Annotated in this window: 106 protein-coding genes, 3 tRNA genes and 1 pseudogene; 59 read left to right on the forward strand and 51 right to left on the reverse strand. The window is 64.6% G+C overall.

What is annotated here, in order from left to right; genetic code table 11:
* Positions 1-445 precede the first annotated feature (445 nt).
* From B0G38_RS04105 to B0G38_RS04120, 4 genes are read right to left on the reverse strand one after another with little or no spacing between them, the layout of a single operon-like run.
* Positions 446-685: a YHS domain-containing protein gene (locus B0G38_RS04105; RefSeq protein ID WP_264668275.1), complete on the reverse strand. Its 240-nt coding sequence runs from the start codon at positions 683-685 to the stop codon at positions 446-448.
* Positions 686-719: 34 nt separating this feature from the next.
* The gene (locus B0G38_RS04110; protein WP_264668276.1) at positions 720-3,041 is read right to left on the reverse strand and encodes a heavy metal translocating P-type ATPase; all 2,322 of its coding nucleotides are present in this window, start codon (positions 3,039-3,041) and stop codon (positions 720-722) included.
* Between the two features lie 54 nt (positions 3,042-3,095).
* A complete protein-coding gene (locus tag B0G38_RS04115) occupies positions 3,096-4,067 on the reverse strand; it encodes a heavy-metal-associated domain-containing protein (RefSeq protein ID WP_264668277.1) in 972 nt (323 codons plus the stop codon).
* On the reverse strand, positions 4,064-4,279 hold the full coding sequence (locus B0G38_RS04120; protein ID WP_264668278.1) for a heavy-metal-associated domain-containing protein: 216 nt from the start codon (positions 4,277-4,279) through the stop codon (positions 4,064-4,066). Before B0G38_RS04120 ends, B0G38_RS04115 begins: the two co-directional genes overlap by 4 nt.
* A 211-nt stretch (positions 4,280-4,490) precedes the next feature.
* Here B0G38_RS04120 and B0G38_RS04125 point away from each other — a divergent pair, with 211 nt between their 5' ends.
* Entirely contained in the window at positions 4,491-4,856 is a 366-nt protein-coding gene (locus B0G38_RS04125; RefSeq protein ID WP_264668279.1) for an ArsR/SmtB family transcription factor, read from the forward strand.
* Complete coding sequence (locus tag B0G38_RS04130) at positions 4,853-5,911, forward strand: cation diffusion facilitator family transporter (RefSeq protein WP_264668280.1); 1,059 nt, start codon at positions 4,853-4,855, stop codon at positions 5,909-5,911. The genes B0G38_RS04125 and B0G38_RS04130 overlap by 4 nt, the downstream gene beginning before the upstream one ends.
* A gap of 143 nt (positions 5,912-6,054) precedes the next feature.
* On the opposite strand, the gene B0G38_RS04135 is transcribed toward B0G38_RS04130, so the two are convergent.
* The gene (locus tag B0G38_RS04135) at positions 6,055-6,471 is read right to left on the reverse strand and encodes an MFS transporter (protein ID WP_413542025.1); all 417 of its coding nucleotides are present in this window, start codon (positions 6,469-6,471) and stop codon (positions 6,055-6,057) included.
* A gap of 185 nt (positions 6,472-6,656) precedes the next feature.
* On the opposite strand from B0G38_RS04135, the gene B0G38_RS04140 reads away from it, so the two are divergent.
* The gene (locus B0G38_RS04140) at positions 6,657-6,884 is read left to right on the forward strand and encodes a hypothetical protein (RefSeq protein ID WP_264668281.1); all 228 of its coding nucleotides are present in this window, start codon (positions 6,657-6,659) and stop codon (positions 6,882-6,884) included.
* Here the strand turns inward: B0G38_RS04140 and B0G38_RS04145 are convergent.
* The 4 genes from B0G38_RS04145 to B0G38_RS04160 form a co-directional block, all read right to left on the reverse strand.
* The gene (locus B0G38_RS04145; RefSeq protein ID WP_264668282.1) at positions 6,862-7,308 is read right to left on the reverse strand and encodes an MFS transporter; all 447 of its coding nucleotides are present in this window, start codon (positions 7,306-7,308) and stop codon (positions 6,862-6,864) included. The genes B0G38_RS04140 and B0G38_RS04145 overlap by 23 nt on opposite strands.
* Positions 7,309-7,362: 54 nt before the next feature.
* Positions 7,363-7,902, reverse strand: coding sequence for a carboxymuconolactone decarboxylase family protein (locus B0G38_RS04150; RefSeq protein ID WP_264668283.1), 540 nt, complete (start codon positions 7,900-7,902; stop codon positions 7,363-7,365).
* 165 nt (positions 7,903-8,067) lie between these two features.
* A complete protein-coding gene (locus B0G38_RS04155; RefSeq protein ID WP_264668284.1) occupies positions 8,068-8,886 on the reverse strand; it encodes a hypothetical protein in 819 nt (272 codons plus the stop codon).
* Between the two features lie 165 nt (positions 8,887-9,051).
* Positions 9,052-9,294, reverse strand: coding sequence for a hypothetical protein (locus tag B0G38_RS04160; protein ID WP_264668285.1), 243 nt, complete (start codon positions 9,292-9,294; stop codon positions 9,052-9,054).
* A 235-nt stretch (positions 9,295-9,529) separates the two neighbouring features.
* Between B0G38_RS04160 and B0G38_RS04165 the strand changes: the two genes are divergently transcribed.
* Complete coding sequence (locus B0G38_RS04165; protein ID WP_264668286.1) at positions 9,530-11,023, forward strand: MFS transporter; 1,494 nt, start codon at positions 9,530-9,532, stop codon at positions 11,021-11,023.
* A 228-nt stretch (positions 11,024-11,251) separates the two neighbouring features.
* On the opposite strand, the gene B0G38_RS04170 is transcribed toward B0G38_RS04165, so the two are convergent.
* Together B0G38_RS04170 and B0G38_RS04175 are read right to left on the reverse strand one after the other, a co-directional pair.
* A complete protein-coding gene (locus B0G38_RS04170) occupies positions 11,252-11,857 on the reverse strand; it encodes a PhnD/SsuA/transferrin family substrate-binding protein (RefSeq protein WP_264668287.1) in 606 nt (201 codons plus the stop codon).
* 228 nt (positions 11,858-12,085) lie between these two features.
* Positions 12,086-12,715: an aquaporin gene (locus B0G38_RS04175; RefSeq protein WP_413542031.1), complete on the reverse strand. Its 630-nt coding sequence runs from the start codon at positions 12,713-12,715 to the stop codon at positions 12,086-12,088.
* Here B0G38_RS04175 and B0G38_RS04180 point away from each other — a divergent pair.
* The 6 genes from B0G38_RS04180 (at position 12,642) to B0G38_RS04210 (ending at position 16,080) form a co-directional block, all read left to right on the forward strand.
* Positions 12,642-12,899 carry a low molecular weight phosphatase family protein gene (locus B0G38_RS04180; protein ID WP_264668565.1) on the forward strand — a complete coding sequence of 86 codons (258 nt, stop codon included), beginning with the start codon at positions 12,642-12,644 and terminating at the stop codon, positions 12,897-12,899. The genes B0G38_RS04175 and B0G38_RS04180 overlap by 74 nt on opposite strands.
* Positions 12,900-12,960: 61 nt before the next feature.
* Complete coding sequence (locus B0G38_RS04185; RefSeq protein WP_264668288.1) at positions 12,961-13,380, forward strand: arsenate reductase ArsC; 420 nt, start codon at positions 12,961-12,963, stop codon at positions 13,378-13,380.
* Between the two features lie 25 nt (positions 13,381-13,405).
* The gene (trxB, locus tag B0G38_RS04190) at positions 13,406-14,380 is read left to right on the forward strand and encodes a thioredoxin-disulfide reductase (RefSeq protein ID WP_264668289.1); all 975 of its coding nucleotides are present in this window, start codon (positions 13,406-13,408) and stop codon (positions 14,378-14,380) included.
* 96 nt (positions 14,381-14,476) lie between these two features.
* On the forward strand, positions 14,477-14,869 hold the full coding sequence (locus B0G38_RS04195) for an arsenate-mycothiol transferase ArsC (protein WP_264668550.1): 393 nt from the start codon (positions 14,477-14,479) through the stop codon (positions 14,867-14,869).
* A gap of 81 nt (positions 14,870-14,950) precedes the next feature.
* Positions 14,951-15,610 (forward strand): arsenate reductase/protein-tyrosine-phosphatase family protein, encoded by a 660-nt coding sequence (locus tag B0G38_RS04200; protein ID WP_264668290.1) that lies wholly within the window; start codon positions 14,951-14,953, stop codon positions 15,608-15,610.
* A gap of 266 nt (positions 15,611-15,876) precedes the next feature.
* Entirely contained in the window at positions 15,877-16,080 is a 204-nt protein-coding gene (locus B0G38_RS04210) for a hypothetical protein (protein WP_264668566.1), read from the forward strand.
* A 7-nt stretch (positions 16,081-16,087) separates the two neighbouring features.
* Here B0G38_RS04210 and B0G38_RS04215 read toward each other — a convergent pair whose 3' ends face one another.
* The gene (locus B0G38_RS04215; RefSeq protein WP_264668291.1) at positions 16,088-16,477 is read right to left on the reverse strand and encodes a heavy metal-responsive transcriptional regulator; all 390 of its coding nucleotides are present in this window, start codon (positions 16,475-16,477) and stop codon (positions 16,088-16,090) included.
* A 357-nt stretch (positions 16,478-16,834) separates the two neighbouring features.
* Between B0G38_RS04215 and B0G38_RS04220 the strand changes: the two genes are divergently transcribed.
* The 4 genes from B0G38_RS04220 (at position 16,835) to B0G38_RS04235 (ending at position 20,728) form a co-directional block, all read left to right on the forward strand.
* Positions 16,835-16,999, forward strand: coding sequence for a hypothetical protein (locus B0G38_RS04220; protein WP_264668292.1), 165 nt, complete (start codon positions 16,835-16,837; stop codon positions 16,997-16,999).
* Positions 17,000-17,127: 128 nt separating this feature from the next.
* Positions 17,128-18,570 (forward strand): mercury(II) reductase, encoded by a 1,443-nt coding sequence (merA, locus tag B0G38_RS04225; RefSeq protein ID WP_264668293.1) that lies wholly within the window; start codon positions 17,128-17,130, stop codon positions 18,568-18,570.
* Positions 18,571-18,608: 38 nt separating this feature from the next.
* Positions 18,609-19,274, forward strand: a complete 666-nt coding sequence (gene merB / locus B0G38_RS04230) for an organomercurial lyase MerB (protein WP_264668294.1) — start codon at positions 18,609-18,611, stop codon at positions 19,272-19,274.
* 89 nt (positions 19,275-19,363) lie between these two features.
* Positions 19,364-20,728 (forward strand): dihydrolipoyl dehydrogenase family protein, encoded by a 1,365-nt coding sequence (locus B0G38_RS04235; protein ID WP_264668295.1) that lies wholly within the window; start codon positions 19,364-19,366, stop codon positions 20,726-20,728.
* Between the two features lie 249 nt (positions 20,729-20,977).
* Here B0G38_RS04235 and B0G38_RS04240 read toward each other — a convergent pair whose 3' ends face one another.
* The 6 genes from B0G38_RS04240 to B0G38_RS04265 all read right to left on the reverse strand — a co-directional run bounded on the left by B0G38_RS04240 (position 20,978) and on the right by B0G38_RS04265 (position 28,476).
* The gene (locus B0G38_RS04240; protein WP_264668296.1) at positions 20,978-22,399 is read right to left on the reverse strand and encodes a hypothetical protein; all 1,422 of its coding nucleotides are present in this window, start codon (positions 22,397-22,399) and stop codon (positions 20,978-20,980) included.
* Positions 22,399-24,837 carry a type IV secretory system conjugative DNA transfer family protein gene (locus B0G38_RS04245; protein WP_264668297.1) on the reverse strand — a complete coding sequence of 813 codons (2,439 nt, stop codon included), beginning with the start codon at positions 24,835-24,837 and terminating at the stop codon, positions 22,399-22,401. The genes B0G38_RS04240 and B0G38_RS04245 overlap by 1 nt, the downstream gene beginning before the upstream one ends.
* Before the next feature lie 1,721 nt (positions 24,838-26,558).
* Positions 26,559-27,389 carry a hypothetical protein gene (locus tag B0G38_RS04250; protein ID WP_264668298.1) on the reverse strand — a complete coding sequence of 277 codons (831 nt, stop codon included), beginning with the start codon at positions 27,387-27,389 and terminating at the stop codon, positions 26,559-26,561.
* 75 nt (positions 27,390-27,464) lie between these two features.
* Positions 27,465-27,749, reverse strand: a complete 285-nt coding sequence (locus B0G38_RS04255) for a hypothetical protein (RefSeq protein ID WP_264668299.1) — start codon at positions 27,747-27,749, stop codon at positions 27,465-27,467.
* Positions 27,746-27,901 carry a hypothetical protein gene (locus tag B0G38_RS04260; protein WP_264668300.1) on the reverse strand — a complete coding sequence of 52 codons (156 nt, stop codon included), beginning with the start codon at positions 27,899-27,901 and terminating at the stop codon, positions 27,746-27,748. Before B0G38_RS04260 ends, B0G38_RS04255 begins: the two co-directional genes overlap by 4 nt.
* Before the next feature lie 320 nt (positions 27,902-28,221).
* Positions 28,222-28,476: a hypothetical protein gene (locus B0G38_RS04265; protein ID WP_264668301.1), complete on the reverse strand. Its 255-nt coding sequence runs from the start codon at positions 28,474-28,476 to the stop codon at positions 28,222-28,224.
* A gap of 439 nt (positions 28,477-28,915) precedes the next feature.
* Here B0G38_RS04265 and B0G38_RS04270 point away from each other — a divergent pair, with 439 nt between their 5' ends.
* Both B0G38_RS04270 and B0G38_RS04275 read left to right on the forward strand, forming a co-directional pair.
* Positions 28,916-29,848, forward strand: coding sequence for an excalibur calcium-binding domain-containing protein (locus tag B0G38_RS04270; RefSeq protein WP_264668302.1), 933 nt, complete (start codon positions 28,916-28,918; stop codon positions 29,846-29,848).
* Between the two features lie 78 nt (positions 29,849-29,926).
* Positions 29,927-30,967, forward strand: a complete 1,041-nt coding sequence (locus B0G38_RS04275; protein ID WP_264668303.1) for a GmrSD restriction endonuclease domain-containing protein — start codon at positions 29,927-29,929, stop codon at positions 30,965-30,967.
* A gap of 180 nt (positions 30,968-31,147) precedes the next feature.
* Here the strand turns inward: B0G38_RS04275 and B0G38_RS04280 are convergent, their stop codons facing one another.
* The 3 genes from B0G38_RS04280 to B0G38_RS04290 form a co-directional block, all read right to left on the reverse strand.
* Positions 31,148-31,861 (reverse strand): RES family NAD+ phosphorylase, encoded by a 714-nt coding sequence (locus tag B0G38_RS04280; protein ID WP_264668304.1) that lies wholly within the window; start codon positions 31,859-31,861, stop codon positions 31,148-31,150.
* Complete coding sequence (locus B0G38_RS04285) at positions 31,855-32,397, reverse strand: hypothetical protein (protein ID WP_264668305.1); 543 nt, start codon at positions 32,395-32,397, stop codon at positions 31,855-31,857. Before B0G38_RS04285 ends, B0G38_RS04280 begins: the two co-directional genes overlap by 7 nt.
* A gap of 172 nt (positions 32,398-32,569) precedes the next feature.
* Positions 32,570-32,773: a cold-shock protein gene (locus B0G38_RS04290; protein ID WP_264668306.1), complete on the reverse strand. Its 204-nt coding sequence runs from the start codon at positions 32,771-32,773 to the stop codon at positions 32,570-32,572.
* A gap of 845 nt (positions 32,774-33,618) precedes the next feature.
* Between B0G38_RS04290 and B0G38_RS04295 the strand changes: the two genes are divergently transcribed.
* On the forward strand, positions 33,619-34,002 hold the full coding sequence (locus tag B0G38_RS04295; protein ID WP_264668307.1) for a hypothetical protein: 384 nt from the start codon (positions 33,619-33,621) through the stop codon (positions 34,000-34,002).
* Here B0G38_RS04295 and B0G38_RS04300 read toward each other — a convergent pair.
* From B0G38_RS04300 to B0G38_RS04330, 7 genes are all read right to left on the reverse strand, one after another.
* Positions 33,999-35,045 (reverse strand): phage head morphogenesis protein, encoded by a 1,047-nt coding sequence (locus B0G38_RS04300; RefSeq protein ID WP_264668308.1) that lies wholly within the window; start codon positions 35,043-35,045, stop codon positions 33,999-34,001. The two genes, B0G38_RS04295 and B0G38_RS04300, sit on opposite strands and share 4 nt — an antisense overlap.
* Positions 35,046-35,285: 240 nt before the next feature.
* Entirely contained in the window at positions 35,286-35,657 is a 372-nt protein-coding gene (locus B0G38_RS04305; RefSeq protein ID WP_264668309.1) for a type II toxin-antitoxin system death-on-curing family toxin, read from the reverse strand.
* Positions 35,654-36,205 (reverse strand): Panacea domain-containing protein, encoded by a 552-nt coding sequence (locus tag B0G38_RS04310; RefSeq protein ID WP_264668310.1) that lies wholly within the window; start codon positions 36,203-36,205, stop codon positions 35,654-35,656. Before B0G38_RS04310 ends, B0G38_RS04305 begins: the two co-directional genes overlap by 4 nt.
* A 272-nt stretch (positions 36,206-36,477) precedes the next feature.
* Positions 36,478-36,732 carry a hypothetical protein gene (locus tag B0G38_RS04315; RefSeq protein ID WP_264668311.1) on the reverse strand — a complete coding sequence of 85 codons (255 nt, stop codon included), beginning with the start codon at positions 36,730-36,732 and terminating at the stop codon, positions 36,478-36,480.
* 986 nt (positions 36,733-37,718) lie between these two features.
* Entirely contained in the window at positions 37,719-37,853 is a 135-nt protein-coding gene (locus B0G38_RS04320) for a hypothetical protein (RefSeq protein ID WP_264668312.1), read from the reverse strand.
* 547 nt (positions 37,854-38,400) lie between these two features.
* On the reverse strand, positions 38,401-38,712 hold the full coding sequence (locus B0G38_RS04325; RefSeq protein ID WP_264668313.1) for a DUF5956 family protein: 312 nt from the start codon (positions 38,710-38,712) through the stop codon (positions 38,401-38,403).
* Positions 38,713-38,744: 32 nt separating this feature from the next.
* A complete protein-coding gene (locus tag B0G38_RS04330) occupies positions 38,745-39,155 on the reverse strand; it encodes a hypothetical protein (protein WP_264668314.1) in 411 nt (136 codons plus the stop codon).
* 182 nt (positions 39,156-39,337) lie between these two features.
* On the opposite strand from B0G38_RS04330, the gene B0G38_RS04335 reads away from it, so the two are divergent.
* Positions 39,338-39,856, forward strand: a complete 519-nt coding sequence (locus tag B0G38_RS04335) for a PH domain-containing protein (protein ID WP_264668315.1) — start codon at positions 39,338-39,340, stop codon at positions 39,854-39,856.
* Positions 39,857-40,069: 213 nt separating this feature from the next.
* Here B0G38_RS04335 and B0G38_RS04340 read toward each other — a convergent pair whose 3' ends face one another.
* The 4 genes from B0G38_RS04340 to B0G38_RS04355 all read right to left on the reverse strand — a co-directional run bounded on the left by B0G38_RS04340 (position 40,070) and on the right by B0G38_RS04355 (position 44,096).
* The gene (locus tag B0G38_RS04340; protein ID WP_264668316.1) at positions 40,070-40,846 is read right to left on the reverse strand and encodes a hypothetical protein; all 777 of its coding nucleotides are present in this window, start codon (positions 40,844-40,846) and stop codon (positions 40,070-40,072) included.
* Between the two features lie 1,310 nt (positions 40,847-42,156).
* A tRNA-Lys gene (locus B0G38_RS04345) sits at positions 42,157-42,229 on the reverse strand.
* Positions 42,230-42,340: 111 nt separating this feature from the next.
* On the reverse strand, positions 42,341-43,459 hold the full coding sequence (locus tag B0G38_RS04350; RefSeq protein ID WP_264668317.1) for a PQQ-dependent sugar dehydrogenase: 1,119 nt from the start codon (positions 43,457-43,459) through the stop codon (positions 42,341-42,343).
* Positions 43,449-44,096, reverse strand: coding sequence for a hypothetical protein (locus B0G38_RS04355; protein ID WP_264668318.1), 648 nt, complete (start codon positions 44,094-44,096; stop codon positions 43,449-43,451). Before B0G38_RS04355 ends, B0G38_RS04350 begins: the two co-directional genes overlap by 11 nt.
* Before the next feature lie 143 nt (positions 44,097-44,239).
* On the opposite strand from B0G38_RS04355, the gene B0G38_RS04360 reads away from it, so the two are divergent.
* Positions 44,240-45,190 (forward strand): 2-hydroxyacid dehydrogenase, encoded by a 951-nt coding sequence (locus tag B0G38_RS04360; RefSeq protein ID WP_264668319.1) that lies wholly within the window; start codon positions 44,240-44,242, stop codon positions 45,188-45,190.
* Positions 45,191-45,212: 22 nt separating this feature from the next.
* Here the strand turns inward: B0G38_RS04360 and B0G38_RS04365 are convergent, their stop codons facing one another.
* Positions 45,213-45,656 carry a hypothetical protein gene (locus tag B0G38_RS04365; RefSeq protein ID WP_264668320.1) on the reverse strand — a complete coding sequence of 148 codons (444 nt, stop codon included), beginning with the start codon at positions 45,654-45,656 and terminating at the stop codon, positions 45,213-45,215.
* An 88-nt stretch (positions 45,657-45,744) separates the two neighbouring features.
* Here B0G38_RS04365 and ilvD point away from each other — a divergent pair, with 88 nt between their 5' ends.
* The 8 genes from ilvD to metG all read left to right on the forward strand — a co-directional run bounded on the left by ilvD (position 45,745) and on the right by metG (position 58,326).
* Positions 45,745-47,448 carry a dihydroxy-acid dehydratase gene (gene ilvD, locus B0G38_RS04370; RefSeq protein ID WP_264668321.1) on the forward strand — a complete coding sequence of 568 codons (1,704 nt, stop codon included), beginning with the start codon at positions 45,745-45,747 and terminating at the stop codon, positions 47,446-47,448.
* Positions 47,449-47,797: 349 nt separating this feature from the next.
* Positions 47,798-49,702, forward strand: a complete 1,905-nt coding sequence (locus tag B0G38_RS04375) for an acetolactate synthase large subunit (protein WP_264668322.1) — start codon at positions 47,798-47,800, stop codon at positions 49,700-49,702.
* 3 nt (positions 49,703-49,705) lie between these two features.
* The gene (ilvN, locus tag B0G38_RS04380; protein WP_074701971.1) at positions 49,706-50,218 is read left to right on the forward strand and encodes an acetolactate synthase small subunit; all 513 of its coding nucleotides are present in this window, start codon (positions 49,706-49,708) and stop codon (positions 50,216-50,218) included.
* Positions 50,219-50,254: 36 nt separating this feature from the next.
* On the forward strand, positions 50,255-51,280 hold the full coding sequence (gene ilvC, locus B0G38_RS04385) for a ketol-acid reductoisomerase (RefSeq protein WP_074701972.1): 1,026 nt from the start codon (positions 50,255-50,257) through the stop codon (positions 51,278-51,280).
* A gap of 154 nt (positions 51,281-51,434) precedes the next feature.
* Complete coding sequence (serA, locus tag B0G38_RS04390) at positions 51,435-53,024, forward strand: phosphoglycerate dehydrogenase (RefSeq protein WP_264668323.1); 1,590 nt, start codon at positions 51,435-51,437, stop codon at positions 53,022-53,024.
* Positions 53,025-53,137: 113 nt separating this feature from the next.
* Positions 53,138-55,942 (forward strand): ABC transporter permease, encoded by a 2,805-nt coding sequence (locus B0G38_RS04395; protein WP_264668324.1) that lies wholly within the window; start codon positions 53,138-53,140, stop codon positions 55,940-55,942.
* Positions 55,939-56,643 carry an ABC transporter ATP-binding protein gene (locus B0G38_RS04400; protein ID WP_264668325.1) on the forward strand — a complete coding sequence of 235 codons (705 nt, stop codon included), beginning with the start codon at positions 55,939-55,941 and terminating at the stop codon, positions 56,641-56,643. The genes B0G38_RS04395 and B0G38_RS04400 overlap by 4 nt, the downstream gene beginning before the upstream one ends.
* Positions 56,644-56,766: 123 nt before the next feature.
* Positions 56,767-58,326 carry a methionine--tRNA ligase gene (gene metG, locus B0G38_RS04405; protein WP_264668326.1) on the forward strand — a complete coding sequence of 520 codons (1,560 nt, stop codon included), beginning with the start codon at positions 56,767-56,769 and terminating at the stop codon, positions 58,324-58,326.
* A 7-nt stretch (positions 58,327-58,333) separates the two neighbouring features.
* Here the strand turns inward: metG and B0G38_RS04410 are convergent, their stop codons facing one another.
* The 6 genes from B0G38_RS04410 to B0G38_RS04435 form a co-directional block, all read right to left on the reverse strand.
* The gene (locus B0G38_RS04410) at positions 58,334-58,888 is read right to left on the reverse strand and encodes a hypothetical protein (protein WP_264668327.1); all 555 of its coding nucleotides are present in this window, start codon (positions 58,886-58,888) and stop codon (positions 58,334-58,336) included.
* A 62-nt stretch (positions 58,889-58,950) separates the two neighbouring features.
* Positions 58,951-60,357 carry an APC family permease gene (locus B0G38_RS04415; protein ID WP_264668328.1) on the reverse strand — a complete coding sequence of 469 codons (1,407 nt, stop codon included), beginning with the start codon at positions 60,355-60,357 and terminating at the stop codon, positions 58,951-58,953.
* A 200-nt stretch (positions 60,358-60,557) separates the two neighbouring features.
* Positions 60,558-63,080 carry an ABC transporter permease gene (locus B0G38_RS04420; protein WP_264668329.1) on the reverse strand — a complete coding sequence of 841 codons (2,523 nt, stop codon included), beginning with the start codon at positions 63,078-63,080 and terminating at the stop codon, positions 60,558-60,560.
* 3 nt (positions 63,081-63,083) lie between these two features.
* Entirely contained in the window at positions 63,084-63,866 is a 783-nt protein-coding gene (locus B0G38_RS04425; protein WP_264668330.1) for an ABC transporter ATP-binding protein, read from the reverse strand.
* 88 nt (positions 63,867-63,954) lie between these two features.
* A complete protein-coding gene (locus B0G38_RS04430) occupies positions 63,955-64,632 on the reverse strand; it encodes a response regulator (protein ID WP_264668551.1) in 678 nt (225 codons plus the stop codon).
* 60 nt (positions 64,633-64,692) lie between these two features.
* The gene (locus B0G38_RS04435) at positions 64,693-65,874 is read right to left on the reverse strand and encodes a sensor histidine kinase (protein ID WP_264668331.1); all 1,182 of its coding nucleotides are present in this window, start codon (positions 65,872-65,874) and stop codon (positions 64,693-64,695) included.
* Positions 65,875-65,991: 117 nt separating this feature from the next.
* Here B0G38_RS04435 and B0G38_RS04440 point away from each other — a divergent pair, with 117 nt between their 5' ends.
* The 11 genes from B0G38_RS04440 to B0G38_RS04490 all read left to right on the forward strand — a co-directional run bounded on the left by B0G38_RS04440 (position 65,992) and on the right by B0G38_RS04490 (position 77,330).
* Entirely contained in the window at positions 65,992-67,059 is a 1,068-nt protein-coding gene (locus B0G38_RS04440) for a 3-isopropylmalate dehydrogenase (RefSeq protein WP_264668332.1), read from the forward strand.
* 54 nt (positions 67,060-67,113) lie between these two features.
* Positions 67,114-68,217, forward strand: coding sequence for a branched-chain amino acid aminotransferase (locus tag B0G38_RS04445; protein WP_264668333.1), 1,104 nt, complete (start codon positions 67,114-67,116; stop codon positions 68,215-68,217).
* 202 nt (positions 68,218-68,419) lie between these two features.
* Positions 68,420-69,451, forward strand: coding sequence for a M14 family zinc carboxypeptidase (locus B0G38_RS04450; protein ID WP_264668334.1), 1,032 nt, complete (start codon positions 68,420-68,422; stop codon positions 69,449-69,451).
* 141 nt (positions 69,452-69,592) lie between these two features.
* Positions 69,593-70,396 (forward strand): MBL fold metallo-hydrolase, encoded by an 804-nt coding sequence (locus B0G38_RS04455; protein ID WP_264668335.1) that lies wholly within the window; start codon positions 69,593-69,595, stop codon positions 70,394-70,396.
* 10 nt (positions 70,397-70,406) lie between these two features.
* Entirely contained in the window at positions 70,407-71,180 is a 774-nt protein-coding gene (locus tag B0G38_RS04460) for a fumarylacetoacetate hydrolase family protein (protein WP_264668336.1), read from the forward strand.
* A 12-nt stretch (positions 71,181-71,192) separates the two neighbouring features.
* Positions 71,193-71,789, forward strand: a complete 597-nt coding sequence (locus tag B0G38_RS04465) for a hypothetical protein (RefSeq protein ID WP_264668337.1) — start codon at positions 71,193-71,195, stop codon at positions 71,787-71,789.
* 52 nt (positions 71,790-71,841) lie between these two features.
* A complete protein-coding gene (gene gltX, locus B0G38_RS04470) occupies positions 71,842-73,356 on the forward strand; it encodes a glutamate--tRNA ligase (RefSeq protein ID WP_264668338.1) in 1,515 nt (504 codons plus the stop codon).
* A gap of 150 nt (positions 73,357-73,506) precedes the next feature.
* Positions 73,507-73,578 (forward strand) — tRNA-Gln (locus B0G38_RS04475).
* Between the two features lie 116 nt (positions 73,579-73,694).
* A tRNA-Glu gene (locus B0G38_RS04480) sits at positions 73,695-73,770 on the forward strand.
* A 123-nt stretch (positions 73,771-73,893) separates the two neighbouring features.
* Positions 73,894-75,687 carry a dynamin family protein gene (locus B0G38_RS04485; protein WP_264668552.1) on the forward strand — a complete coding sequence of 598 codons (1,794 nt, stop codon included), beginning with the start codon at positions 73,894-73,896 and terminating at the stop codon, positions 75,685-75,687.
* Positions 75,684-77,330: a GTPase gene (locus B0G38_RS04490; protein WP_264668339.1), complete on the forward strand. Its 1,647-nt coding sequence runs from the start codon at positions 75,684-75,686 to the stop codon at positions 77,328-77,330. Before B0G38_RS04485 ends, B0G38_RS04490 begins: the two co-directional genes overlap by 4 nt.
* Positions 77,331-77,351: 21 nt before the next feature.
* On the opposite strand, the gene B0G38_RS04495 is transcribed toward B0G38_RS04490, so the two are convergent.
* Positions 77,352-77,879: a DUF1697 domain-containing protein gene (locus tag B0G38_RS04495; protein ID WP_264668340.1), complete on the reverse strand. Its 528-nt coding sequence runs from the start codon at positions 77,877-77,879 to the stop codon at positions 77,352-77,354.
* Positions 77,880-77,985: 106 nt separating this feature from the next.
* Here B0G38_RS04495 and B0G38_RS04500 point away from each other — a divergent pair, with 106 nt between their 5' ends.
* Positions 77,986-78,990, forward strand: coding sequence for a thiamine-phosphate kinase (locus B0G38_RS04500; protein ID WP_264668341.1), 1,005 nt, complete (start codon positions 77,986-77,988; stop codon positions 78,988-78,990).
* 11 nt (positions 78,991-79,001) lie between these two features.
* On the opposite strand, the gene B0G38_RS04505 is transcribed toward B0G38_RS04500, so the two are convergent.
* Complete coding sequence (locus tag B0G38_RS04505) at positions 79,002-79,721, reverse strand: IclR family transcriptional regulator (protein WP_139006532.1); 720 nt, start codon at positions 79,719-79,721, stop codon at positions 79,002-79,004.
* Between the two features lie 158 nt (positions 79,722-79,879).
* Between B0G38_RS04505 and leuC the strand changes: the two genes are divergently transcribed.
* The 6 genes from leuC to B0G38_RS04535 all read left to right on the forward strand — a co-directional run bounded on the left by leuC (position 79,880) and on the right by B0G38_RS04535 (position 86,390).
* The gene (gene leuC / locus B0G38_RS04510; protein WP_264668342.1) at positions 79,880-81,358 is read left to right on the forward strand and encodes a 3-isopropylmalate dehydratase large subunit; all 1,479 of its coding nucleotides are present in this window, start codon (positions 79,880-79,882) and stop codon (positions 81,356-81,358) included.
* A 24-nt stretch (positions 81,359-81,382) separates the two neighbouring features.
* The gene (leuD, locus tag B0G38_RS04515; RefSeq protein ID WP_169996262.1) at positions 81,383-81,982 is read left to right on the forward strand and encodes a 3-isopropylmalate dehydratase small subunit; all 600 of its coding nucleotides are present in this window, start codon (positions 81,383-81,385) and stop codon (positions 81,980-81,982) included.
* A 110-nt stretch (positions 81,983-82,092) separates the two neighbouring features.
* On the forward strand, positions 82,093-83,409 hold the full coding sequence (murA, locus tag B0G38_RS04520; protein WP_264668343.1) for a UDP-N-acetylglucosamine 1-carboxyvinyltransferase: 1,317 nt from the start codon (positions 82,093-82,095) through the stop codon (positions 83,407-83,409).
* A 16-nt stretch (positions 83,410-83,425) separates the two neighbouring features.
* Positions 83,426-84,211, forward strand: coding sequence for a lysophospholipid acyltransferase family protein (locus B0G38_RS04525; protein ID WP_264668344.1), 786 nt, complete (start codon positions 83,426-83,428; stop codon positions 84,209-84,211).
* On the forward strand, positions 84,208-85,245 hold the full coding sequence (locus B0G38_RS04530; protein WP_264668345.1) for an NAD(P)H-dependent glycerol-3-phosphate dehydrogenase: 1,038 nt from the start codon (positions 84,208-84,210) through the stop codon (positions 85,243-85,245). Before B0G38_RS04525 ends, B0G38_RS04530 begins: the two co-directional genes overlap by 4 nt.
* On the forward strand, positions 85,242-86,390 hold the full coding sequence (locus B0G38_RS04535) for a D-alanine--D-alanine ligase family protein (RefSeq protein ID WP_264668346.1): 1,149 nt from the start codon (positions 85,242-85,244) through the stop codon (positions 86,388-86,390). The genes B0G38_RS04530 and B0G38_RS04535 overlap by 4 nt, the downstream gene beginning before the upstream one ends.
* Before the next feature lie 33 nt (positions 86,391-86,423).
* Here B0G38_RS04535 and B0G38_RS04540 read toward each other — a convergent pair whose 3' ends face one another.
* Positions 86,424-86,912, reverse strand: coding sequence for a DUF3515 domain-containing protein (locus B0G38_RS04540; protein WP_264668347.1), 489 nt, complete (start codon positions 86,910-86,912; stop codon positions 86,424-86,426).
* Positions 86,913-87,060: 148 nt separating this feature from the next.
* On the opposite strand from B0G38_RS04540, the gene B0G38_RS04545 reads away from it, so the two are divergent.
* The 4 genes from B0G38_RS04545 (at position 87,061) to rsmD (ending at position 91,969) form a co-directional block, all read left to right on the forward strand.
* Entirely contained in the window at positions 87,061-88,086 is a 1,026-nt protein-coding gene (locus B0G38_RS04545; RefSeq protein WP_264668348.1) for an LCP family protein, read from the forward strand.
* A 144-nt stretch (positions 88,087-88,230) separates the two neighbouring features.
* On the forward strand, positions 88,231-89,199 hold the full coding sequence (locus B0G38_RS04550) for a DAK2 domain-containing protein (RefSeq protein WP_264668349.1): 969 nt from the start codon (positions 88,231-88,233) through the stop codon (positions 89,197-89,199).
* Positions 89,200-89,203: 4 nt separating this feature from the next.
* The gene (locus tag B0G38_RS04555) at positions 89,204-91,399 is read left to right on the forward strand and encodes an ATP-dependent DNA helicase RecG (RefSeq protein WP_264668553.1); all 2,196 of its coding nucleotides are present in this window, start codon (positions 89,204-89,206) and stop codon (positions 91,397-91,399) included.
* Positions 91,400-91,402: 3 nt separating this feature from the next.
* On the forward strand, positions 91,403-91,969 hold the full coding sequence (gene rsmD / locus B0G38_RS04560) for a 16S rRNA (guanine(966)-N(2))-methyltransferase RsmD (protein WP_264668350.1): 567 nt from the start codon (positions 91,403-91,405) through the stop codon (positions 91,967-91,969).
* Here rsmD and B0G38_RS04565 read toward each other — a convergent pair.
* Both B0G38_RS04565 and B0G38_RS04570 read right to left on the reverse strand, forming a co-directional pair.
* Entirely contained in the window at positions 91,966-92,736 is a 771-nt protein-coding gene (locus tag B0G38_RS04565; protein WP_264668351.1) for a spermidine synthase, read from the reverse strand. The two genes, rsmD and B0G38_RS04565, sit on opposite strands and share 4 nt — an antisense overlap.
* Before the next feature lie 2 nt (positions 92,737-92,738).
* Positions 92,739-93,980 (reverse strand): aminotransferase class I/II-fold pyridoxal phosphate-dependent enzyme, encoded by a 1,242-nt coding sequence (locus B0G38_RS04570; protein WP_264668352.1) that lies wholly within the window; start codon positions 93,978-93,980, stop codon positions 92,739-92,741.
* A 75-nt stretch (positions 93,981-94,055) separates the two neighbouring features.
* Here B0G38_RS04570 and coaD point away from each other — a divergent pair, with 75 nt between their 5' ends.
* The 8 genes from coaD to fmdA all read left to right on the forward strand — a co-directional run bounded on the left by coaD (position 94,056) and on the right by fmdA (position 99,468).
* Positions 94,056-94,538 carry a pantetheine-phosphate adenylyltransferase gene (coaD, locus tag B0G38_RS04575; protein ID WP_169996156.1) on the forward strand — a complete coding sequence of 161 codons (483 nt, stop codon included), beginning with the start codon at positions 94,056-94,058 and terminating at the stop codon, positions 94,536-94,538.
* A gap of 116 nt (positions 94,539-94,654) precedes the next feature.
* Complete coding sequence (locus tag B0G38_RS04580) at positions 94,655-95,230, forward strand: YceD family protein (RefSeq protein WP_169996265.1); 576 nt, start codon at positions 94,655-94,657, stop codon at positions 95,228-95,230.
* A 2-nt stretch (positions 95,231-95,232) separates the two neighbouring features.
* The gene (gene rpmF / locus B0G38_RS04585; protein WP_055240805.1) at positions 95,233-95,436 is read left to right on the forward strand and encodes a 50S ribosomal protein L32; all 204 of its coding nucleotides are present in this window, start codon (positions 95,233-95,235) and stop codon (positions 95,434-95,436) included.
* Between the two features lie 10 nt (positions 95,437-95,446).
* Complete coding sequence (gene rnc / locus B0G38_RS04590) at positions 95,447-96,142, forward strand: ribonuclease III (RefSeq protein ID WP_264668353.1); 696 nt, start codon at positions 95,447-95,449, stop codon at positions 96,140-96,142.
* Positions 96,135-97,100, forward strand: a complete 966-nt coding sequence (gene mutM, locus B0G38_RS04595; protein ID WP_264668354.1) for a bifunctional DNA-formamidopyrimidine glycosylase/DNA-(apurinic or apyrimidinic site) lyase — start codon at positions 96,135-96,137, stop codon at positions 97,098-97,100. The genes rnc and mutM overlap by 8 nt, the downstream gene beginning before the upstream one ends.
* Before the next feature lie 149 nt (positions 97,101-97,249).
* The gene (locus tag B0G38_RS04600; protein ID WP_264668355.1) at positions 97,250-97,891 is read left to right on the forward strand and encodes an AmiS/UreI family transporter; all 642 of its coding nucleotides are present in this window, start codon (positions 97,250-97,252) and stop codon (positions 97,889-97,891) included.
* The gene (locus B0G38_RS04605; RefSeq protein WP_264668356.1) at positions 97,888-98,172 is read left to right on the forward strand and encodes an FmdB family zinc ribbon protein; all 285 of its coding nucleotides are present in this window, start codon (positions 97,888-97,890) and stop codon (positions 98,170-98,172) included. Before B0G38_RS04600 ends, B0G38_RS04605 begins: the two co-directional genes overlap by 4 nt.
* A gap of 39 nt (positions 98,173-98,211) precedes the next feature.
* The gene (gene fmdA / locus B0G38_RS04610; RefSeq protein ID WP_264668357.1) at positions 98,212-99,468 is read left to right on the forward strand and encodes a formamidase; all 1,257 of its coding nucleotides are present in this window, start codon (positions 98,212-98,214) and stop codon (positions 99,466-99,468) included.
* 75 nt (positions 99,469-99,543) lie between these two features.
* Here fmdA and B0G38_RS04615 read toward each other — a convergent pair whose 3' ends face one another.
* From B0G38_RS04615 to B0G38_RS04630, 4 genes are read right to left on the reverse strand one after another with little or no spacing between them, the layout of a single operon-like run.
* Complete coding sequence (locus tag B0G38_RS04615; protein WP_264668358.1) at positions 99,544-100,359, reverse strand: serine hydrolase domain-containing protein; 816 nt, start codon at positions 100,357-100,359, stop codon at positions 99,544-99,546.
* A gap of 10 nt (positions 100,360-100,369) precedes the next feature.
* Positions 100,370-101,416 (reverse strand): NAD-dependent epimerase/dehydratase family protein, encoded by a 1,047-nt coding sequence (locus B0G38_RS04620; RefSeq protein WP_264668359.1) that lies wholly within the window; start codon positions 101,414-101,416, stop codon positions 100,370-100,372.
* Complete coding sequence (locus B0G38_RS04625; RefSeq protein WP_264668360.1) at positions 101,413-104,112, reverse strand: alpha/beta fold hydrolase; 2,700 nt, start codon at positions 104,110-104,112, stop codon at positions 101,413-101,415. Before B0G38_RS04625 ends, B0G38_RS04620 begins: the two co-directional genes overlap by 4 nt.
* Positions 104,106-105,131, reverse strand: coding sequence for a 3-oxoacyl-ACP synthase III (locus tag B0G38_RS04630; RefSeq protein ID WP_205834522.1), 1,026 nt, complete (start codon positions 105,129-105,131; stop codon positions 104,106-104,108). The genes B0G38_RS04625 and B0G38_RS04630 overlap by 7 nt, the downstream gene beginning before the upstream one ends.
* 248 nt (positions 105,132-105,379) lie before the next feature.
* Between B0G38_RS04630 and smc the strand changes: the two genes are divergently transcribed.
* Positions 105,380-109,003, forward strand: coding sequence for a chromosome segregation protein SMC (gene smc, locus B0G38_RS04635; protein WP_264668361.1), 3,624 nt, complete (start codon positions 105,380-105,382; stop codon positions 109,001-109,003).
* 81 nt (positions 109,004-109,084) lie between these two features.
* Here smc and B0G38_RS04640 read toward each other — a convergent pair whose 3' ends face one another.
* Positions 109,085-109,819 carry a glutamine amidotransferase gene (locus B0G38_RS04640; protein ID WP_264668362.1) on the reverse strand — a complete coding sequence of 245 codons (735 nt, stop codon included), beginning with the start codon at positions 109,817-109,819 and terminating at the stop codon, positions 109,085-109,087.
* Entirely contained in the window at positions 109,816-111,336 is a 1,521-nt protein-coding gene (locus B0G38_RS04645; protein ID WP_264668363.1) for a CYTH and CHAD domain-containing protein, read from the reverse strand. The genes B0G38_RS04640 and B0G38_RS04645 overlap by 4 nt, the downstream gene beginning before the upstream one ends.
* A 176-nt stretch (positions 111,337-111,512) precedes the next feature.
* On the opposite strand from B0G38_RS04645, the gene ftsY reads away from it, so the two are divergent.
* Positions 111,513-112,718 carry a signal recognition particle-docking protein FtsY gene (gene ftsY / locus B0G38_RS04650; RefSeq protein WP_264668364.1) on the forward strand — a complete coding sequence of 402 codons (1,206 nt, stop codon included), beginning with the start codon at positions 111,513-111,515 and terminating at the stop codon, positions 112,716-112,718.
* Positions 112,719-112,842: 124 nt separating this feature from the next.
* Here the strand turns inward: ftsY and B0G38_RS04655 are convergent.
* Positions 112,843-113,301: pseudogene (locus B0G38_RS04655) on the reverse strand (HNH endonuclease); the annotation flags it as partial.
* Between the last annotated feature and the right edge of the window lie 198 nt (positions 113,302-113,499).

Below are 113,499 nucleotides of genomic sequence, written 5' to 3' on the forward strand. Positions count from 1 at the left end.
CGTTTGACCGCACATGCTACGCTGAAGACGTAGCGTGAGCTTGCGAACCTGGCGGCGGAGTCGAGGGCGTAGCATGTGGCCGGAAAACCGCCCTCAACGCCCCTCCCGGCAGCCCTGCTTCCATCTTCCCGCCCGAACGGCGCATGCAGTCCGTAACCGCCGCCAGCGCCGTCTTTCCACTGTTGAGAAGTGAGCCCGACCGTAGGCCCTGGGGCCACTACCGGAGGGCTTGATTGGTCCTCCAGGGCGGAAGGCGCAGCGGCCCCGACCTTGCTGGTCTTGGCAGATCCGTTGTTATGGCTTCCTGTCTGCGTCACGGGCCAGGACAACTGCATGGGTCCTTACATCAGCGGTTCAGTCAGCAGACCGAGTCGCGGTCCGGGTCTCACTGTTCCTCGGCCGACTGTGCCCCTGACCTAAGCCAGGGGCACAGTCGGGAGGGTCGTCAGGCGGTTACGGCGTAGCGGGCAGGGTCGGCGTCGAAGGCCGGGCCGCAGCCGGCGCAGCAGAACCAGTACCGCTGGCCGTTGTAGTCGCGGAACAATCCCTTGGCTTCGGCGTCCACCTTGACGACCGGGGTGCCGGCCATGACGGGGCACCGGGCGATCGTGTCATCTGTCTGTTCGGGGCGGGCGGTGAGGGTCAGGTCCTCGGTCGTGGTCTTTGAGCTGCAGCAGCTTCCCATGGTGTGTGGTTTCCTTTCGTTGGTGTGGGGTGGTTCAGGCGTTGATGGATGCATGCGCGGGGGTGCGCGGAGCAGCCGGTGCCGGCTGCCGATCGGTTGCCTTGCTCTTGAAGGAGCGCAGGCGCAGGCTGTTGCCGACGACGAAGACGCTGGAGAACGCCATGGCAGCACCGGCGAGCATCGGGTTCAGCAGTCCTAGCGCCGCCAGCGGGATCGCGGCGACGTTATAGGCGAAAGCCCAGAACAGGTTGGTCTTGATCGTGCCCAGGGTCTTGCGGGACAGGCGGATCGCGTCGGCTGCCGCGCGCAGGTCTCCGCGGACCAGGGTCAGGTCGGCGGCCTCGATGGCAGCGTCGGTGCCGGTGCCCATGGCCAGGCCGAGGTCGGCCTGGGCCAGGGCGGGGGCATCGTTGACGCCGTCGCCGACCATGGCCACAACCTTGCCTTCTTTCTGGAGCCGGGCGACCACCTCGACTTTGTCCTGGGGGAGGACTTCGGCGATGACCTCGTTGATACCGACCTGCGCGGCGATCTGTTCGGCCACGGCCTGGTTGTCGCCGGTCAGCAGTACCGGAGTCAGGCCCAGGTCCTTCAGCTGCCGGATCGCTTCGGCGCTGGTGGCCTTGACAGCGTCGGCCACGGTCAGCACGCCGCGTACTGCGCCGTCCCAGGCTACGACCACGGCGGTTTGCCCGGCCGCTTCGGCGCCGGCCTTTGCGGCGGCGAGGTCCGCGTCGATGTCCAGGGACCAGTCGGCCATCAGGGAGGTGCGTCCGACCAGAACGAGATGCCCGTCGACGATTCCCTGCACGCCCTTGCCTTCGATATTCTTGAAGGACTCGGGGACCGGGAGCTGTCCGGTACGTTCGACGGCGCCCTTGGCGATGGCCTGGGCGATCGGATGTTCGGAGGAGTCTTCGACTGCGCCGGCGAGGCGCAGCAGTTCGTCCTCGTCGGTGCCTGCTGCCGCGTGGATGCCCAGCAGGGTCATTTTGCCGGTGGTGACGGTGCCGGTCTTGTCCAGTACGACGGTGTCGATTTTCCGGGTGCTTTCGAGGACCTCCGGGCCCTTGATCAGGATGCCCAGCTGTGCGCCGCGTCCGGTGCCGACCAGCAGCGCGGTCGGGGTGGCCAGGCCAAGCGCGCAGGGGCAGGCAATGATGAGTACGGCTACGGCCGCGGTGAAGGCTGCTTCGAGCGGGAAGCCCGCGCCGATCCAGGCTCCGAGCGCCGCGACGGCGACGGCGATCACGATCGGGACGAAGATGCCGGAGACGCGGTCGGCGAGGCGCTGCACTTCGGCCTTGCCTGATTGGGCGTCCTCGACGAGCCGGGCCATCTGTGCCAGCTGGGTGTCGGAACCGATCCTGGTGGCGCGGACCACGAGGCGTCCGCCGACGTTGACGGCGGCGCCGACGACAGGGTCACCCTCGGCGACCTCGACCGGGACGGATTCGCCGGTAAGCATCGACTGGTCGACGGCGCTGCGGCCATTGACGATGACGCCGTCGGTGGCGATCTTTTCACCGGGCCGGACGATGAATTCGTCGCCCACGGACAGCTCCTCGACGGGGATCCTCGTCTCGGTGCCGTTACGGATAACGGCGACGTCTTTGGCTCCCAGTTCGAGCAGGGCGCGCAGCGCGGCGCCGGCCTGCCGTTTGGAGCGTTTCTCGAAGTAGCGCCCTGCCAGGATGAACATGGTGACACCGGCGGCAACCTCAAGGTAGATGTTCGCCGCGCCGTCGCTCGGGGCGATGGAGAACTCGAAGCCGTGGGTCATGCCCGGGGTGCCGGCGGTACCCAGGAACAGGGCATAGAGCGACCAGAGCAGCGCAGCGATGGTGCCGAGGGAAACGAGGGTATCCATCGTGGCGGTGCCGTGCCGCAGGTTCGTCCAGGCGGCTTTGTGGAAGGGCCAGGCCGCCCAGACGACGACCGGGGCCGCCAGGGCCAGCGAGGCCCACTGCCAGTAGATGAACTGTAGCGCCGGGACCATGGCCAGCACGATCACCGGCACCGACAGGATGATGCTGCCGGCCAGCCGGTGCCGCAGCGAGACCAGTTCGGTATCCGGCTGCTCCGCGCCGGCCTCCGCGGCTTGCTCCTGCCTTGCTGCCGGGAGCGCGGCGGTGTAGCCGGTCTTCTCGACTTCCTTGATCAGGGCCTGCGGGTCATAGCCTGCCGGCGCGGTGATCCGCGCCTTTTCGGTCGCATAGTTCACGGTGGCGCTGACGCCGTCGAGCTTGTTGAGCTTGCGCTCGATCCGGTTGGCGCACGAGGCGCAGGTCATCCCGCCGATCTCAAGCTCGACATTGGTGCCGGGGGCATCCGGCTGGGCCGGGGATGCAGACATTGGTTTCCTTCTTTCTGTTCGAAGCCGGTTCCGGCACGCGTGCCGTACGCCGGGTCAGTGGCCGCTGTGTCCGTCGGCGGCCGTGCCGGCGTCGGTGGCGGTGCCGGAAGATGCACTGGTGTCGACGACGAACGGTGCGGTGCGGACCTGGCCGTCAATCTGGAAGTCGAAGTAGAGGTAGTACGGCCCCGGGCTCGGCGCCGCAACAGCGAATTCGACCGCGGGCCCGGAGGTCTGCCCCTCAACGGGGCTGTCGCCTTCGGGGTGAACATGCAGATATGCAAGGTCACCCGCCCGCAACGCGACCAGGTGCCCGTAGGCGCCCAGATAGGGTTCGAGGGCCGTCACCGGTTGTCCGTCACGGGTGACGCTGATCGACAGGGCGGACGCACCGCCGGCGGTCAGGTTCCCCTCCAAGGTCACGTCGTAACCGTCGACTTCGTCACGGGTGGAGACCTTCGTTGCTTCGGCCGGTTCGAAAGAGCCGGCAACATGCACGGTGCGGGTCAGCGTCAAAGGCTCCCTGGTTGCTGCGGGAACAATGTCGGCGTAGACCCGGTAGGTTCCAGCCTCTTCCCACTGCCACGGCAGTGACCAGCGCCCCGCATCGTCCATCACGGGATGGGCGTGGCGGAAATGTTTTCCGTCGGAGCGCACCACGATCAGATGCAGGTCCATCTCGTGGGAGGTCTCAAACTTTGTGACCGGCTGGCCATCAGCTGTGGTGATCATGAAGGAGAGCTGCCCCTCATTACCGGTCGTTGCAGGCGCGGATACCCCCTGCAGAATGTATCCGCCCTGTTCGGCTGTCACGCCCCGCACGGCGTGGGCGGAATGTTCGCCGCCGGCGGCTGCCGTCTGCTTCATTTCTTCTCCTTCGGGTGCTGTTTTGTGTCCCTGCGCTGCCGACTGGGTCCAGCCGGCGGCAACCTCTGCCGGCGCGAGGGCGCCCGCGGAAGCGAAGGCTCCGGCGAACACCACGGCCAGAGCCGCACCGTAAGCGCCCAGCCGGCCGGCGGTATTCACTGCTGCTTCACCGCCTGGTAACCGGCTTCCTCAACCGCGGCGATGACAGCAACCTCATCGACAGGCCCTTCGCTGCCGATGACGAGTTTCCCGGTCTTCGCGCTTACTTCGACGGTCCCGACACCAGGAACCTCCTGGACCTCTTCGCGAACGGAGAGTTCGCAGTGTCCGCAGGTCATTCCCGTCACTTCGAATTCGGTAGTGGTTGGCATGATCTATTCCTTCCCTTCATATACCCCTTGGGGGTACTCCTTTGTCGATAGATATACCCCCATTGGGTATATGCTGTCAAGGTGGGGCAGCGGTCGTTTTCGCGCAGCGCCGCCTGTCGGCTTCAGGAGGGGCGGTCCGCTGCCCTGTTCCCTGCGGCTATCTCCATCCAGGGTGATCCTGCTGTGCCCAGACTTATGTAATAATCTGCGTATGAATGCAGGTAAGGAAGTGTGTGGCCGTGATACCGATAGCCAATACGTCGAATTGGCGGTAGAGATTTTTTCGATGCTGGCCGATGCCACGCGTGTGCGGTTGATTCTGGCGTTGCGTGACGCGGAATTGTCCGTCAACCAGTTGGCCGGCATCGTAGGTAAGTCCCCGGCGGCTGTGTCACAGCACTTGGCGAAAATGCGTCTGGCGAGAATGGTTTCCAGCAGGCAGGACGGAACCAAAGTCTTCTATCGATTGGCGAACGAACACGCCCGGCAACTGGTCACTGATGCCATTTTCCAAGCAGAACATGCCCTGGGCGGCACACCGCTGCACCATCACAAGGAAGCGGAGGACAACCGATGAAACCGTCTGCAAGCCACCACCATGCTAACGATCACCGCCAGGATGGCCGCACTCACCACGGACCTGCATCTGATGACCACGAGCACGGCCACGAGCATCAATCGGGGTTGCGCGGCGCCATCCACGGCCTGATCTTTCCCCACAGCCATGACGTCTCGGACTCGATCGACGACGCGATGCAGAGCAGCGCCAAGGGTATCCGGGCCGTCAAGATCTCCCTTCTTGGCCTTGGCCTGACTGCGGCCTTTCAACTCGTCGTGGTGCTGATCAGCGGATCCGTCGCGTTGTTGGCCGATACCGTCCATAATTTCTCCGATGCGTTGACCGCTGTCCCGTTATGGATAGCGTTTCTGCTGGGCAGACGGGCTGCGACGCGCCGCTACACGTTCGGGTACGGGCGTGCCGAGGACCTGGCGGGGCTGTTCATCGTTGCGATGATCGCCCTCTCCGCAGTCGTGGCCGCCGTCGAGTCGATCCGTAGGTTCTTCGAGCCCCAGCCTTTGGAGAATCTCGGCTGGGTTCTGGCAGCGGGCGTGGTCGGCTTCGTGGGCAACGAACTGGTAGCGATCTACCGCATTCGTGTGGGTCGGCAGATTGGATCCGCCGCCCTTGTCGCGGATGGGGTCCATGCCCGCACCGATGGGTTCACCTCACTGGCGGTGGTTCTCGGCGTTGCTGGTGTCTGGCTGGGCTTTCCGCTGGCAGACCCCATTATTGGCCTGCTTATATCGGCGGCGATTGCCATATTGCTCTGGGGAACGGCGCGGAACATCGGCCGGCGGCTCATGGACGGTATTGATCCTGATCTGGTCAGCCGGGCAGAGAAGGCTATTGAGCCTATCGTGCCCGCGGAATCCAGTGTTCGCATGCGTTGGATGGGGCACAAGCTCCATGTGGAGGTCACGACTCCCGTGGCTAATGTCCCGTCTGTTTCAGCATTGAAGGAGCGGAGCCAGTTGGTGGAACAAGCAATCAGAGGGTCGGTGCCAAATATCGGGACGATTGTAATCATTCCGACCTGGAAAGCGTCCGCAGAGCCTACTTTCATGAAGTAATCACCGGACAGCGCAGCCGGTGGGAAACGGGTCATCGGAATACCAAGCCGTCACGGAGGGATTGAGGTAACCGCACGAGGTTTTTACGCCGTGCGTGCGGAGGCGCACTGGTAAGCGGCAACGGTTCCTTGGGCCGCCTCTGCCTACGCAAGGTTGCGCGGTTCGGGAGTCACACGGCCGCGGCGTGCCGGAGCTTCGTTTTCTCCGGTGTCGGTGCGTGGCCAGAGTGCGACGGCTGTGACGGCACCCAGTACGGCGAGCACTGCCAAGATGAACCAGGTGGTCGTGAAGCCCAGGCTCGTACCGATCCAGCCCGCGATGGGATAGGTCAGGAGCCACGCGAGGTGGGAGAGCGAGAACTGGGCGGCGAAGACTTCGGCTATGCGGTTCGGTTCAATCGACGCGCGCAGGATCCTGCCCGTAGGCGTGACGATCAAGGTCATGCCGCCGCCGAGCACTGCCCAGACCGACGTTGTGCCGAGATAGGTCGCGGCGCCCGTCGCCGTGAAAATCACGGCTCCTGCCGTCCCGGCAACGAGCACTAATGCTCCGGTGATCATTACAGTACGTTCGGCGACGCGATCCAGGACTCGCGGAAGGAAGTGCCGTCAACAGCGTCCCGCCGCCAGAGGCGGCGAGCATCCAGCTGACGTCGGCTTGTGAGCCGCCGAGTTCGTCGCGCACACAGTTGACGGTGTTCACGATCGCGATGGATCCTGCCGCGGCCACGACCAGGTTTAGCGCCATGATGCCGCGGAGCATTGGCGTCCGGACGAAGGTCCTGATTCCTGCGGCAGCCCGGTCCCACGCTTTGGTGTGGGCGCTGAGACGCGCGTTGGGGATGCGGGTGGAGAGCACCAGCACAGCCGAGACGATGAACCCGGCTGAGGTCCCGGCGAACAGCCAGTTGAAGGTCATGAAGCTCAAGGCGACCGCTGCGAGCACCGGGCTCAGAAGGCCTTCCATGGTGTAGGCAACCTGGGAGGCCGAAAGGGTGCGCGTATACGCGTCCTTATCGGTACAATGTCGGGAATCACGACCTGGAAAGTCGGGGTGAAAGCGGCGGATGCTGCCTGGAGCAAGGCGATGAGGACGTAGATCTGCCAGATTTCGGTGACGAACGGCAGTCCCAGGACCACACCTGCTCGCAGGACGTCCAAGGTCACCAGGAACGCCCGACGTGGAGTCCTGTCTAAGTAGGCCGCTGCGAGCGGGGCGATGATCACGTAGAGGACCATCTTGATGGTCAAAGCGGTGCCGAGAACGGCGCCGGCGTTGGGACCGGCGAGATCGTAGGCGAGCAATGCGAGGGCGACGGTCGCCAGGCCGGTCCCGAAAAGGGCGATGACTTGGGCGCTGAAGAGATGGCGATAGTCGCGGATGGCGAACAAGCGCATAGTCCTGTTCCCTTTCCATGTGCGGTTCGGCTGGTATCCGCAGCCGAACCGGGGCTAGGGCCTGCGGCCGGAGGAGGGGCTGTGCGGGGTCAGGCCGGCAATAAGGTTGAACGCTCCCGTGAGAATGTTCAATGACACGACACCGACGACGTCGGTGATCTCGCGTTCGCTGTAGCCGTGATCGTACAGGGCGAGGATTTGCTCGTCGGTGATGGACGTCGGCTCCCGGTAAACCTGGAGCCCTAGGGTGATCATCGCCGCGACACCGGGGTCCGCGGACGTTCCGGTCCGGGCGCGATCGATTTCCTCGTCGTCGATCCCGAGCGCGAAAGCGGCACTGATGTGCGATTCCAGGCACAGGCCGCACCCTTGCTGGGTTTGGACGGCGATCGAGATCAGTTCGCTGACCTTCCGGCTGAGCTTGGCCCGCTTCATGGCACGGCTGAGCTGCAGGTAGCCGGTCAGGACGGCGGGGGAGTGCGCCATGGTTGCGACCATGTCGCCGATCTGGCCGTGTCGAGATACCAGGTCGGTCAGAAGGTCGCGGGAGGCGCCGGTTGCTGTCTGGGGAGTTAGTCGAGCGAGGCGAGGCATGGTGATCTGATCCTTTGGCGGGCTGTGCAAGGTGATGAAGTTGTTGTGAGGCGGAGGAGCATCGACGGCCAGGCGGCGGGGGCCCGGGGCGTCCGGTCCGGCCGATGCCTGTCGGGGCGCACCGGTGCTATAGGTCGTGCGGTGCGCCCGGCGGGTCGTGTTACATCAGGATGTGGCGGCCGCAGTCGCGTGCACGGTGAACTGTGCTGTCCGGACGGTGTCCTCGTGCTGGAAGTCCAGGTGGAGACGGTAGGTACCGCCCGATGGGGCGATAGTGAAGAACGATACCTTCGGTCCCGGCGCCGTCTGCCCGTCGCCCGGGGCGCCTTCCGGGTGTACGTGGAGGTAGGCGAGATCGCCTATTCGCAGTGCCACCAGGTGACCGAATGCTCCCAGATAAGGCTGGAGGTCGGTTACGGGTTCATCGTTCCTGTTGACGGTGAACGTCAGTTCGCTGGCCTCGTTAGCCATGAGCTCGCCCTCGAGCGTCACGGTGTAGGTGCCCAGCTGCACCGTCCGGTCCGCGGCGGGCAGTTGCTGCGGCTCATACGTGCCGCCGACGGAGGCATCGATACCCAGGGTCATCGGCTGACCGCGCCCGGCAGGGTGGAAGTCGGCGAAGATCCGCCAGACACCGGGGCTTAGGTTCAGGTCGATGATCCAGGTTCCGGAAGCGTCCCGCACCGGATGTACGTGCTGGAAGTGGGCCATGTCGCGACGGACGGCGATCAGGTGCAGTTCCTTGTCATGCACGTTCTGGTACTCAGTGACCGGCTGCCCATCGGGTCCGATGATCCTGAAGCTCACGGTCTGCAGTCCGCTGCCCAGGATCGGGGCGTCCAGCTCGAGAGTGTAGCCATGCTCGGACACGAGCACTCCGCCGGGCTGGGTATTGCGGTGACCGGCATCGTGCCCGGCACGGTGTCCCTGGGGGCTGTGGCCCCCGTGGCTTTCGTGGTTTGTGTGATCGAGTTCGTTTGTCATGTCATTCCCACCTTTTGTTGTCAGCTCTGATTCGAAGGAGCAGTCCGCCAGGATGTAGGCGGGAAATCTCTGTTCGTTCCTTGGATCGGCACCTTTGGAGTGTCTGCCCATTACTAGAACTGTATACCCCTACGGGGTATTCCTCTACAGTGTGAAACTCCTGATTTAGACGATTCGTGAGGTTAACAGTGAACCCCGGTGCACGAAGAAGCCGGAGATCAGGATGGCCGTCACGACGTTGTCGGCGGGCTGGCCGTCCGTCCGGCGCTTCATCAAGGTCACCCCGGTCTTCAGTGGCAGCTCCCGCAACCGGAATGTGGCGCCATTCCGGCCGACGTCGACTTCGCCGTCCGGGCGAAGGCCGTTGAGCAGATCCACGGTCGGTTGTCCCGTGCCAGGGATCGTCATTGCTTGCCTGCTTGCCAGGTTGCTAGGGCGGGTTGCCCCCAGGGTGAACCCGAGTGCACCTGCCTCTCCCGCCGAGGGGCGCCGCGGCTCCGGTGGCCCGAAACTGCCTCCGCAACAATAGTTCGTCAAATCGGGAATACCCCCGGGGGGTAATGCGGTTCTGATGTGCATGGCGCGATGAGCCGATACAGGTCGACCCGGGCACCATGAACCGCAACGGAAAGGAGCTGCAGAAATGAAAACGTTGCCACTCGCAATCTGGGCGATGGTCATCGGCGCATTCGCAATGGGAGCCGATGAGTTCATCGTCGCCGGGGTCGTCAGAGAGATCGCCGAAGACCTCAACGTCACTTACGGGCAGGTCGGCGCACTCGAAAGCATCTACGCGCTCGGCGTCGCAATCGGCGCCCCAGTGTTCACCGCGATCGGTACCAAGTTCGGGCGCCGGTCCATGCTGCTACTGACAACCGCAGTATTCCTCTTTGGCAACGTGGTGTCGGCGCTGGGGCCCAGCTACGAGCTGATCATGGTCGGACGCGTGATCTCCGCCACAGCACACGGCGCATTCCTCGGCATCGCCGCCGTCTTTGCCGCGGAACTTGTCGATGCGGCGAGGAAGGGACGGGCTGTCGCGATCGTCTTCTCCGGTCTCACGGCGTCCACGGTGCTGGGCGCCCCGCTCGGTGCCGCGGTTGGTCAGGCATTCGGATGGCGGTTCACCTTCTGGACGCTGGTCGTCTTCGGGGGAATCGCGCTGCTGGGACTGCTCATCTCACTGCCGCGAACCGCCAAGAAGGGGGTGCACGCGTACGATGCGCACCACGCCCACGATTCCGCAGGTGTGCACGCACATACCCATGAACCGACGGTAGGGCAGAGCCTCGTCGAGCCCGTCGACACCTCGGAGGCGTCGCACGGGCACGGGCACGCCTCTCCAGCAGTCGGCAGCGAATTTGAGGGGCTCGATGCCCACGCTCTGGCCCACCTCGGCGGCGCCGGAAACGGGCCTACTCTGCGAGAGCAACTCAAGGCACTCGCCCGGCCGGCTGTCTGGGGAGCTTTGCTCACCACACTCTTCGGTTACGGCGGTGTGTTCACCAGCTTCGTTTACCTCGCGCCGCAATACACCGAGGTCACCGGGTTCGACGCGGCCTGGATCACCCCGCTCCTGCTGCTGTTCGGCGCCGGTCTCTTCGTCGGGAATGCGCTCGGAGGAAAGCTCGCCGACAAGGCACTCATGCCCACCGTGCTCGGCGCACTCGCAACCCTGGCAGTGGTGCTCTTCGGGATGACCTTCGCCATCCAAAATCCGATTTCCGCAGTGATCATGACCTTCGTGTTCGGTGTGACCGCGTTCGCGGTCGTCGCACCCCTGCAACTGCGCGTCATGAAGGCTGCCGGCCACGCCCCCGACGTGGCGTCCGCGGCGAACATCTCCGCGTTCACCCTCGGCAGCGCCATCGGCATCAGCCTCGGTGGCGCAGCCATTGACGGCGGACTCGGGCTGGCGTCGGTGAACTGGATCGGCGGCCTCATCACTGCAACCGGGCTCATCATCGCGGTGGTCACCTGGGCGCTGCTCGACAGGCGCGCCAACGTCACGACGCATGATCGCGCCCACGAGCGCGAGCAAAGCTCAGCCGGCGAAAGGCATGACCACCACAGCGACACGATGGCGCCAGCCGGACCGGCCACCGCCGGACACGGTCACGCAGCACACCATCACTAAGCAGCATCCCATTGCACCATCGGGCCGTCCCGTCGAACGCAAGCGGGACGGCCCCTCGATCCGACGGGAAGACCTATTGATCAACCCCGAATTTCGGAACGCTGTCCAAACCCTTGTGAAGATCAAGCTTTCCGACGCGGGTAACCTCGTGATGGCATTCGTTCATGCCGGCGTATCACGAGCTGCGCTCCGAGGCCCGCGAGGTCATCGCGAGGTCACCCGGTCCGGCTACACGACCGCGATGCTCACCGGCGACAACACCATCACCGCCAACGGCCTCGGCAAGGAAGCCGGCATCACCGAGGTCCAAGGCACGCCTAAGTAGGCGCTCATGGCCAGCATCGCCGAGTCATGGCCGCCCGCGAACGTGAATTCGTAGTCCTCTCCGTCCGTCAGCCCGTTATCGGCAAGTAAGGGACTTCGGCATGAAATAGCCTGTGGTGGAACCCGGATCAACGAAAGCAACCTGCTGGCCGGCGACGTCAGCGATGGAGTCGATGCCGCTGTCCGGCCGTGAATAGCAGAACGACGCCGGCTAGTCATCGCCCTTCCAGACCACCAGGGGGCCACTGAACCGTATTTGACAGCCAGGGCAGTGGAGAACGGACTCATCAATGCCACATCCGCCTGGCCCTGGCGCACTGCTTCCACCACGCCCTCGGGCATTTCCCGCTGCACTTCCTTGCCGGTCGCATCGGCGATCATCTGTTCGATGATCTCGGATCCGGCGAGGATGTCCGGATCATCAGTACCGGGCGGCATCGCGAACACGAGCGAGGCGTCCTCCGGCGGGGCTGCGGATTCGCCGCTGCCTCCGCAGGCGGTCAGGGTCAAAGTATCTGTGAGGCGGCCAGGGAGAGGGCTGGCGTAGAACGCTTGGACATGGGATTGCCTTCGAGAAAACGAACGGGAGCGGGCCGGTCGCCAGCAACAAGAATTCTGGAGCGCCAAGGTTTCGACGAATTTCGAGAACGCTGGACTTGAAAATCCGCAAAGATGACCGGTTGCCCCAGCGTCAATATCGGGTGCGCCAAGTCAGTGTGGAGACTGTTCCCTGGCCAGCTATTTCGCTGCCTCGTCCCGGGCGGGCATCGGATAGAGAGCGGCGACAACGGCGATCCCGATGGCGCAGCCGAGGACTTGCGCCAGGACGAACGGCAGGACAGAGCCGGGGGCGATACCGGCGAAAGTGTCGCTGAAGATGCGGCCGACGGTGACAGCGGGATTGGCGAACGACGTTGAACTGGTGAACCAGTAGGCCGCGCCGATGTAGGCGCCCACGGCGGGCCCGGCCAGCCCGGGACGGCCGGTGCGGACGAGGAGGAAGATCACCGCGACAAGTCCGGCGGTGGCGACGGCTTCTGCCAGAAATAGCCCGGGGCTGCTGCGTACCGTCGTGGAGATCGCTGTCGGAACGTCGAACATTAGGTTCGCGAGAAGGGCGCCGGCAACGCCGCCCGGTACCTGTGCACCGATGTAGGCGGCCGCAACCGACAGGGTCGGGCCGTGGTGCAGGTGCCGCCCAAAGTACCAGTCTGCCAGCGAAACGACGGGGTTGAAATGCGCCCCGGAGACCGGGGCGAGCACCACGATGAGTACGGCCAGGCCAAGGGCTGTCGTGATCGAGATTTCCAGCAGCTGCAGTCTGCCGCACGTGCGTCCCCAACGCGTCGGCGACGTCCGCTGTGACAGCGACCTGGTTGTGACCGTGTGCGACCGGGCCCATGAGGAGCCCGGCCTCGGAGCCGACCTGCACTGGTCGGTCCCGGATCCGGTCCGGGCCGGTACTCCCGAAGCCTTCGACCGGGCCTTCGAAGAGCTCAGCCGCAGGGTAGAAACCTTCGCCCCGCTCCTGGCCCCGGCCTCCACCAACTGAAAGCCGTGACGGGTCGGCCCCGGCCCCAACATCAGACCACCCTCTAAGGAGCACCACGATCATGAGCGCCGAAACCACCAGGAAGCCCTCCGTCCTCTTCGTCTGCGTCCACAACGCGGGACGTTCCCAGATGGCTGCCGCCTACCTCACCCACCTTGCTAAGGGCGCCATCGAAGTCCGTTCCGCCGGCTCCCAGCCCGCAGAGCAGGTGAATACTGCGGCCGTGGATGCGATGCGTGAAGAAGGCATCGACATTTCGGCCGAACTGCCCAAGGTCCTGACTACCGAGGCCGTCAAGGATTCCGACGTCGTTATCACTATGGGCTGCGGCGACGAGTGCCCCTACTTCCCCGGCAAACGCTACGAGGACTGGGTTCTCGAAGACCCGGCCGGCAAGGGCGTTGACTTCGTCCGCCCCATCCGCGACGAGATCAAGGGCCGCATCGAAAAGCTCATCTCCGAGCTCCTGCCTGCCACGTAACCCGAACCCACCTGAAGGAACCCACATGCCTGAACAGCTCATCATCATCGGCTCCGGCCCCTCCGGCTACACCGCTGCCATCTATGCCGCCCGTGCAGGATTGAAACCCCTTGTCCTCGCCGGATCCGTCACCGCCGGCGGCGCCCTGATGAACACCACCGAAGTCGAAAACTTCCCCGGGTTCCCGGACGGCATCCAGGGCCCGGACCTGATGGCCGGCCTGCAGAAGCAGGCCGAAAACTTCGGCGCTGTCATCGAGTACGAGGACGTCACCGAGGTCGAACTCGCCGGACATTCCAAGCGCGTGACCACCGGCTCCGGCAAGAGCTACCAAGCCCAGGCAGTGATTCTCTCCACCGGCTCCGCCTATAAGGACCTCGGCCTGCCCGAGGAAAAGAAATTTTCCGGCCATGGCCTGTCCTGGTGCGCCACCTGCGACGGCTTCTTCTTCCGCAACCAGGACATCATCGTTGTCGGCGGCGGCGACTCCGCCATGGAAGAAGCACTCTTTTTGACCCGGTTCGGCAAGACGGTCACCGTCGTCGTCCGCCGCGCCACCCTGCGCGCTTCAAAGATCATGGCCCAGCGCGCCCGCGACAACGAGAAGATCCGGTTCGAATACAACAGCGCCGTTACCGCCATCCATGGCGATGCCAAGGTCACCGGCGTCACTCTGACCGACACCGTCGCCGGGGATACACGTGAGCTGGCGGCGACCGGGATCTTCGTGGCCATCGGACACCTGCCCCGGACCGAACTGGTGAAGGGCCAGATCGACCTGGACGAGGAGGGCTACATCAAGGTTGACGCGCCCACAACCGTGACCAACCTCCCGGGTGTCTTCGCCTGCGGCGACGCCGTCGATCACCGCTACCGGCAGGCCATCACCGCCGCGGGCACCGGCTGCGCCGCGGCGCTGGACGCCGAACGCTACCTCGCCGCCCTGGAAGACAGCGACAGCATCGCCACCGCACTCGTTGAGGAGAGCACCCATGCCTGACCGCAGCGCCGAGAGCGGTCAGTTCCCGTCATTGCGGCCCGACCAGGAGCGCCCTGCAGAGAAGAAGGAGCAGCAAATGCCCACGGCACCCGTGTCCTGTTCATCTGCGTGAAAAACGGCGGCAAGTCCCAGATGGCCGCGGGCCTGATGCGCGATCTCGCCCGCGGAACCATTGAGGTGCACTCGGCCGGTACCAAACCCGGCAAGGCCATCAACGCGCTCTCGGCCGAATCCCTGGCCGAGCTCGGCATTGACATCAGCGCCGAAAAGCCGAAAGCCGTCACCGAGGAAGCACTGCGGGCGGCCGACGTCGTCGTGACTCTCGGCAGCGAAGCGAAGGTCACGGTACCCGAGGGCACGCGTTACCAGAACTGGGACATCGATGAGCCCTCCGAACGCGGCATCGAAGGCATCGAGCGGATGCGCCTGGTTCGCGACGACATCTGCCAACGGGTGAAGGCGCTCCACGCCGAACTCATCGGCGGCTGAATCGGCCGGCTTCCACCCAGGGACACTCTTAAGCGAGCCCACGCCCAGCACGCGCAATCATCGGAGCCACAGGAGAACAGCATGGATAACGAACACGGCACTTGGGCCAACGGCCTGAACCACGCCGAGCACGTCCTCGGCAGGATCAGTAGAGAGCTCGCCGTCAAGTTCGACGGTGTCTTCACCGCTGAAATGGTCGACCGCTACGTCTTCGAGTCCTACACCGCCCTGGCCCGGACGGCCCGGATCAAAACCTACCTGCCCTCCATCACCCGGCACTTCGCCTACGACCGGCTCACTGCCCTGGCCCACTCGCAGGGAACCCGCCCCAGCGGCAAGCCCGAAGTACTCTTCGTCTGCGTGCAGAACGCAGGCCGGTCCCAAATGGCCGCAGCACTGCTCAAACACCACGCCGGAGAAACCGTCAACGTCCGTTCGGCCGGCTCCATGCCCGCCGAGCACCTCCTGCCCAACGTCACCGCCGCCATGAACGACCTCGGCATCAACCTCGAACACGAGTTTCCGAAACCCTTGACCGATGACGTTGTCCGCGCCGCAGACGTCGTGGTGACCATGGGCTGCGGCGACGCCTGCCCCATCTACCCGGGGAAACGGTACGAAGACAGGAAAATCGAGGACCCCGAAGGTGGGACCCTGCAGGATGTACTCACCATCAGGGACCAGCTCGACCAACGCGTCAAAAAGCTCCTAGCCAGTCTCTCCACCGAAGCCGGGCCCTGAGCGATGCATCGAGCTGACGTCCGTGGTCACCTGTCCGGCCATTCGGGCAGGTGACCACCGCACAGGTGCCGACTGATGCCTGTCAGTTTTTCTGGGTTTGGCCCGCATGCAATCAACGTCTGCGATCCCGCGAGGGGGGATTGCTGCGTGTTCTACTCAGCCGCCCGGAGCTGATGAATACTCTGGCCTCCGCCGAAGCGTTGCCCGCCGCAACCGGGAACAAGGTCGCGCTGTGTCCGAAATATGGAACCCGGAAGGAGAGCTTGATGAGCGCGGAAGGACGCTCCGAGCAGGAAGCGAACGGCTCACACGCAAAGGCCGGCGCCTCGCGCAATTCACCGTTGCCTACAACGTCATTGAAGGTGGCCTGGAACGCCGTCGGCAGGGAGGTCTTCCGGGCCGTGGAGCCAGGCGATGCGGAACTGCAGACGGCACTGGCTGCCGCGAGACCGCTAAGCGGTCACGCATGAAGATGGGTCAGACGTAACTGCAGATCTGTTCCGCATCGCAACACTCCGGGTCCGCTGCTTCAGCATTTGCATAGTGTTCGGCCACGGTCGCCCGCAGCGCGGTGAGTTCCGCGATTTGCTGGTCCAGATCCACCAGCTGTTTCCCCAGGACGTCCCGTACGTGGCTGCATGGCGTTATGCCGTTATCGCGGACCCGCAGAATGCCCTGGATCTGCGCCAGGGTCAGCCCCGCAATCTGGCTGCGGCGGATGAATTCAAGACGGCTGAGGGTGTCTTGCGCGTAGTTACGATAGCCGTTGGCCGAGCGTTCAGACGGGGGGAGCAGCCCCCGGTCCTCATAAAACCTGATCGTCTTGGTTGTCATACCGACAGCGGCCGCAGCTTCACCGATTCGCATGTCAGGTCCTTATCTCGTTCCAAAAGCGTCCATAACCCTTCCATCTTACTGGAAGCTTCCGCGGAAACCTTTGGTTCATTGCCGCCGCTGCCCCTATCGCGGGGGTCCTGCTCCTGCTGGCGCTGTGCCGCGCCAGCCCGGGGGCGGATTGTTGCACCCGTTCCCATCCGGGGACCAGCCCGTCTGCGGGAGGTGCTGCTGCAACAAGGCATTCACCGCTGGAGCAGGCGCACTCCCGGCTCTCCCGGCTCACTGCCCCTGTCGCTGAGGATGCGGGGGGCCGGAGGCATGACGGCGGTTTTGGGTCTGGCGTTTCTGACCGGGATGCTTGCCACGTGAATCCTCGCGGGTTTTGCGATGCTGCCAACCTATCTGGCGTACTTCATTGGTTCTGACCCCGGCGCCATGTCCCTGGACAGCACCGTCGTCGTCGCACCTGACGGTGAAGTCCTGCGCCGGGCCGACTCCCGGCCCATGAAGGCCGATGCCCTGGAGGCATTTCTGGACACAGCGCTTTCATAACAGCGGAAAATAGCCAGCTATTCGCCTACGGCTCTTGACCTTCCAGTGCAGGGGAAGGTGCAGACTGGGGCCAGCACGTACCGCATGAACGCCCTTGGGCTGTTCATCCAAGACTTGATGGAGGATTCATGCCTGAGGCAGCACCGGATTTTGATTTGGCCGTGATCGGTTCCGGCGGCGGTGCCTTCGCCGCCGCCATCCGGGCCACCAACCTGGGCAAGCGGGTCGTGATGATCGAACGCTCCACGGTGGGCGGGACCTGTGTGAACACCGGCTGCGTTCCCTCCAAGGCCCTGCTGGCCGCCGCCGAAGCCCGGCACGTCGCGTTGGACGCATCCGGAAGATTCCCCGGGATCAGCACTTCGGCCGCCCCGGTGGACATGGGCGCACTGATCGACGGTAAACGCTCTTTGGTTGAGGGCATGCGCGCGGGTAAGTACGTGGATCTGGCCGCCGAGTATGGGTGGGACCTGCGTCAGGGTACCGCGGTGTTCGCCGGCACCCCGGAGGAACCGGTCCTGGAGATCAACGGACCTGACGGGGCCCGCGATTCCGTGACTGCTGCCCATTATCTGGTCGCGACCGGTTCGGCCCCGTGGGCGCCCCCGTTGCCGGGACTGGATGAGGTTGACTACCTGACCTCGACCACCGCCATGGAACTGGATGAGGTGCCCGAGTCCCTGATCGTCTTCGGCGGCGGGTACGTTGCCCTGGAACAGGCCCAGCTTTTTGCCCGCCTCGGATCAAAAGTGACCGTGCTGGTCCGCTCCCGGCTTGCCTCGCGCGAGGAACCGGAAGCATCCCGCGCGTTGATGGGTGTCTTCGCCGACGAGGGCATCCGTGTGGTCCGCCGCGCAGCCGTGACATCGGTCCGGACAGATCCCGCCGGGGCAGAAGTGACTGTTACCGCCACGGTGGCTGGGGGCCAGGAGGAGTTCCGGGCCGCGAAGCTGATGGTGGCCACCGGGCGCCGCGCCGTCACTGACGGGTTGAATCTGGACGCCGTCGGCGTTAAAACCGGCGATACCGGCCAGATCCTGGTCGAGAACACCCTGGCCAGCTCCAATCCCAGGATCTGGGCCGCAGGGGATGTGACCGGGCACCGGGAATTCGTTTACGTAGCGTCCGCCCACGGGACCCTGATGGTGGAGAACGCTTTCAACAACGCTGGCCGCCGGGTCGACTACCGGCACCTGCCCCGGGTGACGTTCACCAGCCCGGCGCTGGCCGCGGTCGGCATGACCGACAAGGAGGCGAATGAAGCGGGCATCCGGTGTGAATGCCGGGTCCTGCCCCTGGAATACGTTCCGCGTGCACTGGTGAACCGGGACACCCGCGGTTTCATCAAAATCGTCGCCGAGAACAGCGCCGGCCGCATTGTCGGGATCACCGCAGTCGGCAAGGAAGCCGGGGATCTGGCAGCTGCCGGGGTGTACATCCTGGAAGCCGGCATGACTGTGGAGCAGGTCGCGAACCTCTGGTCCCCGTACCTGACCATGGCCGAAGGGATCAAAATCGCCGCGCAATCCTTCACCACCGACGTCTCCAAACTCTCCTGCTGCGCCTCCTGACCGCAGAAGGCCCCAATCCCCATCTGAAGGAAACAACGATGCCGAACAACGTCAGCCAGGTCACCGACCGCCTCGCCTCCGCCGAAACCGGCATGCAGCCCTGGCTGTGGCTGCCGCTGCTGAAACTCGTCTCACTGGGCGATTCGGTCGATGTGAGTGACCTCACCACTGCCACCGGGCGGCCCGCCGCGGACGTCCGGGCCGCCCTTGCGGCTATGACCGATGCCGAGTACGACGGATCAGGCCGGATCGTCGGCATGGGATTGACCCAGCGCCCGACCAGGCACCGCTTCGAAGTGGACGGCGAACAGCTCTACACCTGGTGCGCGCTGGACACCCTGATCTTCCCTACCCTTCTGGGCGCCTCCGCACGGATCGAATCCGCCTATGACTCCGCCAGCACCCCCGTGCGTCTGCATGCCGGCAGCTCCGGGGTCACCGATGTTGAACCGGCCACCGCAGTCGTGTCCCTGATCAAGCCGAACGACATCAGTTCTGTGCGCACTTCTTTCTGCAACCAGGTCCATTTCTTCGCCTCACCCTCAGAAGCCGAACCTTGGCTCAGGGCCCATCCCGAGGGCACCGTGATCCCCGTGAAGGACGCGTACCGGCTCGCTTCGGACATGGCCGGAAAAATGCTCGCCGAAAGCGAAGCGCAAATCACCCGAAAACCAGGGAACCGGGTGCACAACTGCAACTGCTGACAAGGCGCACCCCGGGCACCACAGTATGCGCCGAAAAGACGTTTGACGAGAAGAACCCGAAAGATCAAGCCAATCTGAAGGAGATCACCGTGAACGAACATTTCGATGTTGCCGTACTTGGCATGGGTCCCGGCGGTGAGGTCGCCGCAGACCGCCTGCTGAAGGCAGGAAAGAAAGTCGTCATCTTCGAGCGGGAACTGATCGGCGGGGAGTGCGCATACTGGGCCTGCATCCCGTCCAAAACGGTCCTGCGGCCGCCGGAGGCACGCGCGGAGGTACAAAAAGCCGCCGGCGTCAGCGGCGCCGAACTGGACTGGGAAGAATCGGCTAAATACCGGGACCACATGATCCGGAACCTGGACGACAAAGCCCAGGTGGACGGTTATGCGAAGCACGGGGCGGAGGTCGTCAAGGAAGAGGCACGGCTGACCGGGCCGCGCCGGATCCGCGCCGGAGGCCGGGACATCACCGCCGAGCACATCATCATCGCCACCGGGGCCGACGCGGTGATACCTCCCCTGGAAGGCATCGAACAGATCACCGCATGGACCAACCGGGAGACCTACACCGCCTCGACCCTGCCCGGGCGGGCGGTGATCATCGGCGGCAGCGCGGTCGGGGTTGAAACCGCGACGTTCCTGGCACGCTTCGGCGTCAAAGTCACACTGGTCCACCGCGGACAGCGGCTGATCGACCGGGAAGATCCTCGCGTCGGGGAACTGGCCCACACCTACCTTCAGGAAGCCGGCGTCAGCGTCCGCCTCGGCGCAACCGCTGCCCACGCCAGGCACGAGGGCGCAGACAGCATCATCAGACTCAAGAAAGCGGACGGCGAAGATGGCGGCGAAGTCGCCGCCGACGTCGTGATCTTCGGCACCGGTCGAAAGCCACGCACCGAAGGCCTGGGCTTTGAACATTCCGGAATCAGTCTGGGGGATCGCGGCGAAGTGCTGGTCGATGAGAACTGCCGCGCCGCGGAGAACATCTGGGCCATCGGGGACGTCACAGGCATCATGCCGTTCACCCACGTGGCCAAATACCAGGGAAGAATCGCCGCCGACGCCATTCTCGGCCAGCCCCGTGCCGCCACCTATGACGGCATACCGCGTGTAGTGTTCGCCGACCCCGAAATCGCTGCCGCCGGGCTGACCGTCCGCCAGGCACAACAACGCGGACACCGGGTTGCCTCGGCCGAGCTGGACCTCGCCAACGCCATCGCCCGGCCCTGGACCTACGAGAAAGATCCGCGCGGACACTTAGGCCTGCTGGCCGATCCGGACCGGAAAATCCTCATCGGCGCCTGGGCAGTCGGGCCGATGGCCGGCGAATGGATCCATCAGGCTTCCCTGGCCATCCGGGCCCAGATACCCGTCGACACCCTCCTGGACCAGGTCGCACAATTCCCCACCTACCACGAGGCCTACCACGCTGCCCTGGAAAAACTGGACCTCTGACTTCCCTTCCGTACCTGCGGTGTGGCCGCCGCAGGTACGAGCGGGTACACATCGAGGGGGAAGGGACTGGTGTAGGCAACAGGATCGAAGACGCAGCCGGCAGCCTGCCGGGCAGACACCGGTTCAGGTGCCACAAGTTACGGCACGGCACGGCCACTTGGATCGGAACTCGTGGGGCCTCAGGATGTGCTTCTTCCTTGCACGGCCTGGTCATCAGGCCCATGCTCGCCGAAAAGCGGGAGGACAGCCCTACCCGGTGATGCGCAGCCGCTCCGGCAGCTTGGCCTTGCCTGCGGCGCCGACCGCTTCGCCCAATGCCCGGCCCTTGGTCTTCTCGGGACGTGCCGGGGACTTGTGCACCAGGCGTGACCCGGCACGGGAGGACGGGGATCCGATCAGCCGCGTGTGGTCGCCGTTGCGCATCCAATACGGGGTTGCCGCGAGCAACGGGGCGTTCTCGATGACTGCGGTGGCGTCGAAGGTTTCCCAGGGCGTGAAGGGGTAGTCGCCGAGCAGTTCGCGGGATGCCCACTTGCCTGGGCCTTTGGCGTCGTTGAGGGCGAAGTCGGCGCGCAGCGTGAAGAAGGCTTCGCTCATCAGGTGCCTGCCGGGAAACCATTCCTCCCAGTTGGCGACGCCGATGCGTGAGGCCGGGGAGTCTTCGCCGGTGCCGGGGAAGGAGCGCAGTACTTCGGCCAGGGTGCGGTAGATGCCGGCGCGCGGGTCCTTGCCTCCGGCCGTGCGGTCCGGGTGCGGTGCGGCGACGAACAGGACGGTCAGGCCGGAGGTTTCCAGCGGCCGTTCGGTCATCAGCTGCGCCCACTTGCGGACCTTGTTCTTGAACGAGTCGCCGGTGGTCGCGGTGAGTTCGACCGCGATGCGCAGTCCGTCCGCGCGTACCAGGACGCCGTCCGCGCGGCGCTGATAGGTCTCCGGCAGTTTCTTGCCGAGGCCCGAACCGGCCAGCAGATCGACGGTCGCGTACTTCTCCCCGAGCACCGCGCCCAAAGGCAGATACTCGGCTGCGCGCAGGCACAGCTCGGTGGCCAGCACGTTGTGCCGGTCGTGCAGTCCGACGTTCGACCATTCGGTGCCGCCGGTAACGGAGAGTTCCTCGGGCCAGGTCAGCCGGGGGCGGATGAGGTTCTCGAAGGCGTCCGGGTGGGCCGGCCGGTAAAGTGCGCCGCGCCGGGAGGTCCGGATGGCCAGTGGGTCACGGAAAGTGCCAATGTCCATCAGCCCGAGGGCGAAGGAAGCGGCAACGGTGGAGCCGTTCTCATCCGCGAGGTAGCTGCGCCCGGTGATGGCTGCCATCTGCTCGGCGGTGACCGTGCGCCAAGAATCAAGCACGGCCCAACAGGCGAGCTTCTCCTTCCAGTTGTAGCCGTGCATCAGCTTTTCCAAAGCCTCATCCTGGTTCAGCTGCATCTCTTTGCGAAGACCGGCGGTCGCATCACCGGCGCGCTGACGTGCCATCGCTGCAGTCGTCCAAACCGCTTGCGAGCCGGGAGCCCAGAGGCGGTCCCAGTACGGATCGCGGCGCATGTCGGCAGCCAGCTTGGGATCGGGACAGGCCGAAGGAATCATCTCCGCGTGCAGTACGCCTTCGGGTTCGCGGCGGAACGGTGCAACGGCGGAAACTTTGCGCCCGTCGAGGGCAGTGGTGGTCATCAGGCTGCCGCCTCCGTGTATCCCTGGGCCGCCGGGTAGGAGGCCATGTTCGCTTCGAAGTTGGGCAGCTTCACGATGAATGCTGACTGCCGCTTCTGGTCGACTTCGGAGCGGATGACGACGTGGAAGGGTTCGAGGAACTGGATGTCTTCCTGCGTCCATTCGCCGTGGCCGCCGAGGTTGGCGGCGATCTCCTGGGCGGTGCCGACGTCGGTCTGGGAGAACGAGATCAGTGTCGCGTAGGTGAGGAAGTTGGAGCGCAGCTGCGGGCCCAGCTGCTCGGGCCGCTGCGTCGCCAGGATGGCGCGGATGCCGTAGGAGCGGCCCTGGTCGCGGATCCATCCGATCACCTCGGGGCTGGAGCCGGAGAGCAGTGAAAGTTCGTCGGCGAAGATGGTCACGTACCGCTGCTGTTCGAGCCAGCCGGAGGTCAGGCGCTTGAGTGCGTTCTGCAGCGAGAACATCAGCAGCGACGAGATGGCGTGGTTGACGGAGTCGTCCAGGACGGCGCCGGTAGCGGACGTGCCGGTGTTGATGATGACCGACTTGTGGCCTTCGATGATCTGGTCCCAGGTGACCTTACGGCGCGAGGGCGACCACCACTGTTCGAGGGCGAGCAGGTCCTCGATCTTGGAGAACGGGGCTTCGACCAGGCCGGCACGTTTCGACGGGGTGGTGCCGTCGTATAGGAACGCGATGGCGGCCCAGCCGGCTTCGATGACCGGGTCGGGGTTGCCGCGTTCGCGCAGCTTCACTGAGCGCGCCTTGATGCCTTCGGCGAGTTCGACGCCGACTTTGTCGGAGCGGCCGGCGAGCAGCAGGTAGGCGTAGTACATCGGCGACATGCCGGTGCGGATGACTGCCGGGTCGCGGCCTTCGATGGATTCGATGAGTTCGTCGTTGACGGCCAGCGCCGCGGTGAGCACCGCCTTCAGGGTGGTGGACGAGCGGTAGCCGATGGCGTCTTTGCCGAATGTGTAGGTCATCGCGTTGGTGAAGAAGAGCGCCTTCTCTTCGTTGCTGCCGGGGACGGCGAACAGGTCGATGCCCGGGGTGTCCGGGTCGGCGACGTCGATGACGAGCGTGCGGTCGCCCATGTTGTGCGCCCAAGCTTGGTATTTTGCGACGCCGTCGCCTTTTGACTCGAACGCGATGAGCGTGTTGTTGCGCCCGGGGTAGCCGGGCCGGCCGCACGGTGCCACGCGCTCCAGGCAGTTCCAGCCGAACAATGTGCGGGTAACCACGCTCTTCCCTGACCCGGGTTTGCCGACGATAGCCGTACCAAATAATTGCGCAGGCGCGGAGAGATACGCGCTACCGTCCTGGTTGGTGCCGATGAGCGGACCGATGCCCTGCAGCATTGCCGGCGGGGTGGCGCGTTCGCGCGAGACTGTCTCGCCGGAGATGGCGCCGGCGTGCGGGGAGACCATCCCGACGATGACGGTGGGGCCGACCAGGAACACATCGGGGGCGAACGGGTAGTCGCCGTCGAACGCCTTGATGTGTTTCTCGATGGTCTTCTTCTCGCCGCCCTCGTTGATGGTCCGCTTGATCGTCTCTTCCTTGTGCGGCGGCCGCGGTTTCCTCCTGCGGTGCGGCGGCGGCGGGAACCCGGCGGCCGATAGTTTGGCGCGCAGCTTCACCTCGGGGGAGCGCATCCGGCCGGTGAGCCCGGCGATGCCGGTGATGAGCAGGAGCCCGGCGACGGCGAACAACGACGGAGCCGTGGAGGCGGGCAGGCCGAGCGGGATCTGCGGCAGGCCGAAGATGGTCGCGGCCGCGAGCAGCAGGCCGGCCGGGACGCCGAGCCAGGAGCTGTGCTTCGTCTTTGGGAAGCGCACGTCGGTGTCCAGGTCGAAGCCCGGCATGCCGGAGGTGAACTGGCCCAGCAGCGCGCGGACTTCGTCCTGGCTGGCGCCACCGGCGGTCACCGAGATCATGATCGCGCTCGGCGAGTAGGAGTGGTGCTGCGGGTTGGCGTTGCCCAGCCGGTAGTTGTGCCACTTGGTGTGGTGCTTGCGCTCCTTGCCGGACGGCTTGCGGATGGACGCGGCGACCCAGGAGCCCTCGGGCATCGTGTTGGCCAGCAGCTTCGGGAACTCGGACGGGTCGATGCCGTTCTGGGTTTCGCGCAGCACCGGCGACGGGCGGAAGGTCAGCGTTCCGATGACCGGGGTGTCGCCCAGATCCTCCGGCAGCTGCGTCTCCTCGGACTTCGCGCCCACCGTGTGCGCCAGCGCCAGGGCCGCTTTCGACCGGGCGGCTTCGGCCGGCATGATCACGTATCCGTTGAGCCCGGACTTCTCCCGCCGGGTCAGCAGCGTCGTCGTGCCGTACTGGGTTGCGGCCGAGGCGAAGGTGTTCGCCCGCTGCATGAAGGTGGTCGGATTGGTGTCGATCCCGCCGGCGCGGGCCATCCGGAAAATGCGCTGTTCCATACCCTTGAACATGCGTAGACGACGCTCCCGTGGCACTCAGGCCCAGGACCGGTGATTTGCGGCCTGAAATCCGCTGAGATTTCGGATACGGACCCTGCAAATCCCCGGAAGCCGGTTATCGGCGGCTCCCGACCCCTTCAGTAGGCATTTCTCTGTCATCACGTGCAGCGGCCGCGAGGACCTACTTCACCTTGCCGGGGGCGGTCCCGGCCTGGTCATCTTGGGTATCTGATCTTGTGTGTGCGGCCGGGGCGGCGGGCGGAGGGGTTGGCGCGGACTTTGTCCGGGATTTTCTCCCAGTTGTACAACCTGTCAATCGTCCAGCCTGCAGCTGGGCACCCTGTAAAGCATGAAGCTTATCTGTACGGCTACGCCAGGACAATGATGAATCATCGCCTGCCCCTGACCTTTGCTTCGCAGAAGCTCAGGACCGTAAGGGCGGCTGCGCCGCGGGAGTCGGTGGGTCCGGCCGCAAGCGGCCTTGATGTGTGGGTTGGTGTCCGGCCGCCCGGCTGTCGGTTGCTGCGCAACGCTCCGTGCCGTGCGTCCTGGCGGGGGTGCGTGTCGGCCAAGACGGGGTCGATGAAGAGGGTGCAGTATTGCACGGGGCAGTGGTCAGCTTGTGCATGAATGTGCACTTGGGAGATGTGGCCTTCGGCCATGAAGGAGCGGGGTCGTCTCATCGACGACCGGACCGGTCTGCGACCCGGATGACGGATAGGCTGCCCATCAAGCAGCATCCTCTCCGGCAGGGCGGAGCCCTGCACAGCGACCAGCCAACGTTCAGCCAGACGATAAGGGAACGAACAGCGTCCCCTGCCGCGCAGCGGCATCCACCACGAGCAGGCCAGGGACCTGCAGCAACACCCGGCTAGGCACCCACCCTGCGGCGAAGCCGCAAGACACCATGAAGCACCGCACTACGTGCGGCGCAAATGTCCCACAGGCTGCGGGAGATTCCCCATCAAGAGTGCAACAAGCCGTTGCACTAATCGGGGCACTAAAAGTGCCACAAGCCGTGGCACCTTCGGGATCACCCAATGGTCCAAAGTTCTCTGGACAATTCGAGAAGGACGCCAATAGTCCAGACACCGTCTGGACAAATAGAGCCACGCCAATCGTGCAGACACTCTCTGCACAAAGAGGCTCCGCTAGTTGCGCAGCAGGCCGCTGCCCGAATCAACGCGAAGCCCGAGACAACAACAGGCACGGCCAGCAAGGAGCCAAAGCAACCAAGAAGCATCCATGCGGCGCAGCCGCACGTCATACGCACAGCAAACCGGGGAGTGAAACGAAAAGGGAAACGAAGCGGGACCGCCCGCGCAGCGGGCTGGAAAGCGGAACGTCACCATGCAGGGGAGGCGTCACGATGCACGGGGTCACCAAAGCGACGGGAGCGCCAGCGACCAAAGCGAAGGAGACCCGGCGGCGCAGCCGCCAGTTCACCACAAAGGACAACCGAGACGAAGACGACACGACACCAAGGTGAACGCATCGGGACCCGGACAGCAACACGGAACGGTTCGCTTTCGGGTGAGGCGCGCCAGCGCCGAACCCTCTTAACATATGGGCCACCGCTGCATTCGGCTGACAAAAATTTCCCGATGGCCCGGCCGTAGCTCCCGTTCGGTTTCCGTACTCGGTCCTGCGGCTATCGCCGTCGTCCGGCCCGCGCGTTCGCTTGGCCTGGGCTTGCGGCTACCGCCGGCCTGCCGGATGGCTTAGGGCAGGTGGCTGCCGGCGGGGACAGGTTCTCCCGTCAGCATCACCGGCGCATCGCAAAAGCTATCTTCGGTGAACTGCAGGGTGGGGTCGGTGGAAATCGGATCGAGCATCCAGTGCGTGATCGACTCCCACTCGTCCGAATAGACGTCGTAGGGCGAATCAAACTGCAGTGTGGCCCCGGGCTTAAGCGAGATGTGGAATGGCCGCAGCTCACCTGGCGCGGTCTTGTACTTGTACTCGGGCCGGAATTCGGCTGCGCGTTCACCGTCACGGTCGATTCCAATGACGGCTACCGAATTCCAAAGGTAGGCTTCGACGGCGGCAACGGTGTCATTGGTCAGATGCCCGGAGACTTCCACCATCCGTGTGGCTTCCGAGTCGCCTTCGGCGATCACATTGACGTCTTCCAGGATCAGGGTTGCCTGACCGGCCGGGCATGAAAGCTCCGGCCAGTCGTCATACTCAAGCGGGTCCGGATCATCAGCCGGAGCGGCAGGCTCCTCGAAAGGAGCGGAACCAGGCTGCGGCGCATTCGGCGTGGGGAGCGGCGGCTGAAATTGTTCAGGCTGTTGCTCTGCTGGTGGAGCGGGAGCCGGCGTTTGCAGCTCGGGTCGGGCAGCCAGCTGGGACTCCTCGGGCGTCGGGGTCTCGTTCTTCTCTGTAGCTGATGCAGCGGGAGGCGGCGAGGTCGGAGCCTTGACCGATGTTTGCGCCGCCTGGTTATTCGCCGAGTCGTCCGGGCCGGTCAGCCAGATCAGACCCAATGCAAGTGCAACGGCAACCGCGACGGCCAGGATGCCAAGCATCGCGAGCTCAATCCGGCTCATTTTCCCCATGCCTTGGATTGTAGACTCCCGTGGCGCAACCGGTAGGTCCCATCACAGCATCCTCTTTGACAGCGGCTACCGCCGGGTGTTTCCGTTCTTGGCCGCGCTGACCCCCGAGCGAAAGTCGTCCACGGATTCGACGCTGACCTCGTACTGATTCCCGGAGTGCAGGAGGATCCGCGCCTGCGGGCCGCAGGCAATGAAGCCTCGGTGGTCTTTGCCCAGATGTCGGTACCCGTACCCGAGGGTCGGAAAGTAGGACCGGTCGATGGACTCATTATCGCCGAGGAAGATCCGGGTGCGGAAGCCTGAGCTGGAGAGTGCTACCTCATCTGCCGTGACGATTGCCTTCGCCTTCACATGCGGCGCCGCGACGAAGATGCCGGCACCGAGGCCATGACAATAAGCATCGCGATCAGCTGCACGGTTGATGACTCATCGGACGGCAGAATGAGTCCCAGGAATCCTGAGCCCGCGGTGAGTATGCCGACGGTCCAATGAATGAACGTCACGGTGGAATCGGCGTTTGCCGTTCGGTTCGAGATAAACTCGAAATGTTGCATCTGATGAGACTGGCAACATCAAGCCCCGGCCGGAGCTTCACCGATCCCGGTCCCTCATTTTGGTACAAACGGGATCGGCAGTACGTGCCGCTCATGGCGGCAATTGGCCGACGGCGCCATATTAACTCTGGCCACAGTCTGTCGCCAGATTGCCGGAGGCGAGACCCTTCAGCTCTCCTTTCGGCCAAGTACCGGAGTATGTGAGGCTGAGTGACACCTGTGGCCCACATCTAATCGTGTCAGCTGCCGGCCACAGGCCACTCTTTGCTCTAAGCGCTTACGGGTTCCTTGGTCACCCAAACTTCGTCAACGGAGGTGACGCTGACCCTGAAGTTGCCGATCATCAAATCGACGCTGAAGGTGCCGGCGCTCTTGCCCTGGGTCCGCAGGTCGCTGAACCTTAGCTCTCGCAGCTCACCCATGATCACCGTGCCGTCCTCGACAGCCGTGATGCCGCGTCCCAGTTTCCTGGCCGTCAACTGGCCGGCCGCGATCTTGTCCGAAATCGAGGGGTCAAACTTCATGCTGGTACGTTCCTTCTGCAGTAGGTGCCTAACCCTACTAAACCTACAGATAAGAATGCGCAAGTAGGCATCTATGGAGAGAGCGTCTAATTTGCTGAAGGCGGTTGGCCAGGTCATGTCCTTTCCACAGCAGCCCGACAATCGCGACCTGAGTGTCCCAGGGATAGCACGGCAACCGTACGGCCCGAGTCCGTTGTTTCATTTGGGCTATGGCAACACTCGGGGCGAAATTTAACTATCACTCTTAGGCGCTGGCGTCGGCTTTCCAATCCCATCGCCTAGGGAAATTGGTGGAGAGGGTCAGGCCGCTCATAAGAGCAAATAGCACCACACACCTCAGGTACTATTCCCGCATGCGCTGTACCAGTTTGAGTGGCCCGATGCTAGGATTTGCCTAGCGTCTAAACGCTTCATCATCCGCGCCTTAGCTGGGGGAAAAATGTCAGGCCATCAGTCTCATCCTGCCCAAATTCAGTATAGGAAGTGGGTTCCGACGGCATCCTTCTGGATTACCGCGAGCATCCTCTTCCTCCTGTTGGTCCTGTTTTCCTTTGCCGCCGGGTTAGGGGGATTCGGCGTATTCCTTACTCTGCTGGGCATTATTTCCCTCATTACCGGGCTCTTTGCGCTGATCTTCAAACGCAGGTCCTGGATTGGATTGCAAAATCGAAAGGGCGCGAAGACGACCATTTGGAGCGGGGTTGTTGTTCTTGTCGTCGGGCTAGCTATTTCCGGTACTTCAGCCACAGCGGTCAATGAAGACGAGCCATTCGCAACGGCGACGGCGACTCCGTCGCCGAGTGCCAGCAGCATTGCCTTGACCTCCTGCGACGACGAAGATATGCGGCGCGGATTCCAATCGGAAATCTTCTTCTGCACTGAGGACGAGGACGGAGTCCTCGTGTGGATGGATCGGGATTCGCACGACACGATCGTTGCTGACCGCGCAGCAGAGGCAGCAGAGCTAAAGGCGAAGGAAGAAGCGGCGAAGAAGGCCGCTGCTGAGAAGAAGGCCGAGGAAGAGGCAGCGAAGAAGGAAGCGGCTGAGAAGAAGGCCAACGAAGAAGCAGCGAAGAAGGAAGCGGCTGAGAAGAAGGCTCAGGAAGAAGCTGACCGGCAAGCTGAGGCCGAGCGGCAGGCCGAGGCCGACCGCCAGGCTGAAGAAGCCCGAAGGCTAGCTGAAGAGCAGGCACAGCAGGAAGCAGAGCCGTTCGTACCTGCTCCCGCACCAGCCCCTGCAGCACCTGCTGGCGGATTTGAGAACTGTTCAGCCGCTCGGGCGGCTGGAGCGGCCCCCGTTTACGCCGGGCAACCTGGCTATGGGTCCCACCTTGACCGCGACGGGGACGGAATCGGCTGCGATAACGGCTGACCTGCCTACCGTTCAAGTAGCTGCCTCCTGATGTGCAATAGCCATCGGGAGGCAGCAGCATAAGAAAGCACTCCCATCATGATCAACCTCCGAAATGGCTTCGTAACGTCATTCGCCGCTGCCCTTGTCCTGCTGGCTGCCACCGCTTGCGAACCGCAAGCGGTCAATGCAACGCCGCCAGTAGTCGAAAGCACACAATCCGCATCGCCGGCTCCTTCCGTATCGGCCACCACGCCGTCGCCGGTAGCCGAGGATGTCGCGCCGACGAATATCCAGGAACCGACTCCTTCCGAAGAGCCCGCAAAACCGGTGGCATCGGCAGGTACTGTTCTTGCCCAACTGGAAACGGTTCCGATCAAGGGGCGTGCACCGAAAACCGGTTATGACCGCGACTTGTTTGGCAACGGATGGAAGGACCCTGACCGCAATGGCTGCGATGCACGCAACGATATGCTCAACCGTGACCTTACGGATAAGGCGCACAAGCCAGGAACTCAGGGCTGTGTCGTTACTTCTGGTGTCCTTGCTGATCCCTTCACAGCAACGACGATCAACTTCGTTCGCGGCAACGCCACGAGTACCGAGGTGCAGATTGACCATGTTGTAGCTCTCTCCGATGCTTGGCAGAAAGGCGCTCAGCAGTTAGCGCCGAATCAACGTGAGGCGTTCGGCAATGACCCTCTAAATTTGTTGGCCGTCGATGGGCCAACCAACGGCTCCAAGGGGGACGGTGACGCTGCCACTTGGCTGCCGCCGAATAAGTCATTCCGGTGCGAATACGTGGGTCTGCAGACGGCTGTGAAAGCCAAATACGGGCTATGGATGACGCAGGCGGAGCACGACGCGATCCGCAGGATTCTTATCGCTTCGTGTCCGGACCAGCCTGTGCGTGCAGATGACGGGGGAGTAAGTGTGCCTGTCGCTGCCGAGCCTGCACCTGAAGCCCAAGCGCCGGCCCCACCGCAGGAAGCCGCTGCCCCTAAGCAGGCGACCGGGGCGAACCCTTTCTACCAGAACTGTTCTGCGGTGCGAGCCGCCGGGGCTGCCCCCATACGGGCCGGGGATCCTGGATGGGATACAAAGTTCGACAGAGATGGTGACGGGGTTGGCTGCGAGTAGCCCCTGTTTGCAGTTGCCCTCCGGCCAGATTCCGGGGATGCAGCCAGGGGGAACCTTCGGCCGAACTATCGCGAGAAGCTGAAAATGTACGGCGACGCCCTATGGACGAGCAGGCGCCGGTACGCCCCGGGCAAGGACGGCTCCAAGCATGCGGCCCGACGGCACGGACCCGAGGGCCGGCTAGCGCCGCACTTCCACGTTCAGGGGAGCGCAGAACCGGTGCAGCCACGCGTAGTCGGCCGGCAGGGCGAAAACCCTGGCGAACCCGCTGTCGATAACCAGGTCGTCTTCGCTCACCCGGTCGCCGAAGAACATGTACGCCCTGTCGGTGTTGCATTGCCTGCTCATCCAGACCAGGCCGTCGAATCCTTCCGGTCGGGCATGTGCGGCGGCGGCCCACAGCACGGTTTCCCGGTAGCGGTCGGCCTCGGTCCCCGTGAGGTTACTGGCCTCGACGCCCAGGGTGCGCAGCCCGGTTCCCATGAAGGAGGCCAGCCGCAGCTCCCGGCGCGGCAGCAGGCGGCCCATCACTTTGTCCTCGTAGTCGCCGGGCCGCAGGGCGCCGCCGGAAATCGGAACGTCGTGCAGCAGCGTTTCGCACACCGCCGCTTCATCGGTTTGGGCGGCGTAGAGCGTGGGCACGGGCGGATCGCCGAAGAAGGCGAAACGGGTGGGCTTGCCCCTTCCCGGGTTGAAGGTGTTGGCGTGGCGCTTGGGCCGGTTGGCGAACAGCCGGTACAAGTGTGATCCGGAGGGCAGGATCCACTGCTGGGCTTCTACTTCCCCGCGTCGAAACTTCTCAAGCCGCTCCCCGCGCTGCTGCTCCAAGATTTGGTCGTAGGACGGATTGGCCTGGTCCTCAAGCTGACTCCATAGATCCTTCGAGGTCACCACTCGACCCCGTAGTGGCCTTCGGCCGCGGCCAGAACCTGCTCGGGCTCGTCCAGGTAATCGACGGGGCGGTCACCGTCCAGGTAGCCGCTGGGGTCGCACATCCACTGGGCGAGGTCTTCGTCGGTGCGCCCGTGTTCCCGGATGACGCTGATCAGCCCGGGGATGGCTTCCCGGATCCGGCCGGCATCCTGGTCGAACTGGAAGCCCGGGTAGACCACAGCGTTGCGGCGCCGGACGCCGATGAGCTGGCCGGCCTTCCGTTTGTCCAAGGCGTAGGAGCTGCGTCCGGTGGCTCGGGAACCGAGCAGTTCGCCGACCTGGCTTCCGGTGAGCATGCCGAACTCGGCCTCAATAGCGCGCCACGAGTTTTCCGTCGACTGCATGCCGGCGACGACTTCGGGGCTGACCGGCAGTGGGAGTGAGGCGAGAGCGGGGCGGATGGCCTCCATGCTGCGGTGCAGGTTCACGAGCGCAGCCTGCAGCGCGGCTGAATCTGCTCCCAGCTGGTCTTCCCGGTGGTGGATTTCGGTGTTCACGGCCGCTCCTTCCTGTGTTTCCTGCATTCTAGTCTAGTTCAGGAAACAGCAGGAGAACAGTCGTGCCCTGCATGTAGAGGGCAAGGCTCAGGGCTGTCCGCATGCATGTCCAGGCACAAAAATGCCCGGGCGGAGCTGACTACTGCCAGCCGCGCCCGGGCACTTGTTTGTCCTAGAGAGGGCGGATGTCGACCGCCTGCAGGCCCTTCTGGCCCTGGGTCGTTTCGAATTCGACCTTCTGGCCTTCTTCGAGGGATTTGTAGCCGCCGCCGGAGATGCCGGAGAAGTGAGCGAAAAGATCCTCGCCTCCGTTATCCGGGGCGATGAAGCCGAAGCCCTTTTCCGAGTTGAACCATTTCACAGTGCCAGTTGCCATGTTGCTTCCTTCTAGGCCTGCTTCGCGTGTTCCATATGCAAACACCGTTCCCGCTGCCTAGGTGAAACGGTAGGCGGTAATGTGTGTCGTCGGCAAGCATGAAACGCCTGCTGATTTGGGTCATTAGAGGGCGGGCGCTGCGCTGCAAGCGGCGCCCGCCCGTGGCCGCCAAGGTAGTTCATGAACCGGGGCACCTCCGGAACTTAGGACTCCACCCGTTGCCGGTGCCGTTGCCGAGTGGAAGTCCTGCCCAGTAACGATTGGATGATGACGCGATCTGATCAAGACTCCAGAGACTCACCGCCGTTCAGCAGTAGGTCGATCGCCACGGGCACTCATACGGTAACGGAAACAACGTTCTCGAGGGCGCTTTCCGCCTCTCCGCGCACTAATTTGGGATCAAGCGTTTGACGTGCGAGGATGAGCAATGTTGCCCGCACCCGGCCCATCCGTAACCGGAGGGCAGCCGTCGGCCCATTCCCTTGAATCGATGGCCGACAACCTCATACAGGAAGAGCCCGACCGCATCCCCATGCCGACGGGCTCTTTTTGCATCTTAAGGACCCGGCCGGGAACGAATAACCGGCCGGGCCTGCCGTCCCGTGCCCAATAGCAGAGTGAGTGCTGGCATGCGTTGGGATCGACTCGAACAGATTATGTGCCGTGAAAGGCGACACGCTAGGAGGTTGGTACGGCCACTGCGAACTCCCGAATCTCGGGCTTCAATCCACGGACGGGCGTACTCTGGCCGTAATGCGGGGATGCATCAGTACGGTTGGGTAACGAATCCACCGCGTACCCACCGAGAACGGCAGAATGTCATTGTCCGGTGTTTAGATGGGCTCATGAATAATCAGGGGAACTTATTCAAGACTTCCGCGCTCACGGCGCTGGCGACACTGCTTTTAGCGGTCGTCCTGTATTTCGTGGGAAGTGATGCAGGAGGCTCAGCTGGCACCTTCGTCATCACTGCGTTCATCCTTCTGCTGATCGCCGCGGCTGCTGCACTCACGGTGGCTTTGTTCGTCTACAGGGAGGACGGCCGCAAACCTGGCAGCACGCCACTCATCTACGCGGTGATCGCCCTGCCTGTGAGTATCGTCCTGTTCTTCCTGTTTATCCCGACGTCCGTTGCGCTGTTGATGCTTCTGGGCATGTTCGGTTTCGTGACCGGCCTGTTGGCTCTTGTTGCAGGTCTGGTAAAAAAGCTATCCATCAAAACTGCCTAGCCGGCCCGCTGCTGCAAAACTTTGACGGGTGTGATGGTCATCGAGTCGCGCCATCCCTCGTTTTTGCTGCGCGTCGTTAGGTCAGCCCACCGGATCTTGCCGCTGTTGAGCAGGTCGAGCCGGTCCTTACCCATGATGGTCTTCTGCGTGTCCAGTGTCAGGTTACCGGACCATTCCTGAGCATCGGGGAACGTGTCCTTGGAGTCGGCAACGTCGAACCCGAGTTCCTTCCACGACTTGGTGACGGGCACCCGGGCGCATCGGCCTTGGTGATGATCGAGCGGTCCTGGCTCGGTGATCGGGTGCAGGGACCCATGGTTGGCTAGGCAGCTGGGGCACGTGCGCGCTGTTTGGGACGCTGACCAGCGCCATCCCGCCATGACGTCCGCGTTGGCTTCGTCGGACAGTTTGGCGCCAGCCCGGTGCATGTCCAGGACTTCGTTGCGTGCGATCATCGCTGCCCGGGTGAGACCTCCGTTGAAGCGGCCCTCTGCCCGGCGAACAATGCGCCTTGCCGTGGTCTTCGGGTTGTCGCCCACGGCGATGCCGCGGACCAGCTCGGTTTTCATGATCCGCACGACTTCGTCAGCGAGTGGGCGGGTGCCCTTGTGGATCTGCTCCAGAGTTCTGGCCACCATCGCGTCGATGGGTGCGGCGGTCAACTTGTCCGTGACTAGTCTGGCACTAACTGCAGGCAGCTGCGAACCGATCATCGCCGTCTGCGCTGCGTGGCCCGTCGTGGCGGCCGTGGACAGGTTCGGCTCAAGGATGACCCCGACACTGTCTGCTAGTTCGCCTATGCGCTCCTGTATCAGCGCCAGTGCGGCAGTGAGGCGCCGGCTGCGCTGAACCTGTGCGCAGGAAACGCGTCCGTCCTTGGCATCGGCGGCCAGCAGCAGGATGGAATCCGCGAGTTCTGGCCCGATCTCGTCCCAAGCGTTCACCCACGCTTCCGCGAGCTGAGGGATGTGCTCGTCTGAAATCCGGAGCAGCGCTGCCCGCGCATCATCAGACAGCCGGCGTGTTTCAGGTGTGATCGCCATTCATCCAGTGTCAATGGCACGTCCTGCTGACTGCTTCCGGGTTTCCACTGCTGGAAGAATTGAAATGCTTAGCCATATTTTTACTCTCCGCAGGTCACGACTAGAGCCATGTTGCGCTGCAATCCTGCCCTTATTCAGCGGCGATACCAAGCCGTTCCCGATTTGTGCGCGGCATGCTTAGCCCAGCCTAGGATCTACCCGTATTCAATGTGCATGATGTGACTATCCTTGGATTTCGGCCTATTTTTGGAAGCGGTAGGCCAACCATGCAGCGATCTCATCCACTTCGAGCCGATCGGTGATGACCTTCAGGACGAAGTCGACGCCCTGAAGGTCATCGATCTTATAAATCGGTGACTCGTTAGCTGCCAAGAAGATTTGGGTAGAGGCCCATGCCGCCCTCTTGTTCCCGTCGAGGAAAGCATGATTCATGGCCAGCCCGGACATCAGTGCCCCAGCCTTCTGCGGCAAGGTTTCGTACAACTCTGCACCGCCGAAGCTGGTCTTCGGTTTATGAACTGCCGACTCTAACGCATCCATCGAGTGCACGGGGCAGTCGATAATCCGGTTGTGGATCTTCACGACCTGCCCAGTGGACAGGTAGCGAATCACCGATCAGCCAGGATTCGCAGCAGTCCGTCCCAGCGGTCCAGTTCCGCGTCGATAACCGAGTCCAGATCCGCCTCACCGAAATCAGCCATGGGTAGCTGAGGTTTAGCGGGCCGGCTCCCCTTCTCGATTGCGAGAAGTGAGTAGTACGTTCGCATATCCGACGGGCGGATCTCTACCGATCCACGCATTATTGGAGATACCTCAACGTAGGCTTCACGCCACGGATTCTCACTGTGGGAGAGCTCGCTCAACTGGGAGCCGTTCAGCTGTCCATAGAACGACACGACGGCATTGACCGTCGCCTTTTCGGCGTCAGTAAGATCTTCGGCAGACGCGGAAATTGCGCTGCTCCAAGTCTTGTCAGCACGCCATGCCTTGGGGGTTACTGGGCCATTAACCCACGCCTCGATAGGCTCGCTAAAGAGCGGGGTGCCATGCCATACGGTGTGCCATGCCTGCGCGTAATACAGAAGCTTCTGCCGTTGTAGCAGCCCGAGAGTGTCGAAGTTCTCCCGAATGTAGGCAAGGATTGAGATTGCTGACGTCATCGGAATCACCTCATTCATTCTCTAATCGGATTGCTTCGTCAACAGGTTTATCCACAGGGGATGCATACATTCTACGGGAATGTGGGACAGCTGTGGTACAAGCAGGCGGAGCTGCTCGAGTTCACGGGCTGCTAAGACACCAATCGCAGGTCCTATCAGGTTATCCAGCCATGCAGTAGGGGGATTGGAGGGCGGATTGTCTCTGTCAGCCTCCAATCCACCGTTTACTCACCGCAAATGTATGGCACTGAGGACCAGCGTCATTCTGACGCCTAATCTTTGAGTGTTCCCGTTTCAATTTCACGGGCTACGACTTGCAGGTTGCGGGTGTTCGGCTCGAAGCCAGCCGCCCTCACGCGCTTCACCAGCTCTGCATACACCTTGCTCGAGGGCTGACGGTTCATGCCATCCCTGACGCCGCGCACAATGTCCTGTATCTGCTCGTCGCTCTGTGGTTTGAGCCTGCGCGCCGCCTCTTGCTCAAGCTTCTTCATGCCAGCCTTGTTCAGCTTGAAATTGTTTGCCATGAAGGTAGCGTATGCCTTGCCTCTGGGTATGTGAATCGTTTACCGAAACCAGTGCCGAGAACTTTTACTGGTCGCTATGCTTGCGTCATGACATCTGATGAGAAAGACCCGAAGGACACTCCAGACGCCGGACAGGAGTTTTCCGTGGCTGACCGCCAAGCGGAACAAGAGTTGAAGGATTACTATTACGACCATGAGACATTGGCTGACGAGCTAGGCTAGCCGGCTGGTGTGGCGCCAAGCCCGCTTGTGGGCGCAAGGCCGTCTTCTGAGTCCACGTTTCACGCTCCCACGAAAGACAGGGCGGCGTACACGGATTCCGGCACGACTCCCTGAACCTCATAGAGCGGGGTCGAGAGCAGAGTCAAGCGGGTCCCAAGCTCTGTATTCAGGTCATACCAGTCGCGGGGCAGCTTGCCAGTAGACACGAAGTATCGGATGACTGCTACCCGCGTGCTGTGTTGGAACACTTGGAAGTCTCATCCTCCGCCCTTGCCGATCTGCTGGCCTGACCGTTCGCCGGTGATGCTGTCCGTGATCGGCCCGCGTTCCAACCCGCACTCTTCAAACGGCTGCCTGTGCTGCTTCAATGCCCTTGCTGAATAGTGCCAGATTGATTGCTCCTGCCATTTCCTACTTCTTGCGGGTGACTACGCGGGCCATGGCGTCGGCCTGGCGGGCCACGGATTCGAGCCGCTCTGATTCGTAGTGAAACTTCTTCCCTGCCGCTTCGTATGCTTCATCTGCCATGGCCCTGGCTTCGGCCTCAGCCCCGTGAAAGTCGGTCCCGGGTTTTGCCTTCAGATAGCGGTGCCGGGGCGCCTCGTCCGACACCAGGAACTGAGCCGTCGAGGCGACTCTTCGTCCCTATAGATCTCCTGCGCGTCGTCCAGCTGCACGAGCAGGGGTCGGCCCCCGAAACGTCTGCAGCCCTCAGGATGCCTTCGATCAGGCTGCGTACGGCCGGGCTCACGGGCCGCACCCGCTCAGGTGGATAGGTATTCCGGCTCGGACCTCGTGGCCCGGTCCAGCAGGTAGGAACCGAACATGAGCGCCGTGGCGCCGGCCGCCAGCCACCAACGCGGGTGACGGGTACCCGCCGAGCGGAGTGCCTGGACCATGCGTGTGTCCAGCCTGTCGGATTTGTCGGCCAAGGCGAAGATGGCACCGGCGGCAGTCAGCCCGACGGCCGCTCTCAAGGATACGAGAACGGGCTGTCGCCCGGTACGGAGACCGCGACGGTCCAACCAGTCAGCCCAGCCATAGCGGCACGGACCGCGGTGCGTCCGGCATCTTGAAGCCTGGCCGGGTCGATTAGGGTCAGGGCACCGACCGCTGCCGAGGAAACAACACCGAATGCCAGACCTTTGGTGAATCATTCTAATTCCAGTTGGGGGAATCCTTGAACGTCTTGCTACTTCTGTGTACTGGACAACCACGCCAAGCGGCCCCATACCGCCGACGCGCTCGAGGAGTACATCGCGTCGGGTCAGGCCCATCCCGGCGTGAAGCTGCTGTTCCATTCCGCGAATGTCCGGCCGGCCCTCCCCGCCGACGCGCGCGTGGTCCGCTGACAGGCGGGCTTCGGAGCGTTCCCGAAGAGCTTGCCTGGGCTTGGCCCGAAAAGGCGAAATGGCCTGAAGTCAGGCCTCCCCAAGCCAACTCACTTCAAGCCATTTTCCACAGTGCCGCAGTTCCCCGAGGTGGCACCGGTACGCCGGCGGCACGCAGGTAGTCCTCGATGCACTTGTCCACTATCTGACGGTCATTCACCGTGAACGGTTCAGTGCGTGTTTCGGTGACACCGCCGGTTTCGATCGTGACCCGCATTTCCCTGCCGGTGTCATCGGCGGGCAGCTTGCAGATGTTTTCGGTGCCGGCTGCCCATGCGGCGAGCATGCCTCGCCCGGTTTCGGGTACCTCGGCCCATTCGCTGCTGCGGGCGCCGTCGGGAACCCCGTCCCAGTTTGTTGGACTCATTGCGGGAATCCGAGCCCTTCAGCTGGCTGTAGCTACGGGCCGACAGGTGCCGGGTCAGCGAAGGCGTCCGGCTGATCGGCCAGCTTCTTGTTGAAGGCCCTGCCCAGGAGGTCGCTGCCCTGCTCGCCGAAGAAGAGTTCGTCCGCGCGCTCCTCCAGCTCGCTTTGCGCGTCCAAGCTATCAGGGTCATCGACATCGATGCCTGCGGCCTCAGTGGCGATCGACACGATACCGTCGGCCAGGGCATCGAGGCCGAACCATCGGTAGCCGGCCACGGCCGCAGTGAGTTCATCCTGGTCGAGGACCTGGATGCCGTGCATCAGGCCGCCGTTCTGGGCGTCGTTGTCCAGCATCAGCAGGTCGTAGAGTGCCCGGTCTCCCTCGGCCCGCGGACCCTCATAGTCGTCGTCCAGTGCCCGGTTCCACACATCTTTTTCGCGCATTCTCCGGAATCCCCTCAGCAGTCGTAGCCTCGTCCGGCGCCGGCGGAAGCGGCCCCACGACCGAGCATAACGGCAGCCACGGCGACGGCAAGGCCTACGACAGCATTCTTTTGTTACCGACAGCGGGGCGCCGTCCTCTTCCGGAATAAGATGTAACCAATAACCAAGCAACTAGGGGAAACATGGCCAAGATCGAAAAGCTCATCGAACAGGCCCAGCCGCATCTTCAGCCCGGCGAAACCATCCAGGCCGCCGTCATGGGCACGTACGAGACCAAAATCCTGGGTAGCGATTCGGTGCGCACCGGTGTCATGCTGGCGACGGACCGGCGCATCGTTTTCTTTGCGAAGAAACTCGGCGGCTACGATCTGGAGTCCTTCGCCTACGGCAACATCTCATCCTTCGAGCAGTCGAAGTCGATGATGGGCCACCAGATGTCGTTCTTCGCCTCCGGCAACAAGGTCAACCTCAAGTGGATTTCGGACCTTCCTGCCTTCGAGAAGTTCACGCAGGTGTTCAAGTCCCGGATCGGCCAAAGTGCCCCGGGTCCCGCGGTACAGGCTCCCGCACCGGCTCAGGCAGCGAACCAGGCAGACGAGGTATTCGACCGGCTGCGTAAGCTCGGCGAGCTGCGGGATGCCGGGATTGTGACATCGGAGGAATTCGACGCCAAGAAGGCGGAATTGCTGGCCCGGATCTAATTTATTCGCGATTTCTGTTTACGGTTCCTCTTCCCCGGCTTCAGGGGCTCCGTAGTCCAGTAATCCTGCAGCGATCACTTAGGCGGTGTGCCGGTAGTCGTCCCGGATGGAGTCCTCCAGCTTCACGGTCTCCACCCGCCATTGTTTCGCCACGCCTGGTCGCGGGGGAGGTCCCGTGCAGCGAGTCGGGGGCGTACTGTTTTGCCTAACGGTTCATCTCTGCATTGCCTGACGCAAGCGGATGGTCCAATCTTGATAAACGGAACGGCTGATTCGGACCTTTTCCAAGGCCTTCTTGAGTGTTGTCCCTCGGTTCCGGAGCCGGTCCACCTCCAGCACTTGTTCAAAGCGACTTACCTCGTGAGCCTTGCGATTGGCAGCATATTGAGCATTTGCAACAGCCCGTCGCGCCAGGAACCTTGACGAGGCTGAAGATGATTGAGAATACGTTCCTGGTAGCGCAGGCAGGGTTACTTGCGCGGCTTCAGCAACGGAGATCAGCGGGTGATCCGGCTCGTGAACAGTCAACGCGCTGGCCAGATCTGCGATGAGCTTCACATGAAAGTTTCGTGCGAGTGATTCGACAGCATTTGCTGCCTGACTCGTCAGGGAGATGTGCTCGGGGTTGACGCAGGCGGCGACCCCACACCTGTGGTGCAGCGGCTTGGGTACTTCGTGATATTCGCCCCGCAAGTCCATTTGCGCTGCCCAGTAGACGAGGCGGTGGACGAGACGGTTCGTCTGATGTCTCCCTGAATAGGCGTAGCCATTTACCCTTTTCGATCCGCGCCACAAGTGGCAACCATTGCCTGGATCGAACTCTGATCGATTGCGTATGACGGCCAACAGAGCGACCGCATCCTTCGTCTGAATAGCGTGTTCGATCGGGCCCAAGCGAGAGAGGTCATTCATACAGACGGATTGTAGGAGCCGGGTCTGACAGTAAGCGGGGGTGGCCATTCTGTGGTGGACGCGGGTTACCTTGTTCATGCGCTACTTCAGATAACGGTTTTGGGCGTTTCTACAGAGGCACGAGAACACGGTTCGGGGAGCGGTTCTCAAGGCGAGAGCATACGGGTCTTGCTGCTAAAACGTGTTAGACATGTCCAATTACATGTGTTCACATCTATTGATACCTTTGCTGTATGACCGCTGTCTACGAACTGACTGATGCCGAAACTGGCGCTTATCGCTTGGTCTCTGCCTCAGGCTCCTTCTATCGCCTAGATCTCACGCTGCCCGGCCGCACGTTGACGCGCCTTCCATTTGAGCACGATCAACGTTCTGGATTTGATTTGGACCCGGCAAAGGTTCTGCGTCGAGACGGAGAGCCTTTGCCTCTTGTGTTTCTGGATACTTTGAGGGTGGGGGAGTGCGCGGGATTCTATGTAATCGTGCGTGGCGGAGTCCTCACGTGGCGCCGAACCTCGCCCATAATGAGCATCGTCAAACTGGCAGATGAACGGTGTGCGCCTACAGGTTGATCGGCTACCACCTGAAAGTGTGCCGCCACTGGCTGTCCAGAGAGTATGACCGATAGGGGGGCAATATGCGTCGCAAGAGGCGCTTTGCATCGACGGGCGAATCCGCCCGCCGGGAGTTGAAACACGCGCGCATCGCGAAGTTGGAGGTGAAACCAAGTCCGACAGCCGGTTCCAGCCTCATCGGGTCACGGCCGTTGAGGGCCGCGGTCAAGATGCAAAAGAACCTCAAAGTCTTTGGAGGCGCCGCGATCGAGACGTCTGTTTCGCCCGAGGTCGTCCAAAGCATCCAAGCCACTGAGAATGCCTGGCGTGCAATTGAGGCAGAATTCGGTCTGCTCTCCAGCATCGAAGTATCGACCGCTGTAGGCTGCTCAACACCGAATCGCAGCTTCGCCTACGACCAGAGGAAGGCAGGAAGACTGATAGCGGCCTCGCGTCCGGAGGGACTACGCTATCCCCGGCTTCCAATTTGATCCGGTCAACAGGACGGTCCGCCGTGTTATGAAGGATCTGATAAGCGCGGCTCGCAATGCAGGTCGCAGCGACGCCAGCTTGACCCTATGGCTGAACACTCCCACGGGCTACCTTGATGGTGCCCGGCCGGTGGATCTATTTGAGGAAGCCACGGAGTCGGTTGTGGAAGCTGTACGCCAGTCTTTCACCGTCGAATGGTGAATATTAGATGGTTGGTTGCTGGGCGGCATCCCAGCCCCCGCGCGGAAAATAAATATCCCGTAAATAGCCCTTGAGCCGCTTTTGGGCAAACAAAAACCCCGTCTGTCCAAGCGTTTTGCCTAGTCAGACGGGGTTTGTCAGTGCACCCCCCGGGACTCGAACCCGGAACCCATTGATTAAGAGTCAATTGCTCTGCCAGTTGAGCTAGAGGTGCAGTGTGTTTGGGAGAGTTTCGGACTTTTTCGTTTCCGTTCTCTCCCTCGCAACGACATGTAACTCTAGCAGGACTTTTTGGTGAATGCGAAATCCAGCGGGCGATTGTTGGCTACTTCACAGAAACGGCCAACATGCGGTCCGGATCGCCTCCATTTGTCAGTACCCACAGGTCGCCTTCGGGAGAGAGCGCCACGTCGCGGAGCCTGCCGTACTTGTCCGTCAGGAGCGCCGTAGGTTCGCCTGCGCCTTCCTCGGTCAGTTCTACGCGCCACAGCCGTTCGCCCCGCAGGGCCGCTATCCAGGCGACATCCTCCACAATGGCCATGCCGCTGGGGGAGGCTTCCGCCGTCGAAGGCCAAACAACGACGGCGTCCACAAACCTTTCGTCTCCAGGGGCGCCGGTAACGGCGGGCCAGCCGTAGTTCTGCCCCGGCTCGATGAGGTTGAGCTCGTCGTCCTCGGTGGGGCCGAATTCGGTGGCCCACATGCGGCCCTGCGAATCCCAATCCATGCCCTGGACGTTTCTGTGCCCGTAGCTGTACACGGGACTGTCCGGGAAGGGATTGCCCGGGACCGGCTCCCCGTCGGTAGTGACCCGGAGAATCTTGCCGCCCAAAGAATCCAGGTTCTGCGCCGTTTCGGAATTGCTCGCGTCCCCGGTGGAGATATAGAGGTAGCCGTCCGGGCCGAACTCCAGCCGTCCGCCGTTGTGGATCCGCGATTTGGGGATCCCGGTGACAACTTCGCGCATGTCCGAGAGGGTGCCCTCGTTCCAGTGGTAGCTGATGAGCCGGTTGTCCTGAGGGGACGTCAGATAGACAAAGAGGCGCTGGTTTTCGGCGAAGTCCGGGCCTATGGCGAGACCCATCAGGCCGCCCTCTCCCGTTGTTTCGAGCGGGGAGTCAATTGGCACGGAAGCCACGGTGCGTCCGTCCCTGACGTGTTTGATCAGCCCGGTGTCGTTTTCCGAAATGAGCGCACTCCCATCCGGCAGCACTGCGATGGACCAGGGCGACTCCAGGTCCGTAGCTGCCGTTGTGACCGGGCCCCCTGATGACGAGGTGCTCCCGGCGTCTGGGGCGGCGTTATCGGATGGACCGGTGCAAGCCGCCAGGCCCAGCGCCAGGACCGCAGCGGTGGCTGGGAGCCGGCCGCGCCGAAGAATGCTCTTGCGGCGCCGGTCGGCCCGGTCGGAGGTGCCAGTGGGAGGCTGCGGCTTAGGTCGCATTCGTGCCGCGGTCGCCGTCGTTGTCCTCAATCTTGTCCACCCGCGGCTCGATGACGGTTTCGCCGTCGTGCGAAGGCCACTGCGTTTCATCGTAAAGCGGGTCCTGGCTGTCCACGGTGTTGCCGCGTTCCTGTGGCTTCGGCTCGGTCCCGGTGAAGGAACCGGCGGGCGCATCCGGCTCTACCGGTGCCGCATGCTTGCCGTGCGTAGGTGCCGGAGCGTCGGAGTCTTCAATGTATTTGTCCTCAACGGCGGGCTCGGAGTGTGCTGTTTCCGCGGCGCTCTCGGTCCAGCCGTCGATGGGTTCGGGGCCCTTGTCATTCGAGCCTGTCTCATTGGTATGTCCGGCAATGAGACCGCCCGTAGCTGCACCGGCCGCAACCCCGCCGGCTGCCGGTTCGGAGCGGTGAGCTACATTGCCTTGCCGCGGCTTCGGGTCGTCCTCCGTCACGCCCATCCTGCCGACAGTAGGGGCCTGGGCGGCCGCATCGGATGGTCCGTGCGCCATGTTGGTCGGTGCGTGGCCCAGAGGCCCGCTCGAGGCCGGCACCTGCCCTGCCGAGGAGCCCCGGGTGAAAAGCCACCACAACAACGCAGCCACGATGACGACAATCAGTACCCAGATGAACCATTCCATGACGGGACCTTCTTCGGTTGGCGGCGTGGATCGTCTGATGCGTACGTTAGTTCCCGCCCCAGAGCATGTCCATAGCTGGGCAGTCGGGCCAGCAGGCCCGGCTGCTTTGGGCGCACTGCGGCCGCCGGGCTAAAGTTCCGAACATGGCTCAGCAGACTTTGATCAACTCCGTCACCTTTCCGGATTCATCCCTCTTGGAGGCGGTGGGGCCGCTGCCTTTCGGACTTCGGGCGGGAGTGTGGGACCTGCAGGGGCCGCCGGAAGGGATTGCCGCCGCCGAAATCGAAGCCGTAATTCTGCCGTATGCCGCGGGCACCGACTGGGACGCGTTGAAGGACCTGCCACGACTGAAGCTGGTCCACACCCAGTCAACGGGCTATGACGGTCTGCCTGAGCTGGTGGGGCCGGATGTCGCCGTGGTCAGTGCTGCCGGTGTCCACGCCGCCGCCACGGCGGAACTGGCGGTGGGGCTGACGCTGGCGTCGCTGCGCGGCGTGGACCAGATGGTCCGGGACCAACCCAAGGCGGTGTGGAATTCGGTGCGGCGGCAGTCCCTGGCCGACAGCCGGGTCCTGCTGGTCGGGATCGGCGGCATCGGCAGGGAGATTGCCAGGCGGCTCCAGCCCTTCGAGGTTGAACTCACGCGCGTGGGGAACACCGCCCGGACCGACGCCGAGGGCCGGGTGCACAGCGCGGACGAACTCACCGCGCTGGCAGCAAAGTGCGACGTGATGATCGTCATCACCCCGCTCAACGCTTCCACCCATCAGCTGATCGACGCCGAAGTCCTGGCCGCGATGCCCGACGGCGCCTTGCTGGTCAACGTTGCCCGGGGTGCGGTGGTCGATTCGGCAGCGCTGACCGCCGAGGTTCTCAGCGGCAGGCTCAAAGCCGCCGTCGATGTTTTCGACCCGGAACCGATCCCGCGCGACCACCCGCTCTGGCAGTCCGAAAACATCATCATCGCCCCGCACGTGGGCGGTAACACCACAGCGTTCTGGCCCCGGATCGTCAAGCTTCTGCAGGGCCAGCTGCAGCGGCTGTCCGCGGGGGAGCTGCCGGAAAACCTGGTTCAGCCCGGGCCCTTCGCCTAAGTGCTCAGGCGGCCTCGAGTACTCAAGCGACTTCGAGCAGGCCGGCCATGAAGCTGCGGAAATCCGCTTCGTCCTCTTCCTGCTCGATAACGTGCCCGGGAATCGGCAGCAGGCCACGGCCCTGGACCGTGAACCGGAAGGTTTTCCCCGTGCTCGTGCCTACTTCGTAGTCACTCTCCGCCAACTGGACGGCGTGGGAGAGATTGGTCATGTTGATTGCCACCGGGGCGCTTCCCGCCGTGAGCGTGGGCCCGTTGAACGGGGCGAGGATCAGCTCCTGCGGACGCCAGCGATAGCCGATGACGTAATACCGGCCTTTCCTCGAAACCGTCGGAAACTGGGCCGTCCGGTCCGCCCCTGCACTGCCAAAAACCAGATTGTAGTCGCCGTGGTTGGGGATCTGGGCGTCGAAAATGCCGCTCAGGATGTCCTTGAGTTCGTCGCTGGTGGGCGTGGTGGAGTGCATGTTTCCATCCTAGGGAACCACTCCGTTGTGTTGCGCCCCCGTGTCACATGGTCATGGGGGCAGCGGGGCTGGTCATAGAATCGAAGTCATGAGCGCGGACGTAACTCCTGATATCAAGCCCCGTAGCCGGGTAGTCACCGACGGCATTCACGCAGCCCCGGCACGCGGAATGTTCCGAGCAGTGGGAATGGGGGATGACGATTTTGCCAAGCCGCAGATCGGCGTCGCCAGTTCCTGGAATGAAATCACCCCCTGCAACCTGTCGCTGAACCGGCTGGCCCAGGGCGCCAAGGAAGGCGTCCACTCCGGCGGCGGGTTCCCGATGCAGTTCGGCACCATCTCCGTTTCGGACGGCATTTCGATGGGGCACGAGGGCATGCACTTCTCGCTGGTTTCCCGCGAGGTCATCGCCGACTCGGTGGAGACGGTGATGCAGGCCGAACGGATCGACGGCTCGGTGCTGCTGGCCGGCTGCGACAAGTCCCTGCCGGGCATGCTGATGGCTGCCGCACGCCTGGACCTTGCCAGCGTCTTCCTCTACGCGGGCTCGATCATGCCCGGCTTCGCCAAGCTGGAGGATGGCTCGGAGAAGGAAGTCACACTGATCGACGCCTTCGAGGCCGTCGGAGCCTGTGCTGCCGGCAAGATGAGCCTGAAGGACCTGGACGCCATCGAGCGGGCGATCTGCCCGGGCGAAGGCGCTTGCGGCGGCATGTACACCGCCAACACCATGGCCTGCATCGGCGAAGCCCTTGGCATGTCCCTGCCCGGCTCCGCCGCCCCGCCCTCGGCCGACCGCCGCCGCGACATGTTCGCCCGTCAGTCCGGCGAGGCCGTGGTCAACCTGCTGCGCCTGGGCATCACCGCGCGCGACATCATGACCAAGAAGGCCTTCGAGAACGCCATCGCCGTCACCATGGCCTTCGGCGGCTCCACCAACGCCGTGCTGCACCTGCTGGCGATCGCGCGCGAAGCTCAGGTGGACCTGACGCTCGAGGACTTCAACCGCATCGGCGACAAGATCCCGCACCTGGGCGACCTGAAGCCGTTCGGCCGCTACGTCATGTTCGACGTGGACAAGATAGGCGGCGTGCCGGTCATCATGAAGGCCCTGTTGGACGCCGGCCTGCTGCACGGCGACTGCCTGACCGTGACGGGCAAGACCGTTGCCGAGAACCTGGCCGAGATCAATCCGCCGGACCTGGACGGCAAAATCCTGCGCGCCCTGGACAACCCGATCCACAAGACCGGCGGCATCACGGTCCTGCACGGTTCCATGGCTCCGGAAGGCGCCGTCGTCAAGAGCGCAGGCTTCGACGCCGACGTCTTCGAAGGCACAGCGCGCGTCTTCGAACGCGAGCAGGGTGCGCTCGAGGCGCTGGACCGCGGCGAAATCAAGGCGGGCGACGTCGTCGTTATCCGCTACGAGGGTCCCAAGGGCGGTCCGGGCATGCGCGAAATGCTCGCCATCACCGGTGCCATCAAGGGTGCCGGCCTGGGCAAGGATGTCCTCCTGCTGACCGACGGACGCTTCTCCGGCGGCACCACCGGCCTGTGCATCGGCCACGTGGCACCGGAAGCAGTGGACGGCGGTCCGATCGCGTTCGTCAAGGACGGCGACCGGATCCGCGTGGACATTGCCGCCCGCAGCTTCGACCTGCTGGTCGACGAGGCCGAGCTCGAAGGCCGCAAGATCGGCTGGGAGCCGCTGCCGGCCAAGTTCACCACCGGCGTTCTGGCCAAGTACGCCAAGCTGGTGCACTCGGCCTCCACCGGCGCATACTGCGGCTAACCGAAGAACGACGGCGGCGGGGAACCACCCGCCGTCGTGCGCCTTCCGGTGGACCCGGTTAGAGTCCACTAACTGGACAGAAATGTCCGTATAATGAGACAACGCTGTCTCCGGTTGACACTGATATCTGTGTGGTAGAACACTGAAGTCATGCAGAACGTATCCGTGGTCGTCCTTATCAAGCGCGTGGCGTAAGCCCCGGCTGGTAAGACCACGTCACGCGCGAAACCCCATCGGAGCCAACCGGCTCGACGGGGTTTTTTTATTTGCAGAAGAGAACAGAGCCGGTCCCGCTACAGGGAACCGGCAGGCACATCCGAAATTACAGAAGATCCGCAAAGGAAATCCGATGAGTAAGGGATCGCCAATCAGCCCCTCGCTGATGGCCCAAAAAGCGCCGGCCGCGGCCGGCGACGCTGTCAAGAACAAAGATGTCGCTGCTTCTGTCTCTTCCATCGTGGATGCGGTCAACCCCGTTCAGGGGCCCAACAACATCGTGCCGCCCACAGAAATGACCGGCTCACAAGCCGTTGTCCGTTCACTGGAAGAACTGGGCGTCGATGACGTCTTCGGGTTGCCGGGCGGGGCCATCCTCCCCACCTACGACCCGCTCATGGACTCGACCAAGATTAACCACATCCTGGTCCGCCATGAACAGGGAGCAGGCCATGCCGCTCAGGGCTATGCCATGGTCACCGGCAAGGCAGGCGTCTGCATCGCCACGTCCGGCCCCGGCGCCACCAATCTGGTGACCGCCATCGCGGACGCCCATATGGACTCCGTCCCGATGGTCGCGATTACCGGGCAGGTAGCCACCAGCGTTATCGGCTCAGACGCCTTCCAGGAAGCGGACATTGTCGGCATCACCATGCCGATCACCAAGCACTCCTACCTGGTCACGAACCCGGAAGACATTCCGCGGGTGCTGGCCGAGGCGTTCCACATCGCCACTACCGGCCGTCCCGGCCCCGTGCTGGTGGACATCCCCAAGGATGCCCAGCAGGCCAAGATGACGTTCTCGTGGCCGCCGAAGATCGACATTCCCGGCTACCGCACGGTGGTCCGCGGACACTCCAAGCAGGTCCGCGAGGCAGCCAAGCTGATTGCCGCCGCGGAACGTCCCGTCTTCTACGTCGGCGGCGGCGTGCTCAAGGCCCAGGCGTCCCCGGACCTGCTCGAACTGGCGGAACTGGTTGGCGCACCGGTTGCCACCACGCTGATGGCCCGCGGCGTTTTCCCCGATTCACACCTGCAGCACGTCGGCATGCCGGGCATGCACGGCGCGGTTTCGGCCGTCACGGCGCTGCAGCAGTCGGATCTGCTCATCACCCTGGGCGCCCGGTTTGATGACCGCGTGACCGGTGTCCTGAGCACTTTTGCCCCGGACGCCAAGGTCATCCACGCCGACATCGACCCGGCCGAAATCTCGAAGAACCGTACCGCGGATGTGCCGATCGTCGGTTCGGTCAAGGAAATTATTCCGGAGCTTGCCCAAGCCTGCCGGGAACGGTTTGCCGCCGAGGGAACGCCGGATCTGACCGAGTGGTGGACCCAGCTGAACCGGCTCAAGAACACCTACCCGCTGGGCTTCACCGAGCCCGACGACGGCCTGATGGCCCCCCAGCAGGTCATCGAGCGCATCGGCGAACTCACCGGTCCGGAGGCCGTGTACGTCGCCGGCGTGGGCCAGCACCAGATGTGGAGCGCACAGTTCATTAAGTACGAGCGGCCGCGGGCCTGGCTGAACTCGGGCGGCCTGGGCACCATGGGCTACTCCGTGCCTGCCGCCATGGGCGCCAAGGTCGGCAACCCGGACCGGGTGGTCTGGTCGATCGACGGCGACGGCTGCTTCCAGATGACCAACCAGGAGTTGGCCACCTGCGCCCTGAACAACATCCCGATCAAGGTTGCTGTCATCAACAACTCCTCGCTCGGCATGGTCCGGCAGTGGCAGACGCTGTTCTACGACGGCCGCTACTCCAACACTGACCTGCACACCGGCCACGAGACGGTCCGGATCCCGGATTTCGTCAAGATGGCCGATGCCTACGGCTGTGTCGGCCTGCGCTGCGAACGCGCCGAGGACATCGACGCAACGATCAAGCAGGCGCTGGAAATCAACGACCGTCCGGTAGTGATCGACTTCGTCGTCAGCCCGAACTCCATGGTCTGGCCGATGGTGCCCTCGGGCGTCAGCAACGACCTGATCCAGATCGCCCGCGACATGACCCCGGAATGGGAAGAAGAGGACTAGCCAATGGCACGCCATACCCTTTCAGTGCTGGTTGAAGACGTTCCGGGTGTCCTGACCCGCGTCGCCAGCCTCTTTGCCCGCCGGGCGTTCAACATCCATTCTTTGGCCGTAGGCCCCACGGAAACGTCCGGGTTCTCCCGCATCACCGTGGTGGTTGAAGCTGAAGGTGATCTGCTGGAGCAGGTCACCAAGCAACTGAACAAGCTCATCAATGTCATCAAGATTGTCGAGCTGGTTCCCGAATCCTCCGTGCAACGCGACCACATCTTGGTCAAGGTTCGTGCGGATGCCGCGACTCGGCTGCAAGTAACCCAGGCAGCAGATCTATTCCGCGCTTCCGTGGTCGACGTGTCTACCGACTCGTTGGTCCTGGAAGCCACTGGCACCGCCGAAAAGCTCAACGCACTGCTGTCGGTGCTTGAGCCGTTTGGCATCCGCGAAATTGTTCAATCAGGAACGCTGGCCATCGGCCGCGGCTCCCGGTCCATGAGCGACCGCGCCCTGCGTTCCGCCTAGACCCTTATCAAGAAACCTCAAACAGGAGAAATACAAGTGACTGAGCTCTACTATGACGACGACGCCGACCTCTCGATCATCCAGGGGCGCACCGTTGCCGTCATCGGTTACGGCAGCCAGGGCCACGCCCACGCGCTGAGCCTGCGCGACTCGGGCGTGGACGTCCGCGTCGGACTCAAGGAAGGTTCCAAGTCCCGCGAGAAGGCTGAGGCCGAGGGCCTGCGCGTGCTCGGCGTTGCCGAGGCCGTCGCCGAAGCCGACCTGATCATGGTGCTGACCCCGGACCAGGTCCAGCGCCACGTCTACGCCGAGGACATCGCACCGAACCTGCAGTCCGGCGACGCCCTGTTCTTCGGCCACGGCTTCAACATCCGCTACGGCTACATCAAGCCGCCGGCCGACGTCGACGTTGCCCTCGTTGCTCCCAAGGGACCGGGCCACATTGTCCGCCGCGAATTCGAAGCAGGCCGCGGCGTGCCGGACCTGATCGCCGTGGAGCAGAACGCCTCCGGCAAGGCCAAGGAACTGGCACTGTCCTACGCGAAGGCCATCGGCGGCACCCGTGCGGGCGTCATCGAAACCACCTTCACCGAAGAGACCGAGACCGACCTGTTCGGCGAGCAGGCTGTGCTCTGCGGCGGTGCTTCCCAGCTGATCCAGTACGGTTTCGAAACCCTGACCGAGGCCGGCTACAAGCCGGAGGTTGCTTACTTCGAGGTACTGCACGAGCTCAAGCTCATCGTGGACCTGATGGTTGAGGGCGGCATCGCCAAGCAGCGCTGGTCCGTCTCGGACACCGCAGAGTACGGAGACTACGTCTCCGGGCCGCGCGTCATCGACGAGCATGTGAAGGAAAACATGAAGGCCGTGCTGGCCGACATCCAGTCCGGAGCCTTCGCCAAGCGCTTCATCGACGACCAGGATGCCGGCGCGCCGGAATTCGCCGCGCTGCGCAAGAAGGGCGAAGACCACCCGATCGAGGCCACCGGCCGCGAACTGCGCAAGCTGTTCTCGTGGATCAAGACCAACGATGACTACACCGAGGGCTCCGTAGCCCGCTAAGGAACGCACGCGGCGTACCGCGCCGCACGCACACCTGAATTAACCGGTAAGGGGGCCGGGCGCACATTGGTATTCTTAACAATGCGCGTCCGGCCCCCTTGTCGGTCTTAGACTGTACTCACCCCACCATGCAACGCAGCGAAGGAACACCCCTGTGGAAAAACCTGTAGTTCTCCTTGCCGAAGAACTGTCGCCAGCGACCGTCGAGGCACTGGGTCCCGACTTCGAGATCCGCCAGACAGACGGGGCAGACCGCTCCCAGCTGCTCTCCGCCATTGCCGACGTTGACGCCATCCTGGTCCGTTCCGCCACCAAGGTGGACGCGGAAGCCATCGCTGCAGCCAAGAACCTGAAGGTCATCGCCCGCGCGGGCGTCGGCCTGGACAACGTGGACATCAAGGCGGCGACGCAGGCGGGCGTCATGGTGGTCAACGCGCCGACGTCGAACATTGTCTCCGCGGCGGAGCTGACCGTCGGGCATATCCTCTCGCTGGCACGCCACATTCCGGCCGCCAACGCTGCCCTGAAGAACGGCGAGTGGAAGCGCTCGAAGTACACCGGTGCCGAGCTCTACGAAAAGAAGGTCGGCATCATCGGCCTGGGCCGGATCGGCGCCCTGATCGCTGCGCGCCTGCAGGCCTTCGAAACCCAGATTCTCGCTTACGACCCGTACGTCACGAGCGCACGTGCTGCCCAGCTCGGCGTCCAGCTGGTGAGCCTCGACGAACTGCTTGAGCAGTCCGACTTCATCTCCATCCACATGCCCAAGACGCCCGAAACCATCGGCATGATCGGCGCCGAGGCCTTCGAGAAGATGAAGGCTTCTGCCTACATCGTCAACGTTGCCCGCGGCGGTCTGATCGACGAGGACGAGCTGTACACCGCCCTCAAGGAAGGCAAGATCGCCGGCGCTGCCATTGATGTCTTCGTCAAGGAGCCCAGCACCGACCTGCCGTTCTTTGCCCTCGACAATGTTGTGGTCACGCCGCACCTGGGTGCGTCCACGGAGGAGGCACAGGAAAAGGCCGGCGTCTCCGTGGCCAAGTCCGTGCGCCTGGCCCTCGCCGGTGAGCTCGTACCCGACGCCGTCAACGTTGCCGGCGGCGTCATTGCTCCCGAGGTCCGCCCGGGCATCCCGCTGATCGAGAAGATCGGCCGCATCTTCACTGCGCTGACACACGACTCCGTCACCCAGATCGACGTCGAGGTAGCCGGCGAAATCGCCGAACTGGACGTGAAGGCCCTGGAGCTGGCCGCGTTGAAGGGGGTCTTCAAGGACATCGTCTCGGAACAGGTTTCCTATGTCAACGCGCCGGTGCTGGCCGAACAGCGCGGGATCAGTACCCGCCTGATCACCACCACCGAGTCCGAGGAGTACCGCAACGTCCTGACCGTCCGCGGCGCGCTCTCCGACGGCAGCCGGATCTCGGTCGCCGGCACGCTGACCGGCCCTAAGCAGATCCAGAAGCTCGTGGGCGTCAACGGCTACGAAGTTGAAATTCCGATCAGCGAGCACCTGCTGGTCTTCACTTACGAAGACCGCCCCGGCGTCATCGGCACCCTCGGCCAGCTGCTCGGCAATCACAACATCAACATCGCCGGCATGCAGGTATCCCGCAACGAAGACAAAAAGCAGGCCCTGGCGCTGCTGGCCGTGGACAGCTCGGTGCCGCAGGACGTCCTGGAGCAACTGCGCCAGACCATCGGTGCCACGCTGGCCCGGGAAGTCGACCTGCAGGACTAATCCGGCTGTAGTGCAGGCCCGTTGAGCAGTTGGCTTTCGCTTCGGCTCAACGGGCCTTTGCGCTTGTCTCCTCTCTTTTTCGTACCGTCAAGTCCTTATGTGGGGGAATCCAGTTGAACGCAGCAGCACGATTCTTACGTAGCCGCTCGCTCGTAGTCACGGTAGTGGTCCTGGTCGCGGCCATGCTGCTATCGGTGTTCATCCAGGACCGCGCCCAGTCCTCCTTGGGACAAGTAGTGGATACCAACTCCCGGGGACTCTACGACATCCTGGTGCTGCCAGAAGGCAAGGGCCCGGACGCGGACACGCTGAAACAGCCGGACTACGTTTCCGGTACCGGCGGCATCACCCAGGAACAGCTCGGGCAGATCCGCGGCCTCGCCGATGTCGGCGTCGCCGCCCCGATCAGCCTGGTCTCCAAGGTGGTCCAGGACATCGAGTTTCCCCAGCTGAAGGCCACTGACTACGTGGGCTACAACGAAAACATCGAAGGCTACCTCGAACAGCAGAACATCACCGACGCCGTGCCCGCCGAGGAATGGCCTGAGCCGGATTCCGTGCTCAGCGAGGAACCGAAGAACTACCGGATCACGGCCAAGGCCGTCACCTCCAACGGCGTCAGCGATACCGTCCTGTTCGAAACCGCGGCGGAGGGCTCGCTCGGCCAGGCCCAGCTGGAGGAACTGAAGGTTCCCGGCGGCACCAGCCTGCGTACCGTGGCCCCGGAAGGGGAGACGGGCATCAAGTTCCCGGATCCCGCCGGCGGCAGTGCCCACGGCGATTTCGACCTCACCATTGCCCTGCCGATGCTGCCCCAGATCACCGAGACCGTTGTTGCCGTTGACCCCGCCGCGGAGCAGGCACTGCTGGGCGAGGCCGGCGGCTTCCTCGCGCCCCTGGCCAAGGCTCCCGCGTCCGGCCGCAGCGCCATGGAACTGGGCGATAAGTTTTCGCAGCAGATGACGCCAGGTCTTTTTGCCGGAGGCACCGAATCAGCTGAAATAGACGGGCATCCTTTCAGGTTCTGGAGCCCGTTCCTGACCCAGTACCGCTCGGCGGTGGAAGCGGGAACACTCACCGAGGATTCGAAGGTGATCCCGCTGGTGGTCCGCTCCGGCACCGACCTGGATCTGACGTACTCCGTTGACATCGAAGAGATTGACGACGCCGGCAATACCGTTGCGGAGGTCGGTACCGTCAGCAAGGAGCTGGGGGAGGAGTACCTCCCGTTTGCGTCCTCCAAGCCCTTCCAGCTGCGCTGGCCCGGAGGCGAGGACTACAACTACCTGCTGGGCTCCGGCGGGGTCCAGGTTGTGGCGGGGCTGCACCAGCCGGCCGAATGGACCACCGACTTCCTCTCCACCCCCGAGTACGTGGCCGGCGAAGCCAACCCGGACGGCAGCGTGGACCAGACGGTCACCCCACAGGGCTGGGTCACCGTGAACGAGCTGCCCGAAAAGACGCTGCAGTGGCAGCTGGAACCGGACCAGAGCCAGCGGGAGCCGGTCAAGGAGCAGTCCTACCGGACCAGCCTCGATGACCCGGCCGACGCCGCCGCACCCCTTCCGTTTGTCTATGGCACCTTCGGCGCCGATGCCGTGCGCGATGCTGCCGGCGACGTGAACTACCTGCCGCTGGGCGGCTACGACCCGGCACCGGTGACCCTGACGGAGGATGCCGAAGGCAACGACGTCGAGGACACCGAGCTCAAGCCGGGCCTCAGCGGTGCCGGCCTGGCAGTGCAGTCCGCCGGCGCCATCACGGACTTCAACGGGCTGGCCGCCGTGCGCGGGACCTCGGACACGGATCCGGTGATCGACGCCGTCCGCGTCCGGGTGGATGCCGCCGGCAGCTGGGCCGACGCCGCACCGAACATCGATGCCGTCGCCGCCGCCATCGGCGACCTGGGCCTGGATGTCCAGGTTGTTGCCGGCTCCGCCCGCGAGGACGTCTCCATCTATGTGCCCGAGTACCACCAGGAAGCCGATGGGACGGTCACCGACCTGGGCACGGTCAGCCAGTCCTGGGTCCGCCAGGGCGCTGCCTCTGCGGTCCAGAGCTCACTGGGCCAGGCCAGCTCGGCACTGCTCTTCCTGACCCTGGGCGGGGCCGCGCTGCTGACCGCAGCGAGCACGGTGGCGTTCACCCGCTCGCGCCGTACCGAAGCGGTAACGCTGCGCGCCATGGGCTGGACGCGGCCCAGGATCCGGTCCTGGTTCCTGGCCGAACTGCTCGTCGGCGCCGCGGCGCTGCTGGCGGTGGCGGTAGTGGTCAACGCCTTCAGCCGCACGCTGACCACGCTGGTGGTTTCCGGCGTCGTACTCATGGTCTATGTCGCCGCGTCCTTCATCTCCTCAGCCTTGCTGAAGCCGGTCCCGCCGGCCGGGGATGCGCCGTCGTCGTCGGGCACGGCGCCGATGGTCGATACGCCGCTGAAATTCGCCGTGCGGCAGGTAAACACCAACCGGTTCAACGCCGGAGCTGTTGTTGTGGGCGTGGGTGTGCTCGGTGCGGCGGCGGGCGCGCTGGCGGCGGTCATCCTTGACCTCCCGCGGGCGGCCGGCAGCACGGCGCTCGGCTCGCTGGCGCTCAGCCAGACCGGCGGCGTGAACATCGCGCTGGCGGTGCTCGGCGTGGTGACGGCACTGGTGCTGACGCTGATGACCGGCCGTTTCGACCTGGCCCGCAAACGCGAGCAGTGGGACATTCTCGAGGCGATGGGCTGGACTCCCACGCTGCTGCTCTCGCTCCGGCGCAGTGAAGCGGGGCTGCTGGCGGTGATGGCCCTGCCGCTGGCCGTCCTCGGCGCCGTCGGCGTTTCCCTCGCCGTGGCGCCGCATGCCGCGCTGCGTGCAGTGGCCGCAGGCGTGCTGGCAGTGATTCTCTGGTTCATCCTGATGACAAGGACACGGAAATGATTGAACAACCGCAGACGCGCGCCGAGCAAATCGGGCGTACCGCGGACCATGCCATGCCGCTGGAGCTGCGTGGCATCACCATCCGCTATGATGGCGGCGGCGGCGAGCCGCTGGTGGTCGCGGAGGACTTCGACCTTGGCCTCGAGGCGGGGAGCATGCACTGCCTGGCCGGACGAAGCGGCTCGGGCAAGACCAGCATCCTGACCGTGGCGGCCGGCCTGACGCTGCCGACCTCGGGAGAGGTGTTCTGGCAGGGCGATTCGCTCGATGAGATGGACGACGACGAAATCTCCGACCGGCGCCGAGCCCTTATCGGGTACGTGGACCAGGGCGGGGCGCTGATCGACGGGATGAGCGCGCTTGAAAACGTGCTGCTGCCCGCGGTGCCGGACAAACAGGTTGAAGCGAAAACCGAGATGGCGAGGGACCTACTGGACCTGGTGGGGCTGGGACGCCGGATGCGGCATTACCCGGCACAGTTGTCCGGCGGCGAACGGCAGCGGGTGGCGATTGCGCGCGCGCTGATCCTGGGCACGCGTGTGCTCGTGGTGGATGAGCCGACGGCCAGCCTGGACCGCGAGCACGCCAACCAGATCATCGGCATCCTCAAGGACACCACCAAGGACGGGATCGCGGTCCTGGTCGCGTCCCACGACCAGGAACTGATCAAGGTGGCGGACAGCCGCACCCACATGTACTGAGGCGGGCAACCACCGCCGAAAGGCGGCGTAACCGGATGAGCCGGGTGCCGCCGTCGTTGTCAAGAAGACGGCGGCGGCCGGCCGCTTTCGACAAGCGCCGAGCACACGCGGTAATTTCTATAGGTGACCTCTTCTGCTGACAAGCCCCCGTACTACATCACCACGGCAATTTCTTACCCCAACGGTGTGCCCCACATCGGGCATGCCTACGAATTCATTGCCACTGATGCCATGGCGCGGTTCAAGCGGCTGGACGGCTACGACGTCTACTTCCTGACCGGAACGGACGAGCACGGGCAGAAGATGCTCCACACCGCGGAGAAGGAAGGCATCACCCCGCTGGCCCTGGCCAAGCGCAACTCGGACGTCTTCCAGGCAACCCAGGACGGCCTGGGCATCAGCTACGACCGCTTCATCCGCACCACGGACGAAGACCACTACAATGCCGCGCAGGCCATCTGGAAGCGGATGGAAGAGGCCGGGGACATCTACCTCGACAAGTACGAGGGCTGGTACTCCGTCCGTGACGAGGCCTACTACGGCGAAGACGAGACCGAGGTCCGCGAGGACGGCAAGCGCTACTCGACCCAGACCGACACCGAAGTCACCTGGACCGAAGAAGAGTCCTACTTTTTCCGGCTGACGGCCTACCAGGACAAGCTGCTCAAGCTTTACGAAGACCAGCCGGAATTCGCCGCACCCCGCACCCGTTTCAACGAGGTCATCAGCTTCGTCAAGCACGGCCTGACGGACCTGTCCATCTCCCGCACCACCTTCGACTGGGGTGTTCCGGTGCCGGGCAACTCTAGGCACGTGATGTACGTGTGGGTGGACGCGCTGACCAACTACCTCACCGGCGCCGGCTTCCCGGACACCGAGGCGGAAGCGTTCCGCAAGTGGTGGCCGGCCGATGTGCACGTGATCGGCAAGGACATCTCCCGCTTCCACGCCATCTACTGGCCGGCCTTCCTGATGTCCGCCGGGCTGGAACTGCCCAAGCGCGTGATGATCCACGGCCATCTGTACAACCAGGGCGTGAAGATGTCCAAGTCGCTGGGCAACGTGATAGCGCCCGCCGACTGGGTGGAGCAGTACGGCCTGGACCAGATGCGCTTCTTCCTGCTGCGCGAAGTGCCGTTCGGCGCGGACGGCTCCTACAGCCACGAGGCAATTGTGGGCCGGATGAACGCGGATCTAGCCAACAACCTGGGCAACCTGGCCCAGCGCTCCCTGTCCATGGTGGCCAAGAACTGCGAAGGCAAGGTCCCGCAGCCCGGAACGCTGGCTGCCGAGGACCACGAGCTGCTGGCGCAGGCCGAGCGGTTGCTGGAGAAGTCCCGCGCGGCCTACGAGCTGCAGGATTTCCACGCATCGCTCGAGGCGATCTGGACCGTCCTGGGAGACACCAACGCCTACTTCGCCGAGCAGGCCCCCTGGGTGCTGCGCAAGACCGACGTGGAGCGGATGAACACCGTGCTCTACGTGACCCTGGAGGTGCTGCGGATTGTCTCCATCCTGGTCCAGCCGGTGATGCCTGGTTCGGCCGCCAAGCTGCTCGAGGTGCTGGGTCAGAACGACGACGGCGCCCGCGACTTTGCCGCCATCGCCAAGGCTTTGGTGCCGGGTACGGAATTGCCGGCGCCTACACCGATCTTCCCGAAATACGAAGAGCCGGCCGAATAGCAGTGGCTTAGGAAGCCTCTGGCCTGGCCAGGAAGCGGTCCTTGGCCGTCCGCTCCATGATGCGGGCCATCGTGTCCAGCTGGCGGTGGGTCTGGTCCAGCAACTGCCGGAAACGCTGGGCGTCGAGCCGGGGCTCCGCTTCGGCGAGTACGATCAGGGTCCGCCAGAGGCATTCCTTGCCGCGGAGCGCGGACTGGAGCGTTTCCAGTTCCAGCTGCGCTCCGGCGCCGCCGCCCATGCGCAGCGGATTGAGCGGATTGATCTTGGCCACCACTGCGCCCCCGGCGGCAGCGACTTTCTTGAAGGTGCTCCGCCGGTAGCCGAACTGTCCCATCAGCTCCTTGACCTCGCGGCGTTCGGCAATGACCTCATTGCGCAGCCGCTGGAGGTCCGCCTCGAACTCGGTTCCGGCCCAGGATTCCCGGGCTGAGCCGAAGAGTTTGATTCCGGTCTTGGCCCCCAGCAGATGATCGTCCAAGTAGGCGGCAAATTCGTCGTCGTCCATTCGGCCCGGCTGTTTGTGGTCCTGGTCCATCGTGTGTTCCTCCCGAGCGTCGGTCATCAGCATGCTTGCTATTTTTGCAGATCCTGATCGGGTTGTGGTGGATCCGGCGGGGAAAGGCCTCAGCCGCCCAGGTCCTCGGGATGCCTGATGCGGGTCTTCTTCGCCCGCACACCCCGGTTCCACAGCCACGTCAGCAGCCACAGCACGATGCCCACGCCGATCATCACGCCGGCGATCTGGTATTCGACGGGATCCTGCGCCCACGGCCCGACCAGGAATCCGCAGGTCAGAACGCCCAGGTACGGGAGGAACTTCGGCGCGCGGAAGTGTTTCCGGTCGATCGGCCGGCGGCGAAGGACGAGCACGGCGACGTTCACTACGGTGAAGACGCACAGCAGCAGCAGGGCCGTGGTGCCGCCCAGCGCGCTGACCGTGTCGGTGCCCATGAAGTTGGTGACCGTGATGATCAGCCCCACGGCGATCAGCGTTGTAAAGATGATGGAGGCCCACGGCGAGCGGCGGTTCGGCAGCACTTTGCCGAGCGAGCGGGGCAGCACGTCCTGTTTTGCCATGCCGTAAAGCAGGCGGCTGGCCATCAGCATGTTGATCAGCGCGGTATTGGCCACCGCGAACATGGACAGGAACGGATAGATGACGTCCACCGGCAGTCCCGGCGCCCCGGTCTGCACTACTTCGAGCAGCGGCGTGGTGCTTTCGGACAGGACGCCGATAGGGACAATCGCCACCGCGGCGATGGATACCAGGATGTAGATCAGCACGGTGATGCCCAGGCCCGTCAGCATGACCTTGGGGAAAATCTTGACCGGATCCTTGGTTTCCTCCGCCATATTGACCGAGTCCTCGAAACCCACCATCGAGAAGAAGGCAAGCGAGGTTGCCGCCGTGATGGAGAGGAAGGCACCCTTGTCCGCGGACGTTTCGAAGATCAGCACCCGGCTGAAGTCCACGTTGCCCTGGGACATCGCCCAGAATCCGATGAAGATCACGATCATCAGGCCGGTGAACTCAACCAGGGTCAGGACCACATTGAACTTGATGCTCTCGGCGACGCCGCGGAGGTTGATCAGCGCCAGCACGACCATGAAGATCACCGCGACCCAGGTGACGCCGCCCTGGTCCCAGTCAAGGTTGAACCCTACGATGAAGTTCTCGGCCAGGAACTTGGACGCGGTGGAAGCAGACGTTATGCCGGAACTGAGCACCGCAAAGGTGACCAGGAAGGTCAGGAAATGGATGCCGAAGGCCTTGTGCGTGTAGAGCGCGGCGCCTGCGGCCTGCGGGTATTTGGTGACGAGTTCCAGATAGGAAAAAGCGGTGATGGTGGCCACGATGAAGGCCAGCAGGATCGGTGCCCAGGCCGCGCCTCCCACCTCGCCCGCAATGCGCCCGGTGAGCGCATACACGCCGGTGCCGAGGATGTCCCCGACTATGAACAGCAGCAGGAGCTTGGGACCTATGGCCCGTTTGAGTTCCGGTTGTTCTTCGGTTTCGGTGGTGCTGCTCATCGTTGAACTCCCGTCCAAGCGTGGTGCCTACGGTCAGAGACTTCACAGTCAACGTAGCACGCAGCCCCGGCCATGTCTCGGGGTCAGCGGTGACGGGTTTGCCGGAGCCTGAAGTCCTTCCGGCTGACGGCAGGAAGGGGACCGCCGGCGGCGTAGTCCTTGCGGAAACGACGCCGGCAGTCCTGATGGTTCAGGACAGGTCAGACCGTTGCCAGCCCCTCGACGGGGGAGAGCCGTGCCGCGCGGCGGGCCGGCATGACGGAAGCCAGCAGCCCGGCGACCACGGCCACTGCCAGCACGGCGGCCAGCTGCAGCCACGGAACGTCCGGCACGACGGCGGTGAACGTGCCCAGCGCGGACTGCGCGCCGAGCCTGCCGTACAGACTGCCCAGCCCGGACCCGATCAGGGCAGCCACGCCGGCGATCAGGACGGCCTCAAGGGCCAGCATGCCGCGCAGCTGGTTCCGGGTCAGGCCCAGCGCCCGCAGCAGCGAAGACTCCTGGGTCCGTTCCAGCACCGAGAGCGATAGCGTGTTCGCCACGCCCACCAGTGCGATCAGCACCGCCACGGCCAGCAGCCCGGTGACCACCAGCAGCAGCACGTCGATGATCTGGTTGAACGCGGCCCGCTCAATGGCCGCCCCGGAGATCTGGTAGTCCTGCACGTTCAGCCCGGCGGCCAGTTCGCTGCGCAGTTCCATCAACGCCGTGGCGTCGAGATCCCGGTCCACGGACAGCCACAGCTGCGGCAGGGCCGAGAAGTACTCCTCGCTGTCGGCGGCAGCGGGGGCCGGGACACCGATCTCTTCGGCCACGGCGGAGGACATCAGCGGCGGGAAGGAAAAACTGCTCACCTCCACCACCTGGAACTCTTTGGAGCCGCTGCTGCCGGTGACGGTGAGCGTGTCCAGGCCCGAGCCTTCGGCCAGCAGCACGGTATCGGCGTCCAGCGTCAGGGACTGGTCCTGCAGCAGCTCCCGCTGTGCCGGCGTGAGCTGGTAAACGCCCGTCCGCTGGCCGTTCACCGTGGCGTAGCCGCCGGTTGTGATCAAGCCGGCGGCAGCCACGCCGTCGTACGTCAGGGCGGTTTCCGCGGCTGCCTCATCGAGCTGGCCGCCGTCTTCGGCGAGGTTGCCGATGCTGATGTCCACCGGGTACTGCGCACTGAGCTCGGATTCGAACGCCGTCCGTGCGGTCTGCGCGCCGGTCATCATCATGACCACCAGCGTCACGCCGATGAGCAGGGCGGTAGCGGTGGCGGAAGTGCGGCCGGGATTGCGGACTGCGTTGACGGCCGCCAGCTTGCCGGGCACGCCCAGCGGCCTGGCCAGGGCACCGACTGCGGTGACCAGCGGCGGCACAAAGAGCGTGGCGCACAGCAGCAGGCCGATGAAGGACATGGCGCCGCCGGGCAGCGCGATGAGCAGGTTGGCATTGAGCGCGCCCAAGCCAAGTACGACGGCGCCGCCCACCACAAGCGCGATGCCGAACCCGAGCCTGACCTTGCCTTTCCGGTTGCCCACGCGGACATCCTCGGCCGGGCGGAGGGCCGCCAGCGGGGCGACGGTGGTGGCGGCGCGGGCCGGGGCAAGGGCAGCGAGGACCGTCATGACCACTCCGGTGACCAGGCCTACGGCGACAGCCAGCGGCGGGACGGCCAGGGCAGCGAATTCAGTGTCCGGACGGCCCTGCAGCACGGCAATGATGCCGGCCATCAAACCCACGGCTCCGAGCACGCCGATGACGGAGGCCACAACGCCCACCAGCAGCGCCTCCACCAGCACCGAGCGGCGGATCTGACCGCGGCCGGCACCGATGCAGCGCAGCAGCGCCAGCTCCCGGGTGCGCTGGGCGATCAGCACCGAGAAGGTGTTGGCAACCACCAGGGCGGACACCAGGACCGCCACCAGGGCGAACGCCAGCAGCACAATGGTCAGCTGGTCCGTGCCCCCGGTGAAGCCGGCCACGACTTCCTTGGTCTGCTCGGCCGCGGTGTTGACAGTCGATTCCGCGAATCCGGCGGCGGTCAGGGCAGCGGCGACGGCGTCCTTCGCCGCGGCGGTGTCGGTGCCGGCGGCCAGATCCAGCTGGATGCTGCGCACCTGGACCGGAGCTTGTTCGTCGGCGAGCGCGGCGATGAATCCGCTTGTGCCGAAGAACTGCGGCTGGCCCATCATGAGCGGGTCCTTGGACGCCTTCACGATGGCTGAGACGGTGGCGGGGATGCCGCTGGCCGCCACGTCCTCGGCGGCCGCCATGCCGGCGCCCGGGGCGAATTCGAGCTTGCTGCCGACGGTCAGGGCGAGGCGTTCGGCGGTGGCGTCATCCACCGCCACTTCGCCACTGCCGGGCAGCGCACCTTCGATCAGTTCCAGGTTGTCCAGGCCGGCCGACGGCGCGGTGTTCTGCAGCGCGCCGTAGCCGGCTTCACCTGCCGTGCCGAAGGCGACGTGGGTCTGCTGCTGGACGTAAACCTCGGCGACGCCGTCAGCGTCCGCAACGGCCTCGGCGGCCTGCTCATCCAGCGGCTTGTCCGGACCGGAGCTGAGCACCAGGTCGGCGTTGCGGAAACCGGCCCCAACGCTGTTGCCCAGCGAGGCCTCGGTGGAGGCGTTGACCATCAGGGTGGCGGTGAGGAAGCCGACGGCCATCACCACGGCCAGTGCCACGGCGATGAACCGCCGCGCATGCTGCTTCACCTGTGCGAGTGCTACTTGCAGCATGGTTCAGGCCCCCAGCTTTGCCAGCGCGGCCAGGATCTGCTCGGTGCCCGGGCGCTCGAGCTCGCCCACCAGCGCGCCGTCGTTCATCAGGACTACGCGGTCCGCGTACGACGCGGCGACCGGATCGTGGGTGACCATGATGATGCTCTGGCCCATCTCGGTAGCGGAGCGGCGCAGCAGGGAGAGTACTTCGGCGCCGACCTTGGAATCGAGGTTTCCGGTGGGCTCGTCGCCGAAGATGACATCGGGCCGGGTGAGCAACGCCCGGGCTACGGCCACGCGCTGCTGCTGGCCGCCGGATAGCTCGTGCGGGCGGTGCGTGAGCCGGTCGGCCAGGCCCAGGGTGGAGGTCACGTAGCGGAACCATTCCTTGTCCACGGTGCCGCCGGCCAGTGCGATCGGCAGCGTGATGTTCTGTTCGGCCGTCAGGGTGGAGACCAGGTTGAAGGCCTGGAAGACGAAGCCCACGCGCTCGCGGCGCAGCTTGGTCAGCTGGTTGTCGTTCAGGGCGGTGATCTCGGTGCCGCCGATCCAGATCTTTCCCGAATCGGCGGTGTCCAAGCCGGCCAGGCAGTGCATCAGCGTGGATTTGCCGGAGCCGGACGGGCCCATGATGGCTGTGAACTTGCCGCTCTGGAACGCCACATCCACATTCTTGAGGGCATGGACGCGGGTATCGCCCGTGCCGTAGGTCTTGTTGAGGGCCTGTGTGGCCGCCGCGGCGGTGGAATTCCCGGAGCCGTTCGGGGCCCCGGAGGCGAGTGATTGCTCAGTGCTGGTTGTCATACTCCAACGCTACGTACGCAGGTCGCCCCGGCGGATCGGCCCCCGGTCTGGTGTTCTGCAGCCCCGTCTCATACCCAGGGTTGAGAAGTCAGGGGCTGACAATCCCGGTTTCGTAGGCGATGACCACGGCCTGCACCCTGTCCCGGGCGTTGAGCTTGGCCAGGATGTGCCCCACGTGCGTCTTCACCGTGGCCTCGGAGAGGAACAGGGTGGTAGCGATCTCCGGGTTGGACAGCCCCTGGGCAATCAGCGTGAACACCTCGCGCTCGCGGACCGTAAGCGTGTCCACCGCGGCGGCATGGCGGCTGACCTCGGGACTCGGAGCGCGCAGCAGCGGGGCAACGTGGTCCAGCAGCCGGCGGGTGGTGGACGGCGCGATCACGGCGTCGCCCCGGTACACCGTCCGGATGGCTTCGAGGAGTTCCTCCGGCGGCGCGTCCTTGAGCAGGAAGCCGCTGGCCCCGGCCTGGATGGCCGAAAGCGCATACTCATCGAGATCGAAGGTGGTGAGCACCACGACCTTCAGGTCCTGCCCCTCCGGTGCACCGTTCCGGGCGGCCCGCGCCAGCAGTTGGCGGGTGGCCTCGATGCCGTCCATGCCCGGCATCCGGACATCCATAAGAACGACGTCGGCACGAACCACCGCGAGTGCGTTCACCGCTTCCTGTCCGTTGCCGGCTTCTGCCACCACTTCAAGGTCAGGCTGGGAATTGATCAGCATTTTGAAGCCGCCGCGGACCAGCTGCTGGTCATCGACCAAGGCCACGCGGATCGGTGCCTGGCCGGCGCGGCTGGTTTCGGCTTCGGCAGCTGGAAAGCTCACTCTTTAGGCCTCCGTGTAGGGAATGAATGCGTGGACGCGGAATCCACCGCCGGGCTTCGGGGCGGCTTCCACCGTCCCATCGTAGAGCGACAGGCGTTCGGCCATGCCGGTGATGCCCTGTCCGCTGCCCGCGGTGGCAGGATCCGCGCCGGCGCCGCGTCCGTCGTCGTCAATCCGGATCTGCAGGCCACGGCCGGTCCATTCAAGCAGCACCTGTGCCGAGGCGTTCGGCCCGGCATGCTTGAGGACATTGGTCAGGCCCTCCTGCACCACGCGGTAGCCGGTGAGTTCCGCTCCGCTTGGCATTGCACGCCGCGGTTCGCCCGCCCGCTCCAGCGCAACTTCCAGGCCGGAGCGGCGGACCGTGTCCACCAGTGTCTCCACGTCCGCCAGCGTGGGGAGCGGGCGGACGGAGGCGACGTCGTCCCTACGCAGCACGCCGAGCAGCCGTCGCATGTCCCGCAGCGAGGCGCGGCCGGTTTCCGCGATGGTGCCCAGGGTCTCGGTCGCCACCGCCGGATCCTGCGCGCTCGCATACCGTGCGCCGTCGGCCTGGGTGATGATGACCGAGAGCGAGTGCGCCACGATGTCATGCATCTCGCGGGCGATGTGGCTCCGCTCGTCGGCGGCGGCCAGATCGCGTTCCTGCTGCCGCTCGATCTCCAGCCGGTGCGCCCGGTCCTGCAGCGCCTGCACGGTCAGCCGGCGGTTGCGCACCAGATCGCCCAAAGTCCAGGAAACCAGCACCACGGCGTCGATCGCCACCAGCGTCATCAGGAAGGCGGAGATGCTGCCGGCAGGGCCGTTGGGAATGAACGAGAAGCGGACAACGAACATGGCGCCGCCCAGCAGGGCCAGCACCAGACCGCCCAGGCTGGCCCAGCGCGGGGCGTAGGCGGCCAGCGAAAACACCATGACCAGCACCAGGGATTGCGCGGGGACGGGCACGGACAGGAAGACAACATTGAGCAGTGCCGCCACTGCCATCGCCGCGCCGGACTGCCACGGATGCGTGCGCCGCCATGCCAGCGGGATGATCAGCAGGGCCGAGAGTGCAAAGGCCGGCAGATCCGCGGCGGCAACATAGGGCAGGGCAGAGACGGCGAAGGCCGACAGCATAATGATGAGGTCTACCTTGCCGGGATTCTCCTGGAACCAGTTGTAGATCCTGTGGTGCACGCGCATGATTCAAAACTCTATGCCGCGGCCGCTGCTGCCCGCGTCATGCCCAGGTCTGATTTACGGTGTTCACAAAGTGAGATGGCTTGCTCAAGATGTGGGATCGTTCCCTAGACTGGACGCATGAACGCAGCAGAGTCACAGGCATTTTCACTGGCAATCATCCCCGGAGACGGAATCGGTCCGGAGGTGGTGGCCGAAGGAGTCAAGGTGCTCAAAGCGGCGACCGCCAACGAAGACGCCACCTTTGAGTTGACGGAGTACAAGCTCGGTGCCGAGCACTGGCTGGCCACGGGGGAGACCCTGCCCGAGGACACGCTGGACAAACTGCGCAGCCACGACGCCATTCTGTTCGGTGCCGTCGGTGCCGCCCCGGGGGACACCCGCATTCCCTCCGGCATCATCGAACGCGAGATGCTGCTCAAGCTGCGCTTCAGCCTGGACCACTTCGTCAACCTGCGCCCGTCCAAGCTCTTCCCCGGCGTGCCCAGCCCGCTGGCCAACCCCGGCGAGGTGGATTTCGTCGTCGTACGTGAAGGCACCGAAGGCCCGTACGTCGGCAATGGCGGCGCCCTGCGCGTAGGCACGCCGCACGAGATCGCCACCGAAGTCTCGGTCAACACCGCCCACGGCGTGGAGCGCGTGGTCCGCGACGCCTTCCGCCGCGCATCGGCCCGCCGCAAGAAGCTGACGCTGGTCCATAAGCACAATGTGCTCGTCCACGCCGGCCACCTGTGGCGCCGCCAGGTCGAGGCAGTGGGACGCGAATTCCCGGAGGTCGCCGTCGACTACCTGCACATTGATGCGGCCACCATCTTCATGGTCACCGACCCGGCCCGCTTCGACGTTATCGTCACGGACAACCTCTTCGGCGACATCATCACCGATCTGGCCGCCGCCATCACCGGCGGCATCGGGCTCGCCGCGTCGGGCAACATCAACATGGACCGCACCGCACCGTCCATGTTCGAACCGGTCCATGGCTCAGCCCCGGATATTGCCGGCCAGCAGAAGGCAGATCCGACCGCCGCCATTCTGTCCGTGGCCCTGCTGCTGGAGCACCTGGGCATGGACGCTGCGGCCGCCCGGGTGCAGGATGCGGTGGAGAAGGACATCGCCGGCCGCGGCACCGAACCGCGTACGACGTCGGAGATCGGCGATGCGATTGCCTCACTTTTGGCAGTAGGCTAGTTAATAGCCCTTAACTCGAATCACAACGGCGTGCCCAAAGACCGTGGAGGAACCATGACCCAAACGCTGGAATTCACCCAGCAGCTCTCGGACCATCCGAAGAGCGCCGAAGAACGTGCTGCCATTCTGGCCGACCCGGGTTTCGGCAACTACTTCACGGACCACACGGCCGTCGTCGATTACAAAGTCGATGCAGAAGGCAACGGCGGCTGGTCCGGCGCGCGGATCGAGCCTTACGGGCCCATCGCCCTCGATCCCTCCGCCGCCGTGCTGCACTACGGCCAGGAAATCTTCGAGGGGATGAAGGCCTACAAGCACGCGGACGGCTCGGTCTGGACCTTCCGCCCTGAGGCCAACGCGAAGCGGATGAACCGCTCCGCCCGCCGGCTGGCGCTGCCGGAGATTCCCGAGGAGACGTTCCTGGAATCCCTGCGGCAGCTGGTGGAGGTGGACAAGGACTGGGTACCCAACGGCGACGGCGAAGCGCTCTACCTGCGCCCGTTCATGATCGCCACGGAGGCGTTCCTCGGTGTGCGGCCGGCGCGGGAAGTTTCCTTCCGTGTCATCGCCTCGCCGGTCGGCAACTACTTCGGCGGCGAGCTGAAGCCGGTGTCGATCTGGCTGTCCGAACAGTATGCCCGGGCAGGCCGCGGCGGTACCGGGGAAGCCAAATGCGGCGGCAACTATGCGGCCTCGCTGGCCCCGCAGATGGAAGCCGAGGCGCACGGCTGCAAGCAGGTATTGTTCCTGGACCCCTTCAATGACAATGCCGTGGAAGAGCTCGGCGGAATGAACATTTTCTTTGTGTTCAAGGACGGCAGGCTGGTCACGCCCGAGCTGAACGGGAACATTCTGCACGGCGTCACGCGCTCCTCCATCATCCAGCTGGCCAAGGACCGTGGCCTGGATGTCCAGGAACGCAAGATCACCATCGATGAGTGGCGCGACGGCGTTGCTTCCGGCGACATCACGGAGGCGTTCGCCTGCGGCACGGCAGCGGTCATCACGCCCATCGGGGAACTCAAGACCAAGGACGGCTCCATCGGCTCCCCGGGCAGCAACGCCGGTGAAGTATCGATGTCCATCCGCAAGCAGCTGCTGGGTATCCAGACCGGTGCCGTGGAGGACACGCACGGCTGGCTGACCCGCCTAGCGTAAGCACAGCCACAGCCTGCCCGGATCAGGTTTCCAGGGCCCCGTTCGCACAGCGCGGACGGGGCCCTTTGCTTTGCATGCGCCCCTGGCGTTGAGGAGATTTGGGTCTGGAGGGGCGGTTTTGATCGTTTAACCTACCGCTCCGCGGCGTGGGCGGATAGCTTGCAAACATCACCCGCACATCGAACCAGGAGGAACCTCGTCCGTGAGAAAACCACTTGCCGCAGCAGCCCTAGCCGGAGCCCTCGCCCTGACCGCCGTCACTGCACCCGCCGCGGTAGCAGCCGGCGAAGGGCCTAACTACGGGGGCAACGAAACCGTTAACACTTCCATTCTCCATACCTATGAGGAACTGGCGGCTGAGCTCAAGGTGCAGGACGCCAAACAGCCCCGGCTGGACGTTGACGTCATCGGCCAGACCGTCAAGGGCCGCGACATCTTCCTGGCGAAGTACATCACCAACCCGGAGAACCCCACGGTCCTCTTCCTCACGCAGCAGCATGGCAACGAGCAGCTGACCACGGAAGGCGCCCTGGAATTCATCAAGCATCTGGGCACGGGCAAGACCAAGGGCGTGCTGGACGGGGTCAATGTCCTGATCGTGCCGATGCTCAACGCGGACGGTGCCATGGGGGACGTCAACTTTCCGCTGGACGATTACATTGCCGCCGGAGACCGACATCTGACCCGCTACAACGCCAATGAAGCGGACATCAACAGGGATCACATCACCAGGATCCAGCCGGAAACCCAGGCCCTGCACGACAATGTCCTGGGCAAGTACAACATCGACTACATGATCGACCTGCACCACCAGGGTGCCCAAAGTGAACGTGACGGGCAGCTCGTGTCCGGCTCCATCCTGTACCCGACCACAGAGAACGTGGATGCGGACGTGCTGGAAGGCTCGAAGAAGCTTGGCGCCGTCGTCTTCAACGCCGTCGACTCCACGGGCTGGGGCCACTTGGGCAAGTACGTCGGCGGGACCGCCGAGACCATCAGCCGCAACGGCATCGCCGTCGAATACGGCATCTCTACGCTGCTGTTCGAGATGCGCGGCATGAGCGATCACTTCTACGAGGACTACGTGCTGGGCCAGAAGTCGAACGGCTACTTGATCAAGCAGACCGTGACCACGCTCGACGCTGCCGTCCGAGCCATTTCGGACCGCTCCATCGACGATGCGGACACCTCCTTCTGGGATTCACTCGCCGAGCAGAACACCCGCAGCGAGTAACCCCGGCCGGCATGTAGGCAACATCGTAAAGTCCGACGGCGGTGCCCGGCTTGTGGGAGCCGGTCACCGCCGTCGTTGCTCCTCGTTCCTTGATCCCGTCGGAAATCCCGGTTCCGGTGCCCGGGATGCAAGGATAGGGACGTGAACGCAGCATCGAATCCGAACCTGGTCCGCAGCAGCACGCTCACGCGCTACCGGCTGGCGCCGAATCCGGGGCCGATGAGCCTGGAGGGGACCCAGTCCTACCTGATCAGTGCTCCGGGCGAGCCGGGCGTCGTCGTCGTGGATCCGGGGCCGCTCGACGAGACGCACCTGCAGGAACTGGCCGCCGCCGGCAATGTCGAGCTGGTACTGATTACGCACCACCACATCGACCACACCGAGGCCAGTACCCGCTTCCGCGAGCTGACCGGAGCACCCGTGCGCGCCTTGGACCAGGCGCAGTGCCATGGCGGCGATCCGCTCACCGACGGCGAAACCATCCGCGCCGCCGGCGTGGACATCTCGGTTCTCGCCACTCCCGGGCACACGGCAGACTCCGTGTCTTTCCACCTTCCCGAGGACGGTCCGGACGGGTCCGTGCTGACCGGCGACACCATTTTGGGCCGGGGGACAACCATCATCGCCTACCCGGACGGGAGGCTGGGACCTTATCTTGAATCACTGGAGAAACTGGCCGCGCTCGGCCCGGCGAAAGTCCTGCCGGCCCATGGCCCTCTCCTGCCTGATCTCTCAGCCATCTGCCGCGAATATGCGGAGCACCGCCAGCTGCGGCTGGACCAGATCCGCGCCGCCCTGAAAGAACTCGGCGAGCAAGCCGGCGTCGGCGCGGTCACCGACCACGTCTACAACGACGTCGATCCGTCCGTGCGCGGGGCCGCCGAAGCATCCGTCGCGGCACAGCTGGATTATCTGCGCTCCGGAAACCAGCGCCCGAGCCGATAGGGTAGTTCCTATGCGTATCGCCCGATTTGTACTTGACTCTGACCCTGCTTTCGGCATCGTCGAAGGTGACGAAGGAAATGAAGAGGTTGCGGTCATCGCCGGTGACCCGTTCTTCTCCGGAATCCAGCTCACCGGCGCCCGCCACAAGCTCGAGGACGTGCGGCTGCTGGCCCCCATTATTCCGCGCAGCAAGGTGGTCGGCATCGGCCGCAACTACGCCGAACACATCAAGGAAATGGGCAACGAAACCCCGGCCGCACCGCTGATGTTCCTGAAGCCCAACACCTCGGTCATCGGTCCGAATGAGCCGATGGTGCTGCCGGAATTCTCCGAAGAGGTGTCCTACGAGGCAGAGCTGTGTGTAGTGATCGGCCGCATCTGCAAGGACGTCCCCGCCGAGCGGGTCGACGACGTGATCTTCGGCTACACCTGCGGCAACGACCTGACCGCCCGCGATGCCCAGCGCACGGACAACCAGTGGGCCCGCGCCAAGGGCTTCGACGGCTCGGCGCCGATCGGACCGTGGATCGAGACCGAACTGGACACCGAAGACCTTGCGGTCAAGGGGTGGCTCGACGGCGAACTGAAGCAGGATGGCAACACGGCCCAGATGATCTGGAGCGTCAAGGAGCTCGTCTCCTACGTCTCCCAGGCCTTCACCCTGCTGCCGGGCGACATCATCATGACCGGCACCCCGGCCGGCGTCGGGACGATCGAGGCCGGGCAGCGGTACGAGGTCGAGATCGAGGGCATCGGACGGCTGTCCAACACCGCGCGCCGCTAGCCGATACGCACGATGACGACGACGGCGCCACGCGGCCCGGCCGCTGCCCGCACCATCACAGCGATGCTGCCGCCCGCCGTCGTCTGGGCCGTGGTCCTGATCTTGAGCCCTGTGCTCGAGTACGGTCTCGGCCGGCTGGCCTGGTGGGGAGCCGGGGCGGCGTTCCTGCTCTGTCTCGTGCCGTGGGCCATCGTCACGTGGCTGGACAAGCGAGGGGACCTGCACCGGGGCATTAAACGGCTCGGCTTAGGCCCGCTGATGATCTGCACCGGGGTGTTGATGTACGGGACACTGCGTGCCATCCAGTGGCTGAACGGTCCGCTGGGTCTGGCCGCCGTAATCTTCGCCATCTACGGCGGCTTTGCCCTGCTGCTGATCTTCCACCGAGCCGGCCCGGATTGGACCTGCATGACCTATGGCGGAGCCGCGGTCATCCTGGTCCTGATGGCTGGAATGCCCGGCCTGATCGGGGCTGCGCTCCTCGCCCTCGGCGTCTGGGCCCAGACGGCTCTGCGACCCCGGCGGGCCGGGCGTTTCGTGGTTTCGGCGCTGGCCGGAGCGGCGGTCTGCGGCGGAATCTACGCTCTTCTTGAGCAGGCAGTGCCCTAGCGTCGGGTGTGCCGGAGGCGGCGTTCCTGCACGGGCTAAACTGGTGTCCATCATGACTAATGCATCTGCGCTTCCCGCTGACCTGCCCACTGTCGATGCCGAAACACCCGTCCGGGTACGGTTCTGCCCGTCGCCCACGGGAACCCCGCACGTCGGCCTCATCCGCACCGCCCTGTTCAACTGGGCCTATGCCCGGCACACCGGCGGCACCATGGTCTTCCGGATCGAAGACACGGACGCCGCCCGCGACAGCGAGGAAAGCTACCAGCAGTTGCTGGAAGCGATGAAGTGGCTCGGGATCACCTGGGACGAGGGCGTCGAAGTCGGCGGTCCGCACGAGCCCTACCGCCAGTCCCAGCGTGCCGACATCTACCAGGATGTCATCAGCAAGCTGAAGGAAGCCGGCCACATCTATGAGTCCTACTCGACGCCGGAAGAGGTCGAGTCCCGGCACAAGGCCGCCGACCGCGACGCCAAACTCGGTTACGACAACTTCGACCGGGACCTGACCGAGGAACAGGTCGCCGCGTTCAAGGCAGAGGGACGCGAGCCCGTGCTGCGTGTGCGGATGCCGGACGAGGACCTGACCTTTAACGATCTGGTCCGGGGCGAAATCACGTTCAAGGCCGGGACCGTACCGGACTTCGTCGTTGTCCGCGCCAATGGCAAGCCCCTCTACACACTGGTGAACCCGGTGGATGATGCGTTGATGGGCATCACCCATGTCCTGCGCGGCGAGGATCTGCTCTCCTCCACGCCGCGCCAGATCGCCCTGTACAGGGCGCTGGTGGACATCGGCGTGGCGCGCTACATGCCGCTGTTCGGCCACCTGCCCTATGTCATGGGCCAGGGCAACAAAAAGCTATCCAAGCGTGATCCGGAGTCCAACCTCTTCCTGCACCGCGAACGCGGCTTCATCCGCGAGGGGCTGCTGAACTACCTGTCGCTGCTGGGCTGGAGCCTGTCCGCGGACGAAGACATCTTCACGGTGGACCAGTTGGTGGAGAACTTCGACATCCACGATGTGCTCTCCAACCCTGCGCGCTTCGACCTGAAGAAGGCCGAGGCCATCAACGGAACCCACGTGCGGCTGCTGGAACCGGGGGACTTCAGGCTGCGTCTGGTCCCGTACCTGCAGCATGCCTCCCTGATTGGGGAGACCCTCACCGAGCGGGACCACATGGTTCTGGCCGAAGCCGCCCCGCTGATCCAGGAACGCATCACCTTGCTGGGGGAGGCCCCGGACATGATCGCCTTCCTGTTCAAGAAGGACGACGAAATCGACATCGCGGATGACGCCCGCAAGGGACTGCCGGAAAATCTGGCCGAAGTCCTGGACGCGGCGCTGGCTGCCTTGGAGCCAATCGAGGAGTGGACCGCGGAGAACATCCAGACTGCGCTGCGTACCGCGCTGGTGGAAGAACTCGGGCTCAAGCCGCGGCTGGCCTTCGGACCGGTCCGGACCGCTGTTTCCGGCCGCCGGATTTCCCCGCCGTTGTTCGAGTCCATGGTCATCCTCGGCAAGAACTCCTCGCTGGCCCGCATCAAGGCTTTCCAGAACGCCTAGAACAGGCACTTTCGGGCGATGTGACGGACGCCTCAGCAGGTAACCGGCAAACCGTTTTGTGTAAACGGGGGACCTCCGGTAAAGTAATTACTCGTGCTGAGGCGCTGAGGAAGCAAGCAAGAAGCTTCCCGCAAGGCCCGAAAGTACCTTTGGGATATGGTGTAATTGGCAACACAACGGTTTCTGGTACCGTCATTCTAGGTTCGAGTCCTGGTATCCCAGCGCTAAGGATTGCGTTGTTTAGCGCGCAAATCCGGCCAAATAATGAATTTGGCAGCCGGGCAAAGTGTGTGAAATACTCATGAAGCTCGATCGGCGGAAGCCGATAAAAAGTGCAAGGCCCCATCGTATAGCGGCCTAGTACGCCGCCCTCTCACGGCGGTAACGCGGGTTCGAATCCCGCTGGGGTCACCAATAACCGGTCCCGGACATCTTGTCCGGGACCGGTTTTTTCATGTCACGTTCCGGTCCTGTTCCGCCAACTCTTTATCGCAGTATTCCCATGTCAGCGGCAACAGCCCACGGAGTGCTGGCATGATGGAATCTGTGACAGGTACAACAGAGAGGCGCCCGGAGCATGCCTCCGACGGGTTGGCACTGGCGGAGGCGGTCCGCGATGCGCTCGGCGGGCTGACGCTTCCGCTTCATCTGCCCGGAGCCGCACAGGCCCGCCAGGATATCCACGCAGCGCTCGACCAGCTGGAGGACTATGTCCTGCCGCGCTACCGCAGCCTGGACGCGCCACTGCTGGCAGTCGTTGGCGGATCCACCGGCGCCGGCAAATCAACGCTGGTCAACGCGCTGGCAGGCCGCCCGGTCACCCGCACGGGTGCCATCAGGCCGACCACGCGCCAACCTATCCTGCTGCACAACCCGCGTGACCGTTCATGGTTTGCGGACCAGCGCATCCTGCCCGCCCTGAACCGCATCACCTCAGCTGCGGAGACTGCCGGTGCACTGCCGGCGGAGCGGGCCGGTGCCGACCCGGATCCGCGCGCCATGTCCTCCCTGGTCCTCGTCTCGGAAACCACGATCCCGCCCGGCATCGCCCTGCTGGACGCACCCGACGTTGACTCTATTTCGGACGATAACCGCAAGCTGGCCGGGCAGCTGCTGTCGGCGGCAGACCTGTGGCTGTTCGTGACCACTGCCAACCGCTATGCGGACGCCGTGCCGTGGAAGCTGCTGCTGGAAGCCGCCGGGCGGGACATCCTCGTCGCCGTCGTGCTGGACCGCGTTCCGGCCGGCGTCGTGGACGAGGTCCAGGCGGACCTTGCAGGGCTCCTGAACCGCGAAGGATTGGGCAACGCGCGGCTCTTCGTCGTCCCCGAGTCGCCCCTGGACGAGCTGGGGATGCTGCCGCATGCTGCAGTGACGGACATCCGCGGCTGGCTGCTGGAGATTTCCGCAGATGCCGCGGGCAGGGCCGCCATCGCGCGGCGGACCCTCAGCGGGGCAGTGGCATCGTTGGCCGCCACGACCGCGTCGGTGGCGGATGCGCTGGACGCCCAGTCCGTCGCGGCGGCCAGGCTGCGTGACGACGTGCTGGACGCCTATAACAGTGCAGCCCGGCGGACGCTCGACTCCACCCAGGACGGCACGCTGCTGCGCGGCGAGGTGCTGGCCCGCTGGCAGGACTTCGTGGGAACAGGTGAGTTCTTCCGCTCGATCGAGAGCGGGGTGGGCCGGTTGCGGGACCGGATCGGTGCCTTTTTCAGCGGTAAGCCGGCACCCTCGGTCACCGTTGAGGCCGCAATCGAATCGGGACTGCAGGCCGTGATCGTGGACGAGGCAGCCAAGGGCGCCGAGGACGCCGATGCACGGTGGCGCAACGATCCGGCAGGGCGGCAGCTGCTGGGCAGCAAGGATATGTCTACCGTCAGCGACGGTTTCAGCGACAAGGCTTCGGCCGAAATCCGCGCCTGGCAGGGTGACCTGCTGGCGATGATCCAGACGGAGGGCGCCAGCAAGAGGCTGACCGCCAGGATGCTTTCCTTCGGCGTGAACGGTCTGGGCGTGGCGTTGATGGTTGTGGTCTTCGCCGCCACCGGGGGCTTGACCGGCATCGAGATCGGCGTTGCCGGCGGAACAGCCGTGGTCGGGCAAAAACTGCTGGAGGCCGTTTTCGGTGAGGACGCGGTCCGCCGTCTCGCCCGCAAGGCGCGGGAAGGGCTGAGGGAACGGACGGAAAACCTGATGCGTGAGGAAGCAACGCGTTTCCTGTCCCTGATCGATGACGAGGACGCCGCGGCGCTGGCCGCCGGACTGCGCGGACAGGCGGCGCAGCTGTCCGCGCTGGCCCGACGGACCGGAGCGGAGGGCGCGGCATGAGCCGGCACCGGGGAGAGAAGGAACGCTCGCCGCTGCGCAGCCGGCTGGAGGCCCTGAATACGGCGCGCGAACTTGCCGAGGAACGCCTGCCCGATGAGACGCTGGCACCCGTCACGGAGGTGCTGAGCCGGGCCAGTACACGGCGCTCGTTGTCGGCCGAACACACCGTGGTCGGTTTCTTCGGTGCCACGGGCAGCGGCAAGTCATCGCTGTTCAACGCGGTTGCCGGACAGGAAGTAGCGACCGCTGCCGCCCGCCGCCCGACGACTTCCGAGCCGTTGGCAGGCGTCTGGAATCCAGCCGGAAGCGAGCCGCTGCTCGATTGGCTTCAGGTCAAAAAACGGCACCTGATGGACGCTCCTCCGGCGAGCAGCCGCCAGGACCATGCCGGCGAGGACGGCTACGGCGGACTGATCCTGCTTGATCTTCCTGACTTTGACTCCACCGCCGTCGAACACCGGCAGATCGTGGAGCGCCTTGCCGGCCAGGTAGACGTCCTCGTGTGGGTGCTTGACCCGCAGAAATATGCCGATGCCGCCCTGCACCAGGGCTTCCTGCGCCCGCTTGCCTCCTACGGAGCGGTCACCATGGTGGTGCTCAACCAGATTGACCGGCTGGCCACGCGGGAGGTCCGGCCGGTGCTGGACTCGCTGAAGCAGATTCTGGCGCAGGACGGACTCGACGGTGTGGCGGTCTACCCGGCCTCCGCGATGACCGGCGCGGGAATCGAAGAACTGCGCACGGCCATCCGCACCGTGGTGGACCGGCGCCGCGCCAGCACCGAACGCCTCCTGGCCGATATCGACGCTTCTGCCGCCGCACTGGCGGACGGCTCGTCCGGCCCGGCACTGCCGGCCGTGCCGAAGGAAGCCAAGCAGACTCTCTCGGAGCACCTGGCCCAGTCGGCGAGCGTGGACGTGGTGGCGGACGCGGTACGCAAGTCCTACCGCAGGCAGTCGCATGCCAACACCGGCTGGCCGGTCACCCGGTGGCTGGGCAAACTCCGCCGCGATCCGTTGAAGCGGCTCAACCTCGACCGCCGGGACGTCAATCCCGCGGTCAACCGGTCTTCCCTGCCTGAGCCCGGCCCCGCCCAGCGGGCACAGTCGGATTCCGCGGTCAGGACCTTCGCCGATGCGGCCGCCGGCCGGGCACCGGAAGTGTGGCGCGGCTCCATCCGCAGGGTGGCCCGTGCCAGTGCACCCGAGCTGCCCGATGCGCTCGACCAAGCCATCGCCGGTACGGACCTGGGCTCAAACCGGAAGTCGTGGTGGTGGCCGGTGACCGGCATTCTCCAGTGGATCGCCCTGGCCGCGGCGGCAGCCGGCGCGCTCTGGCTCCTGGGACTGGCCGTCATGGGCTACTTCCAGTTCGACGTACCTCCGGCGCCGCGGGTCGAGGGCTTCCCCCTGCCCACGCTCCTGCTGGCGGCCGGCGTGCTGCTTGGCATTGTGCTGGGGCTGGCTTCGGGCCTGGTGGCCCGGGTGGCAGCGGCCACAAGGGCAGCCAAAGCACGACGGCGGCTGCGGTCCGCGGTGGCTCAAGTGGCCGAGAGGAAAGTGGTGGTCCCGGTGGAGGAAGAGATCCGCCGGTACAACAGCTTCCGGGAGGCCCTGGCGGCCGCGCGCGGCGGCACGGGCTAGCGGGGCCGAGGGCAGCTCTTGCTAGCCGGCGGCGGCCAGAACCTTGAGCATCGTACGGAGGTTGCGTGTCGTCGTCGTACTTTTGAATCTCTTGTGTGCCACCAGCTTGTTCACCGGGCTGTCCAGCGTGCCGCCCTTGGCCGCCGTCCAGGCCATCGCTTCGGGCCCCAGCAGGATGCCGTCCCCTTCTGCGGCAGCGGCGGCCTTGTGCAGTTCCTGCAGCTCGGCCGGATCCGACGTGACGGTGACGTAGGCGTGGACGCCGGCGTTGTCGGCCGGGTAGGGGCAGGCCGCCACCAGTTCGTGCAGCCGCTCAGTACTGAGCACCACGACCCAGGCGTCGTAGCCGAAACGCTCGCGCAGTTTCGCCTCGACCAGTTGCTTCACCTCTTCGGCCGAGCAATCGCTGGCGCACACGATGTTGCCGCTGGCCAGCAGGGTCCTTACATCGTGGAGGGGCAGCTCGGCCATGGCCGCCTTCAGCTCCGCCATCTTGATGTTGATGCCGACGACGTTGATTCCGCGCAGGAAGATGGCATAGGTGGTCATGGGTGCAGATTACCGGTTGGCGCGGCGGTAGTGAATGATCTAGTCAGGACCAAACGCAAACAAGGCCGCGCAGGAATTTCCGGGGCCGGAACGGGGAAGCGGAGAAGTGGCGGAACATCTCACGGTGGCTCAACTGGACGAGCGGGCCGTCCTGGAACGGATTTTCCCGCGGCTGGGTACTGCCGACGTGCCGGTGGGCCCCGGGGACGATGCCGCGGTGATCGAGGCTCCCGACGGGCGTACCGTGATCTCCATCGACACCCTGGTCCAGGACCAGGACTTCCGGCTCGAATGGGCCAGCGGCTACCGGACTTCAGGGTTCGACGTCGGGTGGAAATGCGCTGCGCAGAACGTATCGGACATCAATGCCATGGGTGCCGTGCCCACGTCGCTGGTCATCAGCCTGACCCTGCCCGGGGACACACCGGTGCGCTGGGTGGAGGACATGGCGGACGGACTCCGCACGGCGCTGCATGAACTGGGCGCGGAGCGGTGCGCCGTGGTGGGCGGCGACCTGGGCCGGGGCGCCGTCCTGGTGGTCACGGCAGCGGTTACCGGGGATCTGCAGGGCAGGGCACCGGTTCTGCGGTCCGGGGCGCGAGCGGGAGACCTGGTGGCCGTCGGCGGATCGTTGGGCAGGGCGGCCGCCGGACTGGCGCTGCTTGAGGGAACTTCGGGTTACGGCGGGATGCCGCCCGAGCTGCAGGCTCTGGCCACCGCGCAGTCACGGCCGTTGCCGCCGCTGGCACTGGGGCCGCGGGCTGCGCAAGCCGGCGCGCACGCCATGATGGACATCTCCGACGGACTGATCCGCGACGCCGGGCGGCTGGCCCGGGCGAGCGGCGCCGCCTTGGCCCTTGACTACCAGCGGCTGGACCATTTCGAGGTCCCGCTTCGGCAGGCGGCGCGCATGCTGGACGCGGATCCGCGGCACTGGGTGCTGGGCGGGGGAGAGGACCACGGGCTGCTCGCGGTTTTCCCGCCCGGCGCGGGGCTGCCCGAGGGGTTCGTGCACATCGGGAGCGTTGCCGAAGCGGCAGCCGGTGCCGCCGAGGTGACCGTGGACGGCGAGGTGCCGGACGTGCTCGGCTGGGATCATTTCAGGGGTTGATCCCGGCGTGTTCAGTCGGTGGTCTTGCGCAGCGCGTCGGTCAACTGCTGTGCGGCCTGGACTACCACTTCTGCGTGGATGCGGCCGGGCTGGCGGCTGAGCCGTTCGATCGGGCCGGAAATGGAGACTGCTGCTATCACCCGGCCGGAGGGCCCTCGCACGGGCGCGGAAACGGAGGCGACGCCGGGTTCCCGCTCGCCCAGGCTCTGGCCCCAACCACGGCGACGGACTCCGGCGAGTACCGTCGGCGTAAAGCGGGCGTTCTTCAGCCCCTCCAGGAGGCGTTCATGGTCCTCCCACGCCAGCAGGACCTGGGCGGCCGAGCCGGCCTTCATGGAGAGCTGGGTGCCTACCGGGATGGTGTCGCGCAGGCCGATCGGCCGCTCCGCCGAGGCCACGCACACACGCCATTCGCCCTGCCGGCGGAAGACCTGCGCGCTCTCGCCGGTGGCATCGCGCAGGGCAAGCAGCACCGGGCCGGCGGACGCGATCAGTCGGTCTTCACCGGCGGCCGAAGCCAGTTCCACCAGCCGGCTGCCCAGGACAAACCGGCCCTGGATGTCGCGGCTGACCAGCCGGTGGTGGACCAGGGCCAGCGCCAGGCGGTGGACGGTAGGCCTCGCGAGGCCGGTAGCGGCCACCAGCTGGGCTAATGTTGTGGGCCCGGCCTCCAGCGTATCCAGCACCATGGCTGCCTTATCGATGACTCCGACGCCGCTTGATTTGTCCATAAGTTGATATTGCCGTCTCATTATCTGAGATGCAAGTCGGAAAACTAGCGAGCAGCGATGCGGGCTGGGAGAGTTGAAGTACATACTTCTGCGGGCGCCGATGGCAGCCGAATACCGGTTGAAACGGCCCGCGCTGTCACTGATGGAGGGAGCTGGCTATGGCCGGTACAACTGCGGGCAAGACGCTCGCTGAAAAGGTGTGGAATGCACACGTGGTGCGCAAGGGCGACGGCGAAGGAGCCGCGCAGCAGCCTGACCTGCTCTACATCGATCTCCATCTTGTACACGAAGTCACGTCCCCGCAGGCGTTCGAAGGCCTGCGCCTGGCCGGCCGCCCGCTGCGCCGCCCGGATCTGACCATCGCCACGGAGGACCACAACACTCCGACGCTGGACATTGACAAGCCGATCGCGGATCCGACCAGCCGCACCCAGATCGAGACCCTGCGGACCAACTGCAAGGAGTTCGGCGTCCGGCTGCATTCGCTGGGCGACGCCGAGCAGGGCATTGTGCACGTTGTCGGCCCCCAGCTGGGGCTAACCCAGCCGGGCCTCACCGTGGTCTGCGGCGACTCGCACACGTCCACGCACGGCGCCTTCGGCGCGCTGGCCTTCGGCATCGGCACCTCCGAGGTCGAGCACGTCATGGCAACGCAGACCCTGTCGCTGAAGCCGTTCAAGACCATGGCGATCAACGTCGAGGGCACCCTGCGTCCGGGCGTGACCTCGAAAGACATCATCCTGGCCGTCATCGCCAAGATCGGCACCGGCGGCGGACAGGGCTACGTGCTGGAGTACCGCGGCTCGGCCATCCGGGACCTGTCGATGGAAGCGCGGATGACCATCTGCAACATGTCCATCGAAGCCGGTGCCCGCGCCGGCATGGTGGCGCCGGACGAGACCACCTTCGAATACCTGAAGGGCCGGCCGCACGCACCCGAGGGTGCGGACTGGGACGCCGCCGTCGAGTACTGGCAGACACTGCGCACCGAGGACGACGCCGAATTCGACGCCGAGGTCTTCCTCGACGCGGACACGCTGGAACCGTTCGTCACATGGGGCACCAACCCGGGGCAGGGCGTCTCCCTCTCCGGGGCCGTCCCTTCGCCCGAGGACTTCGCGGACGAGAACGCAAAGGCCTCGGCAGCGCGCGCCCTGACCTACATGGATCTCAAGGCCGGCACGCCGATGAAGGACATCCGGGTGGATACGGTGTTCCTAGGGTCCTGTACCAACAGCCGCATCGAGGACCTGCGCATTGCTGCGGACATCATCCGCGGCCGCAGCAAGGACCCGAACATCCGCATGATGGTGGTGCCCGGCTCTGCCCGCGTCCGGCTGGAGGCCGAGGCCGAGGGCCTGGACCAAGTCTTCAAGGACTTCGGTGCCGAGTGGCGCTTCGCCGGCTGCTCCATGTGCCTGGGCATGAATCCGGACCAGCTGGCTCCGGGCGAACGATGCGCCTCAACGTCCAACCGCAACTTCGAGGGGCGCCAGGGCAAGGGCGGCCGCACACACCTCGTGTCGCCGGTGGTGGCAGCGGCTACCGCAGTACGCGGCACCTTGAGTTCGCCGTCGGACTTGGATCCTGTTGACGAGGGCCAGGCTCGCCGCCTGAGCGAAACCAGCGCAGCTTAACGCGGATTAGGGGAAACAATGACCATGGAAAAATTCACCACCCACACCGGTATCGGCGTTCCGCTGCGGCAGTCAAATGTGGACACGGACCAGATCATTCCTGCCGTGTACCTCAAGCGCATCACCCGTACCGGATTCGAAGACGCGCTGTTTTCGGCCTGGCGGAAGAAGGATGACTTCATCCTGAACCAGGAGCCGTTCAACCGTGGTTCGGTGCTGGTGGCCGGCTCCGATTTCGGCACCGGCTCCTCCCGCGAGCACGCGGTATGGGCACTGAAGGATTACGGCTTCAGGGTGGTTCTCTCGTCGCGCTTCGCGGACATCTTCCGGGGCAACTCGGGCAAGCAGGGCCTGCTGGCCGCGCAGGTCGCCCAGGACGACATCGAGTTGATCTGGAAGGAACTGGAGAACCATCCGGGCACCGAAATCACGGTGGATCTGAACTCGAAGACGGTGGTCTGCGGAACCCTCACGGCGCCGTTCGAGATCGATGACTACACGCGCTGGCGCCTGCTCGAAGGGCTGGACGACATCGGGCTGACGCTCCAGCACGAAGAGGAGATCACCAGCTACGAGGCAACCCGTCCGTCCTGGAAACCGAAAACGCTTCCGGCCCGGTCATAACTCCGGCGTGGCTAATCGCACTTTATTTCGGGATGGTCACGGTAGCTTCTATGCTTAGCTGAGGCCTTCGCGAAGTTTGGAGGCGTTGCAGATCGAGGAAACAGGTGTATATGGCAAGCGTTCTGACCATCCGCGGAGGAGTCCCTCTTAAGGGAAAGGTATCCGTCCGGGGAGCCAAGAACCTCGTACCAAAAGCCATGGTTGCCTCCCTGCTGGGCAACGATCCTTCGCTGCTGCGCAACGTTCCGGAGATCAAGGACGTCGAGGTAGTGACGAGCCTGCTGCGCCTCCATGGCGTCGAGGTCACCAAGGATCCCGTCACCGGTGACCTGTCCCTGGACCCCACCAAGGTCAAGACGGCCCAGATGAAGGACATCGACGCGCATGCCGGTGATTCCCGCATCCCGATCCTTTTCTGCGGGCCGCTGATCCATGCCATCGGGGAAGCATTCATCCCTGACCTGGGTGGCTGCAAAATCGGCGACCGCCCGATCGACTACCACCTGGAGGTGCTGCGCCAGTTCGGCGCCGTGGTGGAGAAGCGCGAGGGCGGTATCTCCATTTCCGCTCCCAAGGGTCTGAAGGGCGCCAAGCTCTCGCTGCCCTACCCCAGTGTCGGCGCCACCGAGCAGGTGCTGCTGACCGCCACCCGCGCCGAGGGCATCACCGAGCTCAGCGGGGCGGCGATCGAGCCGGAAATCATGGACCTGATCGCGGTCCTGCAGAAAATGGGCGCCATCATCTCGGTGCAGACTGACCGGGTCATCCGGATCGAGGGCGTTCCGCACCTCAGCGGCTTCAACCACCGCGCGCTGGCGGACCGCAACGAGGCAGCATCCTGGGCCTCGGCCGCGCTGGTCACCCAGGGTGACATCTATGTTGAGGGCGCGAACCAGCCGGATCTGACCGCGTTCCTGAACACCTACCGCAGAATTGGCGGCGCCTTCGATATCGACGACGAAGGCATCCGCTTCTACCACACCGGCGGGAAGCTCTCGCCGCTGGTCCTCGAAACGGACGTGCATCCGGGCTTCATGACGGACTGGCAGCAGCCTCTGGTGGTCGCCCTGACCCAGGCAGCCGGCGTGTCCATCGTCCACGAAACGGTCTATGAAAACCGCTTCGGCTTCACCCAGGCCCTGATCCGGATGGGCGCCAGCATCCAGGTGCACCGCGAGTGCCTGGGCAGCATCCCGTGCCGCTTCGGCCAGCGCAATTTCCTGCATTCGGCCGTCATCTCGGGGCCCACCCAGCTGCAGGGCACGGACATCGACATTCCGGATCTGCGCGGCGGCTTCAGCCACCTGATTGCGGCGCTGGCAGCCAACGGCACATCCCGCGTGACCGGTATCGAGCTGATCAACCGGGGTTACGAGCGGTTCCAGTCCAAACTGGAAAACCTCGGCGCGGACTTCGACATTGCCTGAAGCGGCGGGACGAAGGATGAAGCCGGCCATGAAGGAACGGGCCACGCTCAACACCTTGGCCGCCTTGGTGCGCCCGGTGCTGAACCTGCTCCTCCGGCGTAAGTGGGAGGGGACGGAGAACCTGCCGCAAGGCGGTGGGATCATCGTCTGCCCCAACCACAATACGGAAATAGACCCCCTGGTGGTTGGCCATTTCGTTTACAACCAGGGTTTCTTCCCGCACTTCCTGGCCAAGGCCTCCCTGTTCAAGATCCCCGTGGTCGGCGCCATCCTGTCGGCCGCCAAGCAGATCCCCGTGGAGCGCAGCAGTGCCGGCGCAAACCGCTCCCTCAGCGTGGCCCGGGAGGTGATGGATCAGGGCGGTGCCGTGATCATCTACCCGGAAGGCACGCTGACCCGGGATCCGGACCTGTGGCCCATGCGCGGCCGGACCGGCGCGGCCAGGCTGGCGCTCCAGACCGGGGTTCCGGTTGTTCCGGTAGCCCATTGGGGCGCCAACGAGTTGTTCCCGCGCTACGCGAAGAAGCTCCATATCTTTCCGCGCAAGACGGCAAGAGTGGTTGCCGGACCGCCGGTGGACCTGAGCGAATTCATCGGCCAGCCGCTGACGAAAACCGTGCTCGAGGAGGCGACGACCAGGATTCTGGACGCCGTGACGGATTTGCTGGCCGGACTCCGCGGCGAGCAGCCCCCGGCCCAACGCTGGGACCCGGCCGTGCGCGGCCAGAACGCCACCGGCCGGAACTTCGAAGTGTCTCCGCCCGCCGACCTGCCACCCACATCACCGGAGGAAAAGCCGTGAGCTCCCACCAGGAACTGCCCGCCGCAGTGGCTGTTCTGGGCGCCGGCAGCTGGGGCACAACGTTTGCCAAGGTCGTGGCTGATGCCCATCCGGGCATCCAGGTGCGGCTGTGGGCGCGGCGGCCGGAAGTGGCGGAGGAAATCAACCGCAGCCACCTGAACAGCCAGTACCTCAACGACATCCGCCTGCCGGATAACCTGACCGCCTCAGGTGACGTGGCCGAGGTCATGGACGGGGCGGAGCTGGTGGTTCTTGCCGTTCCGGCGCAGACGCTGCGGCCTCAGCTGGCGGCCTTGAAACCGCTGCTGGGGGACACCGCCGTCGTTGTTTCCCTCATGAAGGGCCTGGAACGCGGCACCGACTCGCGGATGAGCGAAGTCATCAAGGAAGAACTCTCGCTGCCAGATTCGCGGATCGCGGTGATTTCCGGCCCCAACCTGGCCATGGAGATCGCGCGCAAGGAACCCACCGCCTCGGTGGTGGCCTGTACGGACCGCGACGTGGCGCAGTGGATTGCCAACACCTGCACCGCCCGGTACTTCCGCCCGTACACCAACACGGATGTTGTGGGTGTGGAGATCGGCGGGATCGTCAAGAATGTCATCGCCTTGTGCGTGGGCATCTGCGATGGCAAGCACATGGGTGACAACACCAAGGCCTCCGTCATCACCCGCGGACTGGCGGAGACCACGCGGCTCACGCTGGCGTTGGGCGGCGAGCTGGAAACGATGGCGGGACTGGCCGGGCTGGGGGACTTGGTGGCGACCTGTTCGTCCCCGCTCTCGCGCAACCGCACCGCTGGCCGCCTGCTCGGCGAAGGCCTGACGCTGGACGAAGTCAGCCAGCGCATGACGCAGACCGCGGAGGGCATCAAGTCCGGGCGCGCGGTGCTCGACCTGGCCACCCAGGTAGGTGTGGAAATGCCGATTACCGAAAGCGTGGTCGCCGTTCTCGAGGGAGAAATTTCCGTCGAGGACCTGGCCCCGCGACTGCTCACCCGTGAGCTCAAATCCGAAGGCGAACAGGAACAGTGAAAAAAGAACCGAACAGTCCCAATGCCCCGGAGACCGGGCGGAAACCGCGTGTCGCCGTCCTTTTCGGCGGCCGTTCCAGCGAGCACTCGGTCAGCTGTGTGACGGCTGCAGGCGTTCTGGCGGCCATTGACCAGGAAAAGTACGACGTCGTTCCGATCGGCATCGCCGCCAACGGCCAGTGGACGTTGGTCTCCGATGATCCTGCCCGCTGGTCCCTGACCTCGGCGACCCGGCCGGAGGTCACCCCTGCAGCGGAATCGGTGCTGCTGGCCGCCGGAGACTCCGCCACGGAACTGGTTGTCCGTTCTGCTTCCGACGCCCTCCGTAGCCTGGGACAGGTCGACGTTGTGCTGCCGCTGCTGCACGGACCTTTCGGCGAAGACGGCACGCTGCAGGGCCTGCTGGAAATGAACGACGTGCGCTACGTGGGCGCCGGCGTCCTGGCCTCCGCCGTCGGCATGGACAAGCACTACATGAAGGTGGTCTTCGAAGCCGCGGGGCTTGAAGTCGGGCCGTACGAGGTCATTACCGACCGCCAGTGGCAGCAGGACCCGGACTCGGCCCTGGCACGCGTGGCGGGACTGGGCTTCCCGGTCTTCGTGAAGCCGGCCCGCGCCGGCTCATCGATGGGCATCAGCAAGGTTTCCGACGCAGCGGGACTACGGGCCGCCATCGAAGCCGCACGGGAGCACGATCCGAAGATCGTTGTCGAAGCGGGGATTGTCGGCCGCGAGATCGAAGTGGCCGTCTTGCAGGGGCGGGGCTTTGCTGACCCGCGCACCAGCCTCCCAGGTGAGATCGCGGTGCAGCCCGGCGAGCACGATTTCTACGACTTTGAAGCCAAGTACGTTGACGGCGCGGCCGCCGCACTCAGCTGCCCGGCGGACCTGCCTTCGGAAGCCACGGACCGGGTCCGCGAACTTGCCGGCAAGGCGTTCGATGCCGTCGCGGGAGAGGGCCTGTCCCGGGTGGACTTCTTCTACACACAGGACGGCCGTCTCGTCATCAACGAGATCAACACCATGCCCGGGTTCACCCCGATCAGCATGTACCCGCAGATGTGGGCCAAGTCAGGCCTGCCCTACACCGAACTCATTGACGAACTGATCTATCTCGCGCTGAACCGCAAAACCGGGCTGCGCTGACCGCAGGTGCGGTTGCCGCTCGGCGTCCCGTGTCTACGAGGCGTCGAGCGTGTCCGTCGGGTTGATGCATTCGTTGGTCTGCGGAACCTCCGCGGCCGCGTCGGCCAGATCCACCAGAATGGTGGATTCGGCCACCTCGTCCGGATCAAAAATAAGCTCCGTGGCCGGTTCGCGGCCATAAGTGGTGGCCGTCCAGGTCTCTTCGCCCTCGTGCAGGACCCAGTCGATGCCGTTGACCGTGACACACCGGTCCGTGGTCGGTCCCGGCACCGGGACACCGCAGCGCAGGATGACTTTGGACGGGTCGCCCCAGGCAGCAGTTGCCTGGCTGGAGGTCTCGCGGCGCTCAGCATCGGCCACGAACTCCGGCAGGATCACCATCATCGGAGCGCAGGCGGGATTGGCGGCGTCTTCGGCGGCATCAACCTGCACGATAGGAGAGCAGGCCGTTGCCGCGAACACTATCCCTGCCCCCAGCAACGAGGCAGGCAGGTATCGGCTCAGGGCGTTCATCCGGGACATGGATCCAGCCTATCCGCTTGCCGGTGCGGACAATAATGGATGCCCGGGAGCGCCCGCGCACCCGGACTCGCTGCGCGGCACCCCTTGCAGGAACCGTCCAGTTTCGGCCACTATGCTCGTCCGTGGCCCGTTTCAAGAAAGTGAATGAATGACGTCTGACTACGACTATGACTACGCCCCTCCCCGCCGCCCCAAGCGCCGGCCCTTGCCCAAGGTGCTGGCCGTACTGGCTGCGCTGGTGGCAGTGGCCATCGTCATCGGCGGTAGCTACGTCTTTTACCTGGCCAACGTCTTCGACAATAATTCGCAGAAGATTGAGAATGCGTTCCCGCAGAACCGCATCAGCAAGGTAGCCGGTGATGGCTCCAAGAACATCCTGCTGATGGGAACCGACGCCGACGGCGGAAGCGGCGAGGGCGAAAACCTCGCAGGCGTGCCCAACGGCGGCCGGACGGACACGATGATGCTCGTGCACCTTCCGGAAAACCGCGACAAGGTCTACGTCATGTCGATCATGCGCGACACCTGGACCACGATCCCCGGATACGGAGAGCACAAGATCAACTCCGCCATGGCATTCGGCGGCACCCCGCTGGTGGTCGAAACGGTGGAGACATTGTTCAACGCGCGCATCGACCATGTTGCCAGCGTCGACTTTGCCGGCTTCCGGGCGCTGACGGATGCCCTTGGCGGAGTTCAAATCGATAACCCTGCCGCCTTCCAGATCACCGGAGGCAACGGCGAATCCTTCCCCGAAGGTGTGCAGACCCTCGACGGCGAGTCCGCGCTGAATTTCGTTCGGGAGCGCAAGTCGTTCACCAACGGCGACTACCAGCGAGTGGCCAACCAGCAGTTGTTCGTGAAAGCCCTGGTGTCCGAAATCCTCTCACCGGCGACACTGGTCAATCCGCTGCGGATGAGTGGCGTGGTCTCGGAGTTCTCGCCTTACATCAGCGTTGATTCGGAGTTCAGCGGCCCGGCGGCAGCCTTCCTCGGCGCCAGCCTGTGGAAGGTGCGCGGCAACGACATCGAAATGTTCACGCTCCCGTCACTGGGCACCGGCATATCCGCCGACGGCCAGTCCATTGTGCTCAAGGATCAAGCGGCCATCGCCGAAATATCCAAGGCAATGAGCAATGGCTCGATGGCCGACTATCTCGCTTCGGCCGGGTAGAAGTCCGGAAACTGCTCCTGATTTGCCGGCCATCCCCTAAACGTTACCCACTCCCGGGCTCCGGCTACGGTAGGCTCGGTTAACGCTGGAGAACTGTAAGAGTCCGTTGGCCCGTTTGTGCCGCGGCAGCGGGATTGGAACACCTTGCACGCAAAGATAGCCGCGAACACACAGGCGCTCAAGCGCTGGCTGGCGAAGGCGGAAGAAGTGCTCGGCAACCATAGCGACCGGCTCAATGCCATCAACATTTTCCCCGTAGCGGACGGGGATACGGGCACCAACCTGTACCTGACGGTGAGGGCAGCTTCCCAAGCGGCCGCCGAAGCGGAGACCGCGGATGTCGGCGAACTGCTGGCGGTGAGCGGGCAGGCTGCCATGGAGGAAGCTCGTGGAAACTCCGGCACCTTGTTCGCGGTGTTCCTCTCGGCGATGGCGGAACCTCTGAAAGGCACCACCAGGATGACAGGGCCGCTGCTGGCTGCGGCACTCCAGCGGGCAGAAATCCGCTGTTGGTCCGCGTTGAGCGATCCGGTGCCCGGCACCATGCTCTCGGCAATGGAAGCAGTCTCACAGGCTGCCAATTCCCACGGAGCCGCACACAACGGGGACGATTCAAACCATGGTCTGGCAGTCACGCTGGAAGCGGTGGTGGAGGCTGCCCTCGATGCCGTCGTGCAGACCGAAGACCAGCTCGGTATGCTGGCAGCCGCACAGGTGGTGGACGCCGGAGCCGTGGGTTTCCTGCTGATCATGGACACGTTGCGCTCCAGCGCCCTCGGGGTGGAACTGCAGCCGGAACTGCTGGACGGGCTGCACGGCTACAACCTGCAGGATCCGCACATCCATCTGGGGCAGGCGCACGAAGGCGTGGAAGTCATGTGCACTATCAACCTGAGTCCGCTTGATGCGGCCACCCTGCGACTGCAGTTGGACGAGTTGGGCGATTCCGTGATCCTGAGTGCGGTTACCGAGTCCGAGGTCGGCTACCGCTGGCGGGTCCACGCCCATGTCCCGGAAGCGGAGCCCGCCTTGGCCGCGATCCGGGCCTTCGCCGAACCATCCAATCTGTCCGTGACCGATCTTTCCGCCCCGGTGTACGAGGCCCATGACTGAACATCTGCCGGCAGAAGTTGAACTCGAACTGAAGCGGCGGCTCGGACAACGCAGCGCTTCGGCGCTGGAGAAGCACCTTGGCCTGACCACCGTCGGGGAACTGCTGAATTATTTCCCGCGCCGCTATCTCAAGCGCGGTGAGCTGACCAGCATTGCCGAGCTTCCCCTGGACGAAAACGTGACCCTGGTGGCCCGCGTTGTCAGCTGCACTACACGCCGGATGCGTGCACGGAAAGGTATCCTGACCGACGTCGTCGTTAGCGATGATTCCGTACGCGGGTTGAACCAGGTGCACCTGACGTTCTTCAACACGTACCGTGCGGACAAGGAACTGCTGCCGGGCACAATGGCCATGTTTGCCGGCAAGGTCACCACGTACCAACGCCAGCTGACGCTGACCAATCCTGACTACGTGCTGCTTGAGGACGAGAATGGCTTTGACGCCGAGGAAGCCCGGCGTCCCGTCCCGCTGTATCCGGCCACCGCGAAGCTGAGCAGCTGGCGGATCAAAGCCGCCGTCGAAGCTCTGCTCGACGTCGTGGACTTCAGCCGGATCGAGGACCCGGTGCCGGCCGATATCGCCATCCGCGACCGGCTGTATTCGCTGGAGGACGCGTACCAGCAGATCCACCGCCCCCAGGACTTGGAATCGGTGGCCAAAGCCCAGGAGAGGTTCAGGTACCAGGAAGCGCTGATACTCCAGACGGCGCTGGCCCGGCGCAGGGCACAAGCGGCTGCCGAGGAAGCAACCGCAAGGCCGCACCACCGGGCCGGATTGCTGGAGCGTTTCGACGCCTCGCTGCCCTTCACCCTTACCGGCGGCCAGCAGGAGGTCGGAGCCACCATTGCCGCGGAGCTCGCGGAGAACCACCCGATGAACCGGCTGCTGCAGGGGGAAGTGGGGTCCGGCAAGACACTTGTTGCCCTGCGCGCCATGCTCCAGGTCATCGACGCCGGCGGCCAGGCCGTCATGATGGCACCAACAGAGGTGCTGGCCGGTCAGCACTACGAATCGATCCGGCGGATGCTGGGGCCGCTGGCCGAGGGCGGCATGCTTGGCGGCGACGAAAACGGGACCAGAGTCGTGCTGTTGACCGGTTCCGTGGTCGGTTCCGCCCGCCGCAGCGTCCTGCGGGATATCAACAGCAACGAGGCGGGCATCGTCATAGGCACCCACGCCCTGCTCTCCAAAGAGGTCGAGTATTACGATCTGGGCCTGATCGTGGTGGATGAGCAGCATCGGTTCGGCGTCGAGCAGCGCGACCAGTTGCGTGCGCAGGCTATCAAGCCGCCCCACCTGCTGGTCATGACCGCCACACCGATCCCGCGCACCGTTGCCATGACCGTGTTCGGCGATTTGGAAACGTCGGTGCTGCGGGAACTGCCAGCCGGCCGCGCCCCGATCCGTACCCATCTCGTGGGACTGGTGGAGAACCCGGGGTGGGCTGACCGGATCTGGGCCAGGGCACGCGAGGAAGTCGATGCCGGCAGGCAGGTGTACGTGGTCTGTCCCAAGATCGGCGACGACGAAGGCGAGGACCCGGCCAGTTTTGAGCCGACTGCCGACACCGGAGAGGAAAGCCGTCCGCTGGCTTCCGTCCAACGGATGGCAGAGTTTCTGGCGGAACTGCCGGTCTTGTCCGGAGTGCGCATCGGTGTCCTCCACGGAAGACTGGACTCGGGGGAAAAGAATGCCACCATGGCAGCCTTCACCGAGGGGCGGCTGGACCTGCTCGTTTCCACCACCGTGATCGAAGTCGGTGTGGACGTCCCCAACGCCACGATGATGGTGATCCTTGATGCGGACCGGTTCGGCATATCGCAGCTGCACCAGCTGCGAGGACGGGTGGGCCGCGGCTCGCTGCTGGGCACGTGCCTGCTCGTCACAAGCCTGGAGCCGGGCCACCCCAGCCGGGAGCGGCTGCAAGCGGTGGAGGCGACCACGGACGGATTCCGGCTCGCCCAGGATGACCTGAAGCTGCGCCGCGAAGGCGACATTCTGGGGTCTTCCCAGTCCGGCGGCAAGTCCACGCTGAAGCTGCTGCGCGTCATCAAGGACGAAGCCGTGATCGAACACGCGCGCAAGGACGCCGCGGCGATCATCGAACATGACGCCCAGCTGGGGGACTACCCGGAATTGGCCGAAGCCATCGAGCAGTATCTCAACCCGGAGAAAGAGGCGTTCCTTGAACGGGGATAGGGCATGAGCCGGGTGGTGGCCGGGACCGCCGGCGGCATGACGCTGGCCAATGTCCCGGGCACCGCGACGAGGCCGACGACGGATCGGGTCAAGGAAGCGTTGTTCTCACGGCTCGAGTCGTACGACGTCATTCATGACGCCGTCGTTCTTGACCTCTTCGCGGGCTCGGGCGCGCTGGGGGCCGAATGCGCCAGCAGGGGGGCGGCCCGCGTCGAGCTGGTCGAATTGGCGGAGAAGGCCGCGGCCGTGTGCCGCCGCAACGCCGAGATGATCAACTCTGTGCTGCGCCGGGCCGTCGTGCAGGTCCACCGCACCAGCGCCGAGGGATTCCTGGGCAGGCTGCAGGAGGGCAGGCATTACAACCTGGTGCTGATCGATCCGCCGTACCCGCTCGCCGAAGACAAGCTGGCCGAGATCCTGGCGTTGCTGGAGCCGTTCCTGGTCGAAGGTGCGGTGGTCGTCGTCGAACGCTCCTCGCGTTCGCCGGAACCACGTTGGCCGGCCGGGCTGGAGTGTTTTTCCGGCCGGAAGTACGGTGAGACGCAGTTGTGGTTCGCGGAGCCGGTCTAAGCCAGCACGAATGATTCCAGCTCGGCGCCCGTGAGCACCTGCGCCGGATGCGGACCGGCGGCGAGCAAGGACTGCGTCCAGTCCTCCGGCCACGAATCCCGTCTCGCCGCGAGCACCAGATTGCCGGCATAGCGGCTGGTGAACATGCCAGCTTCGCCCAGCACAGCCACCGCTGGTGTGCAGTCCGACAGCTCGGAGATCTGACGTTTGGCAAAGGCCAGCGGAGGGTCGTCGCCGACGTTGACCAGCAGGACTCCGCCGGGTGACAGCAGTTCGAGCAGCTCGCTGTAGAAACCGCCAGTGGCCAGATGTTCCGGGGCATCCTCGCCGGCGAAGACATCGAGCACGACGACGTCGAACTCACCGTCGATATCCCCGAAGGTCACTTCCTGGCGGGCATCGCCAATATAAACGGTCAGGTCCGTGCCTTCGGGTAGCGGCAGCTGGTCGATGACGTAGTCCAGCAGCTCCCGTTCCAACTCCACGGCGTGCTGTTCGGAGCCCGGCCTGGTGGCCTGGATATAGCGCGCGAGCGTGAGCGCACCGGCACCCAGATGCAACGAGCGCAGCGGCTGGCCAGGTTCGCCGGCAAGATCCACAACGTTGGCGATCCGGCGCAGGTACTCGTAGAAGACATGCTCCGGGTGCTTCAGGTCCACATGGGACTGTTCGGCGCCGCCGATACTCAGGATGTACGCTCCCGGCACCCTGCTGTCCGGGTCAAGGGAGGCATGCAGGCCGCTGCCGCGCAGAAAACGATTCTGCACCGCTAGAGCCGGTCCTTCAAAGTGGCGAGCCTCGACGCCGCTTCCTCCAGCACATCCACACGTTTGCAGAAGGCGAAGCGCAGCAGCGACTTGGTCCGTTCCGCACCTGCCGGGTGGCAGAACACCGGAACCGGTATGGCTGCCACGCCGACCAGTTCAGGGAGCCGGCGGGCCAACGCCGTTGCATCGGTAACGCCCAGCGGCGCCGCATCTACGTTGACGAAGTAGGTGCCTTGGGGCGTGAAGACGTCCAGACCCGTTGCCCGCAAGCCCTCGCTGAGGATGTCCCGCTTGCGCTGCAGCGTGTCCGCTACGTCTTGGTAGAAGGAACCGTCCAGCGCGAGACCGGCCGCCACGGCCGCTTGGAAGGGGGTGCCGGAGGAATAACTGAGGAATTGCTTGACGGTCCGAGCCGCCGCTACCAGCTCGGACGGCCCGCTCATCCAGCCGATTTTCCATCCGGTGAGCGAGAACGTTTTGCCCGCGGAGGAAATGGTGAGGGTGCGCTCCGATGCGCCGGGCAGCGTGGCCACGGGTATGTGGGCAACGCCGAAGGTGAGGTGCTCGTAGACTTCGTCCGTAATGATGATGGCATTGTGGCGGTTGGCCAGCTCCACGATGCGTGTCAGCGCCTCCCGCGTGAAGACACTGCCCATCGGATTGTGCGGGTTGTTGACCAGGATGACGCGCGTCCTCGCGGAAAAAGCCGCCTCAAGCGCGACCAAGTCCGGCTGGAACTCGGGCGCCAGCAAGGGCGCCGTGACGTGGGTTGCGCCGCTGAGCGCGATCACAGCACCGTAGGAGTCGTAGAACGGCTCGAAGGTCAGGACCTCGTCGCCGGGGCCGGTCAGGGCAAGCAGGGCGGCGGCCAAGGCTTCCGTAGCCCCTGTGGTCACGATGATTTCCGTCTCCGGATCCGGCGTCAGTCCATAGAAACGCCGCTGATGGTCGGAGATCGCTTCGCGCAGCGCGGGGATTCCCTTGCCCGGCGCATACTGGTTTGCGCCGGCCGAGATGGCGTCACGGGCAGCCTCCCGCATCAGTTCCGGCCCGTCCTCGTCAGGAAACCCCTGGCCTAGGTTGATCGCGCCGGCGTGAACGGCCAGCGTTGTGATCTCCTCGAAGATGGTCACACCCAGATGGCCGTCGGCGCCCAGCAGGTTGGCGCCTTCGGCCGTGCGCAGCCATGGTGCGCGGTTCCCCGAGGCGGACCCTTGGGCCAGGTTTTCGTCCGTTCTGCTCATATCTCCCAGTAATATCACTACAACCGCGGCCTCACGTGCTGTGACTTGTGCTGTGAATGGATTAGATTCATAGATATGCGCCGAGCCGTCTGCCCTGGATCCTATGACCCGCTGCACAACGGGCACGTTGAAATTATTGCCCGTGCCGCCAGCATGTACGACGAAGTGATCGTCGCCGTCTCCACCAACTATGCGAAGAAATACAGGTTCTCCCTGGACGTGCGTCTGGATATGGCGCGCCAGACCCTGTCCTACCTGCGGGGGATCACCGTGGAGCCGATGGGCGACGGGCTGCTGGCGGAATTTTGCCGCAGCCATGGTGCAGGTGTCATCATCAAGGGACTGCGTTCCACGCAGGATTACCACTACGAACTGCCGATGGCCCGGATGAACCGCCATCTCACTGGCGTCGAAACGGTGTTCCTGCCGGCGGAGAACAGTTACACACATCTCTCATCCACTTTGATTAAGGAAGTGGCGGCGCTCGGCGGTGATATCGCGGACTTTGTTCCCAAAGCCGTGCTGCAACGTTTCCAGCAGGACGAACAAGGACAATAGTCCTGCGGAGCGTCCATTTGAGAGTATGGGCAACTTCGCGCTAAGATAATACGTCGGTCATATGTTCTATAGGAGTTCTCATCGTTGTGATCATGAATCATGATCAAAAATCGCCCCTGGCTATTTCGGTCAAGGATCTCGGGCGCAGCCCGGGTACTATGCGGACCCTGAACGAGCATGTACCTGCACCGGATCAGTTCGGTGCAGCACTCATTGGCGTGCAGGAAGGCTCTGATATGGAGCTGGATCTGCGGCTTGAGTCCGTACACGAAGGCATTCTGGTTTCCGGCACTGCCACCGTTGATGTAACGGGGGAGTGCGGGCGCTGCTTGGATGCAATCGAGTATGATCTCTCCGTCAGGGTGCAGGAACTCTTCTACTACGAGGGCTTCGATCCGCAGGATCAGGGTCCGGATGATGAAGAGGCTGACGAGCAGCGGCGGGTAGAGCGCGATTCAATCGATCTCGAACCGGTGTTGCGGGACGCAGTGGTAACCGCCCTGCCGTTCCAGCCGGTGTGCCGGGAAGACTGTAAAGGCCTTTGTCCTGAATGCGGGATGCGCCTTGAAGAGGATCCGGGCCACCAACATGAGGTTTTGGATCCTCGCTGGGCAGCCCTCGCCGGGTTGGCTGGCACAGCTGCCGATGAGGCAGCAACACGTACAGAGTCAGACGAGAGAGAAGAGAGTTAGTCGTGGCTGTTCCCAAGCGGAAAATGTCCCGCTCGAATACGCGCGCACGCCGGTCCCAGTGGAAGGCAACTGCGCCCAACCTGGTTAAGACCGTTGAGAACGGCCGTGTCACCTACAGCCTGCCTCACCAGGCCAAAGTCGTCACCGACTCGGCAGGCACTGCGCTGTTCCTTGAGTATAAGGGCCGCAAGGTAGCCGACGTTTAATAGCGTCCGCATGCCTTCAACTGAAGAGCTTTTGAAGCGTCTCGGCGTCGAAATCGACGCCGAGACGCTTCGTCTTGCTCTGACACATCGCTCCTACGCGTATGAACACGGCGGCCTGCCGACCAATGAGCGCCTCGAATTCCTGGGCGATTCCATTCTCGGCTTTTCCGTCACTGATGCGCTCTACCGCGACAATCCTGACCTGCCTGAGGGCGAGCTGGCCAAACGCCGTTCCGCCGTCGTCAGCACCCGTGCGCTGGCAGGAGTTGCCCGCGACCTGGATCTGGGCCAGTACATTCTGCTCGGCCAGGGCGAAAAGCTGACTAACGGCGCGGACAAGTCTTCCATTCTGGCGGACACCGTCGAAGCGCTGATCGGCGCTACCTACCTTGTTAACGGCATCGAAACCGCGCGCGGGATGGTCATGCGCCTCATTTCCCCGCTGCTCGCGGATGCCGAGGCGCTGGGCGCAGGCACTGACTGGAAAACGAGCATCCAGGAACTGGCCGCCGCCCGCAAGATGGGCAGCGTCGAATATGCCGTCCAGGGCTCCGGACCGGACCACGCCAGGACGTTCGTGGCAACGCTGCGCATCGGCGGCACCGCTTACGGCCAGGGCACCGGCCACTCCAAGAAGGAAGCCGAGCAGGAAGCTGCCGCCGTCTCGTGGCGCCAGCTGCGTTCCGTCGAACCCGCAGATGCCTGAACTGCCTGAAGTCGAGGTGGTACGCCGCGGCCTGGCCCAGTGGGTCCGCGGCCGCACCATCACCGGCGTCGAGGTCCTCGACGAGCGTTCCATCCGCCGCCATGCGCTCGGCGCCGAGGACCTGCGCGGCAACCTCGAAGGCACCAGGGTGGAAGACGTGGTGCGCCGCGGCAAGTTCCTTTGGCTGCCGCTGCGCGAAGAAACCAACGACGACGGCGGGGCGCCACGGCTTGCGCTGATGGCCCACCTCGGGATGAGCGGGCAACTGCTGGTCGAGGATTCCGTCCAGCCTGACGAAAAGCACTTGAAGGTCCGCCTCACCCTAAGCCCTGCCTCGAATGCCGACGGCACGTCCATGCCGGCCGAACTGCGCTTCGTCGACCAGCGGATCTTCGGCGGAGTTTTCCTGGCGGACCTGGTGCCGACGGCTGACGGGCACGCGGGAGGGCTGTCGGAAAGCGGCCTGCCACTGGTGCCGGTGGAGGCCACGCATATCGCCCGTGATCCGTTGGATCCTGCGTTCTCGTTCGATACTTTTTACCGCCGCCTGCGTGCCCGCCGCACCGGAATCAAACGCGCCATTCTGGACCAAGGTCTGGTCTCCGGGATCGGAAACATCTACGCCGACGAAGCCCTTTGGGCAGCTAAGCTGCACTATGCCCGGCCCACCGATACGATGCGGCGAAAGGAAGCGGAAAGGCTGGTCGAAGCCTGCCGCGACGTCATGAACCGCGCATTGGACGCCGGGGGCACTAGCTTTGACTCCCTGTACGTGAACGTCAACGGTGCCTCAGGGTACTTCGCCCGGTCGCTGAACGCCTACGGGCGCGAGCGGGAAAACTGCAACCGCTGCGCAGCGCTGGGACTGGAGACCAAGATCCGGCGGGATGTCTTCATGAACCGTTCCTCCTACTCCTGCCCGGTGTGCCAGCCGAGGCCGCGCAACGCCCGCTGGTAGCCTGAGCGTCGCCGCTGTCCTTTCCGGTAACGGCAATAAGCCCATGCCATAGGGTTTTCCCAAGGTCTGCCATTGACCTGGGCAACCAAGGAACGCTAGCTTTAGCCCATACCCGTTCGTAGTTCCACTTCCTTTGCGATGAGGCAAATATGGCTAGTGCCGGACTGTTATACGTAGGCGCAATTCTTTTCATCAACGGGCTGATGCTGCTCGGCCGGATTCCCGGAAAATCAGCCGCAATACTCAATCTCTTCGTGGGTGCCCTGCAGACCGTGGTGCCTCTCGTCCTGCTATCGCAGGCCCAAGGCGAATTGGCCCCGACGTTTGCGGCAGCCGGTCTGTTCCTGTTCGGCTTTACCTACCTCTATGTAGGCATCCTGCAGCTGACCGGCATCAGTGCCGAGGGACTCGGCTGGTTCAGCCTCTTCGTGGCTGTCGTCGCGATAGTTATCGGCGTCCTCAGTTTCACCCTGATCTCGGATCCGCTGTTCGGCGTCATCTGGATCACGTGGGCCGTGCTGTGGTTCATGTTCTTCCTCCTCATGGCCCTGGGCAAGGACTCCATCACGGCGGCCACAGGGTGGTTTGCCATCTTCTGCGGCTGGTTGACCTGCACCATTCCCGCGCTGCTGCTGCTCAGCGGCAGCTTTATCTCGACGGCCACCACTGCCTGGACCGGTGCGCTGATTTTCGCCGCATCCTTTGCCGCCTCATTGTTCCTGGGGCGGCCGCGACAAAAGAGCGACGCAGACCAGGTAGGGCCGGCAACAACACAAGGAGCGGCTTCATGACTCTTTACGAATACCGCTGTGCCCAATGCGACGCGGTCGAGATGAATTTCGCGATGGGGCAGGCACCGCAGAGCACCGAATGTCCTGGCTGCGGACGGGAGGCCCGCAGGGTCTTCAGCGCGCCGAGACTCTCCATCGCCGGGACCAGCGCTTACAAACTGCTGGACAGCACGGCGAGGAGCGCTCACGAGCCGGACGTAGTCTCCGGGTTGCCCGGCAAGAAGACGCCCAAGCAACGTTATACGCACAATCCGCTGCACCAGAAGCTTCCGCGGCCCTGATCCGACAGGGCAGCAGAAACATAAGAGGAGTAGAGAATAATGCCAGAAGTCATTTTCCCGCTCGACTCGAGCAAGAAATTCGAAGACCAGGAAAAAGTCGGACACAACCGCTACCACCCGGAGATCCCGCCCGTTGCGACCGTAAAGCAGGGGGTGTCCGTCCGGGTCGACTGCCGTGAATGGTTCGACGGTGCCATCGTCAATGATGACTCGGCGGACGACATCCTCAATGCCCCGCTGCTAACGGTACACAAACTCAGCGGGCCGTTTGCCATCGAAGGAGCCCAGCCGGGGGACCTGCTCGTCGTCGACATTCTGGATGTCGGACCGATTCCGCAGGAGGACTCCGGGCCGCTGGCCGGCCAGGGCTGGGGCTACACGGGCATTTTTGCGAAGACCAACGGCGGCGGTTTCCTCACGGAGCAGTTCCCCGATGCGTACAAGGCCGTCTGGGACTTCACCGGGCAGAAAGCGACCTCACGCCACGTGCCGAGTGTGTCCTTCAACGGCATCATCCACCCGGGACTGATGGGTACCGCTCCCTCGGCAGAGCTGCTGGCCAAGTGGAACAAGCGCGAAGGCGACCTGATCGCGACGGATCCGGATCGGGTGCCGCCGCTGGCACTGCCGCCGGAGCCGCAGCACGCACTTCTCGGTGGTGTACCGGACTCGGATTTCGACCGTGTGGCAGGGGAAGCCGCCCGCACAGCGCCGCCACGAGAGAACGGCGGAAACCAGGACATCAAGAATCTGACCAAGGGGTCGCGGATCTTCTATCCGGTGTTCGTTGATGGTGCCAACTTCTCGCTCGGAGACCTGCATTTCTCCCAAGGCGACGGCGAGATCACCTTCTGCGGGGCCATCGAGATGGGCGGGTTCATCGACCTGCGCTTCGAAGTGATCAAGGGCGGGATGGACACCTACGGCGTCAGCGAGAACGCTATCTTCATGCCCGGCACCGTGGACCCACAGTTCAGTGAGTGGATTGCATTCTCCGGAACCTCGGTCACCTTGGATGGCAAGCAGCACTATCTGGACTCGCATCTGTCCTACCAGCGCGCCTGCCTCCACGCCATCGACTACCTGACCAAGTTCGGCTACAGCCCCGAGCAGGCCTACCTGCTGCTGGGCGCCGCACCGATCGAGGGCCGGCTGTCCGGGGTGGTCGACATCCCGAACTCTTGCTCGACGGTGTATCTGCCGACGTCGATCTTTGACTTCGATGTGCGGCCATCGGCGAACGGACCGTTCCAGATAGACCCCGGCATCGGCGCCCCCAAGGCTTCTGCGGGCTGAGCAGAGACTACAGCGGTGCCGCGGACGTCGCTACAGGCAGACGTCCGCGGCATTGCACTGGCGGGCAAGCTTGGCTCAGGTGGCCAGATCGGCCAGCGCCGCATCGGTGAAAGCCGGCCAGGCCTCGGCCGCCCAGGGGCCGAAGTCACGGTCCGTGAGCGTGACACATGCGGCGCCGGCTTCCGGATCCGCCCAAAGGAACGTCCCGGACTGGCCGAAATGGCCGAAAGTGCGGGGTGAACTGTTCCCGCCGGTCCAGTGCGGCTGCTTGCCGTTGCGGATTTCGAAGCCCAGGCCCCAGTCATTGTCCTTCTGCCGACCGAAGCCGGGGAGCACGCCCGCCAGCCCGGGGAAAACCACCGAGGTGGCTTCGGACAGCGTGGACGGATCCAGCAGCCGGGGTTGCTGCAGCTCTGCTGCGAAGCGCGACAAATCGGCGACGGTCGAGGTAGCTCCGGCGGCGGGGGAGCCCTCCAGCGAGGTCCGCTGCATGCCCAGGGGTAGCAGGACGCCGTCGCGCAGGTAGTCGGCGAAGGCCATTCCGGTTGCGTGTTCCACGGTTTCGCCGAGGACCTCGAATCCGGCATTGGAGTACAGCCGGCGTTCGCCCGGCGTATAGCGCACGGAGCGGTCGCCGAAGTCGTAACCGCCGCTGTGTGCCAGCAGATGCCGGACGGTCGAACCCTCCGGTCCTGCAGGCTGGTCCAGCTCCAAGGCGCCCTCTTCCACAGCCAGCAACACGGCATAGGCACTGAGCAGTTTGGTGACGGAGGCCAACGCGTAATGGCGGTCCTGGTCTCCGTGGGAGCCCAGCAGGCCGCCGTCCTTTCCGATCACGGCGGTCGACGCATTCGGGACCGGCCAGTCGGCGATATGTTTCAGGCTCTGCATGCTGATTCTCCTACGGGTGGTGGTTAAGCGCGACGGCGGACCGGCCGAGGTAGTGCTCCGCGAGCCGGTCCAGGCCCTCTTCGATGCTGACCGCAGGGGACCAATCCAGCACCTCGCGCGTGCGGCGTTGGTCGAACCAGTGCGCGGTGGAGAGCTGTTCGGCCAGGAACCTTGTCATCGGTGGTTCGTCGCGGACCAGGCCGCGTTTACCGGCTGCGGTCCAGGCGCGCTCGATCACACTGCCGGCGCCCCGGGCCAGCCAGCCCGGCACATTCCAGGCAGGAGGCCTCACGCCGGCAGCCGCGCAGATGCCGGCCAGCAGTTCGCCTACCGGCCGCGGCTGGCCGTTGGTGACCACCAGCGCCTGCCCGTGGGCGTGGTCCATCCGTTCCAGCGTCCGAGCAATGGCGGCGGCGGCGTTGTCGATGTAGGTGCTGTCGATCAGCGCTGTGCCATGGTCCAGCAGGGGCAGTCTGCCAGCCCGTGCCCGCGCCACCACCCGCTCCACCAGCTGGGTATCCCCGGGTCCCCAGACGACGTGCGGACGTACGGCGGCCACCCGGAATGCGGGGGAGTCTTCCGCCAAGGCGAGCAGCTCGGCCGCGGCCTTGGACCTGGCATAGTTTCCGTGTGCCCGTTCGGGATCCGCAGTTCCTGCGCCTGCGCCGGCAATGGCGGTACCGAAATGGGCGACCGACGGCGAAGAGACGAACACGAAGTCCCGTACGCCGGCAGCACGGGCTGCCTTGAGCAGAGCCCGCGTCCCTTCGATATTGGTGGCGACAAAGTCGCTCCATTCGCCGGTGAAGGAAACCTTCGCGGCCAAATGCACGACGGCGTCAACGCCCGTAACTGCGCGGGCCACGGCGAGCTCGTCGGTCAGTGACCCTTGAACCGTTTCTGCCTGTGCCCCATCTTGGGCGAAGGCAGCAGGGCGCCGTTGGAAGGTGCGTACGTGGTGGCCTTGCTCCATCAGCAGCCGGGCGACGGCACCGCCAAGCATGCCGCTGGCGCCAGTGACCAGGATGTTCCGGCCTTGGGCCGTTCCGGTGCTCATGGCTGGCCCATCCGTCCTCCGGCCAGCGCCTTCGCTGCCCACTGTGCCAATGCGGCCCGGTCGATCTTGGAATTGTGCCGGATATCGGTAGGCAGCTCGGGCACCAGCAGGACGGAGGCAAGATCCAGACCTGTTTCTGCCGCTACTGTCTCGCGCACCTTGGCACTGAGCTTCCAAGCGGCAGGGGCGGGCTTCCGTGCCTTCGGCTGCGTTTCGACAACGGCGACCGGAACCTGGGCGCCAGCGGGGCCGACGCCCACCACGGCTGCCCGGGCAACTTGGGGGACCGATTCGGCTGCCTGCTCGGCGGCCACGGGCGTCTTGACGCCGTGGGCGGTGGTCAGGATGTGTGCCAGCCGTCCCTCAACCCAGAGGCGTCCTGCCTCGTCGAGATGCCCCACGTCGCCGGTGCGGTGCCAGCCGGGGACGGATCTGCTGCGCGATTCGGTGATCCACAACCGGTCATAGCGGTCCTTCACGTGCGGAGCACTGACCAGGATCTCGCCGGTAACACCGGGCCGGGTGATGGGGTCATCGGTGCTGCTGCCATCCGGGTTCAGGGCGGTGACGGCAACCTTGGCGCCGGCGACGGGAGTGCCGACGCACACGCCGTTGCCCTTACCAGCTGACCGGATTTCCTCGAGGCTGATGTCGGTGACGGGCAAGGCCTCGGTCATCCCGTACGGCGTGTGCAGGGATGCGTTTGGGACCAGCCGCTGGACTTTGGCCAGCAGCGGCTCCGGGATCGGCGCGCCGGCGGAGAGGAGCAGTTCAACCTCTCCCAAAGCGCCGCGTTGCGGGCCGGACAGCTCGGCGGCGGTAGCCACAACGTTGTTTAATGCTGCCGGGGACGCGAAAACGGCGGTCGCCTGTACTGCTGCCGCGGCTTCGGCCAGTGCCGCCGCGGTCAGGGTCTTGGGCGCCGTGACATCCATGTCGGGGGTGACCGAGGTGGCCCCCAAAGCGGGCCCCAGCAAGGCAAAGGGGGCGAAACCGGCAACCAGTGCGGTGCCGGCCTGCAGCTTGTACGTATCCTTCAGGGTGTCCCGCATGGCGGCCAACTGCCGGTGCGTGTAGACCACGCCCTTCGCCGGTCCGGTGGAGCCGGAGGTGAACAGGATAGCGGCATCCGCGTCCGGATCCGGATCCGTTGTGACTGCTGCGGTACCGGGCTCGCCCGGGATCGACTGCAGCAGGTCCTCCACCGTGTGGCTGACGCCGTACAGCGCGCGTTTGGGTGCGCTCATGGCCGTGGCGCTGATCTTCACGCCAGGCCATTGGAAGAGCCGGGCGGCGACGAAGGCGCGTTCGATTCCGATGATGAACTTCGGGCCTGCGCCCTTGATGGCACGGCTCAGGCCGGTGGCGCCCAGGCCGGCGTCGGCCACCACGATCACGGCCCCGAGCTTCAGGCACGCGTAGATCAGGCTCGTTAGCTCGATGCCGGGGGGAACCAGCAGGTTGACCCGGTCTCCGGCCTTGACACCGATGGACGACAAGCCTGCCGCCAGGCGGTCCACAACGGCGGCGAGTTCGGCCCATGACAACGTCCGCGGGCCGGTTCCCGGCTCGGCGTCGAGCGGGGCCATGTCCACCACGGCGGGCGAAGTGTCCCCGGCCCGCTCGGCCAGTTCGGCCAACATGGGGCGGAACGAACCCGTGCCTACCACCGGCGCCGTCGATGTGGCTTCAGTTGAGCCGGTTTCCGGAGTGCTGGCATCTGCCATTGCATGGCCCGGTGCGCTTTCGCCGCTACGGAGCTCCACGCCGGTCTTCAGCCGGTCCAGCCAGCCGAAGACGGGCGTGGCGATGTCTGCGTCTTCGGGGAGCAGATGGCCGGCACCCTCGAAACGGTGCACGTCGGCCTGCGGCAGGCGCTGCAGCAGATCGCGCAGGTAACGGTCGGAGAAGATCGGATCCTTAGGCCCCCACAGGACCAGGGCCGGAACGTCCAGGGAACGGATGCCATCGGCTACCCCGGTGAGCGTGCCCCAGCTGGGGGCAGCCGGGTCCGCGGGGATGTCGGCGACGAAGTTGCCCACCCCGGATCTCCGCCCGGCGCTGCGGTACGGTGCCATGAACGCTTCGCGGACGTCCTTGGCCAGCGGGGGATGCGCCAACGCATGTGTCACGCGGAGGAAAGCGGCCGACGTCGTCGTTCCCCAGCTGTGCACGGCCGGGTGCAGTGCGAGCTGCAGCGGGGCGGGGACGGAGTAGCCGGCCGGATGTACTGCGGTGTTCGTTAGTACGACGGCGGCGAGCTGCTGCCGGTGGCGTGTGGCCCAGCCGAGGGAGATCAGGCCGCCCCAGTCGTGGCCGACGGTGACGACCGGGCCCGTCAGGTCCAGCTCCCGGGTCAGGTCGCCCAGATCCGTGATGCGGTCCTCAAGCCGGCGGAACGTACCGGTGCGGGCGGAGAAGCCCATGTCCAGCTGGTCGACGGCGACCACCCGCCAGGGCTGCTCCGCGTCGGTTGCTGCCGCCAGCAGGCTGCGCCAGAGGTAGGACCAGGTGGGATTGCCGTGCACGCAGAGCAACGTGCCGGCGGGCGTGATCCCGCGTTCTTCCAGCTGGGGTCCGTTGTCGAGCAGATGCCAGGTGTGCGTGCTGCCGTCCGGGTCCGCTGCCGCCGTCGAAGGTACGTTGACGCGGCGGGACCAGACAGCCCGGACGCCTGGCCACAGCTCAGTTACCACGCAATCTCCATCATGGCCGTGTTCAATCCGGAGCCCACTCCCATGCACAGCACACGGTCGCCGGCGTTGAGGCTCTGCGCTTCCTGGGCCAGGGTCATCGGTAGCGACGCCGGACCCACGTTGCCCCATTTCGGGAAGGTGATCGGCACTCTGTCCTTCACGAGGTTGACGGCCTTGATGATGGCGTTGGTGTAGGAGTTGGAGACCTGGTGGGTGACGTAGCGGTCCATGGACCGCCAGTTCCAGCCGTTGTCATGCGCCTCGTGCCACGCAGTGACCACCAGTTCCAGCCCGCCCTCCAGCAGCCCCTTGGTATCGGTAAACATACCGTCCTGTCCGCCCACGCACAGCCCGTGGTGTTCGGTTCCGGCGCGGGAAACGCCGCCGATGATCCGGTGCGAGCCCGGGTGCAGGTCCGCCGGGCCGATTACGGCTGCGGCGGCGCCGGAGCCCAGCGTCAGCGTGGCGAATTCGCGCAGGTAATCCTCCCGGGAGGAATCCGGATCGTTCAGCCGTTTGAAGGTGGTTTCCTGGGTTTGCTGCGCATCTTCCCCGGCGACGATGAGCGCGTATTTGATCTGGCCGGAGTCAATCATGTTGGCTGCCAGCGTAATCCCGTTGACGAACCCGAGGCAGGCATTGGCCAGGTCGAAGTTGATGGCCGACGACGGCAAACCCAGGCTGTGGTGGATCTTCACCGCCACGGAAGGCTCGAGGTTCTTGCGGGTCACCGAAGTATTGATCAGCAGGCCGATTTCGTCGGGCTCGATGCCGGCCTCGGCCATGGCTTTGGCGCCGGCTTCGATGGCGGCGTCGTCGAAACTTGTGCCCGGCGACCACCAGCGGCGTTCGGACACTCCGGCGACACGCTCGAGCAGACGCTTGGAAAGGCGCAGACGCTTGAGGCTGGGGGCCAGGCGCTCGTCGAACTCCGCGGAACTGACGACTACCGGCGCCTCCACACTTGTGACGGCCAGCAGTGCCGTGTTGTCATGTCGAAACGTCGCGTTACCGATCAATATCCAGCCTTTATTCGTGTTTCTGTCCGCGGCACCGGTCCGCGCCTGTGATGCACCCCGAAACCTTAACTATGCACCTAATGCGGCTGTTCCCGCACATGCACCGTCCGGCATGCATATGTGATTAACCGCTCCTCCACAGCAGACCCGGAACACCTGGTTGCGCACATTAGCGCCCCTTTGTGCCGCGATCCGCATAGGAAACACGATAGATTGTTTCAAGGAAAAAGTGCTGCGGGAGACACAATTTGCATCTGAAATCTCTGACTGTGCGCGGCTTCAAGTCTTTTGCGTCTGCCACGACCTTCGATTTCGAGCCCGGTGTCACGGCCGTCGTCGGTCCCAACGGGTCCGGCAAGTCCAACGTCGTCGACGCTCTGGCCTGGGTCATGGGCGAACAAGGTGCCAAGACCTTGCGCGGCGGCAAGATGGAAGACGTCATCTTCGCAGGCACTTCTGGCCGTTCGCCGCTGGGCCGCGCCCAGGTCTCCTTGACCATCGATAACGCCGACGGCGCCTTACCCATCGAATACACCGAAGTCACCATTTCGCGCACGCTTTTCCGTACCGGCGGCTCCGAATATGCCATCAACGGCAGCAACTGCCGCCTGCTGGACATCCAGGAACTGCTCAGCGATTCCGGCCTCGGCCGCGAAATGCACGTGATCGTGGGCCAGGGCCAGCTGGACCGTATCCTGCACGCCACTCCGGATGACCGCCGGGGTTTCGTCGAGGAAGCCGCGGGAATCCTCAAGCACCGGCGGCGCAAGGAAAAGACGGTCCGGAAGCTTGAGTCGATGCAGGCCAATCTCGCCCGCCTGACCGATCTCACCGGCGAGCTCCGCCGCCAGTTGACCCCGTTGGGCAAACAGGCCGAGGTGGCCCGCCGCGCCCAGCAGGTGCAGTTCGAGGTCCGGGATGCGCGGGCGCGCCTGCTCGCAGATGACTTGGTCCAGCTGACCGCTGCCCTGGCGCAGGAAGTGGCGGATGAAGCGGCGATGAAAGCCAGGCAGGCGGAGGTGGAACGAACGCTGGAGGCAGGACGGCGGCGGCTCGCGGAACTGGAACGGCTGGCGGCAGAGGCTACACCGAGGCTGAACGCCGCCCGGGATGCCTGGTACCAGCTTTCTTCCGCCCGTGAACGGTTCAGATCGCTGGGCAACCTGGCCAATGAACGACGGCGGCTGCTCGGCAATGCGGATGCGGAACCGGAAACCGGACGGGATCCGGACCAGCTGGAACAGCAGGCCGCACAGGTGCGCGAAGAACAGGCGGAACTCGAGTTCGAGCTGGAGGACCGCAGGGAAGCCCTGGAGGACGCAGTCCAGACCCGCGCCGAAGCGGAAGCCAGTGCCGTTGCCGAAGACCAACGCCTGACCGCCATCCTGCGGGCCGCGGCAGACCGCAGGGAAGGTCTCGCCAAACTGGCCGGTCAGGTGGCGGCGGCCCGCTCGCGGGTGGAGGCGGCGGAAGCTGAGCTGGGACGCCTACGTGCCTCGATCGGTGAGGGCGAGGAACGCCGCCGGAAAGCGCAGACCGAGTTCAGCGCGCTGGAATCCCAAGTCGCGGGAGTGGAAGAAGGCGAAGAGGGCCTCGACGCCGAATACGAGCAGGCATCGCAGGAACTGGACGCGATCGAAGAAGAACTCGAATCCCTCGTCGCGGAGGAACGCGAAGCCGAACGTGAGCGCGATGCCTTGTCGGCGCGAAAGGAAGCACTGGAAGTAGGCCTCGACCGCCGGGACGGCAGCGAGGCTCTGCTGGCCTCCGGTTCAGAGGGAGTCCTGGGGCCGCTGGCAGAGCTGATCACGGTGGAACCCGGCTATGAGCCCGCGATAGCCGCGGCGCTGGGCAATAGCGCCGAAGCGGTAGTCGTTGCGGGCCGGGATGCCGGGGTACAGGCTCTGGAGCTGATGAAGAGCGAGGACTCCGGCCGGATTGAGCTTGTCTTTGCCCGGACAGCAGATCCTGCCCCTGCGGGTCAGGCCCCGGCGGATCAGGCCGCGGCTGATCAGTCCGAGGGGGACCTGGCCCTGCCCGGTGGCGCGGTCCCTGCCCTCGCCCTGGTCACGTTGAAGGAAGAAGCCGCAGCCGTACGCGCCTTGCTGGCTTCCGTCGTCGTTGTTGAGGATCTTTCCGGGGCAGCGGAAGCTGTTTCCGCCCGCCCGGAGCTGACCGCGGTGACCAGGGACGGCGAGGTCTTCAGCGCCTATAGCGCCCGTGGCGGATCGGCCGGCCGGCCGAGTCTGCTGGAAGTGCAGGCTGCGGTGGAGGAAACCGCCCAACGGTTGGCACACGCCACGGCCAGGGCAGAACGGGCCAAGTTTGCGATCGCGGCCGCAACGGCACGCCGTGCAGAGACCGCCGCCCGGGCAGAGGCCGCGCTGGAACAGCTGAACGAATCGGACGCCCGGCTGGCGGCTGTGGCTGAGCGGCTGGGCCATCTTGGCTCGACGTTGCGCTCAGCCGTGGGGGAGAGCGAGCGGATCGCCAGGCTGGTTGAAGCTGCCGAAGCCAACGTTGCCACTGAGCAGCAGAAACTGGCGGAGATCACCCAGCGTCTCGGCGCCGCCCAGGAAGCTCCTGCAGAAGTCGAGCCCTCAACCGAACAACGCGATGCGCTCGCAGCCGCCGCCACCAGGGCACGCCAGAGCGAGATGGAAGCCAGACTGGCTCTGCGCTCGGGGGAGGAGCAGCTGAACGCGATCGGCAACCGCGCCGCATCATTGGAAAGGGCAGCGGCGACGGAACGGCACGCCCGGGCGCAGGCAGCCGAGCGGGCACGCAAGCGCCAGGTACAGGCGGCCAAAGCCGCCGCCGTCGGACGGGGCGTCAAGCAGGTGCTGGCCTGGCTGGACGTGTCAGTTGACCTGGCTGAACGCGAACGTGATGCTGCCGAGGAGGTCCGGGCAGCACGGGAGCGCGAACTGGCCACCGTCCGTACCTCGACCGACGCGCTCGCCAACGAGCTGCGGGAACTGACGGATTCCGTACACCGCGATGAGATGGCCCGAGCCCAGCAGCGGCTGCGCATTGAGTCCCTTGAGACAAAGGCGATTGACGAGCTGGGTCTGACGCCGGACCATCTGGTGGCTGAATACGGGCCGGACCAGCCTGTTCCAGTGGCCACGGCGGCGTCGAACGATAAGTGGGCGGCCCTGCGTGAGGAGGTGGACGAAGACGGCAACCCCGTGATCGAGGGAGTGCCGTTTGTCCGTGCGGAGCAGGAGAAGCGGCTGAAGAAGGCCCAACGGGACCTATCCTCCTTGGGCAAGGTGAATCCCCTGGCACTGGAAGAGTTTGCGGCGCTGGAGGAACGCCACCAGTATCTCAGCGGCCAGCTGGAAGACCTCAAGGCCACGCGCAAGGACCTGCTGGACATCATCAAGGAGGTCGATGAGCGGGTGGAACGCGTCTTCACGGAGGCCTACCACGACACGGCGGCACAGTTCGAACGCGTCTTCGGCCGGTTGTTCCCCGGTGGCGAAGGACGACTGGTGCTCACGGATCCGGACGACATGCTCACCACGGGTATCGAAGTCGAGGCACGCCCGGCCGGCAAGAAAATCAAGCGCCTCTCGCTGCTCTCCGGCGGCGAGCGCTCCTTGACCGCCGTGGCCCTGCTGGTGGCGATCTTCAAGGCGCGGCCATCGCCCTTTTACGTGATGGATGAGGTAGAGGCGGCCCTGGATGATACGAACCTGGGGCGGCTGATCACCATTTTCGAGGAACTGCGCGAGTCCAGTCAGCTCATCGTCATCACCCACCAGAAGCGCACCATGGAGGTCGCCGACGCACTCTACGGCGTGACCATGCGGGGTGACGGCGTCTCCACCGTCATATCCCAGCGTCTTGCCACCGCAGAGGTCTAATGCGCGGCGCCCCGACACCCCTGTGGCCCGGTGATCCGGGGCCCGGCGGCACGGCGGCCCGAGCCGGTCCAGCCGGCATCGCTAGTCCCGCCGGTAGCGGCGCACGAAATTGCGCAGCACGTGCTGGGGCTCGGTGACCACGCTTCCACGGACACTTTCCATCACCCTCGCCGCCTCGGCCGGCGGGAAATACCCGGCAAAACGGTAGATGGAGATCCGGGTCAGCAGCCCGTCGATGTCGAGTTCGGGGTGGAACTGTGTGGCATACAGGTTCGATTTCAGCCGGAACATCTGGATCGGGCAGGTAGCCGAGCCGGCCAGCCGCACGGCACCAGCCGGCAGCGTCGAACACGCTTCCTTGTGTCCCACAAAAGCCCGGAACTGGTCCGGCACCCCTGCCAGCAACGGATCCTTTCTGCCATCATCGGTCAGGACTATCTCCACTTCGCCGATCGGCTCGCCGTGGGTCCTGTCGACCACACCGCCCTGGTGCAGGCCCAACGTGCCGACGCCGTAGCAGGCCCCGAAAAACGGGAAATCCGTGGCGATGACCTGATCGAGCAGGCGGCCGAGTTCGCGTTCTACCCGGTGCTGCACCGCCGATTTGTCCGCGGGCGCATCACTGGAGTTGAACGGACTGCCGCCCAGGATGATCCCGCTGTAGGAATCAAGATCAATGTCCGGCAGCGGGGCGGCCTCCAGCCGGACCCGGTGCAGTTCCCCGTCCACTAGGCCGCCGAAGCGCATGAACGCCGCATACTCTTCGTCGGCTGCTTTGTCTTGGGCCCGGGTAGCCAGGAGCAGGAACGGCTTCATGGCTTGATGCTAGTGGAAGGGAACCCTTCCCATTCACGGCGGAAGGTTGCCTCCGCGTTTTCGGCCGCAAACTGCTCCAGCGCGTGCAGGCGCCCGTAGCTGAAGCCGTTTTCATTCTGCAGGACGGACCCGGCGCCCAACCGGCGCAGCAGCCCGCGCGTCAGGACGGTGTCCTGGTGCACGCCGAGCGATTGCTGCACCCGTTGCGCCGCCTCGGCGAGCCGCTGTGCGCGTTTCCCGCCCACCGGGAACGCAGCTTCCGCTGCATACCGCAGCCGCTTGGCACGGATGCGGACCTCGTGCAGGGCGCGTGCATCGGTGGCGCCGCCGGGAGGCTGCTCCGCAGCCGTGACGGCCCTGCGCAGCCGTTTGGCCTCTCGCTTAACGCGCCTGCCGATCACTTGGCGCGCAGGCTCCGAGGCCAGTGCCGTCAGCGGGGGATCGGAAAGTAACCCATCCAGCGCATCGAGCAGGCGGAAGTACCGTTTCGTATCGAGCGCCCGCAATATCTTGGCCCGCGCTGCCTTCAGATCGGTGGTGAGCTGCTCATCGATCCTGCGGGCAACGGGCCCCAGCACCAGTTCCGTGGGCTCCCCGGCAAGTATGTCCCGGAGCCGGTCCTGCATTACCTGGGCGTCACGGGCCTCGCCCAGCAGACCCGCGAGCCACTTCAGCTCGCCCCGCAGCTCACCGGCTGTATCCCCGGCCAGCAGTTTGCGGTAAGTGGCCAGGCACGAGCGCAGCCGCCGGGAAGCCACGCGCATTTTGTGTATCGCTTCAGGCTCACCCGACCGCACCAGCGGATCCTGTTCCTTCACGCTGCCGACCTGCTGATGCAGAAAGAAGAGTACGACGGCGGCCGCCTCACCTTTGCGCTTCGCGCGGGGCGCGGCCGGCTCCGGCTGGCGCGAATGTCGCGACAATTCCGACCGCAGTGTGGAGTTGCGGGATCCGGGTTGCGCACCGGAGCCGTCGCACAGGGCGTCACAAGCGTCCAGCAAGTCCTGATTGCCCTCGACCAGTTCAATCGACCATTCCCGCCACCGGCTGCCCCCGGAGGGACTTCCCAGCTGCTCGGACCGCAGATGGTCATCCAGCATGTCGGCCAGCACCTCATCCCCGGAGCCGCGGAGCCGGTGCAAAACCCGTCTGGTCAGGACCCGGGCAACGGGAACCAACGGCTTGTCCCGCACGTGCACACGCACCAACTGCAGCAGTGGCTTCGGCAATCCACCCTTACCTCGGTCGGGAGGCGAAGAGCTGACCCGGCGCTCGCCGTCGTCGGTTGGCTGCTCCAGTTGCCAACCGGCTTGAGCGCCGGTGCGACGTTCAAGCGTGATGCCCCGTGCGGCCAGCACGAGATCGTCGGTATCGAAGTACACCGCCTCGAACTCGGCTTCCGCGCCTTGTTCCACACGTCTCACGCCCGGCAAAGTATGCAGCGCGGGCAGCGGCGCCAACTCCTCGACGTCGTAGGCGCGTCCAGGCTTTGCCGCGTCCCCAGAATCACTGGCCATTTCCGGCCTTTCGCTTTCGCCCTGGAATCCGCCTCGGAGCACGGCACGGACACCGGCCCAGCGCGGCGGGGGAGGTGACGCCATGATAAGCCCGCACGCCGGATTCGCCCAGCTCCGGTTCTTGTCCCGACTGCGGCCGTGCGTCCGAAGGTAGGGGCTGTGAGAAGCTAGGGATTGTGAACGACGTAACCATGATCCTTATATACGCTGTCATCGCGATCGCCGTGATCGGTACGGTTGCCATCCTCCTGGTCAAGGGCCGCAAGACTCCTCCTGGAACCTACCCCACCACTCGGGACGCCAACGACCCGGGGCGCGGCGGCGGTACCGATACGTTGGAAGCGCCACCTGCGCCGGCTGAACCCCGTGTGGCGGTTCCCGAGGAAGAACTGCCCGAGACTGACGTCGAAGTTGCCGATGATGCGGCGGGCATCGAGACGGTACCGGTCGAGACCCCTGCTCCGGTTGAGGGCAGGCTGGCCCGCCTGCGTGCCCGCCTGATCAAGTCCAACAACGCCCTGGGCAAGGGCCTGCTGGCGCTGCTCTCCCGGGACAAGATCGACGAGGACGTCTGGGACGAAATCGAGGAAACCCTCCTCATGGCGGACCTCGGCACCGAGCCAACGATGGAGCTGGTCGACGCCCTGCGTGCCCGCGTCAAGGTCGCTGGCAGCCAGGACCCCGAACACGTCAAGGCGATGCTGCGCGAAGAACTCATCAAGCTCGTTAACCCGGAGATGGACCGTTCGTTGGCCGTCGAGCGCCATGCGGACCGCCCATCTATTGTCATGGTTGTGGGCGTCAACGGCGTGGGCAAGACCACCACCGTTGGCAAGCTGGCCCGCGTGCTGGTCGCCGAAGACAAGGATGTGCTGCTGGGCGCGGCGGATACCTTCCGTGCCGCGGCAGCCGAGCAGCTGGCAACCTGGGGCCAGCGCGTGGGTGTGCCTACCGTAAAGTCCGACGTCGATGGCGCGGACCCGGCGTCCGTCGCATTCGAAGCAGTGAAGGCCGGCATCGACCAGGAAGTCGACGTCGTCATGATTGATACGGCCGGCCGCCTGCAGAACAAGGTGGGCCTGATGGACGAGCTCGGCAAGGTCAAGCGCGTCATCGAGAAGCAGGCGATGGTTGACGAGGTCCTGTTGGTTCTGGATGCCACCACCGGACAGAACGGACTGAACCAGGCCAAGGTCTTCTCAGAGGTCGTCAATATCACGGGCATTGTGCTGACCAAGCTGGACGGAACTGCTAAGGGCGGAATCGTCGTCGCTATTCAGCGTAGCCTCGGCGTTCCGGTCAAGCTGATCGGCCTCGGTGAAGGCGCGGACGATCTGGCTCCGTTCGAAGCCGAAGCTTTTGTGGATGCCCTCCTGAACTAAGGGCGCTCAATCGTCCTGCGGGCCTTTGCCGGCAGGACACTTCGATGACCAAAGCCGAAGGGCGGACGTGATATCACGTCCGCCCTTCGGCGCATTTAGGGCGCCTGCGTTGGCCTAAATCTTGTCACGCTGCTTGGCGGTAGATGAAGTCGATGCGGCCCAGGGCCTGCTCGAAGACTGACAACGGCTCCAGGGGCTCGTCCGCCTGTTCCATCGCCGGTGGGGTGCCGGGCAGGGCTGGTGCGGTTGACACGTAGGTGTGTCCGGTCGGGGTGGTCGTTTCGACGGTGTGCCGCGGTCCGGGGATCCTTTGGGCGTGCCAGCCTTCAGTTTCCTTCGCCAGGTTACACGCTTCACAAAGCCCTTGCCCATTGAGCTCGCTGGTCGCCCCGGCGTCACGCCAGGGCACAACATGGTCGTGGTGGCGGATCGGTGCATCGCACCACGGTGTGCGGCAGAGCTGGTCCCTCGCCTGGATCATGCGCTGCATCCCGGCCGGCATCAACCGCGCCCGCGAATCCATGCCGAGCAGCTGCCCAGTGCCCGGCGCGGTGTAAAGCCGGCGCACCCACACTTCCACCTCGGACTCATCGATTGCGTTTCCGGAGGCTATTCGTTCCGAACCCGGCGGCCCGGTCGCCGTACCGGTGGTTCCGGTGTCTGCCGAATCTGCACCTGCATCGTTGGCCGGTATCGGTTTGCCAGTGGCTGGCGGGCCGGATACCGTAGCGCCGTCCCCATTGCCAAGATCAGCTGCGCCGGCAACGGCTTCGTCTTCCCT

The organism is Crystallibacter permensis (assembly GCF_025960875.1).
In the GTDB taxonomy this organism is placed as follows: Bacteria; Actinomycetota; Actinomycetes; order Actinomycetales; family Micrococcaceae; genus Crystallibacter; species Crystallibacter permensis.

Bases quoted from the DNA above. Each gene is read 5' to 3' on its own strand.
- B0G38_RS04425 (WP_264668330.1), bottom strand. From the start codon at position 63,866: ATGACAACCAGCACTGAGCAATCACTCGCCTCCGGGGCCCCGAACGGC.
- B0G38_RS04150 (WP_264668283.1), bottom strand. From the start codon at position 7,902: ATGCCTCGCCTCGCTCGACTAACTCCCCAGACAGCAACCGGCGCCTCC.
- trxB (WP_264668289.1), top strand. From the start codon at position 13,406: ATGCCTGAACAGCTCATCATCATCGGCTCCGGCCCCTCCGGCTACACC.
- mutM (WP_264668354.1), top strand. From the start codon at position 96,135: ATGCCTGAACTGCCTGAAGTCGAGGTGGTACGCCGCGGCCTGGCCCAG.
- B0G38_RS04165 (WP_264668286.1), top strand. From the start codon at position 9,530: ATGAAAACGTTGCCACTCGCAATCTGGGCGATGGTCATCGGCGCATTC.
- rsmD (WP_264668350.1), top strand. From the start codon at position 91,403: ATGAGCCGGGTGGTGGCCGGGACCGCCGGCGGCATGACGCTGGCCAAT.
- B0G38_RS04105 (WP_264668275.1), bottom strand. From the start codon at position 685: ATGGGAAGCTGCTGCAGCTCAAAGACCACGACCGAGGACCTGACCCTC.
- B0G38_RS04400 (WP_264668325.1), top strand. From the start codon at position 55,939: ATGATTGAACAACCGCAGACGCGCGCCGAGCAAATCGGGCGTACCGCG.
- B0G38_RS04410 (WP_264668327.1), bottom strand. From the start codon at position 58,888: ATGACCGACGCTCGGGAGGAACACACGATGGACCAGGACCACAAACAG.
- B0G38_RS04495 (WP_264668340.1), bottom strand. From the start codon at position 77,879: ATGACCACCTATGCCATCTTCCTGCGCGGAATCAACGTCGTCGGCATC.
- B0G38_RS04465 (WP_264668337.1), top strand. From the start codon at position 71,193: ATGACGACGACGGCGCCACGCGGCCCGGCCGCTGCCCGCACCATCACA.
- B0G38_RS04645 (WP_264668363.1), bottom strand. From the start codon at position 111,336: ATGGCCAGTGATTCTGGGGACGCGGCAAAGCCTGGACGCGCCTACGAC.
- B0G38_RS04245 (WP_264668297.1), bottom strand. From the start codon at position 24,837: ATGGAACAGCGCATTTTCCGGATGGCCCGCGCCGGCGGGATCGACACC.
- B0G38_RS04360 (WP_264668319.1), top strand. From the start codon at position 44,240: ATGGCTCAGCAGACTTTGATCAACTCCGTCACCTTTCCGGATTCATCC.
- fmdA (WP_264668357.1), top strand. From the start codon at position 98,212: ATGCCAGAAGTCATTTTCCCGCTCGACTCGAGCAAGAAATTCGAAGAC.
- murA (WP_264668343.1), top strand. From the start codon at position 82,093: ATGGCAAGCGTTCTGACCATCCGCGGAGGAGTCCCTCTTAAGGGAAAG.
- B0G38_RS04120 (WP_264668278.1), bottom strand. From the start codon at position 4,279: ATGCCAACCACTACCGAATTCGAAGTGACGGGAATGACCTGCGGACAC.
- B0G38_RS04440 (WP_264668332.1), top strand. From the start codon at position 65,992: ATGAACGCAGCAGAGTCACAGGCATTTTCACTGGCAATCATCCCCGGA.
- B0G38_RS04340 (WP_264668316.1), bottom strand. From the start codon at position 40,846: ATGAACAAGGTAACCCGCGTCCACCACAGAATGGCCACCCCCGCTTAC.
- B0G38_RS04350 (WP_264668317.1), bottom strand. From the start codon at position 43,459: ATGCGACCTAAGCCGCAGCCTCCCACTGGCACCTCCGACCGGGCCGAC.
- B0G38_RS04355 (WP_264668318.1), bottom strand. From the start codon at position 44,096: ATGGAATGGTTCATCTGGGTACTGATTGTCGTCATCGTGGCTGCGTTG.
- B0G38_RS04525 (WP_264668344.1), top strand. From the start codon at position 83,426: ATGAAGCCGGCCATGAAGGAACGGGCCACGCTCAACACCTTGGCCGCC.
- B0G38_RS04290 (WP_264668306.1), bottom strand. From the start codon at position 32,773: ATGGCAACTGGCACTGTGAAATGGTTCAACTCGGAAAAGGGCTTCGGC.
- ilvD (WP_264668321.1), top strand. From the start codon at position 45,745: ATGAGCGCGGACGTAACTCCTGATATCAAGCCCCGTAGCCGGGTAGTC.
- leuC (WP_264668342.1), top strand. From the start codon at position 79,880: ATGGCCGGTACAACTGCGGGCAAGACGCTCGCTGAAAAGGTGTGGAAT.
- B0G38_RS04220 (WP_264668292.1), top strand. From the start codon at position 16,835: ATGCTGCCAACCTATCTGGCGTACTTCATTGGTTCTGACCCCGGCGCC.
- B0G38_RS04330 (WP_264668314.1), bottom strand. From the start codon at position 39,155: ATGCGCGAAAAAGATGTGTGGAACCGGGCACTGGACGACGACTATGAG.
- B0G38_RS04435 (WP_264668331.1), bottom strand. From the start codon at position 65,874: ATGCGCGTGCACCACAGGATCTACAACTGGTTCCAGGAGAATCCCGGC.
- B0G38_RS04295 (WP_264668307.1), top strand. From the start codon at position 33,619: ATGAATAATCAGGGGAACTTATTCAAGACTTCCGCGCTCACGGCGCTG.
- B0G38_RS04130 (WP_264668280.1), top strand. From the start codon at position 4,853: ATGAAACCGTCTGCAAGCCACCACCATGCTAACGATCACCGCCAGGAT.
- B0G38_RS04600 (WP_264668355.1), top strand. From the start codon at position 97,250: ATGGCTAGTGCCGGACTGTTATACGTAGGCGCAATTCTTTTCATCAAC.
- B0G38_RS04445 (WP_264668333.1), top strand. From the start codon at position 67,114: ATGACCCAAACGCTGGAATTCACCCAGCAGCTCTCGGACCATCCGAAG.
- B0G38_RS04270 (WP_264668302.1), top strand. From the start codon at position 28,916: ATGTCAGGCCATCAGTCTCATCCTGCCCAAATTCAGTATAGGAAGTGG.
- B0G38_RS04640 (WP_264668362.1), bottom strand. From the start codon at position 109,819: ATGAAGCCGTTCCTGCTCCTGGCTACCCGGGCCCAAGACAAAGCAGCC.
- B0G38_RS04200 (WP_264668290.1), top strand. From the start codon at position 14,951: ATGGATAACGAACACGGCACTTGGGCCAACGGCCTGAACCACGCCGAG.
- B0G38_RS04160 (WP_264668285.1), bottom strand. From the start codon at position 9,294: ATGACGATCCCTGGCACGGGACAACCGACCGTGGATCTGCTCAACGGC.
- B0G38_RS04540 (WP_264668347.1), bottom strand. From the start codon at position 86,912: ATGTCCCGGATGAACGCCCTGAGCCGATACCTGCCTGCCTCGTTGCTG.
- B0G38_RS04315 (WP_264668311.1), bottom strand. From the start codon at position 36,732: ATGGCAAACAATTTCAAGCTGAACAAGGCTGGCATGAAGAAGCTTGAG.
- B0G38_RS04110 (WP_264668276.1), bottom strand. From the start codon at position 3,041: ATGTCTGCATCCCCGGCCCAGCCGGATGCCCCCGGCACCAATGTCGAG.
- B0G38_RS04335 (WP_264668315.1), top strand. From the start codon at position 39,338: ATGGCCAAGATCGAAAAGCTCATCGAACAGGCCCAGCCGCATCTTCAG.
- B0G38_RS04240 (WP_264668296.1), bottom strand. From the start codon at position 22,399: ATGACCACCACTGCCCTCGACGGGCGCAAAGTTTCCGCCGTTGCACCG.
- B0G38_RS04215 (WP_264668291.1), bottom strand. From the start codon at position 16,477: ATGCGAATCGGTGAAGCTGCGGCCGCTGTCGGTATGACAACCAAGACG.
- B0G38_RS04185 (WP_264668288.1), top strand. From the start codon at position 12,961: ATGAGCGCCGAAACCACCAGGAAGCCCTCCGTCCTCTTCGTCTGCGTC.
- leuD (WP_169996262.1), top strand. From the start codon at position 81,383: ATGGAAAAATTCACCACCCACACCGGTATCGGCGTTCCGCTGCGGCAG.
- B0G38_RS04545 (WP_264668348.1), top strand. From the start codon at position 87,061: ATGACGTCTGACTACGACTATGACTACGCCCCTCCCCGCCGCCCCAAG.
- gltX (WP_264668338.1), top strand. From the start codon at position 71,842: ATGACTAATGCATCTGCGCTTCCCGCTGACCTGCCCACTGTCGATGCC.
- B0G38_RS04490 (WP_264668339.1), top strand. From the start codon at position 75,684: ATGAGCCGGCACCGGGGAGAGAAGGAACGCTCGCCGCTGCGCAGCCGG.
- B0G38_RS04250 (WP_264668298.1), bottom strand. From the start codon at position 27,389: ATGAGCCGGATTGAGCTCGCGATGCTTGGCATCCTGGCCGTCGCGGTT.
- B0G38_RS04505 (WP_139006532.1), bottom strand. From the start codon at position 79,721: ATGGACAAATCAAGCGGCGTCGGAGTCATCGATAAGGCAGCCATGGTG.
- B0G38_RS04135 (WP_413542025.1), bottom strand. From the start codon at position 6,471: ATGATCACCGGAGCATTAGTGCTCGTTGCCGGGACGGCAGGAGCCGTG.
- B0G38_RS04460 (WP_264668336.1), top strand. From the start codon at position 70,407: ATGCGTATCGCCCGATTTGTACTTGACTCTGACCCTGCTTTCGGCATC.
- B0G38_RS04615 (WP_264668358.1), bottom strand. From the start codon at position 100,359: ATGCAGAGCCTGAAACATATCGCCGACTGGCCGGTCCCGAATGCGTCG.
- B0G38_RS04375 (WP_264668322.1), top strand. From the start codon at position 47,798: ATGAGTAAGGGATCGCCAATCAGCCCCTCGCTGATGGCCCAAAAAGCG.
- B0G38_RS04365 (WP_264668320.1), bottom strand. From the start codon at position 45,656: ATGCACTCCACCACGCCCACCAGCGACGAACTCAAGGACATCCTGAGC.
- B0G38_RS04420 (WP_264668329.1), bottom strand. From the start codon at position 63,080: ATGCTGCAAGTAGCACTCGCACAGGTGAAGCAGCATGCGCGGCGGTTC.
- coaD (WP_169996156.1), top strand. From the start codon at position 94,056: ATGCGCCGAGCCGTCTGCCCTGGATCCTATGACCCGCTGCACAACGGG.
- B0G38_RS04300 (WP_264668308.1), bottom strand. From the start codon at position 35,045: ATGGCGATCACACCTGAAACACGCCGGCTGTCTGATGATGCGCGGGCA.
- B0G38_RS04145 (WP_264668282.1), bottom strand. From the start codon at position 7,308: ATGCGCTTGTTCGCCATCCGCGACTATCGCCATCTCTTCAGCGCCCAA.
- B0G38_RS04320 (WP_264668312.1), bottom strand. From the start codon at position 37,853: ATGGTCCAGGCACTCCGCTCGGCGGGTACCCGTCACCCGCGTTGGTGG.
- merA (WP_264668293.1), top strand. From the start codon at position 17,128: ATGCCTGAGGCAGCACCGGATTTTGATTTGGCCGTGATCGGTTCCGGC.
- B0G38_RS04570 (WP_264668352.1), bottom strand. From the start codon at position 93,980: ATGAGCAGAACGGACGAAAACCTGGCCCAAGGGTCCGCCTCGGGGAAC.
- B0G38_RS04265 (WP_264668301.1), bottom strand. From the start codon at position 28,476: ATGAAGTTTGACCCCTCGATTTCGGACAAGATCGCGGCCGGCCAGTTG.
- rnc (WP_264668353.1), top strand. From the start codon at position 95,447: ATGCCTTCAACTGAAGAGCTTTTGAAGCGTCTCGGCGTCGAAATCGAC.
- B0G38_RS04140 (WP_264668281.1), top strand. From the start codon at position 6,657: ATGATGCCGCGGAGCATTGGCGTCCGGACGAAGGTCCTGATTCCTGCG.
- B0G38_RS04310 (WP_264668310.1), bottom strand. From the start codon at position 36,205: ATGACGTCAGCAATCTCAATCCTTGCCTACATTCGGGAGAACTTCGAC.
- B0G38_RS04155 (WP_264668284.1), bottom strand. From the start codon at position 8,886: ATGACAAACGAACTCGATCACACAAACCACGAAAGCCACGGGGGCCAC.
- B0G38_RS04605 (WP_264668356.1), top strand. From the start codon at position 97,888: ATGACTCTTTACGAATACCGCTGTGCCCAATGCGACGCGGTCGAGATG.
- B0G38_RS04325 (WP_264668313.1), bottom strand. From the start codon at position 38,712: ATGAGTCCAACAAACTGGGACGGGGTTCCCGACGGCGCCCGCAGCAGC.
- ilvN (WP_074701971.1), top strand. From the start codon at position 49,706: ATGGCACGCCATACCCTTTCAGTGCTGGTTGAAGACGTTCCGGGTGTC.
- B0G38_RS04620 (WP_264668359.1), bottom strand. From the start codon at position 101,416: ATGAGCACCGGAACGGCCCAAGGCCGGAACATCCTGGTCACTGGCGCC.
- B0G38_RS04485 (WP_264668552.1), top strand. From the start codon at position 73,894: ATGGAATCTGTGACAGGTACAACAGAGAGGCGCCCGGAGCATGCCTCC.
- merB (WP_264668294.1), top strand. From the start codon at position 18,609: ATGCCGAACAACGTCAGCCAGGTCACCGACCGCCTCGCCTCCGCCGAA.
- B0G38_RS04275 (WP_264668303.1), top strand. From the start codon at position 29,927: ATGATCAACCTCCGAAATGGCTTCGTAACGTCATTCGCCGCTGCCCTT.
- B0G38_RS04125 (WP_264668279.1), top strand. From the start codon at position 4,491: ATGAATGCAGGTAAGGAAGTGTGTGGCCGTGATACCGATAGCCAATAC.
- B0G38_RS04210 (WP_264668566.1), top strand. From the start codon at position 15,877: ATGAGCGCGGAAGGACGCTCCGAGCAGGAAGCGAACGGCTCACACGCA.
- B0G38_RS04415 (WP_264668328.1), bottom strand. From the start codon at position 60,357: ATGAGCAGCACCACCGAAACCGAAGAACAACCGGAACTCAAACGGGCC.